Raw genomic sequence first — 110331 nt, forward strand, 5'->3', positions numbered from 1 at the left:
ACGAGTTCATGGCCCTGTGCGAACTCCTCGGCGCCGAGCCCTACATCAGCGGCAACGTCGGCTCCGGGACCGTTCGCGAGATGAGCGAGTGGGTGGAGTACCTCACCCGGGACGGCGACAGCCCGATGGTGCGGCTGCGCAAGGAGAACGGGCGCGAGGAGCCGTGGCGGGTGAAGTACTGGGGCATCGGCAACGAGACCTGGGGCTGCGGCGGCAACATGCGCGCCGAGTACTCCGCCGACCTGGCCCGCCAGTACGCCACCTACTGCCGGGACCACGGCGACAACAAGCTCTACCGGATCGCCTCCGGCGCCTCGGACGCCGACTACAAGTGGACCGAGACCCTGATGCAGCAGATCAGCTGCTTCGGCTGCGAGGCCACCCCGAAGAACTTCTTCCAGGGCCTCTCGGTGCACTACTACACCCTCGCGGGCCCCTGGGAGGCCAAGGGCAGCGCCACCGACTTCGACACCGACGACTACTACCGCACCCTGCTGTCGGCCCGCCGTATCGACCGCATCCTCACCGGCCACTCCACGGTCATGGACGTCTACGACCCGGGCCGCACGGTCGGCCTCGTCCTGGACGAGTGGGGCACGTGGTGGGACGTGGAGCCCGGCACCAACCCCGGCTTCCTCTTCCAGCAGAACACCCTGCGCGACGCGCTGGTGGCCAGCACCCACTTCGACATCTTCCACAAGCACGCCGCCCGGCTGCACATGGCCAACATCGCCCAGACGGTCAACGTGCTCCAGGCGATGCTCCTCACCGACGGCGACGCCCTGGTCCTGACCCCGACCTACCACGTCTTCGAGATGAACAAGGGCCACCAGGACGCCACCTCGCTCACCGTGCACCTCAACGGCGACGACGCCCGGCGCCGGGCCGGGGACGGGGAGCTGGAGACGCTGTCCGCCTCCGCCAGCGTCAAGGACGGCCGGGTGCTGATCTCGGTGAGCAACCTGGACGCCGAGGAACCCGCCGAGGTCACCCTCGACCTGCGCGGCGGCACCCTCGGCGCGCCGACCGCGCGCATCCTCACGGCCGACAAACCGCAGGCCCACAACACTCCCGAGACGTCGACGGCGGTCGCTCCGCGGCACTTCGACGGCCTGTCGGTGACCCCCGGCGGACTGCGGCTCACCCTCCCGCCGCACTCGTTCGTCACCGTCCAGGCCCCGCTGAACCGGCGCTGACCCGAAGGAGTGCGCACATGACCCGATCCGCGCGTCCGCTGCCCGCACGCCATCTGCGTCCGCCGATGGGCTGGAACAGCTGGGACTGCTACGGCACCACCGTCACCGAGGACGAGGTCCTCGCCAACGCGGAGTTCATGCGCGAGCACCTGCTCCCGCACGGCTGGGACACCGTCGTGGTGGACATCCAGTGGTACGAACCCACCGCCCGCTCCCACGGCTACAACCCGGACGCGCCGCTCGTCCTGGACGGCCACGGCCGCCAGCTCCCGGCACCGGGCAGGTTCCCCTCCGCCACGGCCGGGGCCGGGTTCGGGCCACTGGCCGCGCGGGTGCACGCCATGGGCCTGCGGTTCGGGCTGCACATCATGCGCGGCATCCCCCGGCGGGCCGTGGCGGCCGGACTGCCCGTGCTGGGCACGGAGTTCACCGCCGACCAGGTCGCCGACACCGGCTCCGTCTGCCCCTGGAACTCCGACAACTACGGCCTGAACCACGACCATCCCGGCGCCCAGGCGTACTACGACGCGCAGGTCGCCCAGTTCGCCGCCTGGGGCGTGGACTTCGTCAAGGCCGACGACATGCTCTTCCCGTACCACGAGCGGGAGATCGCCGCCTACGCACGGGCGATCGAGCGCAGCGGGCGCCCGATCGAGCTGAGCCTCTCCCCCGGCACCGACATGTCGGTCGCCCGCCTGGACCATCTGCGGGAGCACGCCACCATGTGGCGGGTCTGCGACGACCTGTGGGACCGCTGGGAGGACGTCGAGGCGCAGTTCGCGCGCATGGCGCGCTGGGCCCCCTGGCAGGACGGACCCGGCTGGGCGGACGCCGACATGCTGCCGCTGGGCCACATCGGCATCCGTGCCGAGCGGGGCGCGGACCGCCAGTCCGCCCTCACCCGTGCCGAGCAGACCAGCCTCCTCACCCTCTGGCTGATCTCCCGCTCGCCGCTGATGATGGGCGGCGACCTGCCCACCTCCCCGCCCGAGACCATCGCCCTGCTCAGCAACGACGAGGCGCTCGACGTCCTGTGGCACAGCACCGGCAACCGGGAGGTGCTGCGCGAGCGGGACCTGGTGCTGTGGACCGCCCGGGACACCGACGGGCACACCCGCTACGCGGCGGTGTTCTCGCTCGCGGACGAGGCGCGCCGCTTCGAGGTGCCGCTGGGGTCGGTCGGGGCCCTGCCCGGCGACCGGGTCCGCGAGCTGTGGACCCACGCCGACACCGGTCACGACGGCCGGCGGCTGGTCGTCGAACTGCCCCCGCACGGTGCCGCCCTCTATCGTCTTGCGGAGGACAGCGGAGGGGAGTGAGGGTGGCGACGATCCAGGACGTGGCGAAGGCGGCCGGGGTGTCGGCGATGACCGTCTCCAACGTGATCAACGGCCATCCCAACGTCCGCCCGGCCACCCGGGACCGTGTCCTGGCGGCCATGACCCGGCTCGACTACCGGGTCAACGTCGCCGCCCGCAACCTGCGCAAGGGCCGTACCGGCACCATCGGTCTGGCGGTCCCCGAGATCAACCGCCCGTACTACGGCCGGCTGGCCGCCTCCATCATCGCGGCGGCCGCCCGGCACGGCCTCCGGGTGAGCATCGAGCAGACCGGTGCCCGCCGCGAGAGCGAGCTGGCGGCTCTGTCGCTCTCCCGCAACCGGCTCTACGACGGCCTCATCCTCGCCACCGTGGGGATGGGGCCGGCCGATGCCGAGGCGCTGGACGTCGACCATCCGGTGGTGATCCTGGGCGAGCGGATCTTCGGCGGTCCCGTCGACCATGTCGCCATGCCGAACGAGGCCGCCTCGGAGGCTGCGACCCGTCATCTCGTCGAGCGGGGCTGCCGGCGGGTCGCGATCGTGTGCGGGCGGCTCGGCGGCGAGGCTGACGTGTCGAACCTGCGGCACACCGGGTATCTGCGGGCGCTGGCGGCCGCTGGCCTGCCGGCGGATCCGGAGCTGGTGGTGACCGCGGACTCGCTCACCCTGCAGGGGGCCGCCCGTGCCCTCCGGGACAGGCTGGCGGACGGCCTCGATGCCGACGGGGTGTTCTGTGTGACGGACACGGTGGCCATGGGGGTGCTGCGCGCGCTCGCCGACGCCGGGATCCGGGTGCCGCGGCAGGTCAGGGTGATCGGCTTCGACAACGTCGACGAGAGCGCGTACCTCGTCCCCTCCCTCTCCACCGTCGACCCGGACCACGACCTGATGGCCGAACGCGCGGTCGCCCTGCTGGCGGCGCGCATCGACGGGGCCGGGCCCGGGCCGGAGCGGGAGGAGTTCACCGGTCCCTTCCGCCTGGTGGTGCGGGAGTCGACGGGCGGCTGAACCGCTCAGCCGCCCGGATACCGCACCCCCGCCGCCGTCACTCCGCCGCGGCGCGTGACCGTACCCGCATCACGAGGGTGCGCGGCCGGACCGTCGCCCGGGCCACCGGCCGGACGGTCCGGCCGGGGTCGAGCTCCAGGCGGACCCGCCGCAGCAGGGTCGCCAGGGCGGTGATCAGCTCGGTGACCGCGAACCGGTCGCCGATGCACTTGTGCCGGCCCGCTCCCCAGGGCAGGAACGCGCCCGGCGGCAGGCTCCGTTCGCCGTCCAGCCAGCGGTCCGGGTCGAAGGCCAGGGGGTCGGGGAAGAACGCGGGGTCTCGGTGCAGGGCGTGCTGGCAGTAGGCGAGTTCGGTGCCGGGCGGCAGGGTCCAGTCGCCCAGCCGGGTCTCGGTCATCGTCCGGCGGGTGACCAGCCAGCCGGTGTGGTGCAGTCGCAGCGCCTCCTTGATGACGCGGTCCAGGTAGGGCAGCCGGGTGACATCCTCGAAGGCCACGGGGCGCTCGCCGAGCACCTCGTCGAGTTCGGCCAGGACCCGGGACTCGATCCCGGGGTCGCGGGCGAGCTCGTAGAGGATCCAGGACAGCACGGACGCCGTGGTCTCGGTGCCCGCCACGGCCAGGGTGAGGATCTCCGAGCAGATCTGGTCCTCGGTCAGCGGCTCCCCGGTCGACTCGTCGGTGGCGGCCATCAGCATCGAGAGCATGTCGCCGGAGCCGGTGCCGGAGGCCTGGAGTGCGGCGATGGCTTCGTTGATGGTGGCGCGCGCGTCGTCACGTGCGCGGTCGAAGCGGCGGTTGAAGGGAAGGGGCAGGCGCTCGAACCAGTCGGGCAGCATGATGCGGACGCCGACCCCGTTCATGACCACGGAGAGGTCGCGCCGCAGTTGACTAAACGTTTCTGCACTGATGCTGCCCGAGAACACGGTCTTCACGAGCATGTCGAGGGAGAGCTTGACCATGGCTTCACGGACATCCAGGTCCTCGCCCTCGGTCCACCGGTCCACGGCTGAGTCGACCTCGCCGCGCATCAGGTCGACATAGCGGGCGATCTCCGCGCGGCCGAAAGCGGGCTGCAGCTGCCGCCGTTTCCGGACATGCTCCGGCCCGGCGACGGTGACCACCGACTCGCCCATCAACTGGCCCATCTTCTCGAAGAACCGGCCCTTGTCCAGGCTCGGCCCCAGGTCGGTGAGCATCGTCCGGATGAGTTCGGGGTCCTGTACGACGACGGTGCGGGTGCCCGGCTGGAGGGTGATCTCGACGAGGGGGCCGTACTTCTCCCGGAGTCCGGCGATGAAGGCGAGGTTGTCCCGGCCGAGTTGTACGGCGTGACCCAGCAGCGGGAGCGAACCCGCCGCCCTGGGGATGGGGGGAGGCGCCACAAGCGTCACGAGTCTCATGTCCCTTCACGGCGATCATGACCTCGCTCATGGCTGCCCATCCGCGACCATGGCCCAATCTGTGCTGTCCGACACGCGATCACGCGTTCGAAATCAGACGAGGTGGCCGAAGACCACCAGGTTCTCCGTGTAGTCCTTGACGTCGTGGTCGTAGTCGCCGGCGCAGGTGATCAGCCGGACCTCGGGACGGCGGGTGTCCGCGTAGACGCGTTCGCTCGGGAAGTCGTCCTTCGCGAAGGTGTCGGCGCTGTCGACCACGAAGTGGGCGTCGGTGCCGTCGGCCCGGCTCACCGTGAAGCGGTCGCCGGGTTCGAGTTCGTCCAGCCGGACGAAGACGGCGGCCGAGATCTTGGTGTCGACATGGCCCGCGATGATGGCAGTGCCCGCCTCACCGGGAGCCGGGCCACCGGAATACCAGCCGACGAGGTTGATGTCGTCGGACGGCGGGGGCTGGAGCTGGCCCGCGGGGCCGAGGGTGAGGTCGGTGAAGGGGGCGTCCACGGAGATCTTCGGGATCACCAGACGCGTCGGAGCGGACCGGGGCAGCGCCGCGGCGGTCCCGCGCGTACCGGCCGAGGGGGCCGCGTCCGCGCTCTCGGTGGGCGCGGTGCCCGAGCCGTCGGAGGCCTTGCCGTGTCCGCCGAACAGCGCCACGGCCAGGAGCAGCACGGCCACGGCCCATACGGGCAGCCGTCCGCCGCGTCGCGGGCCGTCCGGTTCCCCGGCGTTCGGGTCCTCGGGAGGCGGGCCGCCGCTGTGCGGGGTGTCGGTGTGCGGGTCGCCGGGGCGCGGGGAGGAGGCGCCAGCTGCCATCGGGGTCACCTTTCTGGGGCACGGCAGCGGGATGGTCGGCAACGGGGGTCGCGGTGCCGTCGGCGTGTCGGCCGTCGGCGGCACCGCGGCCCCCGGCTGCGTATGCCCATCAGGACACGGAGCCCGGGACTCTCCTGCGCCGCAGCGCGTAGGCGCCGGTGGCCGCTACGCCGAGGACGGCCAGCCCGCCGGCCGTGACCCCGGGCGTGGCGAGGCCGCCGCCTCCGGTGTGCATGCCGCCGTGCGGCTTGCCGCTCTCCTCGTCGTCACCCCACGAGCTGCCCTCGTCGTCCCCCTTGTCCCCCTTACCGCTCTGCTCTCCCTTGCCGCTCTGGTCTCCCTTACCTCCTTGGTCTCCCTTACCTCCTTGGTCCTCCTTGCCTCCTTGGTCCTCCTTGCCTCCCTGGTTTCCCTTGCCTCCCTGGCCCTCGTCGTCCTGATCCTTGTAGGTGTCGGGGTCGAACTTGCTGTCGCTGCTGCTGTAGGAAGAGCCGTCATCCCAGTCCCCCGCGACCGCGGCCTGGGCCGCGGGTGCGGCGAACGCGAGGGCGGCGGTGGCGGCCGTCGTCGCGAGGATCATGCGGGCAGAACGCATCTCGATGTCCTTCCGCCGTGGCCGGGCGCCGATACTCCATCAGCTGTAACGACCCGGCTCCGACATGAACCACCGTCAGCCAGGCCTCCGCCCCGCACCATCCCGGCCGCCCATCCGTGGTGGCGACACACCCAACACCGCCCGGCTGGGTCAATCCTCCGGGCGGGGACACCGCCATTCGGGCACGACCGGGCCCGCCGTCGGCGTGTCTGCGCACGACGGGCCCGCCGCCGCGTCAGTAGCCGACGTAGAAGGTGGCGTCGGCCTGTTCCGTGCTCGTGGAGATGGGGTCGATCCGCAGCACGTAGTTGGAGTGGCGGATGTAGCGGGTCGGGTAGTTGTACGACCGGAACGACGACCACGAGGAGTCGGCGAGGCCGGCCGTCCTGTAGAACGTGGCGTCCTGCGCGAAGGACGTGGTGCTGTCGTTGACGTCGAGCTGCAGCTGGTAGTTGTAGTGGCGCAGATAGCGGGTCGGGTAGTTGACCGACTGGAAGGACACGCCGCTGCTGTCGGCGAGGCCCGGGACCAGCTTCCACAGGCCGTCGGTGTACGGGTCGAAGGCGTACTCGTCGATCCGGCCGACGAAGTTGCTGTGCCGGACGTACCGGGCCGGGTAGTTGTACGACTTCAGCCGGTTCCAGGTGGGGGTGCCCCACTGGGCGACGAGGTTGGTGTACTCGGTCGAGGTGATCGGCTGGATGCCGCAGTGCTTGGAGTTGAGCGGCTGGGTGTAGGTCTTCTGGTCGAGGGCCGTCCAGGTGCCGGCCGACAGCGCCGAGGTCTGCCAGGCGTAGAAGACGCCGTTGGGGTCCCAGGTGTCGCCCCACAGGTACCAGGTGGAGCTGGACGTGAGGGACTTGACCAGCGTCGGGGCCTCGGTGCCGTTGTGCGAGACGGCCGTGCTGAACTCGGTGAAGCTGCCCGGGTCCAGTGAGGTGGAGCGGGCGCCGACGAGCGTGGAGTTCTTCTTGAAGTACAGGTAGTTGACACCGTTGACGCCGACCGCCAGGTCGCCGTCGATGACGTCGTAGCCGGGGTCGAAGAAGACCTGGGGATCGCCGGCGGTGACGAAGTCACTGGTGTAGTTGATCATGATGACGTTGTGGCCGCTGCTGTTGACCGCGGAGTAGATGACGCCGTACTGACCGCGGCCCGCGTCCCAGAACGCCTCCGGCGCCCAGCTGTGGGTGTCCATGTCGTGCAGCTTCATCCGCCGGTAGCCGGTGAAGCTGCGCAGGTCGGTGGAGTCCCAGACGTGGATGTACTGGCTGACGTAGGTCCAGTCGGTGCCGTTCAGGTCGGTGGCGAGGACCACGAAGGTGCCGTCCTGCTTGCGCAGGATGAACGGGTCGCGCAGGCCGAGGGAGCCGGCCGTGGGGGTGGCGACGGGCTTGTTCTGGTTGAGCGGGGTCCACTGAAGGCCGTCGGTGCTGACGGCCAGGTGCAGGCCGTAGTTGGCGGCCAGCATGTCCGGGGACTCGGTGAAGTAGCACATCACGTAGGCCGAGTTGGTGGCGGCCTGTGCGCTTCCGGCGCCGAGGGCCAGGGCACCGGTGGCGGCGAGGGGGACGGTCGCGGTCATGCCGAGGAAGTGACGGCGCGACAGGGGGGTGCCGTTCATGTGCGCTCCAGACAGGGGGGATTGTCCGAGATATCGGACGTGGTTCGGAAAACCGATCAGAAACTAGAGGGACGCGTGGGGCGCGTCAATCCTTGCGTAACAAGGGAGTTACTCGGATTTCCCACTCTCCACCGCGAGCGTCAGGGTCGCCGGACACAGTCCGGGGGCCGTCGCTGTGAGCCTCATGTGACCTGGCTGTTTGCCGGGGCGCGCCGGTGAACTGGCCGGGGTCGCCAACGGCAACCCGCACCACGTGGACAGCGTCCGGCGGGCCCCCGACCTCGAACCCGGCCTGGACCGTCGCGTCGGGGACGAGCCGGCCGTGCGCGTCGACGACCTCGACGAGGACGTGGGCCAGGTCGTCGCGCCTCGTGGTCAGCGACCATGCGTCGGGGACCAGACGCAGGGCCGCCGGGGCACCGACCGTGCGCAGGGCCGTACGGGCGTTCTCCCTGCCGTCGCGGAACACCACGGCCGTCAACTCGCCCGGCCGGTAGGGCACGGTGAGGGTGGCCATGGCGCGCTCGGGAGCCGGCCGGCCGATCTCCTCGCCGTCGAGCAGGAGCCGGACGCCGTCACCGGGCGTGTAGACGCGCACGGTCATCGGGTGGCCGGGGTCCACGTCCCAGGTCCAGCTGGTGAGACAAGCTGGCGGGGTCCTTACCGTCGCCTCATGACGCGGAGTCCCGCCATGCCCCGACTCATGCCGGTCACCGGCCCGCAGCGCGTCCTCGCCCTCTCCAACCTCGTCTTCACGGTCGGCAGCGGCCGGTATCTGACGGCGGGGGTGCTGTACTTCACCGAGGCCGTGGGGCTGCCCGCCGGACAGCTGGGGCTCGGGCTCGCGGTCGCGGGGCTGGTCTCGCTGGCGCTGGCCGTCGCCGTCGGGCATCTGGCGGCCCGGCGCGGGGCGCGCGGGGTGTACGCGGCCACACTCGTGGCGCAGTCGCCGGCGACGGCCGCGTTCCTGTGGACGGCCGACTTCTGGCCGTTCGTCCTCTTGGTGTCCGTGGCGAGCGCGGCGAAGGCGGACGGGGCGGCGGCCGGCTGGGCGGTCCAGGTCGGCACGGTCACCTCGTACCGGCTCCTGGTCGTCGGACTGTCGGTGTCCTGCGCCGCCGCCCCGCTGGTCCTTCTCGCCCTGCCGCCGGTCGCACCCGCCGCCGTCGCCGACGGCCCCCGCCGGGCAGCGCTGCGGGACCGGCCGTATCTCCTGCTGACCGCTCTGGACGGGGTCATGGCGGTGCGGTTCAAGGTGCTGACCGTGGCCGTGCCGCTGTGGCTGATCGGCGCGACGGCCGCGCGCGCTGGCTCGTCTCGGGCACCATGCTCACCTGCACGGTGATCGTCGTCGCCTTCCAGGTGCGGGCGAGCAGGGGCGTCGACTCGCCGACGGCCGGCGGGCGCGCCTACCGCCGCGCCGGGCTGGCGTTCCCCCTCTCCTGCTCGCTGATCCCGCCGGCCGCCGGGGTGCCCGGCCGGGTGGCGGCGGGTGTGCTGCTGGGAGCGGTGGTCGTGCACACGGTCGGTGAGCTGTGGCATGCGGCGGCGGGTTTCGAGGTGTCCTTCGGGCTCGCCCCGGAGCAGGCGACCGGGCGGTACCCCGGCGTCTTCGGGTGGGCGCCGGGCTGGCCGAGGCCCTCGGACCGGGTCTGCTGATCTGGCTCCGCGTCGACTGGGGCCGGCCCGGCTGGTACGTCATGGGCGCGCTGTTCGCCGTCACGGGGCCAGCGGCACCGCCCGCCGTGCGCTGGGCGGGGCGCCACCGGACCGGAGCGGATACCGGTGACGGCCGGGTCCTGAACCCGTCACGCCCCGGCCGGGGTGGGGCAGGCTCGTCCACCGAGGATGAGGGGCACGGGTCCTCCGCATGTCGAGGGCGTGGGGCGAGGGAGTCCCGTCCCCCCGCCCCACGGGCTGTCGTTCGATAGGTCGAAAGCGGTGCGACATGCTGTGCCGAGTTCCACGGCAGGGGACGGACCGGTGATGTCAATGACACCTCCCGGGCCCCGCCACCCCCTCCCGGAACGGCATCGCCTCCCCCGTCCGGACGGCCCGGGTCGTACGGCCGCGCCACCGCACCTAGCCTCGATCTGACACCCCGTCCGAGACCCGACCTCACGCTCCGTCCGGGACTCGACCTGACACCGCGTCCGAGAAGGGCCCCACATGCCCGGCCGCCTCCCCCGCCGTCTGCTCGCTCTCCTCCTCGGCGCCCTCACCGGCGCGTCCGCCGTCGCGGCCCCCGCCCGGGCCGACGCCAGGGATGTGACGGAGTATCCGATCACCACCACCGCCGACAGCCTCCCCGCCGGAATCGCCACCGGGCCGGACGGCGCGCTGTGGTTCGCCCAGTCCGCGGCGGGCCGGATCGGGCGCATCGCGACGGACGGCACGGTCGCCGACTACCGCACCCCGACCCGGGACAGCGGGCCCTTCGGCATCACCGCGGGACCGGGCCGTGCCCTCTGGTTCACCGAGCAGTCGGCCGGACGGATCGGACGGATCACCACCTCCGGCACCGTCACCGAGTTCGCCCTGCCCAAGGCCGCGAGTGCCCCGGCCGGCATCGCGCAGGGCCGTGACGGCGCACTGTGGTTCACCGAGCTGGGCACCAACCGGATCGGCCGGATCACGGCCGGGGGCAGGGTCACCGAGTACCGGGTACCCACACCGAACAGCCTCCCGTACGGCATCGCGGCCGGCGCCGACGGGGCCCTCTGGTTCACCGAGCTGGCCGGCGGCAGGATCGGGCGGATCCAACCCGGCGGCCGGATCACCGAGTTCCCGTTGCCGAGCCGCGTGGACTTCCCCGAGGACATCGTCGCCGGGCCGGGCGGGATGTGGTTCACCGCGTCCGGGTCGAACTCCGTCGACCGGATCGACCGCACCGGCCACGTCACCCGGTACCGGCTGCCCGATGCGGACGGCGACCCCGGCGGGATCGCCGCGGGGCCCGACGGCCGGGTGTGGTTCACCGACGAGTCCGGCCGCGTCGGGCGGGTGACGTCGGCCGGCAGGATCACCGTCGTACGGGTGCCGCACGGTCCCGACAAGGCACCCTTCCGGCTCACCACCGGCCCGGACCGCACGGTGTGGTTCACCGAACTGCTGGGCAACGCGATCGGACGGATCCGGTCCCTTTGACGAACGCCGCCGGGTCGGTGACCGCGCGCCCGCCGCACGCGGCGCGGAGGTCACCTCCTCGTGACGCCTGACGGCATACCGACGAGGGAGAGGAAAACCCGATTGCGGCCGGCCGGCCCCCTCCCGGACGCTGCCCCCATGTCCTCTTTCGTGCGCCCCGCCACCCTCGCCGACGCACCGGCCGTCACCGATCTCCTCAACGAGATCGACCGCATCGAGATCGGGCGGCCGGAGACCGATCTGCACACGGTGGAGGCCGACCTCAAACACCCCGACATCGACCTGGCACGCGACTCCTGGCTGGCCTTCCACGGCGAACGGCTGGTGGCGTACGCGCTGGTGTGGGACGAGTCGCACGGCGAGCGGATCGACGCCGACCACTACGTGCTCCCCGACCACCAGGACGCGGGGCAACTGCTCCTGGCGGCCCTGGAGGCCAGGGCCCTGGAGATGGCCCGGGCCAACGGCGCCGAACGGGCCGTGCTGCATCTGCACCTCAACGTGGCGCCCACCGTCGACCAGGCGCTCGTCCGCGCACGGGGCTGGACCGTCGTACGCCGGTACCACGTACTGGAGAAGGCGCTGCGGCCCGCCGACGGCCCGCTGCCCGAGCCACCTTCCGGCGTCCGGGTGCGGTCATGCGCCGATGGGGCGGACCGGGAGGCCGTGCACGCGCTGTACCAGGCAGCCTTCGCCGAGCACTTCGACTTCCAGCCGCGGACCTACCGGCAGTGGCTGAACGACATCGACGCCGACGGGCTCGACTGGTCGCTGGTGTGGATCGCCGCCACGGACGAACGGGGAGACGCGGGTTTCCTGATCGCTCGGGACGACCGGGAGGCCATGGGGTGGATCCGCAGCATCGGCGTCCTGCGCGAGGCCCGCGGGCGGGGCCTCGGCGGACTGCTGCTCCGGCACGCGTTCGTGGCCTTCGCCGCGCGGGGACGGGAGAGCGTGGGGCTCGGCGTGGACACCGCGAACGAGACCGGGGCGCCCGAGCTGTACGCCCGCCACGGCATGAGCGTCCACTTCGCCGTGGACACCTGGGAGATGGTCGCGAGCTGAGGGATGAAGGGCGGGCCGGTGAACGCACAGGTGGCGGCCGGGTCCGCGCGGTCTCACGGCGGTCTCACATCCGGGATCTCAGCACGTCGACCTCGCAGCCCGGCGCGAAGGGGTCGAAGCCGTGCTCGGTCAGCCAGCGAATGATCAGCAGGCTCCGCAACGACCACCATGCGTGGATCACGTCGAGATCGATGTCGGTGCCGTAGCCGGCGAGGACGTCGTCGAGGCGCTCCTCGTGTCCGAGTGTGAACGTGGCGAGGTCGTGCAGGGCATCGCCCTGGCCCGCCTCGGACCAGTCGATGATGCCGGTGACCTCGTCGCCGTCGACGAAGACGTGCGCGATCTGCAGGTCGCCGTGGGTGAACGCAGGAGTCCACGGCCGCAGTGCGGCCTCGGCGACCTGGCGGTTGCGGGTGACCAGATCGGCGGGCAGGACGCCGTTCGTCACGAGCGACGCGCACTCGGTGTCGAGTTCCGCCGTCAACGCGTCGATGCTGCGGCCGGCCTGTCCCTGCCGGGCCGGCAGGGGCGCGTCGTGCAGCTTCCGGATGGCGGCGCCCGCCGCGGCCCACGCCGCCGGTGACCCGGTCGACGACCCGCCGAGGCGCCCGAGCGTCGTCCCAGGGAGTGCGGCGAGCGCGAGCACGGGCGGCCTGTGCCACAGGACCTCCGGGGTCGGGACCGGCGCCAGGGCCATCGCCTCGACCTCGACGTCGATGCGCGCCTGGTCGGCGTCCACCTTCAGGAACACGTCGCCGACGCGCAGAGTCGCACGCTCGGAATGGGCGACGACGACTTCGACCTCATCCATGGGCGACCAGTATCCCGGGGATGATCGCCGACGTCGCCGGGTTTGTCATGTGCGACGACACGGCCGGCCTCGACCAGTTTCGTGGCCGCTTCGGGCTGTCGGGCGTGGCCGCCCTCCACTTGGCCTGGCTCGGACTGGGGTTCGACAGGGCCCACTATGGAAGTCCTGTGGAAAATCAGCTGCTTTCGGGTGGGCGAGATGGGAATCTTCTTCAGAGTCCGATGAGTACCGCAGGGGGAGGTATCACCACAGTGAACCGTATGCACACGTCTTTCGGGGTGCTGGTCGCCACCGGCATCGTCACCGCCGCCCAGCTCGGCCTGGCCACCGGGGCGTCCGCGCGGGCCGAGGTGCCGCAGAGCACGGGCTGCCCGGTCGACATCGTCTATCCGAGCCGTTTCTATGTGAACTCGAGCGGCTGGGTGACCAACGGCGGCCTGTACTTCGCGGTCAAGAACAAGAGCGCGAGCACCAGCTTCAAGAAGGTCACGTTCACCGTCACGGACGTCAAGAACATCCGCTTCGGCAGCGCCACCGCCAAGGGCGGCAAGGTCACCCACAAGACGTCGAAGACGGTGTCGGTGTACACGACGACGCTGAAGAAGAAGACCAGCCTCGGGGTGAAGGTGCAGACGCACCTGTTGAACACCAGCACCTACAAGGTGAAGTTCGCGCTGCACGGCACGGGGTGGAACTGCGCCGTGGACCAGGGCACCTGGGGCTCCTGATCCCTGCCTGACCGTACTCTGGGAGCCGTGGTCGACTGCGGCGAGGGTGCGGGCGCGGCGGCCGCCCGGCTCACCGGGCGGCCGGTCTCTGCTGAGCGGACCCGGTCGGGCGGCCCGGCGGAGGTGCTGCTCGCGGACGGGCGCGCCGTCATGGTCAAGCGCGGCGACGGCCCCGGCGCGGCACGGGCGGAGGCGGCCGGGCTGCGCTGGCTGGCCGCCGCCGGGGCGGTCCCGGTCCCGGAGGTCCTGGGGCACGACGAGCGGTGGCTGGTGACCGAGCTGGTCCCCACCGGACAGCCGAGCACGGAGGCCGCGACCCGCTTCGGCGCACAGCTGGCCGCCCTGCATGCCTCAGGCGCCCCGACCTTCGGGGCAGCCCCGCCGGACGGCCCGCGCGACGCCTGGATCGGCCGCGCCCCGATGCGCAACGAGCCGGGCACCGACTGGCCGCACTGGTACGCGGAGCATCGCGTGCTGCCGTATCTGCGCGCGGCGGTGGACCAGGGGACCCTGCGGCCCGGCGAGGCCGTGGTGGTCGAGCGGGTCTGCGAGCGACTGCCGGAGCTGGCGGGGCCCGCCGAGCCGCCGGCACGGCTGCACGGCGACCTGTGGAGCGGCAATGTCCTGTGGGGCGCCGACGGCAGGGTCCGGCTGATCGACCCGGCCGCGCACGGCGGGCACCGCGAGACCGACCTCGCGATGCTCCGCCTCTTCGGCTGCCCGTTCCTGGACCGGATCCTGACGGGTTACCAGGAGGCGGCTCCCCTCGCCGACGGCTGGTCGGAGCGCGTCGGCATGCACCAGCTGTTCCCGCTTCTGGTGCATGCGGCGCTCTTCGGACGGAGCTACGCCCAACAGGCCTTGGCGACATCCAGGACCATCTCTGACATGTGACACCGTCATGTGCCGGACGGGCATGTGAAATCGGCCACTTGCGGTGACGATTCGCCGCTGGTTCCCCGCTGGTTCCTTAACAAGCTCTTAATTAGGACTGAGATTACGCAGAGTAAGGAAACCAACCACGCGTTCGAATCGTATAAGTGCATGGAAGAACGAAACAGGGAGAGACCATGCAACCGTTCGCGCTCAACTACGCACGCGCCGCAGTGCAGTTGGACGTCACCACTCCGTACGCGTATGACTCCGGACTGCAGTTGAACGTTCTCCGTGATGGCCGAATCGCAGCAACCGATCACGCAACGCTCAGAGCCCTGGGGACCACGACCTCCACCGCGGGCTCCAAGACGCACTTCGACGACTGAGCGCGGACCCCGACGATGACCGTGCTCATCCTGACCAGTGACGAGGACGTGACGGCGGACATGGTGGTCCTCCGGCTGCACGAGGCCGGAGTGCCCGTCGTCCGCCTCGATCCTGCCGATCTGACCAGCGGTGTGGCCCTGTCGGGCGAGTATGTGCAGGGCGCCAGTCGCGGACACCTGTCCGTGAACGGGCGGCTGGTGAGCATGAACGGCCTGCGCTCCATCTGGGTACGCAGGCCGGGAGCGGCGGCCTCCCGGGCCGCCCAGCCGTCCCCGTGGCTGACGGAGGAGTCCGCGCAGGCGCTGTACGGCATGCTGCGCGGCACCGACGCGCGCTGGATGAACCATCCGGACGCGTCTCTGCGGGCCCGCCACAAGCCGTGGCAGCTGCGGCTGGCGCAGCGCAGCGGGCTCGCCGTACCCGCGACGCTGATCACCACGTTCCCGCAGGCGGCCCGGGAGTTCGCGGAGCGGTTCCCGGACCTGGTCGTCAAGCCGGTGTCGGGGGCGCATCCGCAGGAGCCCCCGCGGGCGGTGCCCACCAGCCGGGTGGCACCGGACACCGACTTCGCGGCGGTGGCGTTCGGGCCGACGCTGCTCCAGCGGCGGGTCGCCAAGCGGGCCGACATCCGGCTGACGGTGGTCGGCGAGCAGCTGCTGGCCGCCCGTAAGCCGGTGCACCCGGACGCCCATCCCGACGACGTGGACGTCCGGTTCGCCCCGTCCGTCTCGCCCTGGGTGGCGGCGGAGGTGCCGCCCCGGGTCGCCGAGGCCGTCCACACGTACATGAAGGACGCCGAGCTGGCCTTCGGCGCCTTCGACTTCGCGGAGGACGCCGACGGCATCTGGTGGTTCCTGGAGTGCAACCAGTCGGGCCAGTTCGGGTTCGTCGAGATGGACACCGGTCAGCCGATCGCCGGGACCATCGCCGGGTGGCTGGCGCACGGCACGCAAGAATGCGGGTCGTACGCCGGCGGCGGGCGGAGCACGATGCCTTGACCGCCCGGTCGACGGTGTGGAACCGGGTACGGAGAGAGGAACGGGAGATGCGCATCGGACTGCTGGGGACCGGGCCCTGGGCGCGGGCGGCCTACGCCCCCGCGCTGGCGGGACACGGTTCGCTGGACTTCGTCGGGGTGTGGGGCCGCCGCCCGGAGGCCGCGGCGGAGCTGGCCGAGGAGTACGGCGTCCGGGCGTTCGACTCGGCGGACGCCCTGTTCGCCGAGGTCGACGCGGTGGCGGTGGCACTGCCGCCGGCCGTCCAGGCGGAGCTGGCCGTGCGGGCCGCGCGGGCGGGCCGGCATCTGCTGCTGGACAAGCCCCTGGCGATCGGCGTCGCCGAGGGACGGGCGGTGGTGGAGGCGGCCGAGCGGGCCCAGGTCGCCTCGGTGGTGTTCTTCACCACCCGGTTCCAGAAGGAGCCGGAGGCGTGGATCGGCGAACAGGCCGCCGCGGCGGGCTGGTTCACGGCGCGGGCGCAGTGGCTGGGCTCGGTGTTCACCGGCGACAGTCCGTTCGCCGACTCGCCGTGGCGCCGGGAGAAGGGGGCGCTGTGGGACGTGGGTCCGCACGCCCTGTCCGTGCTGCTGCCGGTGCTGGGCGACGTACGGCGGGTGGCGGCCGCCGTGCACGGGCCCGCGGACACCGTCCATCTCGTGCTCGACCACACCGGCGGGGCGTCGAGCACGGTGACGCTGAGCCTCACCGCGCCCGAGGCGGCGGCCGGGGCCGACGTGGAGCTGCGGGGCGAGGCGGGGGTGACGCTCCTTCCGAGGAGTGCGGAAGGAGCGGTCCCCGCGCTGACCCGGGCCGCCGACGCCCTGCTCACGGCCGTACGCACGGGCCGGGCGCATCCCTGTGACGCCGCGTTCGGCCTGCGGGTCACCCAGATCCTCACGGAGGCGGAGTCCGTCCTGGGCAAGGACGTCGGCGAGCCGCCCGCTACGCCTCGTCGGGCGGCTGGTCGAACGGCTCGTCGCTCCATCTGAACCAGGCCCGGTCCCCCTCGATGTGCAGCAGGCACTCGGGGACCGGGCCGTCGGGCGAGATCAGCGACAGCTGCCGGCGGATCTCGGCGTGGACCTCCTCCCAGGCCGTCCATTCCTCGGCCTCGGCCAGCACCAGCTCCCGGGCGAACAGGTCCCGGACCGCGGCGAAGCCGGGCCCGGGCGTGAAGCCGCCGGACAGCCAGGGGAAGTCGGCCTCGTCGATGACGATCTCGCCGACCGGCTCCCGCCCGCGGCGCACCTGCCAGACACCGCCTTCGAACCCCATGCCGACTCCCCCCCTGAGCTGTCGATCAACGCCCTCTCAGCATGTCACCCGGCACTGACAGCGGCCGTCGCCCAGAAGTTCACCCGTTCCCGGGTGACGGGGTAGCCCGCCCTGGCGAAGTGCGCGGCCATCGGGAAGTTGTCCTGGTCGGTGGCGGCGCCGATGGCCTCGGCGCCGTGTTCGACGAGGAAGTGGGTGCACTCCACGAGCAGGTCGTAGGCGTAGCCGTGGCCGCGCTGCCCGGGCAGGACGCCGATGAACCCGATGCACGGGCCCGACGGGTTGCGTACGGGGATGTGGATGCCGACCGGCTCCCCGTCGGGGGTGCGGGCGACCTGCCACCACTCGCGGGGCGAGGGGAACCAGTGGAAGATCTCCAGGTCCTCCTGGGCCGCCAGCTCCACTCCGCCCTTCTCGATGGCCCGGCGGGCATGGGCGTCCAGGGTGGCGGAGTTGATGGCGCGCAGGACGTCCAGGAAGACCCCGTCGTCGGGTTCGGCGGTGAAGACGAGGCGGCCGGGTCGCCCGGGCAGACCGCACTCGGGTGTCCAGCGGTAGTTGTAGCGCTCCACGAGCAGTTCGAAGCCCGCCTTGCGGGCGGCGCCGAAGCGGGTCTCGGCGGCCGTGCGCAGTGCGGGGTCGTCGCGCCAGCCGGCGGGCAGGTCGAGTTCCAGTTCGTCGACCTGCCAGGGAGCGGTGCGCAGCAGCTCGGCGCCGGCCTCCTCCTCGCCTTCGGCGACGTCGAACCAGTTGACCAGGAGCGGTGCGGTGTCCTCGGGCCTCGCCCACCAGGCGGCCCGGGCCACGACCCGGCCGTCGCGCAGGGCCACCCGCTTCCAGTCGGAGCGGTACAGCGTGTTCTGGTGCTTCTCGCGCAGGCGCAGCGGGTCGGGCAGGTCGTCGAAGAGGTGGGCGGTGCTGTCGTCGAGCGTACGGATGACCGGATCGGTCACGGATTCCTCCGGGATGCGTGCAGCGGGACGCGCTCCCGGGTCAGCTCTGACCAGTCACGCCCGGGGAAACGGGGAGGGAGCGCGGGATGGGTGTGATGTACATCGCACTCGCCTCCTTCCGTGTGGTCTCGGGCGTGCGCTCATACGTTAGGGGCCGGACCCGGGCGCGTCCACGGGTTTTCCCACTCCCGCATTTCAAGATCGGGACGAGTCGGGTGTCCGGGCACGGGCGTAGCTTAGGGATGTGACTTCGGTGCGCGGCTGGTCGTCGCGTGGCTACCGGGACGGTCGTGGCTGGTTGCAGGGTGCGCCGCCGCCACGCTGGGTCCGGGTGCTGCCCGTCGTGCTGCTCGGGGTGGTGACCGCGGCGACGCTGCTCAGCCCCAACGGCCACGACTTCGGCTTCCTCCTCGGGGCCATCCCGCCGCTCGCCGTCCTGTCGTACGGCCCGCTGGCGACGGCCGTGCTCAGCTGCCTGGTCGTGCTCCTGCTGAACGTGCCCGCGACCCATCTGAACCACCCCGGCGACACCGACCTGCTCACGGTCACCTTCGTCGCGGTACTGAGCGTGTTCGTGTCCTATGTGCGCAGTCACCGGGACGCGCAGCTGCTCACCGAGCGGGCGGTGGGCGAGGCGGTGCAGCGGGCCGTGCTGCCGCCGCTGCCGGAGCGGGTCGGGGCGGTGGGGTGCGTGGGGCTGTACCGGGCCGCGCAGCACGGGACGCTGGTCGGCGGGGACTTCTTCGACGTGCGGGACGGGCCGTACGGGGTGCGGGCGGTGATGGGGGACGTACGGGGGCACGGGCTGGCCGCCGTCTCCACGGTGGTGTCGCTGCTCGGGGCCTTCCGGGAGGCGGTCCTCGACGAGCAGGACCTGGAGTCGGTGGCGGCGCGGATGGACCGCAGGGTGACGGTGGACTCGGCCGACGTACCGCACGCGGAGCTGTTCGCCACCGTGCTGCTGCTGGAGTTCTCCGCCGATCTGCGGTCGGTGCGGGTCGTGGTCTGCGGTCATCCCGCGCCCGTGCTGCTGCGGGACGGCCGGACCCAGGAGCTGGCCGTCCCGCCGGGCGCACCGCTGGGAATCGGGCTGGTGGGGGTGGAGCCGGCCAAGGAGGTCACGGTCGAGCTGGACCGGGGCGACCGGCTGTTCCTCGCCTCGGACGGCGTCTGGGAGGCACGCGACAAGGCAGGGAGCTTCTACCCGCTCTCGGAGCGGCTCGCCGGGTTCGCCGGAGCGGAGGCGGCCGTGCTCACCGAACTGGTGTGGGCCGACCTGGCCGGGAACTTCGAGGTGCTGGACGACGCGACCATGCTCGTCCTGACGCCCGTCATCGCCTGAGGCCGAGGGGTCAGCCCACGTCCCACAGGAAGCGGTGGGTGTGGATGCCGAAGTACGGGAACGGCTGGACCTCGCGGACGCCCTCGATCGGCCGGACCACGTCGTTGACGAAGTCGAGCAGCTCCTTGGGGCCGGGGGTGACCACCTCGGCGAACAGGTCGAAGCCGCCCGAGGTGAACACGGAGTAGACCACTTCGGGGTGGGCGCCAAGGGCGTCGGCGACGGCGCGCGGGTCGCCGTCCGCGGCGATGCCGAGCAGCGCCATCGCCTGGCCGCCCATGGCCATCGGGTCGGTGACCCCCACGACCTGCACGACCCGGGAGTCCAGCAGGCGCTGCAGCCGCTGGCGGGCCGCGGAGGCGGAGAGGCCGACCCTGGGTCCGAGGTCGGCGTACGCGATACGGCCGTCGGTCTGCAGCTCGCGCAGGATGGCCCGGTCGATGTCGTCCACGGGTGTCTCGGCTCTCTTCCTCAGCCGGCCAGTTCGAGCAGGGCGGCCCCGAACACGGCGGTGTGGGTGTCGACGTCGTGCTCGGTGGTGTCGGGGCACATCAGCGCCATGTTGTGGAACGGGGTGAGGAGGATGCCCCGGTTGGCGAGGTAGAGGTGCAGGAAGTCCTCCAGCTCGGCGTCGGCGGCGGCCTCGGACTCGGTGCCGGTGCGCGGGGCCGGGGAGGCGAAGCGGTACTCGGTGCGGGCGCCGAGGCGGCTGACCGACCAGGGCAGGGCGTGGGCCTCGACGGCCGCGCGGACGCCGGTCTCGAAGCGCTCGGAGAGCGCCGTCATACGGGCGAACGCCTCGTCGGTGAGCACGTGCTCCAGGGTGGCGCGGGTCGCGGCGACCGAGAGTGCGTTGCCGGCGAGGGTACCGCCGACTCCGCCCATGTCGACCAGGTCCAGGTCGGCGCGGGCGAGCAGGCGTTCGGCGAGCTCGGCGGAGAGCCCGTAGGCGCCGGCCGGGATGCCGCCGCCGATGGCCTTGCCGATGGTGAGCAGGTCGGGTTCCAGCTCCCAGGCCGCGGTGCAGCCGCCGGGTCCGGCGGAGAAGGTGTGCGTCTCGTCGTTGACGAGCAGCGTGCCGTACTGCCGGGTCAGGGCGCGTACGCCCTCCAGGTAGCCGGGTTCGGGCAGGACGATGCCGATGTTGGTGAGCGCGGGTTCCATGAGTACGGCGGCCACGTCGCCGTGGGCGAGTTCGCGCTCCAGCTGCTCCAGGTCGTTGAACTCGGCGACCCGGCTGGTCAGGGTGACGTCGCAGGGCGCGCCCACATTGCCGGGGCGGGGCGCTCCCTTGCCGTCGGGTCCGACGACGATGAGGGACTCGTCGACGCTGCCGTGGTAGCTGTAGCTGTTGACCAGGATCTTCGGCCGGCCGGTGACGGCGCGGGCGAGCCGGATCGCCCAGCGGTTGGCGTCGGTCGCGGTGAGCGAGAAGCTCCAGCGGGCGAGCCCGAAGCGGCGGGTCAGCTCCGCGCCGACCCACTCCGCGTCCTCCGTCGGCAGCATCGCGGTGGCCCCGCCCAGCTCGGCGAACCTGCGGTGCACCGCCTCGGTGACCACGGCCGGCGAGTGGCCGGCCATCGCGCCGGTGTCGCCCAGGCAGAAGTCGATGTAGGTGTGCCCGTCGACGTCGGTGACCCGGGCGCCGCGCGCGCTCGCCAGGTATCGGGGGAAGGCGCCGGCGGTCTTGTTCATCCAGGTCATCGGGACCCGGCCGAAGAGATGCTCGGCGCCGGCGTATGCCGCTCGGGAGCGGGGATTGCGCCGCTCGGCCTCGGCGCTCTCCCGGGCCAGGAGGGTGTGCAGTCGGGTGCGGTCCATGGAGTACCCCTGATCGGGAGCGGCGACGACGGAACGACGGGAGCGTACGACCGATACCGACCACATTTCAAGGCCTGACGCTCGAATCGATCGCCGGAACGACGGATTCGAGTGTCACCCCCTCTCGAGTGTGACCACACCCGAAACCCAACAACCGCACGGGCGTGACGCGTTCGAACATTCGCCCTAAAACGCCACGGTTCGCCACCCCTTCCGCCAGTTAGAAATATCTACCAGCATGCATATGCCGGGTTGGCGTGCGGACGCGAAGATTTTTCGGAGCAGTGCATGACGAACGGGATGTGGATGCAGGGTGTGGAGTGGCTCGCGGCGGCCTCGGCGGACCCGCGGGCATGCAAGTGGGAGTGGGACCACGGAGAGGGCGTCTCGCTGCTGGAGGCGGGCCGCTTCTGGGATGTGCTGAGCGTGCCCGACCGCCTCGGTCTGCTCACGCTGGACCTGCTGTGGCGGCCGTCGCTGCCGGTGCCCGGACCGACCCTGGTGGACACCGCGGCGGGCCGGGTCGGCTTCTTCCTGCCGCCCGATCCGTCCGGCGGCTGGATCGGTTCCGGGCTGCGGTACGCGTGCAAGGGGACATGGGTCGCCGTACCGCCGCCGTACCGGCCGGCGCGTTACCTCGAATGGCTGGTGCCACCCGACGGCAGCGGCGGGCTGCACGCGCCGGGCACACTGGAGCGGGCGTTGCAGGAGGCCAACGGCACACTGGCGGTGCTGCGGCCGATCAGCGCCGAGTAGCGGGGCGGCGGGGTGCCAGGACCAGGACGGTGGCCCAGCGGCCGTCCGGGTCGGCCGGCACGGCACGGCCCTGGTCCCGCCACTCCCGGACGAGCTGGGCGTAGATCGGTTCACGGCAGCACAGCGCCCGTGGCTGCGGGGCGGGGCGCCAGGGCGTCGGAGAGGTTCCGTCCATGACGGGGCAACGCCCGGAACGCGCCGGTGGTACGCGGCGTCCGACGCGCTCACCGGGTCGGGTGAGCGGGTCGCCCGATCGGGCCCACCGGCCCGTCGTACAAGCATCCCGGCGACCGGCGGCCGACAGGCGCCGCCGGGGGCACGCTCGTATCCTGGGGAGCCAGGGTTCTGACGTCCGACCCATCGCACGTTCCCTTCCACGTGCTTGGAGTCAGCCCATGTCGCACTCGTCCGCCATGCCGCGTCGCGGGGCCGCGACGGTCCTCGCCCTGGGGATCCTGTCGGCGCCGCTCGCCGGAGGGACGGCCGGCGCGCCGCCCGCCACCGTACCGGCCGCGTTCGCCGCGCCCTCCCCCACTCCGGCGCCGTCCGGCAGCGCGGACGTGCGCGGCATGACACCGGCCGTCGCCCGCCAACTCGACGCGGCCGTGCAGCACGTCATGCGTGAGGCGGACGTGCCGGGCGTGACCGTCGGCGTCTGGACCCCCGGCCAGGCCGACTACGTTCGCTCGTTCGGGACCGCGAACAAGGCCACCGGTCAGCCGATGTCGTCCGACCTGTACATGCGGATCGGCAGCGAGACCAAGATGTTCACCGTGACGGCGGTGCTGCAACTGGTCGACCAGGGCAGGGTGAGTCTGGACGACCCGATCGGCAAGTACGTCGACGGGGTGCCGAACGGCGACCGGATCACCCTGCGGGACCTGGCCGGGATGCGCAGCGGACTGTTCAACTACTCCGAGGACGACGGCTTCTTCAAGGCCCTGACCACGGACCCCCGACGCCACTTCACCCCGCAGGAGTTGCTCGGCTACTCCTTCAGGCACCCGGTGATGTTCCAGCCCGGCCAGAGGTTCTACTACTCCAACACCAACCTGATCCTGCTCGGCCTGCTCGTCGAGAAGGAGAGCGGGCAGCGGCTCGGCGACTACATCGGGCAGCACATCCTCGGTCCGGCGGGCATGCGCCACACACTGTTCCCGACCGGGAACGAGTTCCCCACCCCGCACGCGCAGGGCTACACCGACCAGACGGCGACCGGAAAGGTCGAGGAGACCGCCGGCTGGGACCCGTCCTGGGCCTGGGCGGCCGGCGCGATGATCTCCGACCTGGACGACCTGCACAGTTGGGCCCGCACGGCGGCCACGGGGGTCTTCCCCGACGGCAGGACCATGGTCAGCCCCGCGGTCCAGCGGCAGCGGCTGACGACCCCGCCCACCGGGATAGCCGGTGCCGGGTACGGCCTCGGCATCTTCGACGTCCAGGGCTGGATCGGGCACAACGGCTCACTGCCGGGCTACGAGGCCCTGACCGTCTATCTGCCGTCGACGCGGACGACCGTGGTCGTCCTGCTCAACACCGACATCAGCTACCGCGGCACCATCGAGCCCAGCACCCTCTTCGGCCAGGCGATCACCCGGATCATCTCCCCGGCCCATGCCTTCGACCTGCCCGCGCCGGCCTCCGCCACCCGGTGACCGCGCACGACACGCCGGACCTCAACTCACCCTCTGTGTACGGCATTTCAGACAGTTGACACAGAAGCGAACAGTCACCGGGCGGATTCGAAGCGATGTAACGATTCACCGTGCGGGGCCGGTCAATGACGGTGTGTACTGTGCTGCGAGCGCCACATGGGAGGGCCCTGGGCTCCCCCTGCCCACTGCTGCCCTACCCCCCTGGAAACCGATTCCATGATCGAATTACCGGAACTGGTGGCCGGTGGTCTCGCCGCCGGAACGCTCTCCGCGCTCGCCCTCGGCGGCGGCCTGCTGCGGTCGCGACGCCAGAAGGCGCGACTGCGGGCCGAGGTGGCGGAGTTACGGACCCAACTGGACGGTTCCGAGGGCGCGTTCATCTCCGAGATCGAGCATCTCGCCGCCCGCCGCATGCCCGCGGCCGCGGCCCAGCTCGCCCATCCACACCTCAAGGTGCCGGGTCCGGTGCGGCCGAACACTCCCGGGACACCGACCGGGATCGCGCTGGAATACGTGCTGACCGCGCTGCGCGAGGAGCTGACCGCGCAGCGCGTGCGGATCGACGCGGCCGCGCAGGCCGGTCTCCGGGGCGCCACCCGGGAGATCCAGGCCGCCCTGTACCGGCTGCAGGACGCGCTGCGGGGACTCCAGCAGCAGTACGACGAACCGGAGTTGGCGCAGACGCTGTTCGCGCTCGACCACGAGAACGAGCAGTCGCTGCGGCGGGCGCAGGTCGCCGCGGTGGTGTGCGGGGCCTGGGTGGGGCTGGCCCGCGAGGAGTCCCATGTGGTGGACGCGGTGACCGGTGGCCAGGCCCGGCTCGCGGGCTACGACCGGGTCAAGGTCCACAACCATCTGGAGTCGGGCACCGCCCTGGTGTCCCACGCGGTGGAGCCGGTCGCCATCATCGTCGCCGAGCTCCTCGACAACGCGCTCAGGCACTCGGCGCCGGACACCGACGTCGTGGTCAACCTGGAGCACGTCCACCACGGGGTGTGCGTCACCGTCGACGACGCGGGCCTCGGCATGACCCAGGACGAACGGGCCCGCGCCCAGCGGCTGGTGGCGGGCAGCGACCCGATCCTGCTGACCGACCTCGGCGACCCGCCGCGCATGGGGCTGGCCGCGATCGGCCAGCTCACCCGCCAGTTCGACCTGGGCGTCGACGTCTCCTCGCCCTCGCCCTACGGCGGGGTGCGCGCGGTGCTGCGGGTGGACACCCATCTGCTCGCCCGGATCGACCCGGAGGAACGGCCGCCGTCGGTCAGCGCAGCCCGCTCGACCCGGGAGCGTACGGCCCGCAGGGAACCGGTGCGCGAGCCGGCGGTGCCCACGCCACCGCCGGCCGAACCCGCGACGCCGACCCCATCCGCGCCCGCACCTGTCGTACCCGAACCCGTGCCCGCCGCGTCCGGCCAAGAGGCCGAGCACGAGCGCGCTCTCGGCCACCAGGAGCCGGGTGACCTGGGCGGTCTGCCGAGGCGGCGGCGCCGTAGCCGTACCCCGGCCGCCGGCGCACCCGAGCAGCAGCGCGCCGTGCGACGGCCCGAGGAGGCGGCCGCCGCGCTCGCGGCGCTCCAGTACGGCACCGCGGCGGCGCGGACCCCCAAGCGGGCGAGCGCGCCCGAATCCCAGCGGACCGAAGACGAAGGAGGAGCGGCCAGATGACCAGCCGCGACGCGGGCGAGACGGCATGGGTGCTGGAGCCCGTCCTGCAGGTACCGCATGTACTGGCCGCCGTCCTGCTCACCCGGGACGGCCTCGCGACCGGTTACACGGACGCCCTCTCCCAGGCGACCGCCGAGCGGGTGGCCGCGATCACCAGCACCGTGCAGGGTGCCTGCCGGGCCGCGGCCGCCGCGTTCGCGGACCGGGACCGGGCCGAGGTGCGGCAGGTGGTCATCGAGTCGGACCACGGGTACGTGCTGATCGTGCCGACCGACCACGGCACCTGTGTGGCGGCCTACGGCGACCCGGAGGTACGCCTGGACCTGCTGGCGCACCGGGTGCACTCGCAGGTGGCCCGGCTGGGCGAGAAGGCGATGGCGGCATCGCCCAGAGGTTCCGACGGCGGCGCGCCGGCATGACCGGCCGCCGTGGCGGCCGTCCCCTGGTCCCCGCGTATCTGTCGACCGGCGGGCTGGCCCGGCCCAGCCGTCCGCATCTGGAACGGCTGACGGTGCTCAGCCGCGACGGCACCCCGCTGCCCGCCGGTCTGCCCGCCGCCGAACTGGCCCTGCTGGAGCTGCTGTCCGGCGGCGCGCTGACGGTGGTGGAGGCGGCGGCGCTGCTGCGGCTGCCGGTCTCCGCCGTCCGGGTGCTGGCCGCCGACCTCGTGGACCGCGACCTGGTCCGGGCCCGCGCGCCGATCCCGCCCGCCGAACGGTTCGACCCCGACCTGCTGAAGAGAGTGGCCGATGGCCTCCGCGCCCTCAAGCACCGGTGAGCTGCCCCGCGCGGGCGGCTCCCATCTCCCCGAATCCGCCCGCGACCTGGTGAAGATCCTGGTCACGGGACCGTTCGGGGTGGGCAAGACGACCCTGATCGACTCGGTGTCGGAAATCCGCCCGCTGCACACCGAGGAGCGCCTCACCGAGGCCTCCGCCCATGTCGACGACCTCGACGGGGTGCGGGAGAAGGAGACCACGACCGTCGCGATCGACTTCGGGCGGATCAGCCTGACCGGCGGGATCGTGCTGTACCTGTTCGGGACGCCGGGACAGGACCGGTTCCGGACGCTGTGGGACGACATCTCCTACGGCGCGCTCGGCGCCCTGGTCCTGGTCGACAGCCGCCGGATCGACGCCTCGTTCGACGTGCTGGGCCTGGTGGAGGAGACGGGGCTGCCGTACGCGGTCGCCTTCAACACGTTCCCCGACGCGCCGGACCACTACACCGGCGAGCAGCTGCGGGCCGCCCTGGACCTGGAGCCGGGCACCCCGCTGGTGACCTGCGACGCACGGGACGCGCACTCCTCGGTCGACGCGCTGCTCGCCCTCGTACAGCATCTGATCGACGACCGGCCGACGGAGGCCACATGACCGCGCAGCAGTCCTTCACCGTGTCCGGTCCGGTACGGCTGTGGGAGGACGGCTTCGCCCGGAACCCGCACGGCTACTACGCGGCCCTGCGCGCCCAGGGCCCGGTCGGCTGGGCGGAGCTGGCGCCGGGCACACCCGCGTACGTGGTGACCGAGCGGCGCGCCGCCCTCGACGTGCTGCGGGACGTGGAGACCTTCTCGCACGACCCGCGGGACTGGGAGGCGACCGTCCCGGAGGACTCCCCGCTGCTCGGCATGATGCGCTGGCGGCCCAATGCCCTGTTCTCCGACTCCGACGCGCACCTGCGCTACCGGGCCACGCTCATCGACGTGTTCGACCTGATCGAGCCGCACGACCTGCGCTCGCTGGTGCACCGCGCGGTGCGGCTGCTGGTGGACCGGTTCGCGCCCCGGGGCGAGGCGGATCTCGTCGTCGATTTCGCCCGCCCGCTGATGGCGCTGGTGTTCAACAACCTGTTCGGACTGCCGGACAGCCAGGGCGACCGGCTCAACGCAGGCGTCCACAAGATGATGGAGGGCGGCGCGCAGGCCGCGGAGGGCGAGGCGGAGTTCGCCGACTACGTGCTGCAGCTGATCGCCGCCAAGGTCGAGGAGCGCGGCGAGGACCTGCCGAGCATGCTCCTGGACCATCCCGCCCGGCTCACCCCGGAGGAGGTCACCTGGCAGGTGTTCCTCACCCTCGGCGCCGGCTACGAGCCGACCACGAACCTGGTGTCCAACGCGCTCTCCCGGATCCTCGGCAACCCGCTCTACTACTCCACGCTCACCAGCGGCGCCCGCCCGGTCATGGACGCGGTGGTGGAGGTCCTGCACCACGAGACCCCGCTGTCCAACTACGGCATCTACTACGCCCGCAGGCCGCTCTCCTTCCACGGGGCGTGGGTGCGGCCGGCGATCCCGGTGGTCGTCTCCTTCGGTGCCGTGGGGCTGTTCGCCGAGCGGGAGATCACCAGCGGGCGGCGGACCGGGGACGCCTCGCACCTGTCGTGGGGGGCGGGACCGCACGCCTGCCCGGTCCGGCACCACGCGCTGCTCATCGCGACCGAGGCGATCGAACGGCTCACCCTGTGGCTGCCCGACCTCGACCCCGTCCTGCCCCGGGAACGGCTCAGCTGGCGGCCCGGCCCGTTCCACCGCTCGCTGACGTCGCTTCCCGTCCGGTTCAGCCCCCGCTCCCCCGACCAGCCTGGAGAGACGTCGTGACCGTCACCGACCGCATCGCTCTCGACCCGTTCGGCTCCGACATCCCGGCCGAGAGCGCACGGTTGCGCGCCCTCGGCCCCGTCGTGCCCGTCGAACTGCCGGGCGGCATCCCCGCCTGGGCGCCGACCGGCTACGACGTCCTCAAGGAGCTGATCCTCGATCCCGAGGTCAGCAAGGACCCGCGCAAGCACTGGCGGCTCTGGCCGGAGATCGGCGAGCACCCCTCCTGGGGCTGGATCCTGGGCTGGGTCGGCGTGATCAACATGCTGTCCTCCTACGGCCCGGACCACACCCGGCTGCGCAAGCTGGTGGCGCCGAGCTTCACCCACCGCCGTACCGAGGCGATGCTGCCGCGGGTCGCGGCGATCACCGCGGAGCTGCTGGACGGCGTTGCGGCGGCCGGCGCCGACGGCGCGGTGGTGGACCTGCGGGCCGAGCTGGCGCACCCGCTGCCGATGCGGATGATCTGCGAACTCTTCGGTGTCCCGGACGAGTTGCGGGACGCCACCGGTGAGCTGATCGCGGCCATCATGGACACCTCCGACCCGAGCCCGGAGCACGCCGCGTTCGTGCAGGAGCGGATCGGCACGGTCCTCGGCGCGCTCATCGCGCACAAGACCGAGCACCCGGGCGACGACATGACCACCGAGCTCATCCGGGTCCGCGACGAGGACGGCGACCGGCTCGGCGACGAGGAGCTGCTCTACACCCTGCTGCTGGTCATCGGCGCCGGCTTCGAGACCACCGTCAACCTGATCGGCAACGCGGTGGTGGCGCTGCTGACGCATCCGGTGCAGCTGGCGGCGGTGCGCTCGGGGACGGTCGGCTGGGACGCGGTGATCGACGAGACGCTGCGGGTGCACCCGTCGATCGCCTCGCTGCCGCTGCGGTTCGCGGTGAGCGACCTGAAGGTCGGGAACGTCACCATCCCGGCCGGGGACGCGATCATCACGACGTACGCGGCGGCGGGCGTGGATCCGGAGCGCTATGGCCCCGACGCGGCCGTGTTCGACGCGGGGCGCGGCGCCGACGACCATCTCTCGTTCGGGATCGGGGTGCACCGCTGCATCGGCGCGCCGCTGGCCCGGGCGGAGGCGCTGGCCGCGCTGCCCGCGCTGTTCGACCGCTTCCCGGGGCTGCGGCTGGCGGTCGGGGAGCAGGAACTGCGCCAGGTGCCGTCGTTCATCGCGTTCGGCTGGCAGGAGATCCCGGTACGGCTCGGCGGGTGAGGCGCGGACCGCGGGGGCGTCGACCGGTCCCCCGTTCCGGTCGTGCCCCCGCGTACCGTGAACTTACGTGCGGATCCGGCCGTTGGGTATCGCGCCGATGCCCGTTCGGGCACGCCGAGGGCTCACCGGTGCACAGGTGAGTCCGGTTGACCCGGATTCGCCCGGTGCAGGACGGGTGCGGTGAGGTCGCCGAGGACGAGATGGGCGAGGACGACCTCGTACAGGTCGGTGCCGGCGGCCAGCAGCTGGCGTTCCAGGACGGGTTCGGCGCCCCGGACGTGTTCGCGGACGGTCTGGGCGTGCATGCCCAGGTCCTGGGCGGCCCGTTCGGCGTTGCCGCCCGCCGCGATCCAGGCGCGCAGGGTACCGCGCAGGTCCCTGCCGTCCTGGGTCAGGCGGTCCAGGAGGTCCTGCGCCCAGGCGCGCAACGCGGGCGAGGCCAGCAGGTCGGCCAGCCGGACACCGGACGCCCGGGGCGCCGCCCGGACGAGGTCCTCCGTGCGGGCCGCCTGGGTGTTGAGGGCCAGATGGGCGGTGGCGCGCACGGTGAGGTCGGAGAAGTCGGCGCCCAGCAGCGCCTCGACGCGGTCCATGCGGGCACGGACGGTGTTGCGGCTGACGCCGAGGACCTTGGCCGCGTTGACGGCGGTGCACTCCAGACCCAGGCGGGTGGTGGCGAGGAGTTCGGCGCGGGTGTGGTGGGGCAGGACGTCGAGCGGCCGCAGCACGGCGGTGGACCAGGTGTGCAGCGCGGCGGGGTCCATCAGCCGTTCCGGGTGGGTGCGTTCGGCGTAGACGGCGGACTGGTCGGGGCGGAAGTGCGCGACGGCGAGGGCGCTGACGGCCTGGCCGTAGGCGGTGGCGGTACGCCCGAGGCTCTGCCGGACGCTGCCGCCGAGGAAGATGCCGGGGCGGCCGTCGACGAGCGTGCGCAGCCACTCCCCCGCCGTGGGCGCCGGGCTGACCACGATCACATGGCTGTCGATCGCGGGGCAGCGGACCACCAGGGCCTGGCCGCGGGTGATGTCGAGGCAGTCCTCGGCGAGCCCGTCGCGTTCCGCCGGGTGCGTCTCGACGACGTACACACTGGCGCTGTCGGTGTCGAGGAGGCCGGGCCACAGGCCGGCGGCGACCCGGCGGGCGGCGACCGTGTCCTCCACCATCAGCAGCTGCAGGATGGCGAGGCGCAGATCGGCGGTGGCCCGCCGGAGCCGGTCGCCGGCCGTCGTCAGTTCGCGTTCCCTGAGGAGGAGTTCGACCATTCCGGCGGCGTGGGTGACGATCTCGGCGGCGCGCCGGTCGAAGGGGGTGGCGCGGGCCACGGCGAGCAGTCCGGCGGCCGCCGGGCGCGGTTCGGGGCCGTTGACGGCCACCAGGCGCAGGTGCCGGTCGCCGTCCTGGACGGCGGCGGAGGAGATCCGCCCGGCGACCACGTCGGCCACGAGTCCCTCGTCGAGGGGGATCCGCTCCCCGGCCAGCAGCGTCCCGTCGGCGGCCTGCAGGCAGACGGTCGCCGGCACGGCTCCGGCGAGCCAGCCCACGACCCGGCGCGGGTCGCGGGCGCCCGGGCGCAGATGGTCGAGCAGCTGCGCGGCCCAGCCGTCGCCGTCGGGGTGTCGGGGGTGCGGGCCCTCGCCGGCTCGGCCTGCCATCTTGCCCTGCTCCTCGTCCATCGCGTTGACCTCGGCCTATGGACGTTACCCGATGAACCCGGCCGGGTCCCGGCCCGCGATACCGGACACGACTCCGCCGGCGGCCCTCGGGGGAGGGGCCGCCGGCGGACAGCGCCGCACCCGGAGCGGGGGGAGGCCCCGGGCGGCTCGTACGTCGGGTGCCCGGGAAGCGGGCGGGTATGCACATGGATTCCGGCGAGATTTTTTCGACGGACGGCGGGGGAAGGAGCGAGTGCCGCCAGCGGGTGGGCGGGCGTGCGGGAGTCGGCGTGCCGATGTGCCGATGTGCTGTGGCGGAGCCGCGGGCGTCCGGTCGGGCTACGCGGCCTCCGACGTGGGCACCTCGGCCGGGCACCGCCGGGCGTCGGGCGTGAGGCGGCGGCGGGCGAACCGCTCGTCGGTGCTGTCCGAGCCGGTCGCTCCGGCAGACCCTGCTCGGTGAGCCGGACGGTCGGGACCCTGCCGTCGCCGGACTTCATCGGCAGCGCGGCAGGTGAATCCTCGCCCGGCACGAATGCACGGCACGGGGCCCGCAGGCCCGCCCTCGCGGTCGTACGGCATAAGCTCGGCGGATGGCGAAGTACTTCGACGTGCACCCCGACAACCCGCAGCCGCGCAGCATCTCCCAGATCGCCGACTCGGTGCGGTCCGGGTCGCTCATCGCGTATCCCACCGACTCCTGCTACGCGCTGGGCTGCCAGCTCGGCAGCCGGGACGGCATCGACCGGATCCGCTCCATCCGGCACCTGGACGACCGGCACCACTTCACCCTGATGTGCCGTGACTTCGCCCAGCTCGGCCAGTTCGTGCGCGTGGACAACGACGTGTTCCGGGCCGTGAAGGCGTCGACCCCCGGCAGCTACACCTTCATCCTCCCGGCGACCCGGGAGGTGCCGCGCAAGCTGCTGCACCCGAAGAAGAAGACCGTCGGTGTGCGCATCCCCGACCATGTGGTCACCCAGGCGCTGCTGGCGGAGCTGGGCGAGCCGCTGCTGTCCAGCACCCTCCTGCTGCCCGACGAGGAGGAGCCGCTGACCCAGGGCTGGGAGATCAAGGACCGGCTCGACCACCAGGTGGACGCGGTGGTCGACTCCGGGGAGTGCGGCACCGAGCCGACCACGGTCATCGACTTCTCCGGCGGCGAGGCGGAGATCGTCCGCCGGGGCGCGGGGGACACCTCGCGCTTCGAGTGACCACTTCCGGCTCCCCCGGAACGGCTCTCCCACCGTCGCGTGCCACGATGATCAGGACATGCCGCGCCGGGTGTCCCGCACCCCGACGCCGACTCCACAGAGAGGCACTTGCGCCATGACCGCCGTACAGGGAACCGACGTGGACATCACCACCGCGGACGGTGTCGCCGACGCCTACCTGGCCCACCCAGCCGACGGGCTCCCGCACCCGGGAGTGCTCTTCTACCAGGACGCCTTCGGGATCCGCCCGCACCTGAAGTCGATGGCGGACCGGCTGGCCGGCGAGGGCTACACGGTGCTGGTCCCGAACGTCTTCTACCGCCACGGCCGCACGCCGGTCGGGGAGCTGCCGGAGTTCATCGACCCCTCCGTGGACCCGACGATCTGGCAGCGGATCATGCCGGTGATGATGTCGCTGACCCCGGACCTGAGCGACCGGGACTCGGCCGCCTACCTGGACTGGCTGGCCGCGAGCCCGCTGGTGGCCGACGGGCCGGTCGCGATCACCGGCTACTGCATGGGCGCCCGGCTCGCGATGCGGACCGCGGCAGCGTTCCCTGACCGGGTCGCGGCCACGGGCGGCTTCCACGGCGGCCGGATGGTCACCGACGGCGCGGACAGCCCGCACCTGCTGGCCGACCGGGTCACCGCCGAGCTGTACTTCGGTTTCGCGGACCAGGACCAGTCGATGACCGAGGAGCAGATCCGCACCTTCCAGGAGGCGCTCGACGCCGCCGGGGTCCGCAACACGGTGGAGATCTACCGGGGCGCGGAGCACGGCTACACCCAGGCCGACACCCCGTCGTACTCCGCCGAGGCCGCCGAGCGGCACTGGGACGCACTGCTCGGCCTGCTGAAGCGCACGTTCTGAGCCGATCACGTCCGCGTCACGGGGCTCCCGCCGATCGGCGGGGGCCCCGATTTCGTTCCGCACATTGACATGCACCCGCCCCACCGGCACGCTGAGAGCGCTCTCAGAATTGGTCCGGACCAATGTCCGTGCCAACCCCGACCCCACACGGAGGTGGAGAGTGCGCACAGGACTCGCACGCCGGACGCTGCCCCTGGCGGCCACGGCGGCGCTGCTCGGCGGGGCGCTCACCCTGGGCACCCCGCACCCGGCCGACGCGGCGGTACCGGACACGATCCCGCTGAAGATCACCAACAACTCCGGCCGCGGTGACCAGGTGTACGTCTACGACCTCGGCACCCAGCTCTCCTCCGGGAAGCAGGGCTACGCCGACGCGAACGGCACCTTCCACGCCTGGCCGGCCGGCGGCAACCCGCCGACCCCGGCGCCGGACGCCTCGATCACCGGTCCGGCGGCGGGCCAGTCGAAGACGATCCGGATCCCGAAGTTCTCCGGGCGGATCTACTTCTCCTACGGCCAGAAGCTCGACTTCCGGCTGACCACCGGCGGTCTGGTGCAGCCCGCGGTGCAGAACCCGACCGACCCCAACCGCAACATCCTCTTCAACTGGTCCGAGTACACGCTCAACGACTCGGGCCTGTGGATCAACAGCACCCAGGTGGACATGTTCTCGGTGCCCTACGCGGTCGGGGTGCAGCGCGCCGACGGCAGCACGGCCGGCACCGGGCACCTCAAGTCGGGCGGCTACAACGGGTTCTTCAGCGCCCTGCGCGGACAGCCCGGCGGCTGGGCGAACCTCATCCAGACCAGGTCCGACGGCACGGTGCTCCGCGCGCTCTCCCCGCTGTACGGCGTGGAGACCGGCGCGCTCCCGTCCACCGTCATGGACGACTACGTCAACCGGGTCTGGTCGAAGTACGCGTCGTCGACCCTGACCGTCACCCCGTTCGCGGACCAGCCGAACACCAAGTACTACGGCCGGGTCTCGGGCAACGTCATGAACTTCACCAACTCCTCCGGTGCGGTGGTGACGAGCTTCCAGAAGCCGGACGCGAACAGCATCTTCGGCTGCCACAACCTGCTCGACGCGCCCAACGACCAGGTCCGCGGCCCGATCTCCCGCACGCTGTGCGCGGGGTTCAACCGCTCGACCCTGCTGACGAGCGCGAACCAGCCGGACACCAACCCGGCGGACTTCTACCTCGACCCGGTCACCAACCACTACGCGCGCAAGATCCACGCGCAGATGGCGGACGGCAAGGCGTACGCCTTCGCCTTCGACGACGTCGGCAACCAGGAGTCCCTGGTCAACGACGGAAGTCCGCAGCAGGCGTACCTGACGCTGGACCCGCTGAGCTGACACGGCCGAGCGGCCCGTGACCGGAATCCGGTCACGGGCCGCTCAACTGCCCTGCGTCAGCCGGTCGTGACGGCGGTGTCGTCGACGACGAAGCTGGTCTGGAGCGAGGAGTCCTCGACACCGCTGAACTTCAGGGTGACGGTCGAGCCCGCGAAGGAACCGAGGCTGAAGGACTTCTGGGTGTAGCCGGAGGCCGCGTTGAGGTTGGAGTACGTGGCCAGGGTGGTCGAACCGGCGGTGACCGTCAGCTTGTCGTACTGGGTGCTGGTGGTGGTCTCGCTGGTGTCGATGTGCAGGTAGAACGTGAACGTGGTGTTGGTGCAGCCGCTCGGGATCGTCACCGACTGGGACAGCGTGTCGGTGTGGGTCGATCCGTAGCCGTCGAGCCAGGCGTAGTAGGAACCGCCGTGTGCGGACTCACTGCTGGAGTTGGTGACGACTCCGCTGGTCGCCGTCCACGTGGTGTTGCCCGACTCGAAGCCGTTGTTGCCCAGCAGCTGCGAGGAGGTGCAGGTGCCGCCACCCCCGCTGGAACTGACGGTCCAGGTGAAGGAGGCCGTGCCGGTGGCACCGGTGGAGTCGGTCACCGTGACGGTCGTGCTGTAGGTGCCCGCCGTCGTGGGTGTGCCGGTGATGGCGCCGGTCGAGCTGCTGATCGACAGGCCGGTCGGCAGGCCGGTCGCCGCGTAGGTCAGCGAGCCGCTGTTGGTGCTGCTCGCCGAGATCTGCAGGCTCACCGAGGTGCCCACGGTCGAGGACTGGCTGCCCGGGTTGGTCACCGTGACACCCGAGGTGGGCACGGTGATGTGGCTGCCGACGTTGATGCCGGCGAACGCGTTGCCGACCCCGGCGTACTGGGTGGAGCTGGAGCCGTACAGCGCGGAGGCCGCGTTGAGGGCCGCGGTGCGGGCCGCCGCGTAGTTGGTGCTGGAGGTCATGTACGTCGTCAGCGCCTTGTACCAGATCTGCAGGGCCGCGGCCCGGCCGATGCCCGCCACGGCGACGCCGTCGGAGGTGGGGCTGTTGTAGGTGACGCCGTTGATGGTCTTGCTGCCGCTGCCCTCGGACAGCAGGTAGAACATGTGGTTCGCGGGTCCCGAGGAGTAGTGCACGTCGAGGTTGCCGACGCCCGAGTACCAGCTGTCGGCCGACGAACCGTCCTTGTCCGGCTCGTCCATGTACCGCAGCGGCGTGCCGTCGCCGTTGATGTCGATCTTCTCGCCGATGAGGTAGTCACCGACGTCGGTGGAGTTGGCCGCGTAGAACTCCACGCCGGTGCCGAAGATGTCGGAGGTCGCCTCGTTCAACCCGCCCGACTCACCCGTGTAGTTGAGACCGGCCGTGTTCGAGGTGACGCCGTGGCTCATCTCGTGGCCGGCCACGTCCAGCGAGGTCAGCGCGTGGGTGCCGCCGGAGCCGTCGCCGTAGGTCATGCAGAAGCAGTCGTCGTCCCAGAAGGCGTTGACGTAGCTGCTGCTGTAGTGGACGCGGGAGTAGGCCGCGACACCGTCGTTCTTGATGCCGCTGCGCCCGAAGGTGTTCTTGTAGAAGTCCCAGGTCATCTGGGCGCCGTAGGCGGCGTCGGCGCCGGCGGTCTGGGTGTTGGAGCCGGATCCGGTGCCCCAGACGTCGTCGGAGTCGGTCATCAGGGTGCCGGTGCCCGACGTGGCGTTGTTGAGGTTGTACGTCTTGTGGCCGCCGCGCGTGGTGTCGTACAGCTGGTACGTCGACCCCGACAGCGTCGTGTTGAGGGTCACCGTGCCGCTGTACTGGGTGTTGCCGGTGCCGGTCTGGACCGCCTGGTAGCGGTACAGCTCCTTGCCGGTGGTGGCGTCCGTGACGACGTGCAGCTTGCTGGGCGTGCCGTCGTCCTGGAAGCCGCCGATCACGGTCTCCCAGGCCAGCTTCGGAGTGCCGTTGCCGGCCCAGATCACCTTGCGGGCGCTGTCGGCGGCGGGCTTCTGCGCGTCGAGGGCCTTGGCGGTCTTCAGCGCCCTGGTCTCGGCGGCGGACTTGGCGACGGTCGCGGTGGTGGAGGCGACCTTGATGGTGTGCTTGTTGTTGAAGGTGGTGCTGACCGTGCCGGCCGCGAGGGAGGCGGGCGGGGTGTGCACGATCAGGTCGCCGCCGAGGACGGGCAGTCCGGCGTACGTCCGCTCGTAACGGGTGTGCAGGGTACCGTCGTTGTCCTTGACGACGTCCTTGACGACCAGCTTCTCCTTGGCACCCAGGCCGATCGTGCGGGCCGTCGTGCCGGTCTTCTGCTGGGCGCTCTTGATCAGCGCGGTGTGCTGCGCGGGGCTGAGCTTGGCCTCCAGGCCGCCCGTACGCACGGGGCTGGGGTGGGGGGCGGCAGGCTGGGCGTTCGCCGGGACCGACTGGATGCCGACGGCGAGGAAGGCCGCGGTGGAGACCAGGGCGGCCCCTACCGTCGCGCGTCTGTGGGGAAGACGTCTCACTCGTACTCCTCCTGCTGCGGCCGCCGGGTCGCGGCCGGTGACAGACCGGGCAGACGGGTGTGCTGTCCGGGACGAGCTGAGCTGTGCGGGAACCGGGATCCGGGATCCTGCACCGGGAAACGCGGTGGGCGATCCGGGATCCGTGCACACGCCGTGGAGAGATGGAGAAAGCGTGTGCTGAGCGAGGATTCCAGTTTTGACCCGCACATGTCAGCCACGTCGAGGTCAATCGAGGGTTTTCCCTATCCACCGTGGGGTCGCCGGGGCGGGCGTCGACTCAGGCGGCGACTCAGCAGGTCGGCGTACGCACCATGAACACGTCCACCGCGTCCTCGGCCTCGACCGTGAATCCGTGCCGCTCGTACAGCCGTCGGGCCGCGCTGCCCCGCAGGACGTTCAGCCGGACCACGACACCGTCACGGTCGCACCGCTCCAGCAGCTCGCGCAGCACGGCCGAACCGACGCCGGCACCCTGAACGGCCGGGTCCAGATAGAAATGTTCCAGCCAGTGGGCGTCCCCGGCCGGGCGCAGCGCCACACAGCCGGCGAAGCCTCCGCCCACCTCGATCACCCAGGTGTGCGCCGCGTCGAACCCGTCCCGCAGCCGCTGCCGGACCCGCCGGGGGTCGTACCGGCCCAGCCGCTCCAGATCGGCCCGCAACACGACGGCACGCAGCTCGGCCACCGCCTCGACATCCGCCACCGACGCCGGCCGCATCTCCCAGTCCCCCATGGTCATCAGACTATCCCGGGGCCGGTGGGGGCCGTGGGGCCTGGAGGTCGCGGGGCCGGCGGGGGCCCGCAAGGGCCGGCGGGGGCCCGCGAGGGCCGGTGCGGACCCGTGGGGCCGGTGCGGACCCGTGGGGCCGGTGCGGACCCGTGGGGCCGGTGCGGACCCGGGGGGCCGGTGCGGACCCGGGGGGCCATGGGGGCAGGCGGGGGCCGGTGCGGACCCGGGGGGCCGGTGCGGACCCGGGGGGCCATGGGGGCAGGCGGGGGCCGGTGCGGACCCGGGGGGCCATGGGGGCAGGCGGGGGCCGGTGCGGACCCGGGGGGCCGGCGGGGGCCCGCGAGGGCCGGTGCGGACCCGGGGGGCCGGCGGGGGCCCGCGAGGGCCGGTGCGGACCCGGGGGGCCGGCGGGGGCCGGTGGGGGGCGTGGGAGCCGGTGCAGTGAGGCGGAGTGGACCCCGCTCGCAATAAGCCCACGGTGGCGGCAAGTTCGGGGCCGACGAGGCGCCGGCGCGGTGGGTTCCGGCCGCCGCCTGGAGGCCGGGTATGGCCCCGCAAGTCCAGCCGCCCAGCACCACCTCGCGGCCTCACCGCGGCCCGCACGGAGGATCCGGCAGGGTGGTGTGGTGGGCGGTGCGACCGCGCCGGGTCGGGACGGTGAGCGGCAGCGGCGCGGCGCAAGGAACCAGTGGCGGCACGGACGACAGACGCGCTCCGCCGGTGACTCGCGCCCCCGGCGGAGCGCCGCCGGCACGGAGCACGCCACCAATCCGCCTCAGCGGCGGCCCGCCAGGCCGGTCACACCCCGGCACACCACGCACCGAGCACCACGCATCGCGCCCCGCACACCACCCGCCGGACGCCCCGCAGCCCTCATCCCCCTCCCCCGGAGAACATCACGCGATCTCCCGGCCAGCCCTGCCGAGCCGCCCCACCCTGCCCGATTTATCCTGATTCACGTCCGAGGTGTGCCATCGCGCCCGATCCGGACATCGGCAGCTCCCACCCCCACGGAAAGGGCTCACCCATGCGGGTCTTCATCGTCGGCACAGGCAACATGGCGGGCGGTATCGCCACTCGGGCCCTGGCGGGCGGGCACACGGTCCGGCTGGTCGGCACCGATCCGGCGAAGGCCACCGCGCTCGCCGACGCCCTGGTCGAGCGGGTGGCCGGAGCCGATGTGGCCCCCGCCGTGCCGGACGCGGTCGGGGCGGCGGACGTGGTGGTGCTGGCCGTGCCGTTCGACGCGGCGAAGCAGGTCGTGGCCGAATACGGGGACCAGCTCGCCGGGAAGACGGTCGTCGACATCACCAACCCCGTGGACTTCGCCACCTTGGACTCGCTGACAGTGCCCGCGGACAGTTCCGCCGCCCAGCAGATCGTGGAGGCCGCCGCGCCGGGCACCCGGGTGGTGAAGGCCTTCAACACCACGTTCGCGGGCCCGCTGGTCGCGGGTGAGGTCGGCGGGCTGCCGCTGGACGTGTTCATCGCCGGGGACGACGCGGCGGCCCGCGACCAGGTGGCCGAGCTGGCCGCGTCCGGCGGCCTCAACCCGGTGATCGTGGGCGGACTGCGCCACGCCCGCGAGCTGGAGGGCATCCAGCTGCTGCACATGGCCCTGCAGACACGGCCCGAGGGGCACGGCTGGAGGAGCGCACTCAAGATTGTCGCCCCCTGAACCGCCCCTGGTGCCCGAGAGACGGCTGAAGTCCTGGTGAACCGTGCGGCGCACGCCCCCGGCGCGTAGTACGTTCCTCACAACAGCCGTGACTCTGGGGGGAGTTGCACATGCACGGCACGATCAGCGGGTTCCACTACGGCGCCGTGACGCCGGTGGCCGCGTATCTGATGGCCTGTCTGGGCGGCGCACTGGGGCTGCGCTGCATCGTCCGGTCGCTGTACCACAACGGGCGGTCGTGGAAGCCCGGTTGGCTCGCGCTGGGGGCGGCGGCCATCGGCTGCGGCATCTGGACCATGCACTTCATCGCCATGATCGGCTTCCACGTCCAGGAGACCACGATCCGCTATGACGTGGCCCTCACCCTGCTCAGTCTGGCGGTGGCGATCCTGGTGGTCGGCATCGGTGTCTTCGCGGTCGGCTACCGGGGCGCGACCTCCGGAACGCTCTGGACGGCGGGCGTCATCACGGGTCTGGGCGTGGCGGCCATGCACTACCTGGGCATGGCGGCGCTCCGCCTTGACGGAACGCTTCACTACGCACCGGTGACGGTCGCCCTCTCGGTGGTGATCGCGATCGCCGCGGCCACGGCAGCGCTCTGGGCGGCCGTCTCGATCAGGGGTTTCACGGCGAGTCTGGGCGCCAGTCTGGTGATGGGCCTGGCCGTGTCCGGCATGCACTACACGGCCATGGCGGCCGTGAGCGTCGAGGTGCACCCGGCCTCCGCCACCTCCTGGTCGAGCGCGTCACCGACCTCGCTGCTGCTGCCCATGCTGCTGGGCCCGATCGTGTTCCTGCTGCTCGCCGGGGTGGTGGTGATGTTCGATCCGCTGCTGGTGCTGGGGGAAGGCGACTGGAACGTACGGCAGCCGGCCGGCAGGGAGGGGCCGTCGGCACCGGTCCACGCGACCCGCTCACGGCCGCCGGGCCCGCGCGGCGGGCGCACCCCTCGCAACCGTGGAGGCCGCCCGGCACCGGGGGCCACGGTCCGAAACGGTACATCGGCGCGCCCCGCCACGGCCGGCCCGGACCGATACGGCACGCCGGACCGGTACGGCACGCAGGGCCGCCCGGCGCCGGGCGGAGTCGGCCCGTACGGCACGCCACACGGCACACCGGGCGGGACCGGTCGGCCCGGTACGCAGGCCAGGCCCGCGCCCGGCGGTCCGCAGGACCCGTACGGCGCCCCCTCGAACCCCTACGAATGGTGACGCGGGACGCAGGCAACCCCCTCGCCCCACCAGCCCGTTGAGCATTGCTACGGTTCCCGCGTGTCTGACTCCTCACGCAAGACCGCGGCGGGCGCCGGCTGGGGCGAGGCCGAGCGCGGTGCCTATCGCCGGCTGATGCCGGACCATGTCGAGAAGATCTTCTGGTTCAACCCCAGGACCATGTGGGCCGCCCGCAACGGCGTGCTGGCCTCCTGGTTCGGGGACCCGACCGGCCGGACCCGCAGCCGCTGGGTGGCGCAGCGGGCGGCCGCCGGGGCGCCCGCCGACAAGGTGATCCGGCGTCATGAGGCGGACCGGTTCTCGTTCATGGTGATCGGCGACACCGGCGAGGGCGACGACTCCCAGTACGCGGTCGTGCCGGGGTTCCTGAAGGCGGGTCAGGACACCGACTTCGCGGTGATCGCGAGCGACGTGATCTATCCGGTCGGGACCACCGACGACTACGGCACCAAGTTCTTCCGTCCGTACCAGGACTATCCGGCGCCGATATACGCGATACCCGGCAACCACGACTGGTACGAGGACCTCGGCGCGTTCATGCGCGTCTTCTGCGACGACGCCCCGCCGCTTCCGCCCGAGCCGAAGCCCCGCCCGCTCACCCGTGCCTGGTGGCGCGCCCTGCTCTGGCACCGCCCTCGCCCGGCGGACGAGCAACTCCTCGCGGAGGCACGGAAGTTGCGGCCAGGTCACGAGCAGACGGCCGTCCAGCCCGGACCCTACTGGGCCATCGACGCCGGGCCGGTCCGGATCGTCGGCATCGACACCGGCCTGCTCGGCACGATCGACGCGGAACAGGGCGCCTGGCTGCGCGAGGTGTCCCAGGGGCCGCGTCCCAAGATCCTGGTCACCGGCTCCCCGCTGTACGTGGACGGCGAGCACCACCCCTGCCCCATCGAGGGCGGCGGCACGGTCGACGACATCGTCCGCGACCCGGCCCACCACTACGTGGCGGCGATCGGCGGCGACATCCACAACTACCAGCGCTACCCCGTCGACGTGGACGGCCGCACCATCCAGTACGTGGTCGCGGGCGGCGGCGGTGCCTTCATGCACGCCACCCACACCATCCCCTCGGTCTCGATCGCGAACGTCACCGAGGACGACTTCCGCTGCTACCCGCTGCGCGGCGACTCCCTCGCGTTCTACAGCCGCCTGTACGCCCGCAAACTGCGCCTCCGCCGCTTCCTCACCCTCACCGAGGCCGAGGCGACCGCCGTGATCGCCGAGCGCCTGGGCATCACGCCCGGCCGCACTCCCGCCCCGGACACCCGGGTCACCCGCCGCACCCGGCTGGTCGCGACCCTGCTCGGCGCCGGCAGCCGGCCGGACCGCGGCCCCCGGTTCCGGCTGCCCGTGAAGAAGATCTACACCCAGCTGTTCTCCCCCGGCTCGGCCACCTACAGCCCGCCCTTCTTCAAGTGCTTCCTGCGCCTCGACGTCAGCCCCGAGGCGGTACGGCTGCGCTGTTTCGCCGCCACCGGGAACCGCCCGCAGGAGCTGGATCCGCCGGTCGAGGACGAGATCGTCATCACGCTGACCTGACCCGGAGCTGATCACACTCCCGCAATGTTCGGGTGCCACAATCGGGGCAGAACTGACGTACGACCGCTGGAGGACCCGTGCCGTCCATCCCCCGCCCGCTGCGCAGACTGGGCTTCCTCACCATCGGCCTGTTCGACGGGGCGGATCCGGGCAAGGGCCACGAGTCCACGCTGGAGATCATCGAGCTGGGCGAGCGGCTGGGCTTCGACAGCGCGTGGGTGCGCCACCGGCACCTCCAGTACGGCATCTCGTCCCCGGTCGCCGTGCTGGCGGCGGCCTCGCAGCGCACCAGCCGGATCGAACTGGGCACCGCGGTGATCCCGTTGGGCTGGGAGAACCCGCTGCGGCTCGCCGAGGACCTGGCGACCGTCGACCTGCTGTCCGGCGGGCGCCTCAACCCCGGCGTGAGCGTGGGCCCGCCCATGCACTACGCGCAGGTCAAGGAGGCCCTCTACCCGGACACGGCCGACGCGGAGGACTTCAGCTACGAGCGGGTGCGGCGGCTGCTGGACTTCGTGCGCGGCAAGCCGGCCACCGACTTCAGCGGGGTCGAGGGGTTCGAGGTGTTCTCCGACGTGGTCCAGCCGCACTCCCCCGGCCTGGGGCGGCGGCTCTGGTACGGCGGCGGCAGCCTCGGCTCGGCGCGCTGGGCGGGCGAGCACGGGATGAACTTCCTGACCAGCAGTGTCGTCAAGGCCGAGGACCCGGAGGGGCCGTACGACTTCGCGGAGATCCAGCGTGCGCACATCCGCGAGTTCCGTGCCCACCACCCCGACGGCGAGGCGGCCCGGGTCTCCCAGGGGCTGGTCGTCATCCCCACCGACTCCGCCACGCCCGAGCAGCGTGCCCGGTACGAGGCGTACGCGGCCAAGCGGCTGCCCCGCACCACGACCCCGCAGGGCCCGGCGCGGCTGCTGTTCGCGCCGGACATCGTGGGCACCTCGGCGGAGATCGCCGAGCGGCTGCACGCGCACGCCGGGTTCCGCGAGGTCGACGAGGTGGCCTTCGCGCTGCCCTTCACCTTCGAACACGAGGACTACGTACAGATCCTCACGGACATGGCGACCCACCTGGGCCCGGCGCTGGGCCGGCACCCCGGGTCCGCGGCCTGAGTCACCAGCGGCGCACCTCCGTGCCGGTGACCGGCTCCGACGGCTTGCCGTCGACCCCCACCGGCACCTCGCCGTGCAGCATCACCCGGTGCATGACCCGGGGGAAGGCGAGGTGCGCGTTGTCACTCGGGGCCAGATGGATGGTGGCCCGGTTGTCCCAGAAGGCGACGCTGCCGGGCTCCCAGCGGAAGCGGACCGTGTACTCGGGCCGTACGGCCTGTTCGAGCAGCATCTCCAGGAGTGCGGCGCTCTCCGGGCGGGAGACGTCGGCGATCTGCTCGACGTAGTAGCCGTTGACGTAGAGCACCCGCTCGCCGGTCTCCGGATGGACGCGCACCAGGGGGTGCGCCGAGGCCACCTGGTGGTCGAGGAGGTGGCGCAGGTAGGAGTCGTCGCCGGGGCGGGGCTGGTAGCCGACGCCGAGGCGGTGCTCGGCGCGCAGTCCGTCGACGAAGGCGCGCACGGGCGCGGAGAGCCCGGCGTACGCGGCGGCGAGGTTGGCCCAGGTGGTGTCGCCGCCGTAGGGCGGGACGGTCTCGGCGCGCAGGATCGTCGCGGCCGGCGGGTCGATCCGGGCGCCGTGGTCGCAGTGCCAGCCGCGCAGCAGGGTGTGCCGGCGGCGCTGCAGCCACTCCTCGTGCTCCATCCCGAACCGGCCGCCCAGCTCCAGCCGGTCGGCGGTGGTCTCCACCTCGGGGAAGCCGGCCGGCGAGGCACTGCCACGCCGGCCCAGGACCACCGGTTCGCCGAAGCGGCGGGCGAAGGCGACATGCCCCGCGTGGTCCAGCCGCTGCCCCCGGAAGAACACGACCTTCCAGCGCAGCACGGCCTCCCGGATCAGGGCGACCACGGCGTCGTCGAGGTCCGCGGCGAGGTCGACCCCGGTGATCTCGGCGCCTATGTGCCCGGCGACGGGGTTCACCTCGACCGCCGGGTTCCCTGTGCTGCTCTCCGTCGTCATATGCGCTCCGCTGGTCGTCGGTACCGGCCACTGGAGAAGTACCCCGGCGCGGGATGGGGTGATGCACCAGGCACTCCTGCATCCGGAGGCACGCGGATGGCGAGCGGGCGGATCGTCACGGACGATGATCACGAACTTCCTGGTGGCAGGCGCCCCGGTCTGCTGTGGTCCGCGAAGGAGGCACCCGTGAAAGCCGTTGCCACATGTCGGCAGGTGGCCGCGTGAACCTTCGCAAGAACGCGCGGGACTGCTCGCGTGAGCGTGCGCAACGGGCTCTGGCGCACAACGGACGCTCACGCGTGTGTCTGGTGTCGGTCCTGCTGGTCCTCCTGCTGACGGCCGCTGCGCTGGGCTATTTCGGTGTCCGGGACCTGACCAGCGCCTTCACCTTTCCCGGTCGCCTCACCGGTGCGGTGCTCATCGCGGTCGCCTTCACCGCGTTCCTGGGGACCGCCGCGCTGGTGGACCACTGGCTGTTCCGGACTTTCCCCAACTCCGGCGTGGTGGCACTGTTCGGCGCGTCCCTGGCCCTATTGGCCAACCTGACGCTCTTCCTCGAACTGATGGCCCACGCCGACTCGAACCGTTGGAAAGTGTTGTTCACCACCCTCACATTGGGTTCAGCGTGGGCCATCATCGTCGTTTGGCGGACGCTGGCCACGATTCCCGCTCCGAAGCGGGTAGCCACGGCGCTGCTGGCCACCATCTTCATTGCAGCAGGAAATTTCGGCTATCAGAATCTCTACCTGCCATCGCAGCGTGAGGTCAGGCCCGTCATCAAGCTGACCCCCGGGGACCCGGTACTGAGTCCGGATCGAAAGGCGTTCTCCGTGCCGGTCCAGATCACCCTTGAGAACCATAGCGACCTGAGTTTCGACGTACTGGGCACCGAATTCCACGCCATGGGGCAAGAGGTGCCGCTGATCCGGCAGGACCGGCTCCGCCAGGAGTGGCGAGCCGTTGCCGAACAGTGGACATCATTCGAGGGGACGAATCCGCTGTCACGTAGAGAGAAGTACCAGCCAGGTGACTTGGTCGAGGCACAACCATGGATGCGCTACGGCGATCCGATCGACGCCAACGACACCGTCACCGCCCGAGTCGTCGTGCAACTACCCACGGACACGAAGTACGACCAGGTGGCGTTCTACGCCAGCGCACACCTCACGCGCAAGGACCGCGTGTCCCTCGACCAACTGAAGCCCGCCGAAACGGGTTTCAAGAGCTGGGCCGGCGGACAGGTGCCCGATTGGCTGAAAAAGCGGAATGATTTTGGTTCCCTCATCTACAAAAGCACGCTTCACGAGAACAACGCCATCGACGAGGAGACCAGGGACACCCGACACGTCACCGTCTATTGGGAGTTCGGCGCTCACGGCGTAGACATCACGGAAACCATCAACATGGCAGACGGCAAGGAGGTGCCTCCAAAAGAGGCAGAACGGTACGGTATCCGCATCGTTGAAACAGGACCGGTGGAGCGCACCCTGTGGGACATCAAGAGCAAACGGTGACCGGCACGGTCGCCCCAGGTACCGCCGGACTTCGGTCCTCCAGTCGCTCCAGCCACATCACCAGCGCGAGCGAGCCGTTCATGCGGTCCCACGAGTACGAGTCGCCCAGCCCCAGTTGAGCCTCCTTCACCGCTCGGCACAGCGTGTCGACGTCGAACATCTCCGCGACGAGCGGATGCCGTGCCGAGCGACAGAGGTCGATGAGTTCGTCGCCGTGGGTTCGCAGACCGCGGGCGTAGAGGTCGTTGAAGGGAATCTTGTTCACCCGGTCGTGTATCGCCGACGGGAGCAGATCCGCCATGGCCTCGCGCAGCACCGTCTTCGGGCGGCCCGCCCCGAACGCGGCTTCCGCGGACACGCGCCGCATCGTCGCGATCACCTCCGGGTCGAGGAAGGGGTGTGAGAGGAAGAACCCGTGCCGCTGTGCGTACCGCCAGGACAGCGGATCGGGAGCGGCGAGGTAGTTCGCAGCGTCGTACAGGGACTGTTCCGGCCTGCGCCCGAACACGAACCGGCTCTCGGCGACGCTGGCCTCTCGATAGCCATGGGCCCGCGCGAACCCGGGACGCAGCCACGGCGGGCGGGTGAAGTTGCCGAGGCCTCCGAGCACCGTTCCGTGATGAGTGAGCCGGGAGATCCGTTCGGCTGCCAGGGGAAGCGCCGGCTGCGTGACGTACCTGCGGACGACCTCCCGCACCCCCCGTTCGCCGGCCGCGGCATGGGCACGTGCCTGCCGCCGCAACTCCCGAAGCCGTCCGGAGCGGGCCAGCCGGTGCAGGTGAAACGGGTTGGCGTCCACGACGGGATCGGCTCCGCAACCGGTCAGGAGGGTGTCACATCCCAACTCCGCTGCCGCGGCATGCAGTCTGCTCCAGAACGGGGCACGGAAGGCATGGGCGTGCGGCTCGTCCGGATCTCCCGCGTGGGACCGGAAATCGTCGAAGTCGGCCACGTCGTCGGCGTCGACGATCACCGGACACACCGCTGGAGCGTGTCGGCGGACGGCCTCGATCGCCTCGTCGAGGTACGGTCGCTCCCCGGCCAGTTCGCCCCCGCCGAAACGCCCGGCGAGCAGGACCAGGTCCGCAGCGAAACCCTCCTCCTCGGCAAGCAGGCGGGCCGCGAGCAACGCGACGCTGGTGGAATCGGTGCCGCCGGAGACGTGGCACGCGGTCGTCCCGCCGAGGCGCCGGGCGACGGCGTGCTCCAGGGCGCCACGCAGATCCTCCCCGGCCCCGTGGAAGCCGGTTCCGGCTGCCGTCGTGCCGTCGTGCCGGGCGGTGCGGAGGAGCTGCCGGCGCCGCAGCGACCCGGTGGCCGAAATTTCCACCACCTCGCCGCCCAGGATCCGGTGCACCCCGGCGAACGGGCTCAGTTCCGTGTGCGGTTGCGCCATGTTCCCGGTCAGGTACCGGCAGAAGTACCGGTGTTCCAGCTCGGCGGTATCACCCAGACCACGCGCCGAGGTGCTCACGGCAGCCACGCGGCTGCCGGACTCCCTGAAGAACAAGGGGATGCGCGCCTGTTCGTCCCGCATCAGCAGAACGCGGTCGCGGTACACCAGCACCGCCGCGAAGTCCCCGGCCGGCACCGGCGGCAGGGCTCCCGGGCGGTCGAAGGCGTCGAGGAGCGCGCGAGCACCTGCCAGGCGGTCCCGGACCGAGCCCACCCAGCCGACGACCGCCGCGGTGCCGGCCGGTGCGGTGACCGTCGTCACCAGCCCCTGTCGCACCATGGCCTCGGCGGTCCAGAGGCTCGCCGCGCCCCCGTTCCAGTCGAGTCGGAGCGCTTCCATCTCACTGGCTTCCGCAGCCGATCGAGAGGACCGGCGTGAAGGCATGCCCCCGCGGCTCGGCATCCGGAATGCACAGTCCGGCCGCAGCTGTCCAGGCGTGCAGGGCGAAGGGCTGTTCACGCACACCGACATGCAGCGTGGCCTGGAAGCCGCGCCGTCGCAGCAGGACGAACGCCGTCACGGCCGCCGCCTTGCAGTCGTCGTCGACGAGCCAGCTGCCATGGCTGTGCGACTGGACCGCTCGTTTCAGCCTTGCCACGTCCTGTGCGGTAGGGACATCCGCGCGGGCGTAGCCGGGGGCGGCCAACGGCAGCAGCCGAAGGACCCGTCCGAAGCCCAGCGTGCGGATCAGCACGTACACGGCGCGCAGCCAGATCCCGATCTCATCGTCGGTATACGCCTTTCGGCGCGCCGGCGCGCATCCGGCCCGGACGAGGCCGGTGACGAGTTCGGCGCGTTCGTCGGCGTTGCCGTCGGCGAACGTCTGCACATCTGCCGAAGTCATGCCGAGAAAGCGCGTCCGTCTCCAGTCGGCGATGAGGGCACCGCCGGACAGCCTGGTGACGCTGCAGTGCGGTGAAAGGATGCGCGTCATGGCCACGAGGGCATCGGTGTCCTGTTCCACCGCGCCTCCTCCCATGTCACAGGTACGGGGTGCGGGTGCGTCAGGACTGGTATCCGTGGCCGTCGTAGTCCCCGCCGCTGAACCCCCGGATCAGACGGCCGTTCCCAAGAAGGACAAGGCCGTGCGGCATACGGCGCCGCAGGAATCGGATCAACATCGCCTGCCTCCAGAGCCAGGTGGCAACGATCATGTCCAGGCTACTCCGCCCCCGACGCCTCGCAACCGTGGAGCCTGCCGACGCCCGAGTCGTGCTCGTGACGGTGCCGCGCACGACAAAAGACGTTGCGGAACGAGTCGGCAACGCCATGATCGAAGTACACCCCCGTGCCGAAGGAGCCGCTCATGCACGACAGCGCCGAATTTATCGCCGAGGTCTATGAACTCGGTCCCGGGCCCTGGGCGTTGACGCCCGTGGCCCGTGGCGCGCTGGGGCAGATCTGGCGGCTCACCGGCCCGGACGGCTCCGCCCGGGCGGCGAAGCAGCTCCTCTTCGACTGCGACGAGGACGACGTGGCGCGGGAGGCTGCCTTACGGCTCGCCGGTGAGCGCCTGGGCATCGCGGCGCCGCGGCTGTTCGCCAACCGGCACGGCGCCCACCTCACGCGGGTCCCGACCGCCGACGGGGGGACCCATGTGAAGCTGTACGACTGGATCGAGGGCACCCGGGCGGACGTCGCCGACCCCGCGGTGCTGGACTGGTTCGGCCGGACCATGGGCCTGCTCCACCGCGCGGGTGCGGGCGCGACGGAGGCTCCGAACGAGTGGTACGAGCGGTGTCCCCGGGACGGCGACTGGAAGGACCTGCACGAGAAGGTGACCGAGGCGGGGCTGCCCTGGGCGGACGCGCTGGGCCGGTTCATCGGTACGTCGGCGGTGGAGCTGGCCCGCTGGGTGAGCCCGTCCGACACGGCCGACCGCGTGATCTCCCACCTGGATCTGCAACCCCAGAACGTCCTGGTCGGCCCGGCCGGCCCGGTCCTGCTCGACTGGGACAACGCGGGACCCACGTCCGCGGAGCGGGAGCTGGCCCAGGCCCTGTTCGTCTGGTCGGGCGGCAACGACGGGGACCCGGCGGCCGCCCGGCGCCTGGTCCACGCCTACCGGCAGGCAGGCGGCCCCGCCACCGTCCGGGGCCCGGAGTCCTTCTCCATGCTCTTCGCGACCGCGCTGAACTACATCCACGTCCAGGCCGAGGCCGCCGTCGATCACGAACTGACGCCCGCGCAGCGCGAGTTCGGGAGCGGCGAGGTCGTCGCCCGGCTGGCCGACGTGCCGGACCCGGCGGCGGTCTCCCGGCTGCTCGCGGCCGTCACACCGTGAACTCCCGTACGGCGGTGTTCCGGAACACCGCGGTACCGCCGATGGTGAACAGTGCCAGCCGGTTGTCGACGAGATACGGGAACACCTCGGCGGAGTGCGTGTAGCGGCCGTCGCCGACGAACATCTCCACGGAGGTGCGGTCGACGAGGATGCGCAGCTTCACCGAGCCCGTGGACAGGTCGAACGGGGTGTGGCTCTCCTGCCGGTCGCCGCTGGTGTCGGGGTTCACGGTGTTGCGCCGGTTGAGGAAGGCGTAGTCGCCGTAGACCCCGGCGTCGATGTGCCGGCCGCCGTCCGGCGAGCGCCGCAACTGCACTCCGGCTCCGGTGAGTTGGGACCAGGTGATCTCGGTGGTCAGTTCGTAGGACGTGCCCGTGTAGTCGAGGAGGAGGGTGCCGTCGACGGTCAGGTCGCCAAGGTCGACCGTGCGGGAGACGTACGAGTCGAGGGCGGCGACCGGCTGGGAGGCGAGGTGGTAGCCGCCGTCGGAGGCGTGCTTCAGGGTGACTTCGCGGACGATCGAGTCGGTGCCGTTGAACCCGTCGCAGTCGATGGTGGGGGTGGTGTTCGGGTAGGCCCAGTCGTTGAGCCAGCCCAGCGCGTAGCGCGCGGAGTCGTCGAGGGTACCGGCGGCGTCCCGCTTCTCGAAGGTGACGGCCGCGTACCAGTCCCAGCCGTGGTCGAGCCACTGCGGGTCGGCGGAGTCGGCGGTGAACGCGCTGCCGTCGAAGGAACCGGTCCAGTAGGCGTACGTGTTGGGCAGCCCGGAGCCGGTGCCGTCCGCGCTCACCCCCAGTACCCACTTGGCGGTGCCGTCGTCGGCGGTGATCCGGAACAGGTCGGGGCACTCCAGTGTGCCGATGCCGTCCTTGATGAAACCACCCGCATAGGTCCAGGACTTGAGGTCCGCCGAGCGGTAGAAGCCGACCTTGTTCCGCTCGGCGAGGGCCATCACCCAGCGGTCGTTGGCCTCGTCCCGGATCACCTTGGGATCGCGGAAGTCGGCGACGCCCGGGTTGGGCAGCACCGGATCGGTGCCGTGGTTGGTGAAGGTACGGCCGCCGTCCGTGGAGTAGTACAGGAACTGCTCCTGGTGGTCGGTGCCGCCACCGGGTGACATGGTGACGATCACGATGACCGCGCCCGCCCCGAAGCCCGCGGTGTCGCCGGTGTCGACGACGGCACAGCCCGACCAGACGTCGCCGTTGACAGTGGTGTCCTTCGGTACGGCGATCCCGCGATCGGTGAAGGAGACCAGGTCGGTGCTGGTGGCAAGGCGCCAGGCGGTGCCCACGACGCCGTCGAGGTAGTCGGCGTTGTAGAGGTAGTAGTAGCGGTACTCGCCGTCGATCCAGACCGGGCGCTGGGGGTCGTTCTTCCACTGGTCGGGGACCGTGAAGTGGTAGGTGGCCCGGTAACTCGCGCAGGCGCGCACGGCTTTGGGCTTGGGCCTGGCGGCGGCCGGTGTGGTGGACAGCAGTGCGGCGGTCGCCCCCGCCGCCGATCCGGCGAACAGCGCCCTTCTGGACAGCCCTGGCATCACGCATCGTTCCTCTCGTGTCAACCGGCCGTCTCCGCGGCTCAGAACGGCGGTCGGCTGAATCCAGGACTGTAGACCTAACTCGTTAAAGGTCAAGCGTTCACGGCCCTTGACAGGCATGTAACGCGCTTCACATCATCTGGGGCGTCGAACCTTTCCTAAAACGAGTTAGGCACCTTGGATGACCGACTCGCACTTCTCCCGCCGCGCCCTGCTGCGGTACGGCGCCTACGGCGCGGGGGCCGCCGCGCTGGCCGGCACCGCCGCGAGCTGGGACCGGCTCACCGGGGCCGACATACCCGGCCGGGACGACGGTTCACTCGTCGTCGCCACCCTCGGTTCCGCCTTCGACCCGGCCGCCGTGCACGCGCTGAGCACCGGATTCCGCAAGCTCCATCCGGACGTCCCGCTGCGGGTGAACGCCGTGCAGGCCGTGGACTGGTCGGACTTCTTCGCGAAGATCCTCACCCAGATCGCGGCGGGCACCGCGCCCGACCTGGTCTATGTCGCCACCGAGGGCGTGCAGCTGTTCGCCGAGCGGCTCGGGGTACCGCTGGACCGCTGGGTGCGGCGGGACGCAGCCGAGCTGCGCGAGTACTTCGCCGACGTCCACCCCTCGCTGGTGGAGTCGATGATGTACGAGGGGAGCCTGTACCAGCTGCCGGTCGAGTTCAACGCGGCCGACATGTACCTCAACAAGCAGGTGCTGAAGCGGGCGGGCGCGGGCTTCCCGCCGGCCGACTGGACCCGCGACGACTTCACCGCGCTGCTGCGCGAGACGAAGCGGTCGAGCGACTCCCACTTCACCCCGTACTTCTGGACCAACCGGCTGTGGGGCGGGGTGGTGCCGTGGCTGTTCAACAACGGCACCAATCTGCTCGCCGAGTCCAGGGCGCCGGGCGGGAGCTGGCTGTGGGACGCCTTCTACCCGGCGGCCGACCGCCTGGGCCGGGGCGGCGGTTTCCGCTGGACCACCCCGCAGGCCACCTCCGCCCGGGTCGAGGAGGTCTACGACTACCTCGCCTCGCTCATCCAGGAGGACCTGTGCACCCGGCCGGAAGGCGGCAACGGCAGCAACCTGGTCGGGGTCTTCTCCACCGGCCGGGTCGGGGTGACACCGGCGGGCGGCTTCTGGGCGGGCGGTCTGCATCTGGCCGGGATGAAGGCGGACGCCTACGACGTCCAGTACTTCCCCCGCTGGCGTACCCAGCGCATGCAGTTCGGCGCGGCGGGCTACGCGCTGCTGCGGACCTCCAAGAAGCAGGACGCGGCCTGGGAGTTCATCAAGTACGCGGCCCGAAAGGACGTGATGACCGAGCTGTTCGCGGCCAACCAGACGACCCCGGCCCGGCGTTCGATGCTCACCACCGGCCGCTACCGGGAGACCGGACCGGCGCACTGGAAGGTCTTCTACGACACCCTCGACAGGTTCCCCGACACCGGCCCGATCCCGGCTCCGCCGCAGGTCGCCGAGGTGACCGACGTGCTGCTCAAGTACACCGGGACGGCGCTGGCGAGTCCGCGCTCGGTGGCGCCGGCGCTACGCCGGATGCAGGGCGATCTGGAGCAGGCCATGGAGCGTGACCTATGACGAACACCCAGATCACCGCCGGACGGGCCCGTTCCGTGTCCGCTCCGCCCGCGGTGTCCGTGCGGCCGCCGGCCCGGGAGCGGGGCACCCGGTTGCTGGCCGCGCTGTTCCTGACGCCCACGATCGTCGGGATCGTCGTCTTCACGGTCGTACCGATCATCGGGTCGATCGTGCTGAGCTTCTTCGACTGGAACGTGATCGATCCGCCGCGTTTCGCCGGTGGCGCCAACTACCGGGAGATGGTGAGCGATTCGACCGTCCTGGTCTCGTTCCGGAACACGCTCGTCTTCATGGTGCTCGCGGTCGCCCTGCAACTGGTGATCGCGCTGTCGCTGGCACTCACGCTGAACGCCCGGATGCCCGGCTGGCTGCGCTCGGTCTTCCGGTCGGCGTTCTTCTTCCCGCTGGTGCTGTCCGCCGCGTCGATCTCGGTGGTGATGAAGTACCTCTTCAACCAGGACTTCGGCGTGGTCAACTGGCTGATCGGGCTGGTCGGCATCGCTCCGGTGCCCTGGCTGACGTCGGAGCACGGGGCGATGGCCACGGTGATCATCGTCTATGTGTGGCAGCAGTTCGGCTTCTCGTTCCTGCTGTTCGTCGGGGGTCTGAACAACATCCCGAAGGAGATCCACGAGGCCGCCGCCCTGGACGGGGCGACCGGTCTGCGCAAGCACCTCGCGATCACGCTCCCGCTGCTGTCGCCGACCCTGCTGGTCGCCTCGGTGGTCGGCATCATCAACGCGCTCCAGGTCTTCGAGCAGCCGTACGTCCTGACCGACGGCGGCCCCGGCGACTCCACCCGCACCGTCGTGATGGTGATCTACGAGCGGGCCTTCGAGCAGCTCCGCTTCGGGGAGGCGTCCGCGGTGGGCGTGCTGCTGTTCGTGCTGATCATGGCGGTGACCGCCGTCCAGTTCCGGCTCAGCCGGCGTTTCGTCCACTACCAGTGAGCCGGTGATCCCCATGAGTCAAGCGACCATCAGCCAAGCGAGCCCGACCCTCGGCAGTGCCCGGTACCGGCTGGCGCCCTGGGCGCGGATCGCCGGACTGACCGTGTGCGCGCTGCTGACGCTCGGTCCGGTCATCTGGACCGTCTCGACCTCCCTGCGCACCCCGGCCGAGTCCTTCGACCTGCCGCCGCAGATCGTCCCGGCCCATCCGAGCACGGCCGCCTACCGGGGCGTCTTCGACCAGATCGACGTCTGGCTGCTCGCTCTCAACTCCACGCTGGTGACCGCTCTGACCGCGGCCGGCCAGATGATCACGGCAGGGCTCGCCGGGTACGCCTTCGCGCGTCTCGAATTCCGGTTCAAGCGACCGCTGTTCGGGCTGGTCCTGGCGACCATGATGGTTCCGCTGCAGGTCACGATCGTGCCGGTGTTCCTGGTGCTCAAGTCGATGGGGCTGACCGACACGCTCCTCGGCCTGATCATCCCGGCGTTCCCGACCGCGTTCGGCACCTTCCTGATGCGGCAGTACTTCCTCGGCATGCCGAAGGACCTCGGCGAGGCGGCCATGCTGGACGGCGCGGGCCCCTGGCGGATCTTCCGGTCGGTGTACGCCCCGCTGGCCACGCCGGGGCTGGCGATCGTCGGCGTGCTGGCCTTCAACTACCACTGGAACGAGTTCTTCCGCCCGCTCATCCTGGAGACCTCGGGCCAGAACTACACGCTGCCCCTCGGCCTGGTCTCCCTCCAGGGCAACCTGGGCACCGGCTCCGTCTCGGTCGTCCTCGCCGGTGTCGTGCTGTCGATGCTCCCCGCCGTCGCCGTGTTCCTCGTCGGCCAGCGCCCTCTCCGCGAGGGCATCACCTCCGCAGGAGTCAACCGTTGAGCCTCGCCGCTCCGCAGGATCCGAACGCCCCGCGGTTCCGGGTCCGTCCGCCCGCCAACTGGATCAACGACCCCAACGGCCCGTTCCGCTGGCGGGACCGCTACCACCTCTTCTACCAGTACAACCCGGCCGCGCCCGTGCACGCGAACATCCACTGGGGCCACGCCTCCAGCCCTGACCTCGCCCACTGGGAGCACCACCCGATCGCCCTCACTCCGACCCCGGGCGGCCCGGACGAGGGCGGGTGCTGGTCGGGATGCGTGGTCGACGACGACGGCACCCCCACCGCCGTCTACACCGGGATCGGACACGACCACACCGGCCTGGGCACGATCTGCCTGGCCCGGGCAGCCGACCCCCTGCTCGTCCGGTGGCGCCCCGAACCGACCCCGGTCGTCGCCGCACCGCCCGAGGGCCTCGACGTGGTGATGTTCCGCGACCCCTTCGTCTTCCGGCACGCCGGCCGCCGCCACGCCCTGGTCGGTGCCGGTCACGCCGACGGCACCCCGTCCGTCCTGGTGTACGACTGCGACGACCTCACCGACTGGCGGTTCGCCGGGGTCCTGCTCGACGGCAGCGACCCGGTCGCGTCGGACGCCTTCGGGGACAAGGCGGTGGGCTGGGAGTGCCCGCAGCTGTACCGGACGACCGACGGCGGCCATGTCCTGGTGGTGTCCCTGTGGGACGGCGATCCGTGCTCCACCGGATACCTGACGGGCCGTCTTGTGAGCGATGCCGGAGGCGGGTTGCGCCTCGAGGCCGCTGTCGGCGGGCGGCTCGACCACGGCCGGGACTTCTACGCGCCCGCCGTGCTCCAGGAGGAGGACCGTGCCCTGCTGTGGGGCTGGTCGTGGGAGGCGCGGGACACCCCCGAGGGCTGGGCGGGTGTGCTCACCGCGCCCAGGGTCGTCGGCACGCGTCCCGACGGCAGCCTCCGGGTCTCCCCCGCCCCGGAGCTGGACCTCCTGCGGGCGCCGGTCCCGTTCGGCGCCGGACCGCTTCCGGTGTCGTACGACCTGGAGATCACCGCGTACGGCCGTGCGACGGTGACCCTGCTCCGGTCCGGCGACAGCCGGCTGACGATCGGGCTGGATCCCCGGCAGGGGGCCGTCACCCTGGACCGCACCGGCTGGCCTCGGGCCGGCCGGGAAGGCTCCGCGCCCCTTGCCCTGGGTACTCCCCCGGGCGCTCGGCTCACCGTCCGTGTCCTCGTCGACGGCTCGCTGCTCGAACTGTTCGTGGCGGACCGGGCGACGGTCACCGAGCGGGTGTATCAACGTCCCGGAGAGGTGCGGGAGTTGACGGTCGAGGGGGACGCCGAGGTCATCGGGTGGGAGCTGGTCCCACCGACGAACGGCTGACCACCGGGCAGACGAGGCGCCGGACGGTGGCGGGCGGGGTGCGGCCGGTGTCGATGGTGTCGAGCAGCAGCCGGGCCGCGGCCTCGCCCATCGCCCGGTGCGGCAGGCCGACCGAGGTGAGCGGCGGGGTGAGGAAGGCGGCCATGTGTTCCTGGTCGTCGTAGCCGATCACCGACAGTTCCTCGGGCACGGCGATCCCGAGCCGGGTCGCCGCGTGCAGGACGCCCGCCGCGACCCGGTCGTTGTAGCAGAAGACGCCTGTCGGGCGTTGCCGCGGGGCGACGCCGTCCAGGAGGAGTGCGGCGCCCTCGTAGCCGGCGACGATCTCGCCACCGGTGCGCGCGACCCACTCCTTCGGGAGCGTGACCCCCGCGGCACGCAGGGCGTCCCGGAAGCCGCGCAGCCGTTCGACGGAGGCGATGTCGTCCTGACCGCCGACCATCGCGATCCTGCGGTGTCCGGCCTCGAGAAGCAGCCGGGCCGCCGTACGGCCGCCGGCCCGTTCGGCCGGGACGACGGCCGGCAGCGAGTCGTCCTCGGGCAGGCAGTTGGCGAGCACGGAGTGGGTGCGGTGCAGGCCCTCGGGGACACGCACCCGGCGCAGCGACATCGCCGCGTAGATGATGCCGTCGACGCGCCGGTCCAGGAGCTCGGCGACGGCCGCGTCCTCCTTGGCCGGATCGCCGCCGGAGTCGATGGTGAGGACGAGGTGGTCGTGGTCCCAGGCGGTCTCCATGGCTCCGCGCAGCAGCCGTCCGGCGAAGGGCGAGGAGGCGATCTCGTCGGTGACCAGGCCGATCACGGCGGTGCGGCGGCGGCGCAGGCCACGGGCGACGGGGTCGGGCCGGTAGCCGAGTTCTGCGGCGGCCGCCCGGATGCGTTCCTGGGTGGCGGGTGAGAGGTTGCCCTCGGCACGGCCGTTGAAGACGAAGGAGACGGCCGTGTGCGAGACGCCGGCGCGCCGGGCCACGTCCTTCGACGTGGGCCGTCCGCCGCCGCTGCCGTTCCTGTCCTCGCCGCCCATACCGCCCGCTGTCGCTCGTCGCGCCCGCCCCGCTTGATCACCACTCACCCTATCCGTGAGGGTGGGGCAGGACACAGTCGAGGGAAGGTCCCATCGTGACAAGCATTCCGGCGTACACGCTCAGCGACGGTACGGCGATCCCCGCCGTCGGCCTCGGTACCTGGCCGATGGACGACACGCAGGCCGAGCAGGCCGTTCGCCATGCGCTCGGGGCGGGTTACCGGCTGGTGGACACGGCCGTGAACTACCGCAACGAGACCGGGGTCGGCCGGGGGGTCGCGAGCAGCGGCGTCCCCCGCGAGGAGGTGGTGGTGACGACGAAGCTGCCGGGCCGCCACCACGGTTACGAGGAGACCCTCGCCTCCTTCGAGGAGTCCCGGCGGCGGCTGGGCCTGGAGTACGTGGACCTGTATCTGCTCCACTGGCCCAACCCCCGGGTCGGCAAGTACGTCGACTCGTGGAAGGCGATGATCAAGCTGCGGGAGGAGGGGCTGGTGCGGTCGATCGGCGTCTCCAACTTCACCGAGGAGCACCTGGCGCGGCTGGAGAAGGAGACCGGGGTGCTCCCGTCGGTGAACCAGGTGGAGCTGCATCCGCTGTTCCCGCAGGAGGACCTGCGGGCCTTCCACGCCGAGAAGGGCATCGTCACCGAGAGCTGGAGTCCGCTCGGCCAGGACGGGCGGCTGCTGCGCGACCCGGCCGTCGTCGGCGTGGCGGAGGCGCTCGGGGTGACGCCCGCTCAGGTCGTCCTGCGCTGGCACGTCCAGCTCGGCGCGGTTGCCATCCCTAAGTCGGCGGACCCCGAGCGGCAGCGGGCCAACCTGGACGTGTTCGGCTTCCGGCTGAGCGCGGCCCAGACGGCGGCCGTCTCGGAGCGGGCCCATCAGCGCCTCGGCGGCGACCCGGACAGCCACGAGGAGTTCTGAGCCCCGGATTGCGCCGTTCCGGCCCCGCCCGGCCTCCCGGCGGCCTATGTTCACGACGGTACTCGATCTTCGGCTCAGGAGGCCTCTCGTATGCGCACCACCGCGCTCCGTACCGCCGTGGCCGGGGTGGTGACCGCCGGCACTCTGCTGACCTGCGGCACCGCCCATGCCACCCCCGCCGGACCCGGGGTCACCGGCAGGGTGATCAGCCAGACCACCATCGGGGACACCGACTACGTCCTGCGGGAGATCACCGTCCCGCCCGGCCAGACCACCGGCTGGCACTACCACGACGGCCCGGTCTACGGGTACGTCCAGAAGGGCACGCTCAGCCACTTCCACTCCGACTGCCAGGAGGACGGCGTGTACAGGCGGGGCGGCACGGTGTACGAGCCGGGCGGCCCCGGCGACGTGCATCTGGGCGCCAACCTCGGCGACACCGACCTGGTCCTGGACGTGCTGTACGTCCTGCCGCACGGCTCCCCGTACGCCGAGTCGGTGCCGAACCCGGGCTGCGACTTCGAGTAGTCCGGGGGGGCCGGTTCACCGCTCCATGACCGGCAACGGGCCTTCGGGCAGCGGCTGTTCGGCCCAGATGGTCTTGCCGCTGCCCGTCTGCCGGCTGCCCCAGCGCTGGGTGAGCTGGGCGACGAGGAGCAGCCCGCGGCCGCCCTCGTCGTAGGCGTGCGCCCGGCGCAGGTGCGGCGAGGTCGAACTGCCGTCGGAGACCTCGCAGATGAGGGCGCGGTCGCGGATCAGCCGGAGCCGGATGGGCGGTTCGCCGTAGCGGATGGCGTTGGTGACGAGTTCGCTGACGACGAGTTCGGTGACGAAGGCGGCCTCGTCCAGGCCCCAGGTGGTGAGCCGGTCGGTGGCCGCCTGCCGGAAGTGGGCCACCTGGGCGGGGTCGGGCGGCACCTCCCAGGTGGCGACCCGGTCGGCGCCGAGGGTGCGGGTGCGGGCCAGCAGCAGCGCGACGTCGTCGGAGGGCTGCTCGGGCATGACGGCCTTGAGCACGTTGTCGCTGAGGGACTCCAGTGAGTCGGCCGGCGCGCACAGGGCGCGGCACATCTCCTCGGTGGCGCGGTCCACGTCCCGGTCGCGGTCCTCGATCAGTCCGTCCGTGTAGAGGGCGACGACGGCGCCCTCGGGCAGTTCGAGCTCGGTCGCCTCGAAGGGAAGGCCGCCGACGCCGAGCGGCGGGCCCGCGGTCATCGGGATCAGCTCGGCGGCGCAGCCCGGCAGCACGAGGGCGGGTGCCGGATGGCCGGCGGCGGCGAGGGAGAGACGGCGCGAGACGGGATCGTAGACGGCGTACAGACAGGTGGCGCCGAGCTCGGCGACCTCCTCGCCGGGGCCGTCGCCGGCCAGGTGGGTGACCAGGTCGTCGAGGTGGGTGAGGAGCTCGTCGGGGGGCAGGTCCACGTCCGCGAGGGTGCGGACGGCCGTACGCAGCCGGCCCATGGTGGCGGAGGAGCGGATGCCGTGGCCGACGACGTCGCCGACGACCAGAGCGACCCGGCTGCCGGAGAGCGGGATCACGTCGAACCAGTCGCCGCCGATGCCGGCCACCGATCCGCAGGGCAGATAGCGGTGGGCCACCTCGACGGCGGCCTGGCCGCGCGGCAGCCCGCTGGGCAGCAGGCTGTGCTGGAGGGCGAGGGCGGTGGAGCGCTCGCGGGCGAAGCGGCGGGCGTTGTCGATGCAGACGGCGGCGCGGCTGGCGAGTTCCTCGGCGAAGACGGTGTCGTCGCTGACGTAGTCGTCGGGGTGGTGCATCCGCACGCACACGACGACGCCGAGCAGCGTGCCCCGCGCCTGCAGGGGTACGGCGATCATGGAGTGGACGCCCAGGCGGTGGGCGCGGCCCTCGGGCGCGCGGGCGTTGCGTTCGTCGACCCAGCGGCGGAACTCGGGCTCGCCGGCCTGGCTGACCACCGCCCGCCGCTCCCGCAGCGCCCGCGCCGGCGGTGAGGCCGCCAGGTGCACCTCGGTCTCGCCCAGCCGTACGGCGGCCTCGGGGGTGCCCTCGGTGGCGGAGCCGTGTGCGACCCTGCGCAGCACGATGTCACCCTCCGGCACGGTGGGCAGTTCCTCGGAGCCGAGGACCCAGTCGAGGAGGTCGACGCTGGCGAAGTCGGCGTAGCGGGGGACGAGGAGTTCGACGAGTTCCTCGGCGGTGCGCACCACGTCCAGGGTGGTGCCGATGGAGGTGGCGGCCTCGTTGAGGAGGGCGAGCCGCAGCCGGGCCAGGTACTGCTCGGTGCTGTCGAAGGCGGCGAGGGCGACCGCGGTCAGCTCGCCGCCGGGGTCGCGCAGCGGCCACATCTCGATGCTCCAGGCGTGGTCCCGGTTCAGGGCCGGGGCGCCGGTGAAGCTCTCGTAGCGCAGGGCCCGGCCGGTCTCGACCACCTGGCGCAGATGGCGCAGGAAGCCCTCGCTGTGCGAGGCCTCCTCGACGGTGTCCGGGAAGAAGCGGCCGAGCAGGGCCTCCTCCGGGACGCCCATGACGTGACAGGCGGCCGCGTTGGAGCGGAGATAGCGCTGGCCGACGTCGAAGACCGACATGGACATGGAAGCCTGCTGGAACGCCTGTCCGGCCAGGGTGGGGTCGGCCTGCCAGGGCGGGTCGGCGGTGACCACGTACCCGGTGGTGCCGCCGTCGGGGCCAAGGACCGGGCAGGCGGTCAGGGCGATCTCCAGCCGCCGCCCGTCGGCGTGGCGCAGGGTGACGGTCCCGGAACGGGCGGCCAGCGTCGGCGCCGGGACCTCCTCGGCGAGGAGGTCGGCGGCGGGCCGGCCCACGACCTCCTGTGCCGGGCGCCCGGTGAGCACCCGCGCGCCCTCGCTCCACCCCGTCACCCTGCCCAGGGCATCGATGACCGCCGCGGCCGCGACACGCTCCATACGCCCCAGGATGAGACCTATGTCCCGGGGCATCAAGCGCGGACGCGGACCGTCTCAGCCCTGGTGGGCGCGGAGGGCGGCCAGCGCCCGGTCGGCGTGGGTGTTCATCCGCAGTTCGCTGCGGACGACCTCCACAACGGTGCGGTCCTGGGCGATGACGAAGGTGGCCCGCTTGGTGGGGGCGAGCGAGAAGCCGCGCTTGACGCCGAACAGCTCCCGGACGGCGCCGTCGGCGTCGGAGAGCAGCGGCATGCCGAGGGTGTGCTTCCCGGAGAACTCCTGCTGCCGTTCCACGCTGTCCCCGCTGATTCCGACCGGTTGTGCGCCGGCGGCCGCGAACTCGCTCGCCAGGTCCCGGAAGTGGCAGGCCTCTGCGGTGCAGCCCGCCGACAGCGCGGCCGGGTAGAAGAACAGCACCACCGGGCCGTCGGCCAGCAGCTCCGTGAGCGTCCGGGTCGTACCGGTCTCGTCCGCCAGCGCGAAGTCCTCGACCTTGCTTCCGACCTCGACGGTTCCCGCCATCTATCGGCCCTCCTCGTTGCGTGCGACACCGCGCGCCCACAGCACCAGGGGGATCTGGAGCGGAAGGCGGGCGAGGGCCGCGGTCCTGAGCGGCTCGGGCCGCTGCTGCCAGTCGACGGCCATCTGCACATTGGCCGGGAAGACGCCGACGAAGAAGGCGGCGGCCGCCTTGGCCGCCGCCTTGCGGGTGCGCGGCAGGGCGATACCCGCCGCCAGCGCCAGCTCGACGGCCCCGCTCCCGTACGTCCATGCCCTGGGCGCCCCGGGGAGCGCCTTGGGGATCGTGGCGTCGAAGGACTTCGGCGCCACGAAGTGGGCGACCCCGGCGGTGGCCAGCAGCCCCGCCAGGAGCAGGGGTGAACGTTCGGACCGGGACACGAAGCCTCCTGTGACGACCTGCCGCCGGATATTACCCGGCGGTTCCGCCCCGGTCCGCGCCGGGCCCTACTCCAGGTAGTAGGTGGCGTCCTGCTTGTCCAGCATGGTGCTGGGCGTCTGGACGTAGAGAAGGTTGTTGTAGTGCCGTATGTACCGGCCCGGGTAGTTGTACGACTCCAGGGAGACCCCGGACGGGTCGGCGAGGCCGGACCGCTGGTAGAAGGAGGCGTCGCTGTCGAAGGCGGTGGTGCCGTCGTCCTTCTCGACCCACACCTCGAAGTTCTTGTGGCGCAGGTAGTAGCCGGGGTAGTTCGTCGACTCCAGGGAGATCGTGCCGGTGCCGGCGAGTCCGGTGACGATCCGGAACTGGGAGTCGGCGAGGTTGGTGACGTTCGCCTCGATCCGCGCGCGGAAGTCGTAGTGGCGGATGTAGCGGTCCGGGTAGTTGTACGAGGAGATCGTGTTGATCAGGTAGTAGTTGCCGTTGTAGTACTCCAGCCAGGGGTCGGCTCCCTTCTGCGCCTTGACCGGGTTGGTGAACGGGCGGCCGTCGGCCGCCGCTGCGGGCTGTGTGGTCACGAAGGTCCCGAGTACGGCGAGCAGCGCCGCGACGAGCACGAGCCAGGGGCGGGTGCGGAGCACGGTGGGTCCCTTCCGACGGCCAGCTCGTTCGGACTACCGAACGATGTACGGAACTTCGACCAGAAGGTAAGGGGGTGGCAATGACACGTCAATGGGTTGGACGTGTCGAGTTGGGTTTCCAAGAGCCTTGCGGGGGCGGTGCGTTGACCGCCCTAGCCGGCGTCGCTCGCGTCGACGTACAGGCAGAAGGGATGGCCCGCCGGGTCGAGCAGCACGCGCACATTGTCCTGCGGCTGGTGGCCGGCCTCGCGCGCGCCGAGTTCGACGGCGTGCGCGACGGCGGCCCGCAGTTCCGTCACCTCGAAGTCGAGGTGCATGGTCATCCGTTGAGCCCCCGCACGCGCGGGCCAGACGGGCGGGACGTATCCCTCGGAGAGCTGGAAGGCGAGGTACGCGACCCCTTCCGGCGGGGCGACGGCCGCCCCGTCGGACTCCTCCTTGACGATCTCCCAGCCCAGCAGTTCGGCGTAGAAGCGCGCCAGCGCCTGCGGATCGGGGGCTTCGAGCACGACGCCCCACCAGTCGTGCCGGGACATTCGGGGAACAGCGGGCTGACCGTCGGACCGTCCGCGCATGCCGGAAACCTACACGGTCCCGGCCGGGCGCGCCGCCTCTTGGGACTCCTGGCCGGGCTCGTCCTCGACCGCGTACGCCAGGAAGTCGTCGACCATGCGATGGAAGAGCACGGCGAGCTGCCGAAGCTCCTCCGGCTTCCAAGCACCCAGCGCAAGTTGCATCCCGCGCGCCCCGGCGTCCCGGACGCGGTCGACGGCGTCCCGGCCTGCGTCGGTGAGCTCGATCCGCTGGGCCCGGCGGTCGTCCGGGTCGGGGACGCGGGTGACATAGCCCGACTTCTGGAGCTGCTGCACCGTCCGCGTCACATGGGACGCCTCGACGCCGAGGCGCTGCGCCAGCTCCCCCGGGCGCAGCGGCTCGGAGTCGGCGACCTGGCGCAGCAGGGCGACCGCGGCGCGGTCCAGCGGGACGCCGGCGAGGGCCATCAGCCGCTCGTGCTGCCGGGCCCGGGTGCTGAGATAGGTGATACGGGTCAGGGCGCGCTCGATCTCGACCACCTCCGGGGTGGCGGCGGGGACGGCTGGTAGCGGTTCTGTGGACATACCGGCCAGTTTACCATATCGTTGCGTAACTCAAGTAAGTTACTGCGTGCGTTTACGCACAGTACTGCGTAGCGCGCAGCGTCCACCGATCGGAGCCGTATGTCCCTCCTGGCCCGCCCTGCGATCGCCGCCCTCGGTGCGAAGACCCTGCAGCGGCTCACCCTCCTGGCGAGCAGGCGCCCGAGCGGCCCGGGCTCCGACGCCGCCTCGCACGCCCGGTTCCCCGAGTTCCCGCGCCGGGTGCGCGAACTGACCGTCCCGACGTCCGTCGCCCCGGCCCGCGCCACGGTCTACCTCCCGGCACCCGAGGTCACCGCTCCCCCGGTGCACGTCAACTTCCACGGCGGAGGTTACGTCATGTCGCTCACGGAGCTCGACGATCCGCTCTGCCGGTTCCTGGCGGCCGAGGCCGGGGTGGCGGTGGTGAACGTGGACTACGTCGTCGCCCCGCAGCACCCCTTCCCGGCCCCGCCCCGCCAGGCCTACGGGGTGGTCCGCTGGGTCGCCGAGCACGCGGCCGAGGAGGGCTGGGACGGCTCCCGGCTGACCGTGGGCGGGCAGAGCGCCGGTGGCGGGCTCGCCGCGGCGGTGGCCCGGCAGGCGCTGGCGGAGGGTGGCCCCTCGATCGCGCTGCAGGTGCTGCACTATCCGCCGCTGGACCTGGTGACGAGCGCCGCGGACAAGCGGGCCGCCATCGCCAAGCCGATGCTGCGGCCGTGGATGGCGGAGGTGTTCGACACGGCGTATGTGCCGGAGCCGAAGCGGCGGGCCGACCCGCTGGTCTCCCCCGCGCACCCGTCGGACACGGCCGATCTGACGGGGATCGCCCCGGCGGTGGTGATCACCGCGGAGTACGACCTGTTGCGGGCGGAGGGTGAGCGGTATGCCTCGCGGCTGGGGGCGGTGGGGGCGTTGGTGGAGCATCACGAGGTGAGTGGGGTGGATCACGGGTATGACGCCAAGGACGAGGTGACGGCGCGGGAGGTGTATGCGCTTGTGGCGCGGCATCTGCGGGCGGTTCGGGAGAAGGGCGCCTGAGAGCTCGGGAGTGCTGATGGTGCGCGACTGACCGTCGTCGGTGGCTGGTCGCGCCCACGCGGCGGAGCCGCACATGGATGCAGCCCCGCGCCCCTTCGGGGCGCGGGTGTACCGGCGTTCAGATGGGCAGGGAGACGCCCAACTCGTGTGCGCGCTCGGTGAGTTCGCGCCATACCTTCGGCGCCACGGGAATCCCCTTCTCGCCCCGCTCCTCAGCCTTCGCCGCGCTGCGCTCACCCGGGTAGAAGACGCCCTCCGCGCCCTCGGCGGGTGGCAGGGCCTTGAGGGTGGTCAGGGTGTCGTCGACCGCGGTGACGAAGGCAGCCGGGTCGCCGAAGGCAGCCGGGTCGACGGCGATGAGGAGGGCGTTCTGGCGGTGTTGGCGGTCGCCGGTGTGGAAGGAGGCGAAGATCGGGGCGCCGACCAGGACGCTGGTGAGGAGTTCGAAGGCGAGGGACATGCCGGAGCCCTTCGCACCGCCCAGGGGCAGGGGCATGACGGCCTGCTCGGGGTCGGTCGTCGGGGTGCCGTCCGCGGTCGCGGCGGCGCCCTCGGGCAGGGGCGTGCCGCTCGCCTTCGCCTGGCGGATCTTGCCGAGGGCGATGGTGGCGGTGGCCATGTCCAGCAGCAGCGGGGCGTGTTCACGGGCCGGTACGGCGATGGCGAGGGGGCTGGTGGCGACGGCCGCGCCCTGGACGCCGGTGTAGCCCATGTTGGGCATGCCGGCCACGAGTCCGAGCCCGACCAGGCCCTGTTCGGCGATCCGGGAGACGTAGTAGCCGATGGCGCCGGTGTGGACCGTACGGCGGACGCCCACCGAGGCGATGCCGGTGTCGCGGGCCCGTCGGACCGCCTCGTCGGCGGCTGCGGTGAGGGCGACCGGGCCGGGGGCGCGGTCGGCGTCGAGGACGGCGGCGGCCGGAGTGGTGGACTCGGTCCTCATCTCCGGTCGCGCGTTGGCGACGCCCTTGGCGAGCAGGTCCAGGTAGGCGGGGACCCGCGCGGTGCCGTGCGAGTCGACGCCGCGCTGTGCGGCCCAGACGAACACGTCGGCGGTGGTGCGGGCGTGCTCGGCGCTCAGGCCGCCCTTCTCCAGGAGGGCGGCGCAGAAGGCGCGCAGTTCGTCGGCGGACACCAGGATCCTGGTGGGGGTGTCGGGCATGGTGGTGGTGTGTCTCCTGGCTAGCGGGTGACGAGGACGTCGACGACGGCGGCGGTGCCGTCGTCGACGGCCTTGAGGGCGCGGCGGAGGGCGGGCGCGAGTTCCTCCGCGGTGTCGACGGTCTCGGAGTGCAGGCCGAACGGCTCGGCGAACGCGGCGAGCCGGGGCAGCCGGTGCAGATCGGTGCCCAGCCACTCGCCGGTCTCGGCGGCGGCGCCGTCGGGGTAGAAGCGGCGGTGGTTGAGATTCATCGACTTGTAGACACGGTTGTTGAACACCACGATCAGCAACGGCAGTTCGTACGCCTTGGAGGCGTCGTACGAGGGGATCACCGGGTTGTAGGTGAAGGCGCCGTCGCCGATGGTGAGGACCACCGGGCGTTCCCGCGCGGCGAGTTTGACGCCGAGGGCGACCGCGATGCCCTGGCCGAGTCCGCCCTGGACGTAGAAGAAGGAGTCGGGGTCGGCGGTGCGCAGATGGCGCCGGACGGCTCGGCTGTGGGTGATGGTCTCGTCGACGACGACGCCGTCCCGGCCATCCAGCAGTTTGCGCAGGGTGGCGGCGACCAGCACCGGGTCGACGCCCGGGGACCCGGGGTCCTCGCAGGCCTTGATCTCGGCCCGGGCAAGGGCGCCGGTCTCCTCGGAGTACCGCGTGTGCTGGGCCGCGCGGCGCGCGGCGACGGCCGTCTCGTCGAGGTCCTTCGCCCGCTTGGTGAGCTGGCGCAGGGTGTTGGCGACGTCGCCTTCCAAGTACGTGTCGGCGAAGAGCACTTGGTAGACGACGTGCGGGCGCTGCGGCACCTCGTCGATGACGACGATCTTCGCCTTCGAGGGGCGGCGGGAGGGCGGGTAGAAGGGCGCCCGGCAGTTCACCAGGAGGATGAGGTCGGCCGTGTCCATCCAGGGCCCGATGTCGCTGCCGGCGTGCAGCGGGTGGGTGCGCGGGAAGTTGCCGCAGACCGCCGAGTCGGGCTCGACGACCGGGATGTTCCAGGCCTCCGCGAACGCGACGAGGGCCTCGAAGCCGCCCGCCTCGCGGCCCGCCGTCTCCGTGACGATCACGGGGTTGGCGGCCTCCCGGATCAGCTGTGCGACCGGGTCGACCTCCTCCGGGGAGCTGTGCGTGGAGCCGGGCGGCACGACGGGCTTGGCCTCCCGGCCGTCCCAGTCCTCCAGGAGGATCTCCAGGGGGATGTTGAGGTAGGCCGGTCCCGCCGGGGCCCGCCAGGCCAGTTCCGCCGCCCGGGTGATCATGGTGGGCAGGGTGTGCACGCTGGCGGCCTCGGTCGACCACTTGGTGAAGGGCCGGGCGACGCCGTGCGGGCCGCCCACGATCGACAGGTTGCGGTACCACTGGCCGCCCGGGTCGTGGCCGGGGGCGTCGCCGTAGGTCGTCGACTCCGAGGAGGCGACGACCATGGGCACGCCGGCCAGCAGCGCGCCGTGCACGGCCATCGAGCCCTGGAGAAGGCCCGGGGCGGCGTGCAGGAGCACGCCCTGCGGGCGGCGCTTGACCAGCCCGTAGCCGGTGGCCATGCCGACGGCGACCGTCTCGTGGGTCAGGTCGAGGTATCGCGGTGCGGGGGCGCCGTCGCGGTGGCGGCGGGCCAGCGCCTCCCACACCGGGGCCCACTCGGACCCCGAGGAGCAGAAGACGTAGTCGGCGCCCATGGCGTTGAGGGCGGAGACGACGGCGTCGCCACCGTCGGTTGCCGGGGTGGTGGTCATCGTCCGTGTTTCCTCAGCCCTCGATCGGCCAGTTCAGGACCTCGGAGATACCGCGGCCCAGAATCCATTCAAGCTCCTCGGGCGTGAAGTCCCAGTGCTTGGTGAACTGCTCGATCGTGTCGGTGTAGGTGATGCCGTGGCCGAGCAGCCGGGTGATGTCGGTGCCGTAGAAGCAGCGCTGCGGGCCCATCTTGTCGACCATCTCGCGCACGTACTTCTGGATGTTGTTGTTCGGGAAGGGCTGCGTGGAGTAGCCCGGCAGCGCCGACACCTTCACGTAGACGTTCGGGTGGGCGGCCAGGTCCGCGGTCTCCTGGACCCAGTAGCCGATCGCGTCGTCGACACAGCGGGCCATGATGCCCATGTGGTCGATGATGATCTTCAGCTCGGGGTGCTTGGCGGCGATCTCGCCCAGCTCACGCTTCCAGATCGGCGCGTGCACCATCGTGGGGATGCGCAGTTCCTCGGCGAGCGGCCAGTACCAGTCGTTGGTGCCGTCGATCATCCAGTTGCGGTCCTGCGGCCGGTGGAAGGTGAGTCGGGTGCCCTTGACGTGCGGGTTCTGCGCGAAGTCCTTGAGCATGGCCGTGCCCTCTTCGGGCTTGTTCTGCGGGATGCGGGCCATGATCCCGAACCGGTCCGGGTGGGCCTCGCAGGCCTCCAGGGCGTAGTCGATACGGTCGCCCTCCCAGGACGGCGGCAGGATCAGCGCGCGGTTCACGCCGGCCTCGTCCATCAGCTCCAGGGCCTCCTCGTAGGAGAAGGGGTCCTCGCGGTGGCCGTTGAGACGGATCCGCTCACGGGCGCCGGGCACCCAGGGGCGGTCCGGGGTCTCTTCCTTCCAGATGTGGATCTGCGTGTCGACGACGAACATGGCGTGAACTCTCTTTCCCGGTGAGGATCTTGGGGTGGTGCGGAAGGAACGCTAGGCGTCCGGTGCGCTCTTGCGGAGATCCCGGAGCGCAAGCTGTTGTTGCGCGGAAGTGCCCTGTTCACAGCGGCCTTTCAGGCCCCGGAGCGGGTACCCCGGGAGCCGTCGAAGACTGCGGCGGCGATGTGTTCGGCGATCGCCATGGAGGCGGTGGCGGCCGGCGAGGGCGCGTTGCGCACGGCCGTGATCCGGCCGACCTGATGGATGCGGAAGTCGTCGACGAGCGTGCCGTCGCGGTCCAGCGCCTGCGCCCGTACGCCCGCTCCGCCGCGCACGACGTCACGGACGCCGACCTCCGGGACGTACAGCCCGGCGTCCTTCATGAAGGCGGCGGTGGAGAAGGAGCCGCGGTACTCCCTGATGCCGGTGCGCCAGTGCTGGGCGGCCATCCGCCAGGCGCCCGGGTAGGCGGCGAGGGCCAGCAGGTCCCGGGGCGAGACGCGGCTGCGCCGGTACCCCTCCTTGGCGAGGGCGAGGACGGCGTTGGGGCCGACCTCCACCGAACCGTCGACACGCGGGGTGAAGTGCACGCCGAGGAAGGGGTAGCGCGGGTCGGGCACCGGGTAGACGAGCCCGCGCACGAGATGCCTCTTGTCGGGCTTCAGCAGCATGTACTCGCCGCGGAACGGGATGATCCGGGGCTCCGGCCTGTCCTGCGCCAGCCGGGCGACGGAGTCGGACTGGAGGCCGGCGCAGAGGATCAGCCGGTCCACGCGCACCCGGTCCTGGCCGGAGGCGACCTCGATGCCGCCGGGGACGGTGGTGATGGACGTGACCGGGAAGCCCAGCCGTACCTCACCGCCCCCGTCGACGACGTCCTTGGCGAAGGCGCGGGCGACCGCCGGGTAGTCGGTGATCGCGGTGCGCGGGGAGTGCAGGGCGGCGACACCGCCGGCGTGCGGTTCGATCTCCCTGATCTCCTCGCGGGAGACCTTCCGCACCTCCGGCACGTGGTTGTTCTTCGCCCGGGTGTACAGGTTCTCCATCCGGCCGAGCTCGTCCTCGCGCACCGCCACGACCAGCTTGCCGATCTCGTCGTACGGCAGCCGCCGGTCCTGGCAGTACTCGCGTAGCAGGGACACGCCCCGTACGCACAGGTCGGCCTTGAGGCTGCCCGGGGTGTAGTAGATGCCCGCGTGGACCACGCCGGAGTTGTGGCCGGTCTGGTGCCGGGAGACCTCCCGCTCCTTCTCGAACACCACGACCCGGGTGCCGGGGCGGCGCAGGGCGATCTCGCGGGCCGTGGCCAGGCCCACGATCCCGGCGCCGACCACGCCGATCGTCTCGTCAGCCATCGGCCCGCTCCGGGACACCGATGTTCACGGCCACCGTCTTGACGCGCGTGGAGAACCTCAGGACCTCCTCGCCCTGCTCCTTGTAGGCCGTACCGGAGTCGTGGAAGCCGCCGAACGGGAGGTGGACGTCCCACCCGGTGGTCGTCGTGTTGACCGCGACCTGCCCGCACTCGGCCTCGTCGGCGAAGCGGTACGCGGAGCCGAGGTCGCGGGTGAACACGGCGGCGGCGAGGCCGAAGGCGGAGTCGTTGACCGCCTCGACGGCCGCGTCGAAGCCGTCGACCGCGCGGACGGCGAGGACGGGTCCGAAGACCTCCTCGCGCCAGACGGCCATGTCGGGCGTGACACCGGCGAGGACGGTGGGCCGCACGTAGCAGCCGTGCGGCCGCTCGGGGTCCGTGCCGCCGCCCGTGAGCACGGTCGCGCCCTGCTCGACCGCCGTGTTCAAGTCGGCGAGGACGCTGTCGCGCTGCTTCGGGCTCGACAGCGGGCACAGGGTCGTCGCCGGGTCGCCGCCCGGGCCGGTCCTCAGCGCCCGTACCTCCGCGACCAGCAGCGCGACGAACTCGTCGTACACCGGACGCTCGACGATCACCCGGCTGGTGGCGGTGCAGCGCTGTCCGGCCTGGCCGAAGGAGGCGGCCGCGACGGCCCGGGCGGCGGCCGGCAGGTCGGCGTCGCGCAGCACCACGGACGCGTTCTTGCCGCCGAGTTCGCCCTGGAAGCGGACGTTGCGGTCGGCGAGGCGGCGGCGGATGCGGTTGCCGACGGCGTTGGAGCCGGTGAAGGTGATGCCGGTGATCCGGGGGTCGTCGAGGAGCGCCTCCTCGATCTCGGCGGTCCGGCCCGTGACCACGTTCAGCACCCCGGCCGGCAGCCCCGCGTCGTGCAGCGCGCGGGCGAAGTGCAGTCCCGCCAGCGGGGTCTCGCCGGCCAGCTTGAAGACGGCCGCGTTGCCGGTGGCGAGCAGCGGGGCGAGCTTGCGGGCGGGGGTGATCAGCGGGTCGTTCCAGGGGCTGATCACCAGGATCACGCCGATCGGCTCGCGCTGGGTGTGCGTACGGTGGTGGGGGCGTACGTCGTGCAGGAGGGTGCCGTAGCCCTGGCGGGCCAGGCCCGCGTAGTACTCCAGGAAGTCGGCGGCCTTGAGGGTCTCGCCGGTGGCCTCGGCCAGCGTCTTGCCGTTCTCGGCGGTGACGTCGGCGGCGATCTCCTCGACCCGTTCCCGGATCAGCCGGGCCGCCTCGGTGAAGACACGGGCCCGCTCGAAGGGGCTGGTGCGCTTCCAGACGGCGAAACCGCGCTCGGCGTGGTCGTAGGCCCGGGTGACGTCCTTGGCGGACAGCGCGGGGACGCGGGCGAAGGGGGTGCGGACGTCGGCGGGGTCGTGGACGTCGATCCATTCACCGGTCGTCACCCACTCCCCGCCCAAGAGGGTTTCCAGGGTGCGCATGGAGATCACTTCCTTCGTCGTCCGCGGTGCCGCCCGTGCGGGGCCGGATGCGACAACACACCATGTGGGAGGGGGTCCACCAGCCCCGTGGGGGCAGGCATTGGTTGCGCCGTGCGCGCGTCGGCGGCCGGGTGATCCGTGGTGGAATCGGCGGGTCGGACACGTCCTGAGGAGAGATCGCATGGCATACGCAGTCGTCGCCCGGTACCGCTGCGCACCGGCCGACGCGGACGCGGTGCGCGCCGCGCTGCACCTTGCGCAGGCCGCTTCCCGTACCGAGCCCGCGAACCTGATGTACGAGGTGCACGCGGTGGAGGGGGAGCCGGGTGGGTTCCTGCTCTATGAGCGGTACGTCGATCGGGAGGGGTTCGAGGCGCACAAGGCGGCTGAGCACTTCAAGGAGGTTGTGGTGGGGGTGGTGTGGCCGTTGCTTGTCGAGCGCACGGTGACTTTTGCGGAGGTGCTCTAGCGTCGGCCGTCTCAGAGGCGCGGGTGGAGTGTGGTTCTCGCGCAGTTCCCCGCGCCCCCAAAAGAAAGGGGCGCTGCACGAGCGCCCCTTCAGGGGCGCGGGGAACTGCGCGACCGGCCACGACGGGCCCGCAGTCAGAACTCGTTGCCCCAGCAGTACCGGGCGATGGTCTCCACCAACACGAGCTTGCGGCGCTGGTTCTCCGCCGTCAGCAGAGGCCTCGACGCCACGTCCGCGAAGCCCCTCGACGGTGATACGGCGCCGTCCTCCAGGTCCTTGAACTCGCCGGCCGCGTCGATGCGGGACATCACGGTGTCGACGTCCTCCAGGTCGGGCGCCGTCGCGTCGACGACGCCGAGGCAGAAGTCGCGTTCGTCGGGCAGTGCCCTGAGCAGATCCAGCTCCGCCGGCGTGCCCTGGTCGAACGGGAGGATCCAGCGGTCGGCGCCGATGGTGTCGTAGAGGTGCTCGGCGCGGGTGCGATCCAGTTCGGCCGGGGCGGTCCAGCCGGGGGCCATGCCGATCCGGACGCCCTCGGGGCGCTCGTCCAGTCGTACGGCCAGGGCGTCGACGGCGAGGGCGTCCGCGAAGGACAGGGCGCCGGGGTCGGCCGGGTTCGACCCCAACTGGCCGAGCAGCAGGGGGTTGTTGAGCTGGATCAGGCGGACGCCCTTGGAGAGGAGCAGTTCGATCTCCGCCCGGACGATCTCCGCGAGGGCCTCGCCCAGTTCGCGGGCCGAGGAGACGCCGAGGCCCGGCTGGAAGGTGGTGGCCGCGAGGTAGGCCGGGGAGGGCAGGGCGGCCTTCGGGGCGATCACCGTCAGGTCGGCGAGCCGGGCGGCCCGGTCTGCGAGCAGCGGGCCGTTGGCCTTGGGCAGCGACTCGGCGATCCAGCGGACCAGGCCGTCGGGGTCCGTCTCGTCGGTGCGGCGGAAGCCCGACACGGTGTCGAGGACGGCAGCGCGGAAGTCCTCGCGGGGGAAGTCGCCGTCGGTGACGACGGTGGAGCGCAGCTTGCGCTGGTAGGCGACGGCCTCCCGGACCGCCGCGTCGACGGCCTCCGGGTCGGCGGTGGACAGGCCGGGCGGGCGGACCAGGCTGCCGTGGTGGTCGATGCGGTAGTTGAACGTGTCCGCCATGGTGTCAGTCCTTTCCGCCGGTGACGCCCCACGCGGCGAACTCCAGTTCGTAGCCGAGGGTCTTGAGGACCTCCTCGGCGATCCGCTGGTCCTCGTCCGCGGTGCCGCCGGCGATCCCGAGGCCGCCGATGATCTCGCCGTCCTTCTTGATGGTGACGCTGCCCTCGGCGGCCATGATCGGGAGGGCGGCGCCGGGGAGCTGGGAGAGCTGGGCGAAGAAGACGGGCTGGCTCTCCTGCCACTTCTTCAGCATGGGGCCGGGGCGCTGCATGACGGCCGCGGTGTAGGCCTTGGCGCGGGCGATGTCGGGGGTGAGCGGGCGGGCGCCGTCGGGGCGGCGGATGGCGATCGGGAAGCCGCCGGCGTCCACGACGGCGACGCTCACCGCCTTCCCGATCTCCTGGGCGCGCTCGTGGGCGGCGCCGATGATCTCCTCGGCGGCGGCCAGGGTGAGGCTGGTCATGCTGCTTCCTTCGGTGCGGTGAGGGTGCGGCGGAGCCGGGCGACGGCCGCGTTGTAGGCGTCGGGCGCCTCCCAGTACATGGAGTGCGGGGCGTCCGGGACGATCTCCAGGTGGGAGCCGGGCAGCAGTTCGTGGGCGCGGGTCACGGTCTTCACGCCGAGGACCGCGTCCTTCTCGCCCGCCAGGAAGGCGACCTTGACGCCGGAGGCCCCGATCTCCTCCAGGGAGGGGCCGTCGGTGTCGAGGTTGCGCAGGTCCTGCATCTTGGCCACGTTGAACGTGCCCATCTGCTGGAAGAGGAAGGTGAGGTCGGCCCGGTCCCGCTGGAACGTCTTGGTGAGCAGCCGGTCGATCACGGGCAGCTTGACGGCCTCCGCGCGGTCGGCGGCGGCGAGTTCCTTCAGCTCGGGGTGGCTGATGCCGCCGAGGGAGTGGCCGAGGACGACCGAGGAGACGCGTTCGGGGCGGAGCAGGCCGGCGCGCAGGGCGGCGACGGAGCCGATGGACTGGCCGACGAGCATGGCGTCGGTGATGTCCTCCTGGTCGAGGACGGCGACGACGTCGCCGGGGAAGTCCTGGCCGTCGAACTCGTCCATGGAGGAGTCGGACTTGCCGAAGCCGCGCAGGTCCACGGTGAGGACGGTGAACTCGTCGCGCAGCGCGGCCACCTGCTGCCACCAGGCGGCGTGGTGTCCGCCGCTGCCGTGCACGAAGAGGATCGCCGGGCCGCTGCCGTGGCGCTCGTAGTAGATGGCGGTGCCGTCGGAGTCGGCGAGGGGCATGGGGTGAACTCCCGTACTGATGCGCTTAGTTGGGGCGGCGGCCGTGATGGACGAGCTCGATCATGGTGTGGTCGGGGTCGTGGATGTAGCAGAACTTGGACTGGTTCTCGGGGCGTTCGATCGGCCGGGTGTGCCGGATGCCGAGCTCCGTGAGGTGGGCGAGGAAGTCGTCCCAGTCGTCGACCTCGACGGCGAAGTGGTAGGGCGCCATGCGCTCCATCTCCTCGACGGGGGTGAAGTGCAGGTCGAAGTTGCCCCGGGTCATCAGCACCACGCGGGTGTTGGACTTGGGCTGGATCCGCTTCATCCCGAAGACCTCGGTGTACCAGGCCGCGGTGCGATCGGGGTCGGTGGTGGGGAAGTTGACGTGGTGGATGTAGCGGGGTTCCGCGCTCATGAGTGGTTCCCTTCCAGGTGTACGGGGTTGGACAGCACGCCGATGCCGCTGATCTCGACGTCCACGGTGTCGCCGGGCTCCAGTTGGCAGGTGGACTCGGCGCCCATCCACAGCACGTCACCGGGGTGCAGGGTGATGTGCCGGGTGATCTCGACGATGTGGTCGTACGGGTCGAAGACCATGTCCCCGGTCGGGAACGCGGCCCGGACCTCGCCGTTGACGCGCAGGGTGGTGGTCTGGGCGAGCGCGTCGACGTCGGTCTCGATCCAGGGGCCCATGGGCTTGAACGTGTCGCTGTTCTTGCTGCGCCAGAAGGTGCGGTCCTGGTGCTGCCAGGTGCGGGCGCTGACGTCGTTGCCGATGGTCCAGCCGAACACGGCGTCGCGTGCCTGGTCGTGGTCGGCGTGCCGGAGCGTGCGGCCGATGACCGCGACGAGTTCGGGCTCGGCCTCGAAACGTCCGGTCACCTCGGCGGGCCGGACGATCGGCGCACCGTGCCCGGTGAGCGCGTTGTTGGCCCGGTAGCCGACCTCGGGGCGCTCGGGGGTCGTGGTGCCGGCGTGCTCGATGTGCCGGGGGTAGTTGTAGCCGACGGCGTAGAAGACGCCCGGTACGACGGGCGGCAGCCAGACGGCGTCCGTCACGGGGACCGTGCCGAGGACGTCGAAGCCGCCCTCCAGCGGCGAGCCGGAGAGCAGTTCGACGTCCTTCTCCCCCACCCGCCCCCAGACCGGTCGGCCGTCGATGGCCACCCGTGCGAACCTCATGGCGTCAGCAGGTGGGAGACGCGCTTGGTGACCAGGTAGGCGTCCAGCGCCTCCGGCCCGCCCTCGCGGCCGTACCCGCTGTCCTTCACCCCGCCCGACGGCGCCTCGTGCACCGAACCGCCGCAGTGGTTGAGGGAGAGGATGCCTGCCTCCAGGCCGTCGGAGAGCCGCTCGGCGGTGGCGGCCGACTCGGTGAAACCGTAGGCGGCCAGGCCGTACGGCAGTGAGTTGGCGGTGGCCAGGGCCTCGTCGAGGTCGCGGAAGGCAACGATCGGCGCGAGGGGCCCGAACGGCTCCTCGGACATCAGGTCCGCGTCCGCCGGTACGTCGGTGAGGACGGTCGGCGCGAAGAAGTAGCCGGGGCGGTCGAGCCGTTCGCCGCCGGTGCGGACCGTGGCGCCCTTGCCCACCGCGTCCGCGGTGAGCCGCTCGATCGACCGGAGCCGGCGCTCGTTGGCCAGCGGTCCCATAGTGGTCCCCTGGACCAGGCCGTCGCCGGTGACGACCGACTCGGCGGCCTTCACGAACTCGGCGGTGAAGTCGTCGACCAGGGACTCGTGGACGAGGAAGCGGCTGGGCGAGGTGCAGACCTGGCCGGCGTTGAAGAACTTGGCCTGGGCGGCGCGCCGGGCGGCCTGTCCGGGGTCGGCGTCGGCACAGACGATGACGGGGGCGTGGCCGCCGAGCTCCATCAGGGACGGCTTCATGACCTTGCCCGCCTCGGCGGCGAGGAGCTTGCCGACGGGCACCGAGCCGGTGAAGGCGATCATGCGGGTGACCGGAGAGGCGATGAGGTGGGCCGAGACCTCGGCGGGTTCGCCGAAGACCAGGTTGAGCACGCCCGCGGGCAGTCCCGCGTCCGCGTAGCACTCCACCAGGGCGGCGGCCGTCGCCGGGGTCTCCTCGGAGGCCTTGATGATCAGCGAGCAGCCCGCCGACAGGGCCGAGGAGATCTTGCGGTTGGGGCCGCCGACCGGGAAGTTCCAGGGCACGAAGGCGGCGACCGGGCCGATGGGTTCGCGGCGGACGGTGAGGACCGTGCCGGGCGCGGACGGGACGATACGGCCGTACGCGCGGCGGGCGTCCTCGGCGTGCCAGCGCAGGGTCTCGGCGGTGCGCTTGGCCTCGCCGGTGGACTCGGCGAGGGTCTTGCCCTGTTCCAGGGTCATCACCCGGCCGATCTCGGCGGCGCGTTCGGCGATGAGGTCGGCGGCGCGGTCGAGGATCGCGGAGCGCCTGGCGATCGGGGTCGCCCGCCACACCCGGAAGCCCTCGGCGGCGGCTTCGAGGGCGCGGTCGAGGTCGGCCGAGGTGGCGAGGGGGACCTCGCCGATCGTCTCCTCCGTGGCGGGGTTGACGACGGGGGCGGTCCGTCCGGAGCCGCCCGGGCACCACTCGCCCGCTATGTACATGCGGACGGCGGGATAGCCGTGGTCGGTGGTCATGAAGGGGTGCCCTCTCAGATTCAGGAGGCGGTGGGGGCTTCCTGGTCGCGGTTGGTGCGCAGGGCCCAGATGTGGTGCGGCGGGGTCGTCTCGTGGACCCGGGTGCCGTAGGTCGCGTCGGCCCGGTCCATGTCGGCGGCGTACTCGACGCGGCCGCCGCACGGGGCGTGCAGGAAGCGGAAGACGTTGGAGCCGATGGTGTGCCGGCCGAGCCTGCGGGCCTCCCGCCAGCCGTGCTCGATCATGTAGTTGCCGCCTTCGATGACGTCGTCGAAGCCGGGGACCTCGTAGGCGATGTGGTTGATCCCCGCCCTGTCGGGGCGGTGGCAGAGCAGCATGGTGTGCTGGTCGTCGTCGCCGGGCGCCTGCATGAAGACGCCCATGGGCTCGACCACGTCGGTCGGGCGGAAGCCGAGCCGGTCCACGTAGAAGCCGACGGCCGCCTCGCACCCCTTCTTGGGGATGTTCAGGGCGACATGGCACATGCGCAGGGGGCGGACCCGGGTGATGGGCTCCAGGGCGGTGTTCCAGCGGTTGACGTGGCCGAGCGCGTTGGCCGGGCGGGGCTGGACGGGCGCGGGCTTGGGGCGGGCCAGGGTCAGGCCGACGCCGAAGCCGGTCTCGTCGACGGTGTGGTGGACGCCGTCGGCGCTCTCGCGGACCTCGCGGTCCCGGCCGGCCGACGTGACCAGCCGGTCCAGCTCCTCGGGCGTGTCGACGCCCCAGACGACCTCGCGCAGCGTGGGCCCGTCCTCGACGGGGGCCGGCAGCAGCGGGCCCGGCAGGGTGTCGAGGTGGAGGGTCTGGCCCGTGCGGGTCTCGAAGACCGCGTGCTCGTCGGTCAGTTCCAGCTGGTACAGCCCGAAGTCGTCGAAGAACCGGGCGCATACGGCAAGGTCGTCGATGCCGTAGGTGACCGATTCGATTCTCTGGATTCCCATGGATTCCTCGTTTCCGGGTCGCCCCGCGAGCGTAGATTTCGGCGCGCGGGGGCCTCAATGCCCTGAGCTCTACGGAATGCGCAAGCGTTTCTTGCGGCCCCCGCTATGCGCGGATCGCGGGAATCGGGTTCTGCGCGAACCACTCGGCGAGGAAGTCCAGGAACACGCTGACCTTGCGCGGGGTGTCCTGCCCGGGACCGTAGATCGCGTAGAGCGGGCGGTCCGGTACGGCGAGGTCGGGCAGCAGCACCCGCAGGGCGCCGGAGACGAGGTCGTCGTAGACGGGGCGCTGGGGCAGCAGGGCGATGCCGCGGCCGTGCACCGCCGCCTTCTGCAGGGCGATGTAGGAGTTGGACGAGAAGGCGATGTTGCGGATCTTGTGCAGGGTGCTGGCGTGCCCGTGGCCGATCCGCCACACCGGGTCGTTGACGTGCACCAGGCAGTCGTGGGCGGCGAGGTCGTTCGGGTGGGCGAGCGCGCCGCACCGCTCGATGTACTCCTCGGCGGCGCACAGCACGAACGGCAGCGAGGCGATCTTCTTCAGCCGGACGCTGGAGTCGCGCAGATCGCGGGTGTGGAACGCGACGTCGAATCCGCTGTCCAGGAAATCGTAGGTACGGTCGGACATTCCGCCGAGTTCGAACCGGACCTGGATTCTGGGGTGCGCCGCCGAGAAGGCCGCTATCGCGTCGCCGAGATCGAGGCTGCCTATCCACTTCGGACAGATGACACTGAGGGTGCCCTCGGGCCGGTCGTGGAGCTGGGCGATGCCCGCGTCCTCGGCCTCGATCTCGTCGAGGATGCGCGCGGCGAACTCCGCGTAGCGCCGGCCGGGCTCGGTCAGGCTCACGGAGCGAGCGGTGCGGTTGACCAGGCGGACGCCGATCTGCCGCTCCAGTTCCGCCACGTGGCGCGAGACCAGGGAGCCGGACGAGCCGAGTTTCTTGGCGGCTCCGCTGAAACTGCCGACCTGGGCGACGGTGACGAAGCTGTGCATGAGGAGCAAGCGGTCCATTTTTCCTCCGAGGGCGCGCGTGCGGCTCGCGCCGGTCACCCACACAAATCGAATGTCGGCAATCTTGTCAACGTATCTTCGCTTAAAAGATCAGCCGCGTTTCTCATGGTCAGGCCGGGGATCAGGCCCCGTCCGGGGTGATACGGCCGTAGCCGCGGATGTCCGGGAACGGGGGCTCCCGGTCGGCCTGGAGGTCCACCTGGAAGGTGTTGAGGCACATGCCGAGCATGGTGAAGTTGCCGAGCGCGCCGATGGTGTCGACCAGTCCCTTGGCGCCGAAGTGCTCCAGGGCGCGGGCGAAGGTCGCGTCGGTGACGAAGTGGTCCTCCAGGATCTCCCGGCAGAACCGGTAGAAGGCCTGGTCGGCCTCGTCGTCGAAGACCGCCTCGCGCTTCTCGGCGATGGCCTGGACGGCGGCCTCGGGGATGCCCGCCTCGATCGCCTGGTGGACGTGGGCGTTCCAGGAGTACTGGGCGTCCCAGTTGCGGGCCGCCATCAGGAGGGTCAGTTCGCGCAGGTGCTTGGGGAGGCTGCAGTCGAACCGGGCGAAGGCGCCCAGGGACTCGGCCCGTTCGCACATCTCCGGGCTGTGCAGCCAGACCCGGAACGGGCCGCGGACGGCGCCGCGGCGCCCGGCGATCCGGGCGGCGAGCTCCTGCTGCCGCGGGTCCATCGCGTCTTCGCTGAGAACGGGGAGCCTCATGGGGCCGGTACCTGCCTTTTCTCTCCGGCGGCCTGGGTTGCCCGGTGACGGTACCGCCGGTTCCGGGCGCCGCACCCACCTCGTAGCGCAAGGTAAAACTGCACGCCAGGGAGCACCCACGAGCCCGTTCACGACCTAGCCTCGGTCGGCGTATCACGTCGCAGTGGAGAGGAATCCCCGATGACCACGATCATCAAGGCCGCGTCCGTGCCCCTGCTCGACCGGGGTGGCGCGGTCCTGTCGACACCGCTGATCACCACACCGTCGGCGGGCGGGGAGAACCTGATCACCAGCGGGATGAGCGTCTACCCGGTGGGCTCCGGCGCGCCGTTGCACTCGCACAACTGCGACGAGCACGTGACGGTCCTGGAGGGTGCGGCGGAGGTGTGGGTGGACGGCGAGGTGACCCGCCTGGAGCGGTTCGACACCACGTACGTCCCGTCCCCCGTCCCGCACCTGTTCCGCAACGTCGGTGACACTCCGCTGCGGATTCTGTGGGTGTACTCCTCGGGGTACGTCACCCGGACCTTCACGGAGACGGGGAAGACGGTCGAGCACCTCTCCGCCGAGGACCAGATGGGCTGAGCCCCGTCCCCGGGGACGTCCCGCGCGTCCCACGGCACGCGGGGACGACATGGTGCCGTGCGGCCACGGCAATCCTCCGAATCGTGATCACGCTTCGTGGTCACGAGCACGACAGCACGGAGGTTTCCATGTCCCGACGGATCCTGAAGAGCGGGCTGCTGGCCACGGTCGCGGTGTTCGCGTTCCTGCCCACGGCCGGGGCCGCCACCGCGAGCGCGGCCACCCCGATCCCCGCGCCGCAGGGAATCGTGCAGTACTACAACTACACCACCCTCCCGGCGCCGGCGGTCCACCGCCTGCACCACCGGCACCACACGTACCGGAGCGTGGGCCGGGTGACCACGAGGCACCACGTCCGCCTCAACGTCCGCTCCGGCCCGAGCACCCGCTACCGCGTGGTCGGCCACCGTCACAACGGCCGGCTCGTCCCGGTGACCTGCAAGACGTACGGCGGTTCGGTGCGCGGCACGCACACCTGGTACCGGCTCCCGCACCACAAGGGGTACGTCTCCGGCCGCTACGTCCGGGTCGGCCACGCCGTTCCGTGGTGCTGACGGTTCCGTCCCGTCGTACTCCCTGATCGCACCGGCCTGTTCGGGAACCCCGTGTTCCCGAACAGGCCTTCGACATGACCCCCCTGATTCACCGTCTTCACACCCGTCCGCCGATTGCGGGCCCCGTCTCCCTGGGAAGCCATCCCGACAACAGGGGCGAAACGCCCATAGCGTTATGAAGTCGAGGCACGCGACATGCGGCACCCCGAAGGAGCGACCACCCCGCCGGACGACGAACCGGCGGCGAGACTGCGCGAACTCAAGGAGCGTACGGGGCTGAGCCTGGCGGCACTGGCCGCCCGCACCCCGTACAGCAAGTCCGCCTGGCACCGCTATCTCTCCGGCGCCAAACGGCCGCCGCGCCCGGCCGTGGAGGCCCTGGCCCGGCTCGCGGGCGCCGACCCGGCCGCCGTCCTGGCCCTGTACGACGCCGCCGAGGAACCCCCGCTCGCCGAGCCGGCCGAGGAGCGGCGGCCGGCGGGGCGGCGGTGGCGGCTGCCGCTGACCGCGCTCGCGCTGTTCACCGTGGCCGGGGTGACGGCGGCGGCCGTGACCGTCTCGGACCGGCGCGGCACACCGGGCGCGCAGCCGGTGTCGGCGGCGCCGCGCTGCCATGGCCGGTCCTGCCAGGGCGAGCTGCCGGACGCGTCGGCGTGCGCCCGGGACGCGCAGACCAAGACCACCGTCACCGGCACCGCCTACGACGTGCGGCTGCGCTGGTCCCCCACCTGCGGTGCCGCCTGGTCCGAGGTGCGGCTGCGCTCCGCGCACGCCCGGGAGGTCTCGGTCCGGGCCGGGCAGGACGTGCTCTCGGCGAGCTATCCGGCCGAGGACTCCGTCGGCTACACCAGCCCGATGCTCGCGGTGCCGACCCCCCGGGGCGTGGAGGCGTGCGCGGAGGTCGGGGGGCAGCTGGCATGCACCGGGCTGGAGGGGCAGCCGGACGACGAGTAGACGGCATGAGGGCGCCGCGCCCGTGGAAGGGGCGCGGCGCCGGACCGGTCGGGGGCACCGGTCAGTGGGCGGCGACCAGTTCCTCCCGGTCGGCGCAGGCCTGCGGCTGGCGGGCCGAGCGCAGGGCGGCGATGCCGATGAAGACCATCGAGGAGACACCGGCGAGCGCGAAGGCGGTGAAGCCCCAGTCGCCGTTGCCCGCCGCGAGCAGCTGGCCGCCGAGCCAGGGGCCGAAGACGGCGCCGAAGCGGCCCATGCCCGAGGTCCAGCCGACGGCGGTGGCGCGGTTGTCGGGGGTGGAGCGGATGGAGACGGTCGCATAGATCATCGTCTGGGCGCTGTTGAGGAAGACGCCGGTGAGGAAGACGACCAGCGTGGTCACGCCCATCGGCATGTGGACGCTGAGCAGGTAGACGCCGACGGCGGTGAGGGCGAACCAGACGGCCGAGATGCGCGGGGCACCGAACCGGTCGGCGGCGCGGCCGGCGACCAGCATGCCCACGATGCCGCCGAGGTTGAAGACGACGACGAAAGTCAGGGCGTTGGCCAGCGCGAAGCCCTCGGTGCGCATCAGGGTGGGCAGCCAGGTGGCGACACCGTAGACGAGCAGCAGACCGCCGAAGGAGGCCAGCCAGTAGAGCAGGGTCTGGAGCCACTCGCCGCCGCGGAACAGGTTCTGCAGGGCGTCCCAGCGGTCGGCAGCGGTCTTCTTCGCGGCGACGGCGGGCAGTTCGACCTCGTAGCGCTCGGCCAGGGCGCCGGCCTCCTCGGTACGGCCCTTGGCGACCAGGAAGCTCAGCGACTCCGGCAGGAACTTCAGCAGGACGGGGACGAAGAGCAGCGGGAGCACGCACACCCAGAACGCGGAGCGCCAGCCGAACGGGTCGATCAGCCACTTGGCCACGTAGGCGGAGAGGATGCCGCCCGCGTGGTGCGCGGTCATCAGCAGACCGATGGTGATCGCCACCCGGCCGCCCTTGGCGTAGTCGGAGACCATGCTGATCGCGGTCGGCAGCAACCCGCCGAGGCCGACGCCGGCCAGGGTGCGGCCGAGGCCGAAGACCGCGACGCTGCCCGAGATCGCGCAGATCCCGGAGGCGAGCGAGAACAGCGTGACGCAGCCGACCATCAGCTGCTTGCGGCCGATCCGGTCCGCGACCGTGCCCGCGGTCAGGGCGCCCACCAGCATGCCGAAGGTGGCGTAGGAGCCGAGGTCGCCGGCCTGGTCCGCGGTGAGGCCGAAGGTCTTGGTCTCCAGCAGGTGGGGCAGCACCGAGCCGTAGATGAACATGTCGAGGCCGTCGAAGAGGACGGCCAGCCAGCACAGGCCGACGACCAGCAGAGCCAGTTTGCCGCCGCGAGCGGACAGGGCGGGGGAGGAGGACATCTTTGTTTTCCTCTCGTCCAGGAGGCGTTCCCTGGAGGGGATCTGTGAGCGGGCCGCGCGGCTCGTGCGGCTGACCCGTGGTGCGCTAGACGTTAAGGACCCGGATCTGATGTGTCAACGTTTTTGTTAACAATCTCAGTGGAGCGAAAGGCGGCGTGAAAGACGGAGCGAAAAGGGGGGTGCCCGACGACGCACAGCAGCACGTCGCGCACCCCCCTGCCGACCGGAGACGGGTCAACCGACCGGTGGTGTCCCGTGGGTGTGGAAGGACTCGATCGTCTTCAGACCCCAGGCCTGCCCCTTGGCGCGCTCGGCCTCGGTCCAGGTGATCAGCGGCCAGTCGGGGGCCAGCACCAGCCGGGTGAGCGGGTTGCACAGCTCGATGCGGTTGCCGCCGGGCTCGTAGACGTACAGGAAGAACGTCTGCTGGATGGCGTGCTTGTGCGGGCCGGTCTCGATGAACACCCCGCTGTCGATGGCCAGATCGGCCGCGCGCAGCACGTCCTCACGGGTGTCGGTGGCGAACGCGATGTGGTGCAGGCGTCCGGCCGAGCCGGTCCAGTCGGACGTGTAGACGACGTCGTACGACTTGTTCGTGAAGGTCAGCCAGCGGGCGGCGATCCTTCCCGTGTCGAGCCGGATCTGCTCGGTCGGCCGGGCGCCCAGCACCTGTTCCTGGAACTCGGCATTGGCGAGCACGTCGGCGGCCAGGAAGTTGACGTGGTCCAGACGCCGCACCCCCACACCTCGGTTGGGCTTGGCCTGCGGCTGGTTCTTCAGCGCCGGTTTGAGCTCCTCGGGAGCCTGGTAGTACTCGCTCTCCCAGTAGAGGGCGTGCTCGTGGCCGTCCGGGTCGGTGGTGACGTAGAGCTTGCCGAGTCCGGGCTCGTCCTCGACCCAGTGGCCGGCGCCGCCCGCCTCCTCGATCGCCTTGATACGGCGGTGGAGGGCCTCCTCGCCGGAGGTGCGCAGCGCGAGCCGGCCGAGGCCGGGCTGGTCGCGGGCGGTGAGGACCAGGCTGTGGTGCTCGTAGTCGTCGAACGTGCGCAGGTAGACGGTGTCGCCGTCCTGGCCGTTGGCGGTCAGTCCGAGGTAGTCGGTGAAGAAGGCGACGCTGGCGTCCAGGTCCGGGGTGAAGAGCTGGGCGTGGCCGATATGGGCGATGTCACCGAGGGGCGGAGCCATCGTTGCCTCCTTGGGGTCGTGCGGGTGTGGGGGTGGTGCCGGCGGACCGCGGGAAGACGGTGCCGTCGAAGATCTTGCGGGCGGTGCGGACGACCGCGGTGCGGCGGACGGCCGGCGGGGTGCCGTCGGAGCCCGGGTCGACACCGGCGTCGATCTCCAGGAATCCGGTGGGGTGTTCGATGCGGATCCGGTCGCCGTGCTCCGGGAGGCGGGCTATCCCCTCCCCCACGCCACCGGGCAGCCGCAGGCCGGCGGCCACGCTCGCGGCGCCGAGGACGCCGATCGAGGTGTGACAGCGGACGGGGATGAAGGTCCGGGTGGTGACCGCGCCGCCGTCCCGGGGCGCGGCGAGCAGGGTGAGCTTGGGCACGGTGGCGGTCTCGACGTCACCGAGGCCCATCAGCTTCCCCGCCACGAGCCGGATCTCGCGCAGCCGGTCGGCGAGCGCCAGATCCTCCTCCAGGTCCTTGGGCTCCTCGTACCCGGTGACGCCGAGATCGCCCGCGGCGATGAGCACGGTCGGCATGCCGTTGTCGACGCAGGTCACGGCCGTACCGGCGACGGTGTCGCGGACGTTCCCGGTGGGCAGCAGCGGGCTCTCCCCCGCCGGGAACTCGATCACCACCGGGGCGGCGGTGCCGGGCACGCCGGAGATCTCGGCGTCCCCGGTGTAGTCGACCCGCCCGCCCGGGGTCGGGAAGGTGGCGACGGCCGCCTCCCCCGTGTTGAGCATCCGGATCCGTACGGAGGTCTCGCCGTCCCCGGGGGCCACGAGCCCCCGTTCCACGGCGAACGGGCCGACCCCGGCGAGGATGTTCCCGCAGTTCTGACGGTCGGTCACTTCCGGCCGGTCGACGGCCACTTGGAGGAAGAGGTAGTCGACGTCCGACTCCGGGTCGTCCGACACCGAGACGACCGCCACCTTGCTGGTGAGGGGGTGCGCCCCGCCCAGGCCGTCGATCTGGCGCGGGTCGGGGCTGCCCATCACCCGCAGCAGCAGGTCGTCCCGGACGGCGGGGTCGGCGGGCAGGTCCTCGGCCAGGAAGTACGCGCCCTTGGAGGTGCCGCCGCGCATCAGCATGCAGCGCACCTCCGCGGGCCCGGTCATGTGCTGTACTCCTCGTACGTCCGGTACTCGACACCGAGCCGCTGAAGGGTCTCCCGCAGGCCGTAGCGGTCGAGGCCGAGCTGGCCCTCGATGAAGGCGGCGCGGGTCGCGGCCTCCTTGGCCTCGCGGGCCTCGGACTTCTCGACCGTCTCCCGGACCCGCTCGCGCGGTACGACCACGACACCGTCGTCGTCCGCGAGGATCACGTCACCGGGGTGGATCACCTGGCCGTCGATGGCGATCGGCACGTTGACCGAGCCGCCGGTGGCCTTGACCGTGCCCTGCGAGGAGACCGCCCGGGACCAGGCCGCGAAGCCCATCTGCCGCAGTTCCTCGGTGTCGCGGATGCCGGTGTTCAGGACGACCCCGCGCACCCCGCGCTGCTTCAGCGCGGTCGCGAACAGCTCGCCGAACAGCCCGTCCGTGCAGGGCGAGGTGGTGGTGACGACCAGGATGTCGCCCTCGCCGCACTGCTCGACGGCGGCGTGGATCATGAGGTTGTCGCCGGGCCAGCTGAGCACGGTGACGGCCGTGCCGGCGACCCGCACGCCCTGCTGGACAGGCCGGATCTCCGGGCCGAGCAGCCCGCTGCGCCCCATCGCCTCGCTGACGGTGGCGACCCCGAAGCCGGCCAACGCGTCGACGTCCTTCAGCTCCGCCTTCGGCGGGTTGGTGACGATCACGCCGCTCATGCCAGCTCCTGCGCGATCTGCGGGAACGGGCGCATGAACGCCTCGGCCATGGTGTTGTGCGCCAGGCCCAGGTTGGGGCCGGCGTTCCGCTTGAGCTGGACGCCCCGGCGGACGGCGAGGTCCGTGTAGTAGGCCCACAGGTGCTGCTGGGCGCCGAGGCACTCCATCGCCTTGCGCTTGGTGTCCCAGACCTCGGTGATGTCGAGGAGGACCTCGGGCCGGAAGCCGCTCATCTCGGGCTGGTGCGGCTCGAAGTAGAAGACCGGCGGGGCGCCGATGATGTCGCCCTCGCCCGGGTAGCCGATGGCCTGGGCGAGGATGCGCGCCTCCAGGGCCATGCGGTTGGCGGCCGGGTGGTCGCCGTTGTAGGGGTCGTCGACGGGGTGGGTGAGCACGACGTCGGGCTGGGTCTCGCGGTAGACGGCGACCAGCCGGTCGGTCAGCTCGGCGGAGGCGACCAGCGGGTAGTCGCCCGCGTCGAAGAAGCGGACCTCGGCGCCGAGGGCGGCGGCGGCCTTCTCCGCCTCCTCCCGGCGTATCGCCTTGATCTCCTCGAGGTTCCTGCCCTCGCGCCACGCCTTGGCGGACTCGCCGCGCTCGCCGAAGGTCAGGCACGCGATGGTGACCTTCTCGCCCCGGGACGCGGCCAGGGCGATGGCTCCGCCCGCCCGCCACACGAAGTCCCCGGCGTGCGCGGTGACGACCAGAGTGGATCGTGGTGGGGATGGGGGTCCCCCCGGTCGAGCGAAGCCGAGACTGGGGGAGGGCGCGTGGGTCATTGCAGAAATCTCCTTGGTGGACAGGTGTGCGCCCACCCACCCCGGGCGTGCTCAGTCGCGCAGTGCGTCGATCACGCTGGTGAGGTGGGCGCGGACGGCCGCTTCGGCCGCCTGCGGGTCCCTGGCCCTGATCGTCTCGATCATCGCCAGGTGCTCGTTCAGGGAGTGCTGCGGACGTCCCGGACGCAGCGCCAGCTGGAAGCGGTGACGCACCAGTTGGGCGTTGAGCCGCTCCAGCAGTTCCACGGCGGTCTGCTGGCCGGAGATCACCCGGATCCTGGCGTGGAGTTCCTGGTTGAGCTCGGAGTAGGTGACCGGTTCGCCGTCGGCGACGGCCTTGGTCATGGCCGTTCCGAGGTCCGCGAGTTCGGTGAGCTGCTCGTCGCTGGCCGCGACGGCCGCCTTGGCCGCGCACAGTCCTTCCAGGACCATGCGGCACTCCGTGATCGCGACCGCTTCCTCCACGGTCACCACCCGCACCCGCGAGCCGCGGTTGCGGATCCGCTCGACCAGTCCCTGGGCCTCCAGATCGATCAGCGCCGCACGGATGCTGGCCCGTGTCACACCGAACTCCTCGGCGAGCTCGTTCTCCACCAGCCGCTGGGCCGGGGCCATCTCGCCGTGCAGGATCGCCTGCCGCAACAGCGTGAACGCATGCTGCTTGGCCTGCTCTCCGGTGCTCGGACGGGCTTCCTTCGGCATTGCGCCCTCCCTGAGTGAGTGCCTGTCGAACGTAAATCTAGCCAAACAAGATTGTCAACAATTTTGTCTGCCGTATTGCCGCCGCAATCCGCGTACGCGTTCCGGCGTACGCGCGCTCAGCCGGTGCGGTACAGCTCGCTGAGCAGTTCGAGAACCGCCTGCTGGGCGGGGTGCGGATCGTCCCGCCACCAGGCCAGCCGGACGGCGACCGGTTCGGCGTCCCGCACCGGCCGGTAGACGATGCCGGGCCGCGGATACTGGTGGGCCGTCGACTCCGCGGTCACGCCGATGCCCCGTCCGGCGGCGATCTCGGTGAGCCAGTCGTCGACGTCGCGGATCTCCTCGACGACGGGACGCGCGTCGGGCGGCCACAGCTCGGGGGTGGTGGTGCCGGTACGCCGGTCGACGAGCAGGATCCGCCCGCCGATGTCGGCGAGCCGTACGGAACGGCGCCGGGCCAGCGGATCATCGGCGGCCAGGGCGCACAGCCGCCGCTCCAGCCCCACGATGGCCGAGTCGAACCGCCGGTCCTCCAGCGGCCGCCGCACGACGGCGAGATCGCACGCTCCCTCACCGAGCCCGGCGAACGCCGAGTTCACCCGGATCAGATGCAGGTCCATCCCGGGGTACGCCGCGTGCCACCTCCGCTGGAAGGCCACGGTGTGCCGCCCCACCGCCGACCAGGCGTAGCCGATCCGCAGCCGGGTGTGCCCGGAACCGGCCTCCTGGACCAGATCGGCGACGTCCGCGAGCACCCGCCGGGCCCGCTCCACCACCCGCAGCCCGGTCGCCGTCGGCGTCACCTCGCGCGAGGTGCGCCGCAACAGCCGCACACCAAGGGCCCGTTCCAGCCCCGCCAGGGTCCTGGAGACGGCCGCCTGGGACACCCCCAGGGCGATCGCCGCGTCGGTGAAGGTGCCCTCGTCGACGATGGCGACGAGACAGCGCAGCTGCCGCAGCTCGACCTCGTCCATGCGTACAGCGTATAGATCCGAGAGCACATGCATTTTGCGCATGAGCCGACCGGGCGGACTCTGCCGTCATGCGACGAACTCTCGAACGCCCGGCCGCCTCCCCGGCGCTGTCGGCCGGCGTGGCCACCATGTTCGGCAGCGGCCTGTCCAACCAGACCGGCGCGGCCATCGGCTCCCTTGCCTTCCCGGTCCTCGGCCCGCTGGGCGTGGTGGCGGTACGGCAGTACGTCGCCGCCCTCGTCCTGGTCGCCGTCGGCCGCCCCCGTCTGCGCGCGTTCACCTGGCGCCAGTGGTGGCCGGTACTGCTGCTCGCAGCGGTCTTCGGCACCATGAACCTGACCCTGTACACCGCGATCGACCGCATCGGCCTGGGCCTGGCGGTCACCCTGGAGTTCCTGGGCCCGCTGAGCATCGCACTGGCGGCGTCCCGCCGCCGACTCGACGCCGGATGCGCGCTCCTGGCCGCCGCCGGAGTGGTCGTCCTGATGCGCCCCCAGCCCTCGACCGACTACCTGGGCATGGCCCTGGGCCTGACAGCCGCCTGCTGCTGGGCCTCGTACATCCTCCTCAACCGCCTCGTCGGCCGCCGCATCCCGGGCGCCCAGGGCTCGGCGGCGGCCGCGTCCGTCTCGGCGCTGACGTTCCTGCCGATCGGAGTCCTCGTAGCGCTAGGGCACCCGCCGACGGCCGAGGCGCTCCTGTGCGCGGTGGCCGCCGGCGTCCTCTCCTCGGCCGTCCCTTACCTGGCCGACCTCCTCACCCTCCGCAAGGTCCCGGCCCAGACCTTCGGCCTGTTCATGAGCGTCAACCCGGTCCTGGCGGCGGTGGTCGGCCGGGTCGTACTGGGTCAGAGCCTCGGACTGCCGGAGTGGGCGGCGATCGGCGCGGTGGTAGCTGCAAACGCCGTAAGCCTGGCGCCCCGCTAGGGGGGCGGGGCTGTGGTGATGTGCGGCTCCGCCGCGTGGGCGCGACCAGCCACAACCGGCCCGCAGTTCCCCCACAACCGAAGCCCCCTCACCCCACCGCTTCCTTCCAAGCCACTCCCGCCGCGATCGCCTGCCGCCACCCCCGAAGCACCTTCGGCGGCACCCCCACCGCAAGCACCCCGCTCAACCGCTCCCCCGTCCGGTAGGCAGCCACGAACCCCCCTTCCTCCAACTCCCCCTCCACGACCCGCACTTCCTCGTGCCCCCGCAGATACCCGTACGCCTGGACCTTCGTCTCGTACTGGTCCGACCAGAAGTACGGCACCGGCGCGAACGCCTTGCGCGCCCCGGGATCGAGGAGATTGCGGGCCGCGGCCATGCCCTGCTCCGCCGCGTTCGTCCGATGCTCGATCCGCATGGAGACCCCGAACAACGGGTTGTACCACCGGGCCACGTCCCCGGCCGCGTACACATCCCGCGCGGCCTCGCAGTACTCGTCGCAGACCACCCCGTCGCCCACCGTGAGCCCGCTCCCGGCCAGCCACTCCGTGTTCGGCAGGGAGCCGATCGCGACCAGCACCTCGTCGGCCTCGATCTCCTCCCCGTCGGCGAGCCGCACCCCGTCCTCGGTCACCTCGCTCACGCCGACCCCGGTCCGCAGGTCCACGCCCCGTTCCCGATGGGCCCGGGACAGCACCCGCCCCACCGCCTCGCCGACCGCGTGCGCGAGCGGCACCGGCGCCGGTTCAAGGAGCGTCACCCGGGAACCGAGCTTCCAGGCGACGGCGGCGGCCTCCGCGCCGAGGAACCCGGCGCCGACCACCACCAGCCGCTGCCCCGGACCGAGCCGCTCCCGCAGGGTCAGCGCGTCGTCGAGGGTGCGCAGCACATGCGCCCCCTCCCCCGGCAGCCGGCGCGGCCGTACCCCCGTGGCCACGATCAGCCCGTCGTACGACAGCTCCGTGCCGTCGGCCAGACGCACCGTACGGTCCGCCACGTCCAGCCCGGCCGCCGCCACCCCGAGCCGCAACTCCAGCCCCAGGGCGTCGAGTTCCACGGGCGCCCGCAGCACCACCCGCTCGGGCGCCCACTCGGCCGACAGCACCTGCTTGGACAGCGGCGGCCGGTCGTACGGCGCGTGGAGTTCGTCGCCGACGAGGGTGAGCGTGCCGTCGTAGCCCTCGCGCCGGAGCGTCTCGACCGCCGCGAGTCCGGCGGCGGAGGCGCCGACGACCAGGATGCGGTTCACCTGTCCGCCAGCCGGATCGCGGCGGCCGGGCAGATCGCGACGGCCTCGCGGACGTCGTCGAGGGTCTCCTCGGCCGGGTTCTCGTCGATCACGAAGGCGATGCCGTCCTCGTCCCGCTGGTCGAAGACCTCGGGGGCGACGAGCACGCACTGCCCGGATGCGACGCACTTGGGTTCGTCCAGTTCGACATGCATGGTGCTCTCCTCAGCTTTCCTTTGGGGGGGGTTGGTCACCAGGTGACGGGAAGTTCGTAGACGCCGTACACGCCGCCGTTGTGCTTGAAGGGCAGGTCGGCGACATCGGCGGCGAGCCGGAGGGTGGGGATGCGGCGGTAGAGGGTGCCGTAGACCACCTGGAGTTCCATCCGGGCCAGCGGCTGGCCCAGGCACTGGTGGACTCCGAAGCCGAAGGCGACATGGCGGCGGGCGTCGCGCGTCAGGTCGAGGCGGTCCGGGTCGGCGAAGACCTCGGGGTCGCGGTTGGCGATCTCACCGGGCATGATCACGCCCTCGCCGGCCCGGATGACCTGCCCGGCGACCTCGATGTCCGCCAGGACCGCACGGCGCCGGCCGCTGTGCACGATGCTCAGGTACCTCAGCAGTTCCTCGACCGCGGCGGCGATGGCGGCGGGGTCGTCGGTGTCCCGCAACAGGGCGAGCTGCTCGGGGTGTTCGAGCAGGGCGAGGGTGCCGAGCGCGATCATGTTGGCGGTGGTCTCGTGCCCGGCGAGCAGCAGCAGGACGCCCATCTGCGCGGCGCCCAGCCGGGTCAGCTCACCCGCCCGCACCCGGGCCACGAGCCCGGAGAACAGGTCGTCGGCGGGGTGGTCCATCTTCTCGCCCATCAGCCGGTCGAGGTAGGCGACCAGCCTGCCGTGCGCGGCCGTCCGGTCCTCGACCGTCGTGTCCCGGCTGATGAGGAGCCTGCTGTTCTCCTGGAAGAAGTCGTGGTCGTCGTAGGGCACGCCGAGCAGCGCGCAGATGACCAGCGAGGGCACCGGGAGCGCGAACGCCTCGACCAGGTCGACGGGGTGGGGGCCGGCGAGCAGGTCGTCGATCAGGTCGTCGACGATCTTCTGCACGGCGGGCCGCATGGCGTCGACGCGCTTGACCGCGAACGGCGCGGTGACCATGCGGCGCAGCCGGGCGTGCTCGGGGTCGTCCATCATGATGAAGCTGATGTTGTTCTTGCCGTTGCTGGGCGCCTGGAGCGGATATCCGGGGCGGTCGGCTTCCGCGCTGACCCTGGGGTCGAGCAGCACGGCCCGCTGGTCGGCGTACCGGGTGAGCAGCCAGTAGTCCTTGCCGTCCCAGAGGCGGACCTTGGTGAGGGGGCCCTCCTCCTGGGCGGCGGTCAGGGCCGGGGGCGGGTCGAAGGGGCAGCCGCCGGCCCGGGACATCGGGTAGTCCGTCAGGGTGTCGGCCATCTCTGTCTCCTCGGGGTGGGGGGACTCCGCTCGCCGCGGAGCGCCGGGATGATGGATACGAGGCCTCGATGAACACATGCAAACAGGTAGGACTGACTGGTTCCGGTCAGATTCCTGACAACGGGCTGACGTGGGCCGGCTCACACCGCAGCACTGTTGCCCTACCCGGCACATCAGTGGCAGATGGCGTGAACTTGCCGACGGAAAAGAGATGTTGACACGGCGTCATGACACTGTGCGCGCACCCGAAGACCGCCATCCCCGCCACCCGGACACCCACCGGCGACCGATCGGCACCGCAGCCCGCACATTTGCTCCCGGACGCCATCGCGAACCCTTCACCCACCGTCCGTCGACTCCCCCAGCCAGTAGCCGAAGCCCCGCCGGGTGTGGATCAGCGCGGACCCGTCCCGGTCCACCTTGCGCCTGAGCCGGGAGACCAGTTGCTCGATGGCGTTGTCGCCCCGGAACTCGCCCCAGACGTACCGGCTGATCTGCTCCTTGGACAGCACCTTGTCGGCGTTGACCAGCAGGTGGCGCAGCAGCCGGTACTCGGCGGGCGTGAGGTCCAGGCCGCGGCTGCCCCGGCGGGCCCGGCAGGTGCCGTCGTCCAGGACCAGGTCGGCATGGTCCAGCACGCTTCCCCGGCGGCCGCCGTCGCCCCGGTCCCGGAGCAGCACCTTCACCCGGGCGAGGACTTCGGCGATCCGGAAGGGCTTGGTGACGCAGTCCCGCTCGCCGGCGCCCAGTTCGGGCACCAGCCGGGCCAGGGAGTCGCAGTCGGCCAGGAGGAGGACGGGCGGCCGGTAGGCGGGTTTGAACCGGCCGCCCCGGGCGAGGTCGTCGAGACCGGGCAGTTCGGCGTCGATGACGACGAGGTCGAACCGGCGCTCCGCGAACCGCCGGACCACGTCGGCGCCGCTGCCCGCCAGGCCGATCCGATAATCCGCCAACTCCAGTGTGGTGGCGAGGAGTTCGACGATGTCCGGGTCGCCGGCGGCGACCAGGAGATGTTGTCCGCTGCCACGGGCGAGCGCCTGCGGTGCCGGGGAGCTGCCGTACATGGGGAGCCGTTCCTTCGTGAGCGCCGGGCAATTCGCTTGCTTGACTCAAGTAAGCCACATATGCTTGCCTAACTCAAGTAATCGGGGTCGCTCTGAGCGGAGGCCGCCCCGAGGGCCTGCCCGGCGGCAGGCCCGGGCGCCGGACCCGTGGGGACGGATACCGGCGCAGCCCTCGGGCCGGGCCGCCGGCCCACTCCCCCCGGCCCGGCACCCGGCCCGAGGGCACCCACCGCGACCGCACCACCTCCGGGCGAGCCCCAGCGGCACGCCCGGGCCGGTACCTCCAGAAAGCGAGAGTCACCCCATGGCCACGATGAAGTCCGTACAGACCGGTGGCGTCGGCAGGATCGAGGTCGTGGACGTCGAGCGTCCCGTGCCCGGCCCGAAGGACGTACTGCTGAAGATCCGCGCGGGCGGTATCTGCGGCACCGACGTCACCTTCCTGCACATGGGCGGCATGCCCGCCCGCGCCCACCTGGGCGGCGACCTGGTCCCGGTCCCGCTGGGCCACGAGCCGGCCGGCGAGGTCGTCGAGGCCGGCGCCGAGGTCACCGGGCTGAAGGTGGGCGACCGGGTAGTGGTGAACCCGCAGGACGCGCCCACCGGGATCATCGGCTGCGGCGGCCGGTACGGCGCGCTGAGCGAGTACCTGCTGATCGAGAACGCCGAGGTCGGCCGGAGCGTCGCGGTGTTCCCGGACACCGTGCCGTTCGAGGTCGCCGCCCTCAACGAGCCGATGGCCGTCTCCCGGCACGCGGTCAACCGCTCCGAGGCCGGGCCGGACGACAAGGTGGTCGTCTTCGGCGCGGGCCCGATCGGACTGGGCGCGGCGATCTGGCTGAAGCTGCGCGGCGTCCGGCACGTGGTCGTCGTGGACGTCATCCCGGCCCGGCTGGAGAAGGCGCTGGCCGTGGGCGCGGACGCGGTCATCAACTCGGCCGAGGAGGACGTGACCGCGCGGCTGACCGAGCTGCACGGGCAGGGCGCCAACGCGCTGGGCCAGCCCCGCCCGGACACCGACATCTTCATCGACGCGGCGGGCGCCCCGGTCGTCTTCGACACCGTGGTGGCCAACGCGAAGTGGCACGCCAGCCTGGTCATGGTCGCCGTGCAGAAGAAGGGGGAGGTCGACCTGGGCGGCATGCTGCGCAGCGAGCTGACGCTCATCGCCTCGCAGGGCTACCCGACCGAGATCTTCGAGGTCACCCCCGAACTGGTCGAGCACCACGAACGGTTCGCGAAGCTGATCAGCCACCGCGTCCCGTTCACCGACGTGGAGGGCGCCTTCCAGCTGACGCTCACCCCGGGCGCCGCCGAGAAGGTCGTCGTCACCTTCGACGCGTAGCGGTGACCGGCGCCAGCCACAGCCCGAACAGGGCGTCGGCGAGCCCGGTGGCCGCGTCGCCCCAGGTGGCGCGGGGCGTGTCGGTGCCCTCGGCGAGGGCGCGCTCACGTTCGGCGCAGGTGTGCAGGATCAGCGTCCGGGCCATCTGGCCGCGTTCGGCGCGGACCTCGGCGGGCAGTTCCGGCAGCCGCCGGTTCAGCCCGGCCACGGCCTCGCGGAGCGACGGGGAGGACAGGGACTCCTCGACCATGATCTCGTAGAGGGCCGGGTCGGTCGCCACCTGGGCGCAGAAGCGGGCGTACCAGGTGGGGCTGCCCAGGCCGGCGAGGTGCTCGGTGATCGGGCGGACCAGGCAGTCCACCCAGTCGCGGACGTCGTCGGAGTCGCCGACGGAGGCCAGCAGGCGGACCCGGATCTCCTCGATCTGCCCGAAGTGCCGGGCGGCGATCGCGCGGACCAGGTCGGCCTTGGTGCCGAAGTGGTAGCCGACGGCCGCGTTGTTGCCCTGGCCGGCGGCCTCGCTGACCTGGCGGTTGGACACGGCGTAGACGCCCTGTTCGGCGAAGAGCCGTTCCGCCGTGCTCAGGATGACCTCCCGCGTCGCGCCGGCCTGCTCCGCCCGCGCCGTCCTGCCCGCCATGACCACCACCGCTCCGGGACCGCGCACCACCCGGACCGGCCGGTCCCGCGAGCCGTACCGGGGCCTCGCCCGGGGCGGCGAGGTCCAGCCGAAAGAGCCTACGCGGCGGCGGTGCGCGATGCCGCCATCCGTGCCAGTAACGTAAGTCAAGCGACTGACTTAAATAATGGTCAGGTCGCTCCCTGTTCTGCCTACGGAGGCCCTTCTCCCATGTCCGAAGCCCCTGTCCGGCCCGCCGGTTCCGCGCGCCCCGCGGAACCCAGGCCCAACGCGGTGGTGGCGGTGCTGGCCCTGGCCGGTATCACCGTCTCGCTCATGCAGACCCTGGTGATCCCGATCGTCCCGGAGCTGCCGAAGTACCTGGACGCCTCCGCGTCCAACGCGGCCTGGGCGGTGACGGCGACCCTGCTGGCCGCCGCCGTGGCCACCCCGGTGGCCGGCCGTCTCGGTGACATGTTCGGCAAGCGGCTGATGCTGCTGGTCAGCCTGGTGCTGCTGGTCTCCGGCTCGGTGGTGGCCGCACTGAGCGACACCCTGGTCCCGATGATCGTCGGCCGTACCCTCCAGGGCCTCGCGGCCGCCGTGGTCCCGCTGGGCATCAGCATCATGCGCGACGAGCTGCCGCCGGAGCGCCTCGCGGGCTCGACCGCGCTGATGAGCGCCTCGCTGGGCGTCGGCGGCGCGCTCGGCCTGCCGTCCGCGGCCTTCATCGCCGACCACTTCGACTGGCATGTGCTGTTCTGGACCTCGGCCGCCCTCGGTGTCGTCGCCTTCGCGCTGGTCATGCTGCTGGTCCCGGAGTCCAAGGTGCGCTCGGGCGGCCGCTTCGACGCGATCGGCGCCGTCGGCCTCGCGGTCGGTCTGGTCTCGCTGCTGCTCGCCGTCTCCAAGGGCGCCGACTGGGGCTGGACGAGCGGCACCACGCTCGGACTGTTCGCGGTCGCAGTGGTCGTGCTCGTCGCCTGGGGCTTCTTCGAACTGCGCACCCCGCAGCCGCTGGTGGACCTGCGCACCACGGTCCGTCGCCAGGTGCTGTTCACCAACCTCGCCTCGATCGCGTTCGGCTTCTCGATGTTCGCGATGTCCCTGGTGCTCCCCCAGCTGCTCCAGCTGCCGACCCAGACGGGCTACGGCCTCGGCAGGTCGATGCTGACGGTCGGTCTGGTGATGGCCCCGCAGGGTCTGGTGATGATGGCCTTCGCCCCGGTCTCGGCCGCCATCACCAAGGCCAGGGGACCGAAGATCACACTGATGATCGGCGCGGTGATCGTCGCCGCCGGTTACGGCCTCAACATCGTCCTGATGTCCGAGGTCTGGCACCTGGTCCTGGTCTCCTGCGTCATCGGCGCCGGTGTCGGCTTCGCCTACGGCGCGATGCCCGCCCTGATCATGGGTGCCGTCCCGGCCTCGGAGACGGCCGCCGCGAACAGCCTCAACACGCTGATGCGGTCCATCGGTACGTCGGTGGCGAGCGCCGTCGCCGGTGTGATCCTGGCCCAGATGACGATCAGCCTCGGCACCGCCACCCTGCCGTCCGAGAACGCCTTCAAGGTCGTCATGGCGATCGGCGCGGGCGCGGCCGTCCTGGCCTTCGTCCTCGCCTCCTTCCTGCCCGGCCGCCGTCCGGCCGAGGCGGAGCCCGCTCCGGTCCCGGCCGAGCCCACGGCCGAGTCCGTGCACTGAGCGCGGTGAGCCACGGTGGAGCGGGCCGTTCGCCGGCGGGCGGCCCGCTCCACGGGTCCGAGGCGGTACGCCGCCTCGCGCGGCGGACCGTCGGCCGCCGGGATGACAGCGACCGCACATGTACTGCGTCCTCAGTAGCCGGGATCGACGGCAACCGCACGACGACAGGACGGGATGGTCCCGGGGAGCCTGGACCGGTCCCCGAGAACAGCGGTACGGCCACCCGGAGCGCGCAGACGCGCTCAGCCGTACGCCGACCGTCCCGGCCGGGCATCGCCGACCATGGTCAGAGCAGAGACCGACCGGAGCGACCGATGAGCACTCCCTGGCAGCGCTATGCCGAAGAACACGCCCGCACCGCCGACACCATGGCGGCCGTCCTGCTGTTCGCCTCGTTCCTGTTCGGCAGCGAGATCACCATGAGCAGCGAGGACCGGCCGCACGAGGTCGGCATCACCATCGCCCTCGCCGCCGTCGGCTGCGGTGCCCTGCTCTGGCAGCGCAGCCGGCCGCGCACGGTCGTCGCCGTCAGCGCGGTGTGCACCGCGGCGGCCTCGGGACTGGGCCATCTGCCCACCCCGCTGCTGCTGGGCGGGCTGATGCTGGCGCTGTACCGGCTGGCCGTCGACACCGACCGGCCGACCGCGCGCCGCTACTACTTCGCCGGCCTCGCCCTGGTGGTGAGCGCCGCGACGGTCTTCGACCCGGGGACCGTCCCCTGGCCGCTGAAGACGATCAGCCCGGCCGCCTGGCTGCTCCTGCCGGTCGTGGCCGGCAACGCCGTCCGGCTGCAGGGCGCGTACCTGGAGGCCGTGCAGGCACGGGCGGAGTACGCGGAGCGGAGCCGGGAGGAGGAGGCCCGGCACCGGGTCGCGGAGGAGCGGATCCGGATCGCGCGGGAACTGCACGACGTGGTCGCCCACCATCTCGCGCTGGCCAACGCCCAGGCCGGGACGGCGGCCCACCTCTCGCGCACCCATCCCGACCAGGTGCACCGGATCCTCGGCGATCTCGCCGGTACGACCGCCTCCGCGCTGCGCGAGCTGAAGGCCACCGTGGGCCTGCTGCGGCAGACCGACGACCCGGACCTGCCGCTGGCCCCCAGCCCAGGTCTCGCCCAGTTGCCGGAGCTCACCGAGGCCTGCGAGACGGCCGGCCTCACCGTGCACGTCAGCGTCGAGGGCACCCCGCGCCCGCTGACGGCCGGCGTGGACCTCACGGCGTACCGGATCGTGCAGGAGGCGCTGACCAACGTCACCAAGCACGCCGCCGCCGAGGCCGCGTACGTCCGGCTCGGCTGGTCCCCGGACCGGCTGACCCTCACCGTCACCGACGACGGCACCGCCACCGCACCGGCCGCCGCCCCCGGGCGCGGCTTCGGGCTGATCGGGATGCGCGAGCGGGCCCAGTCGGTCGGCGGTGCCTTCGCCGCCGGGCACCGGGACGGGGGCGGCTTCGAAGTCACCACCCGGCTGCCGCTGTACCCCCGTGCCACGGAACCGGAAGAACGGACCTCATGACCATCCGCGTGCTGCTCGCCGACGACCAGGCCCTGCTGCGGGCCACCTTCCGGATCCTGATCGACTCCTGCGCCGACATGGCGGTGGTCGGCGAGGCCACCGACGGCGCCGAGGCCGTCACGCTCACCCGTGAGCTGCGGCCGGACATCGTATTGATGGACATCCGGATGCCCGGCACCGACGGGCTGGCCGCCACGGCGGCCGTCTGCGCGGACCCGGAGCTGTCCGCCGTCCGGGTGCTGATCCTGACCACCTTCGAGGTCGACGAGTACGTGGCGCAGGCGCTGCGGTCCGGGGCCAGCGGCTTCCTCGGCAAGGACGTGACGGCGGAGGCGCTGCTGGCCGGGATCCGCACGGTGGCCTCCGGCGAGTCGCTGCTCTCGCCCACCGCGACCCGCACCCTCATCAGCCGGTTCCTGGCCACGCCCGCGCCCGGCGCCCGGCTCGCCGCCCCCGAGCAGCTGCGAGTGCTCACCGCGCGCGAACGCGAGGTCATGGCGCTGGCGGCACAGGGCCGCTCCAACGAGGAGATCGCCGAGAAGCTGTTCGTCTCACCGCTGACCGTGCGCACCCACGTCCACCGGGCGATGACCAAGCTGGACGCCCGGGACCGGGCCCAACTCGTGGTGATGGCCTACCAGTCGGGGCTGGTGCAGCCTCCGCCGCCGCCCCAGGACGCCTGAGGCCTGTTCGGGGGAACCGGTGCCGCGGGGCGCGTGCGGAGGCCGCGGCCGGGCCACCTCTTCTGCGTGACCGCGCTGCCGCTGATCCCGCCCATGCTCGCCACTCCCGGCAGGCTGCCGCCCGCCGCGCAGGACGCCCGGTGGGCCTACGAGACCAAGCAGGACGGCCAGCGCGCGGTCGTCTACCTGCCCGGGGACGGCAGTCTGCTGCTGCGCGCCCGCTCCGGTGCGGAGATCACCGCCGCCTATCCCGAACTGCGCCCGCTGGCAGGGGTTCTGGGCCGGGTCCCGGCGATCCTGGACGGCGAGGTACTCGCCCTCGACGAACACGGGCGCGCCGACTTCCAGCTGCTGCAGAGCCGGATGGGGCTGGCCCACTCCCCCGCGCGGGCGGCCCGGATGGCGACCCGGGTGCCGGTCCGCCTGGTGCTGTTCGACGTACTGCTTCTGGAGGGCGACCCGCTGCTCAGGGTGGCCTACGCGGAGCGCCGGGCGCGGCTGGAGTCCCTGGCCCTCGACGGGCCGTACTGGTCGACGCCCGCGGCCGTCGTCGGGCACGGCACGGAGGCGCTGCGGGCCACCCGGGAGCACGGTCTCGAAGGCGTGGTGTGCAAGCGGCTGGACTCGGTGTACGAGCCGGGCGTGCGGTCGCGCGCCTGGATCAAGATCCGGAACATGCGCACCGAGGACGTGGTCGTCGGCGGCTGGCTGCCCGGTCGGGGACGGCTCGGCGGGCTGCCGGGCGCGGTGCTGGTCGGCCAGCGCGCCGCCGACGGGCGGCTGCGGTACGTCGGCGGGGTGGGCACCGGCTGGAGCGAGACGGAACGGACCGAACTGGCCGCGCTGCTGCGGGCCGCCGGGACCGACCGCTGCCCCTTCGACCCGGTCCCGCCGGTCGCGGGCGCCCGCTGGGTGCTGCCGCGGCTGGTCGGCGAGGTCGGCTACAGCACCCGCACCCGCGCCGGGTTGCTGCGCCAGCCGTCCTGGCACCGGCTGCGCCCCGACCTCGCGCCCGAGGAATCAGCGGCGGACCTGCCCGGGGACCTCGCCTGAACCGGCTGTTGGACGGGGCTTCACCGACGGGACGCCCGCCCCCTCTTGGCAGATCCTTGACCGAACGCGAAGCTGAACCGCCTTCCTCCCCACAGCAGTTGGAGGTTCCTGTGTCGTCACGGACGTTCCGCATCGGCCGCAGCAGATGGCTGACCGGTCTCGCCGGTGCCGCCGCCCTGGTCGTCGCCTTCCCCGCCGCCGCCTTCGCCGCCCCGCCGCAGGCGCTGCCCGCCAACGCCGAGACGGTCGAGAAGACGTACCAGCCGGCCTTCGACTACGACACGGACGGCTGCTACTCGACGCCCGCGATCGGTCCCGACGGCACGGTCAACGGCGGCCTCAATCCGACCGGCGCGCTCAACGGCCAGTGCCGGGACGCCTCCGACCTCGACAACACCAACAGCTACTCGCGCTACAAGTGCAACAACGGCTGGTGCGCCTACATGTACGGCCTGTACTTCGAGAAGGACCAGGCGATAGCCGGCAGCAGCATCGGCGGGCACCGGCACGACTGGGAGCACGTCGTGGTGTGGGTGCAGAACGGCCGGATCCAGTACGTGTCCACGTCCAACCACGGCTCGTTCACCGTGCACGCCGCGTCCACGGTCCGCTTCGACGGCACCCACGCCAAGATCGTCTACCACAAGGACGGCGTCAGCACCCACTGCTTCCGGCCGGCCGACTCGGGCGACGAACCACCGGAGAACCACAAGGGCACCTGGCAGTACCCGCCGCCGGTCGGCTGGAACGGCTACCCGGCGGGCCTGCGCGACAAGCTCAGCGGCTACGACTTCGGCAGCGCCAACTTCGGCCTCAAGGACGCGAGCTTCGCCTCCCACCTCAGCTCCGCCAAGCCGTCGGGAATCTCCTTCGACCCCAACGCCTGACCAGGTCATGATGGCGCCATGGATCTCGGGACGGACGGACCGCCGGACGGCCGCGGGCTGTTCGAGGCGGTGTACGCGCACGAGGGCCCGGGCGTGAACGGTGCCGTCATCGAGCCCTGGCTGGGGCGGTTCGGGGACGAGTACCGTGCCCGGATCGCCTCGGCCGTCCGGTCCGCCGTGCTCGCCGAGCCCGACCGGGAGGCCCTCTGGGAGCTGTACGCGCTCAGCCGGGTCAGCGACATCCTGCTGCTCGCCTTCCAGCCGCCCGGCCGCCGTCCCTGGGACGGGCCGGAGCAGGCACCGGACGAGTACCTGGGGCTCTTCACCCGGCTGGGGATGGTGCCGTTCGCCGAGAGCGCCGTCTTCGATCCCTTTCTGCACGAGATCGTGGAGGTCGAGCAGGCCGCGGATCCGGACGAACCCATCGCGGTCACGGCGGTGGTGTGGCCGGGCCTGTGGCTGGGCCCCGTGCTGTTCTCCCGCGCCGGGGTCCGGGTGCGGGCCGGGACACGGCACGCCGAGCGCGGGGTGGCCGACCGCGCCCCGCTGTACTGGGCCCACCGGCGCCGCCACCGGCCCGCCGTCGACCTGTCGCACGGCTGGGGGTCCAACTCCCAGTGGCGCACCGCTTTCCGCGTCGACCTCCGCCTCGCGGGCACGGATCGGCTCAACATCGCCGACGGCGACCGGCACATCGACGCGGTGGCCGAGGACGAGACCGCGTCGCTGCTCACCCCGGCCGAGCGCCGCGACCTGTTGCGCAACCGCTGCCTGCTTCGCACTCCGGACAACCCGGCCGTGTCGCCCCTGGACGCCGACCTGTTCCCCTTCGACTGGCGGCTGACGGACGACGGCGCGCCCCCGTCCCCCTGACCTGCGACCGACACGATGTCGGAATCCACGGGCGTCACGAAGGTCTATCGTGTCCCCATGTCCGTGCCCGAGTTGATCCGTATCGTCTCCCGTGACTCACCGATGGCGCTCGCTCAAGTGGCCCGTGTCCGTGCCGAGTTGGCCGCCGTCCATCCGCATGTGCGCACCGAGGTGGTACCGGTGAAGACGACCGGTGACAAGTGGCTGGGTGATCTCTCCAAGGTGGAGGGGAAGGGCGCGTTCACCAAGGAGGTGGACGCCGCGCTGCTGGCCGGCGAGGCGGATCTCGCCGTGCACTGTGTGAAGGACGTGCCGGCGGACCGGCCGCTGCCCGCCGGGACCGTGTTCGCGGCGTTCCTGAAGCGGGACGACATCCGTGACGCCCTCGTCCACCCGGACGGGCTGACGCTGGACCAGCTGCCGGCCGGCACCCGGATCGGCACCTCCTCGGTCCGCCGGGTCGCCCAGCTGTCGGCCACCCACCCGCATCTGGAGTGCGTGCCGTTCCGGGGCAACGCCAACCGCCGGCTGGAGAAGCTCGCCGCCGGGGACGCGGACGCGCTGCTGCTCGCGATGGCGGGCCTGGAGCGGATCGGCCGTACGGACGTGATCAGCGAGGTGCTGGACACGGAGACGATGATGCCGCCGATCGGCGCGGGCATCCTCGCCCTGCAGTGCCGGGAGGGCGACAGCGACCTGATCGACGCGGTCAGCGACCTCGGCGACCCGGACACCCACCGGGAGGCCACCGCCGAGCGGATGTTCCTGCATGTGCTGCAAGGGCACTGCAACAGCCCGATCGCCGGCTTCGCCCGCGCCGACCGCGGGGGTGAGCTGTCCTTGCGCGCCTGTGTGTTCACCCCGGACGGCAAGACCCGGCTGAACGCGCACGAGTGGGCGGGCCGCCTCGATCCGGCGACGCTGGGCACCTCGGTCGCCGTGGCGCTGCTGCGGCAGGGCGCGCGCGAGATCATCGACGGTATCCCCCACTAGCGCTCCGCGGGGGGCTGCGGGGAGTGCCGGGCCGTCGTTTTCGTCTGCGGCGGCGTGGCTGGTCGCGCCCACGCGGCGGTAGCCGCACATCTAATGCAGCCCCGCGCCCCTTCGGGGTGCGTTGACGCTCAGGGTGTGGTGGGGCCCGGCTCCGTCTGGTCCTTGAGGAAGGCGCTGACCTGGTGGGCGAGGCTGCCTGGTGCGGCGCTCTGGCAGGTGGTGGCGGTGGTCGATTCCAGGACGCCGATGCCGCCGGCCCACAGGCGGCGGTCGGTCCACTCCTCGTCGACGCGCAGCTGGATCTGGATGTCGACCTGGGTGAGGGCGGCCTCCGGGCCGGCGGCGTAGAGGACGGCGGTGGCCCGGCGCAGCGGGTAGACGTCGAAACCCTCGATGAACTGGGAGTTGCGCCAGTCGATGAAGGCGCCCTCGCCGTCGGGGCCGAGGCGGACGTCGATCTGGCCGTCCTCCAGCTGGACGCTGTAGTGGCCGGAGCCGCGGTTCTCGATGGTCACGCGAGCACTGAAGTAGGTCAGCCCGGCCGCGGCGTCGTCCCGGCCGCGCGGCGGCTCGGACTCCTCCAGGCGGTGGACGCGGACCCGCAGACCGGCATGCTCGTCGTACTCGTGCCAGTCCCCGACCACGTTCGGCTCGTACACAGTGCCCCTCTCGACCCCCGCTGTTTATCTGTGCGCCGAGCGCACTGTCAAATGAGTGGAATGCGCTGTGGCCAGGGGATTCGCCCGCTTTGATCGCTGATCAAGCGTTGCGCAGCGGTTATCCCTCCCGGGGCCTCCGGGGCGGGAGGGGGCCGCGTGCCGCACATCACGTCGGCGCCGTCCCGCCCTCGGCGGGATCAGCGGGCCAGGCGGCCCAGCAACGAGGAGGCCGCGGTGATGCCGAGGGCGGCGGCGACCGCCAGCACCCCGAAGTCGAGGCCGAGATGCGCGGGCGTGCCGAGCAACAGGCCTCGCAGGGCGTCGACCTGGTAGCTCAGGGGGTTGATCTTGCTGACCACCTGCAGCCAGCCGGGCATGATCGCCACGGGGTAGAGAGCGTTGGAGGCGAAGAACAGCGGCATGGTGATCGCCTGCCCGATGCCCATCAGCCGGTCGCGGCTGAGGACGATGCCGGCGATGCTCATCGACAGGCAGGAGAAGAAGGCGGAGGCGAGGACGACCGCCAGCCCCACGCCGAGCAGCTTCAGCGGGTTCCAGGTGAGGGAGACCCCGAGGACCGCGGCGATGACGATCACCACGACGGCCTGGATCAGGGACTTCACCCCGGCCGCGAAGGCCTTGCCGGTGATGAGGGCGGAGCGCGGGGTCGGGGTGACGAGGAGTTTGTTGAGGACGCCGGCGTCGCGCTCCCAGATGATCTGGATGCCGTAGAAGATGGCGATGAACATCGCGGACTGGGCGATGATGCCGGGCGCCAGGTAGTCGATGTAGGGGATGCCGCCGGTGGGTATCGCCTTGATCCGGGTGAAGGTCTGGCCGAAGATCAGCAGCCAGAGGGCGGGCTGGATCGCCCGGGTGTAGAGCTCGGTGCGGTCGTGGCGGAGCTTCTGGAGTTCCACGGCGCACATGGCGACGACCCGGGCGGGCAGCAGCCGCCAGCCGGAGCGCGGCTGGGGCGGGGTCAGCAGCAGGGACACCGTTCCGGTGCGCTCAGCCGACGCGGTGCGCGGTGCGGCGGGTGCTTCGGACATCGCGGAAACCTCCTGACTGCTCGTCGAGGCCGCTGCCGGCCACGTCGCGGAAGACGTCTTCGAGGGTGGGCAGGGTCTCGGTGCCCTGGCGTTCGGCGAGGCCCTGCCGGAGTTCGGTGGGGGTGCCGAGGGCGCGGATGCGGCCGCGGTGCATCAGGCCGACCCGGTGGCAGTGCTGGTCGGCCTCGTCCATGTAGTGGGTGGTGACCAGGACGGTCATACCGGTGGCTTCGCGTACGGCGTTGATCTGGTCCCACACGCTGGTGCGGGCGATCGGGTCGAGGCCGATGGTGGGCTCGTCGAGGATCAGCAGCCGGGGTGCGCTGACCAGTGCCTGGGCCAGTTCGAGGCGGCGGATCATGCCGCCGGAGTAGGTGCCGGCGAGCCGGTCGGCGGCGTCGGTGAGGTCGACGGCCGCCAGCGCCTGCGCGACCCGTTCGGCGCGTTCGCGCCGGGCGACGTCGAAGACGCGGGCGAACAGGGCGACGTTCTCGCGTCCGGTGAGCCCGCTGTCGGCGGACAGCTGCTGGGGGACGTAGCCGAGCAGCCGGCGGACGGCCATCCGTTCCCGGCCGGAGTCGTGGCCGAAGACGCGGACCATGCCGGCGGGGAGGGGGAGCAGGGTGGTGATGCAGCGGATGGCGGTGGTCTTGCCGGCGCCGTTGGGGCCGAGCAGTCCGAAGACCTCGCCCTCGCCGACGGTCAGGTCGAGACCGTCCACGGCCCGGGTCTCCCCGAAGGAGTAGGCAAGTCCGGTGCAGTCGACGGCGGGGGTGTCCGGCGTCATGATTCCTCAGCCTCCTCGTGCAGGGTGACGGCCAGTCTGCGCAGTGCGGGAAGCGCCGCTCTCAGCGCTTCCTGATCGGCCTCGTCGAGCCGGGACACCTGGCCGGCGACGAGTTCGGAGCGGCGCCGGCGCCAGTCGGCGAGGCGCTGGGCGGCGGAGTCGGTCAGCAGCAGCCGGGCGGCCCGCCGGTCGGCCGGGTCGGTCTCCCGGACCAGGTAGCCGTCCTTGACCAGCTGGTTGACCAGTGTCGACACCGAGTTGCCCGCCAGGTGCAGCTCCTTGGCGGCGTCCGAGATGCCGATCCCGGGCCGCGATTCGACCAGGCGCAGCAGCTCCACCTCGGCGCCGCGCAGCCGGGGCAACGGGCGCCCGCGTCTCAGTCGGCGGCGGATCAGCCGCTGGATACCGACCAACGCGTCGGCCAGTTCTTCCGGAAAGGTCTCCGATTCCACACTCGGAATATTACCTCTGCTACAGAGATATCGCCCCCAAGGGAGGGTCAAAGGAGCGATGCACTGGACCAAGTGAGCGGACCAAATGAGATGCATCTCACCTTTTCGAGTGAATTGTTTCGCTATGTCCTTCCCGGGGCATTGGGAGGGCAGTGCTTCGGACCGGAGGCACCTGCGTGGGAGCCGGCTTCTGCCGGTCGCCCCGTGTCCTCCCCAGGGTCCGAGCGCGTTCCTCCCACCGTGTCCGTCCACCAGCATCCGCTGAGGGAGGTGCGCGCCCATGGGTGCCACCTGCACACCCACGTCCCATCCGCACGACGACGCTCCGGACACGGCCGAGGACTTCGCCCGGCTGGCCGGACTGCCCGAGGGCCCGCAGCGCCGGGCCCTGCGGGACGAGCTGGTCGAGCTCTGGCTGCCCATGGCCGAGCGGATCGCCATCCGCTTCCGCGGCCGCGGCGAGACCCTGGAGGATCTCTACCAGGTCGCCGCGCTGGGACTGGTCAAGGCCGTCGACCGCTACGACCCGGCCCGCGGCCGCGCCTTCGAGGCGTACGCCGTGCCGACCATCACCGGCGAGATCAAGCGCCACTTCCGTGACCACATGTGGACCCTGCACGTCCCCCGCCGGGTCCAGGAGCTGCGCAACCGGGTCCGGGCCGCCCTGAAGGAACTGGGCCAGACGTCCCCGGGCCACACGGCCACCGTCGCCGAGATCGCCGAGCAGGCCCAGCTCACCGAGAGCGAGGTGCGGACCGGCATGGAGGCCCTGGACTGCTTCTCGGCGCTGTCCCTGGACGCCGAGGTGCCCGGCGGCGAGGGCTACGCGCTCTGCGACACCCTGGGCGACACCGACTCCGGCTACGACCTGGTGGTCGACCGCATCGCCGCCCGGCCCTGTCTCGCGGGCCTGCCCGAGCGCGACCGGCTCATCCTCTATCTGCGGTTCTTCCGCGGTATGACGCAGAGCCGCATCGCCGAGCAGCTGGGCATCTCGCAGATGCATGTGTCCCGGCTGCTCACCACCTGTTTCGACCGGCTGCGCGAGGAGCTGCTGGCCGAGGCCGGCTGAGGTCTCACCCGGCGGGCGGCGCGCCGGGGATCTGGGTGGGTCCGTAGCGCTCCAGCGCCTCCCCCAGCTCCGTGCGGATCTCGTCCGGCATGTCCCCGGTGCGGCCCCGGACCAGGATCAGCTCCGCGACTGTTGCGCGGCCTGATGTTGGTGTGCTGGGAGATCTCCTTGAGCACCTCCCAGCCCGCGTCGGGCGTGACCCGGCATGGGAGGCGACGGCCTCCTTGAGCTGGTCGACCTCGTCCTGGAGGTGGAGGATCCGGTCGGGCTCGCTCTCGCCCATCCCCCCATCGTGTCACCCGACTGGCCTCCTGCCACCGGGGTACTCGCCAGGCGTTCCGGCCGCTTCCGGTTGGAGACTGGTGTCAGGCCGGTCCCCCACGCCGGCCCCGACACCAGGACGCGAGTGCCATGAACAACGACACGCCTCCCCCCGGTCCCGTGCCCAAGAAGCGAGAGGTCGTCTCCACGCACTCGGTCTTCGGGGCCCCGTGCTGGGTGAGTCTGACCAGCCGCGACCTCCAGACGACCGAGGAGTTCTACAGCGCCGTGCTCGGCTGGCGATGGCGCAGCGTCCGGCTCGGGGACCACTTCCGGATCGCGCTGGCGGACGGGGTGCCGGTGGCGGGCATCGCCGCGGTCGCCTCGATGTGGCAGATGGCGGTGGCCTGGACGCCGTACTTCGCCGTCCAGGACGCGGACGAGGCCGTCGCCCGGGCCCGCGAGCGCGGCGGTACCCCGGCGGTGGGGCCGCTCTCCTTCCCGCCCGGCCGGGCGGCGCTGATCGCCGACCGGGACGGCGCCGTCTTCGGCATCTGGGAGGGCGAGCTGGTCTCCAACTGGGAGACCTGGCGCCGGGCCGCCCCGACCTTCATCCGGCTGCACACCCGCAACGCCTTCGACTCAGCGATCTTCTACGGCGAGGTGCTCGGCTGGGCCTCCGACCGGCGGGGCTGCTGCGAGGTCGAGTACGAGGGCGGCGAGGTCGTGCTGCGCAGCCGCGGCGATGCCGTGGCGCGGATCGACTCCGGTGCGGTGGAGGCGGCCCCCGATCCGTCGGTACGGCCGCACTGGCAGATCCACTTCGCGGTCAGCGACATCGAGGAGTGCGCACGCACGGCCGAGAAGCACGGCGGCAGCGTCCTGAGCGAGAAGGACACCGAGGCGATCCTGCGCGACCCGGACGGGGCGCAGTTCACGGTGATGACGCGCCCGGTCGGCTAGGTGAGCGGGGGCCGGGGCGTCCGACCGCGAGGCGGAGGAGACCGTTCTGCCGGACCCCGCGTCCGCGGCACGATCCGCCGGACAGCCCCCGGTTCTCCCCTAGTTCCCGCCCCCCTCGCGGGACGGCCGGGTCAGCACCACCAGGCTGCGGGCCTCGACGCGCAGCCTGATGCCCGCCTTGTGTTCGCGCTCGTCGGGGATGCCGTCCGGGTCGGCGGTGTCGATGAGGGTCGTCCAGCGGTCGGCGTAGGAGTCGTCGGGCAGCCGGAAGTCGACCGGTTCCCAGTGGCTGTTGAGGAGCAGCAGGAACGAGTCGTCGATCAGACGCCGGCCGTAGGGGTCGCGTTCGGCGATGGCGTCGCCGTTGAGGAAGACGCCGACCGAGTGGGCGTCGGGGCGCTGCCAGTCCCGGTCGGTCATCTCGCGGGCGTCGGGCAGCAGCCAGACCAGGTCGGGCAGCGGCTGCCCGGGGTGCACCGCGGTCTCGCCGCGGAAGAACCGGCGCCGGCGCAGCACGGGATGGGCGGCGCGCAGTGCGATGACGTACCGGGTGAAGTCCGTGAGGGTCCGCTGTTCCTCGGTCAGCTCCCAGTCGGTCCAGGAGACCTCGTTGTCCTGGCAGTAGGCGTTGTTGTTGCCGCGCTGGGTGCGGCCGAGTTCGTCGCCGTGACTGAGCATCGGGATGCCCTGCGAGAGCAGCAGCGTGGCGAGGAAGTTGCGCTGCTGGCGGGCCCGGAGTTCGAGGACGCCGGGGTCGGTGGTCTCGCCCTCGGCACCGCAGTTCCAGGACCGGTTGTGGCTCTCGCCGTCCCGGTCGCCCTCGCCGTTGGCCTGGTTGTGCTTGTCGTTGTACGACACCAGGTCGCGCAGGGTGAAACCGTCGTGCGCGGTGACGAAGTTGACGCTCGCCCGCGGCAGCCGCCTGCTGTGCTGGTACAGGTCGGAGGAGCCGGTGAGCCGGGAGGCGAACTCGCCGAGCGAACCCGGCTCGGCCCGCCAGAAGTCCCGTACGGCGTCCCGGTACTTGCCGTTCCACTCCGACCACAGCGGCGGGAAGTTGCCGACCTGGTAGCCGCCCTCCCCCACGTCCCAGGGTTCGGCGATGAGCTTGACCCGGCTGATCACCGGGTCCTGCTGGATCAGGTCGAAGAACGCCGAGAGCCGGTCCACCTCGTGGAACTGCCGCGCCAGCGTGGCCGCGAGATCGAAGCGGAAGCCGTCGACATGCATCTCGGTCACCCAGTACCGCAGCGAGTCCATGATCAGCTGGAGTACGTGGGGGTGCCGCATCAGCAGGCTGTTCCCGGTACCGGTGGTGTCGTAGTAGTGCGCCCAGTCGCCGTCGACGAGGCGGTAGTACGACGCGTTGTCGATGCCCCGGAAGGACAGCGTGGGCCCCATTTCGTTGCCCTCGGCGGTGTGGTTGTAGACCACGTCGAGGATGACTTCGAGGCCGGCCGCGTGCAGCGCCTTCACCATCGCCTTGAACTCGTTGACCTGCTGGCCCCGGCTGCCGAAGGCGCCGTAGGCGTTGTGCGGGGCGAAGAAGCCGATGGTGTTGTAGCCCCAGTAGTTGGACAGGCCCCGGTCCTGCAGCACCCCGTCCTGCACGAACTGGTGGACCGGCATCAGCTCGACCGCCGTGACGCCCAGCGAGGTCAGGTGCTCCAGGACCGCCGGGTGCGCGAGACCGGCGTAGCTGCCCCTCAGCCGTTCGGGTACCTCGGGATGGGTGGCGGTGAGGCCGCGGACATGCGCCTCGTAGATCACCGAGTCGGCGTACGGCCGGCGGGGCGGGCAGTCGTCGCCCCAGTCGAAGTACGGGTCGGTGACCACGCCCAGCATGGAGTGCCCCGTGCTGTCGGCCGGCGACGGTCCGCCGGGGGTGCGCTCGTAGAGGGAGGCGTGGTTGTCGATCTGGCCGTCGACCGCCCGGGCATACGGGTCCAGGAGCAGTTTCGCGGGATTGCAGCGGTGGCCGAGGGACGGGTCCCAGGGGCCGGTCACCCGGTAGCCGTAGCGCTGCCCGGGACCGATACCGGGCAGATAGGCGTGCCAGACGAAGCCGTCGGCCTCGTTCAGCGGCACCGGCCGTTGGGTCCCGGCGTCGTTCACCAGGACCAGTTCGACGTGTTCGGCGACCTCGCTGAACAGGGCGAAGTTGGTGCCCTGCCCGTCGAAGGAGGCGCCCAACGGGTAGGGGTGCCCGCTCCACACGGGCACCCCTTTCCGGGACTTCCTCGCCGTCACCGGGCGCCCTCCAGGACGCCGTCGGCGGACGCGGCCAATCGGGCGACGGGCTCGGTGCGGGGGACCCGGAGCGTGCGGCGCAGGCGCGGCTCCGGTCCGGTCGGGACCAGCGGGACGCGCTCGCCGGACCGGGCCCGCTGCGAGAACCAGATGATCTTGCTGCCGGTGTCCGAGGCACAGCAGCCCCAGCCGTCGCTCATGGCGGCGATGTGCGCCAGACACGAGCGCAGATCCTGGTCCGGGCGCAGATCGCGGTCGTCGTCGCCGATCGCGGTGATGAGGTGCTGGCCGTTCCACCACATCTCGATGGACGTGTGCTTGTCCGTGGCGTGCTGATCGATGGCGCGCAGCAGCAGTTCCGCGCCGCCGCAGACCGGGTCCACGAGGTTGTCGAGGTCCCAGTAACGCAGATGCGCGGCCAGTATGCGGCTGACCTGTCCCACCCGTTCCGGGCTGACCTCCACGTCGAGGTGGTAGTAGCAGGGCACTGCGGTCTTCATTGTCGCTAGCTCCTCACCCGCGAAGCTCCCGCTCCCCCAACCCCTCCGGAAATCGGTTCCGGACGCGCAGCGTGAGCGCTGATCGCTCCTGAGTCACCTTCACTGTGGGGGCGCTACGCCATTCGTGCAACACGAGAGCCGCACGGGGTGGTTGAAGATCCAACAAGACG

Annotated in this window: 107 protein-coding genes and 3 pseudogenes (1 of these 110 only partly in view); 52 read left to right on the forward strand and 58 right to left on the reverse strand. The window is 71.7% G+C overall.

Going from position 1 to position 110331, the window contains the following annotated elements:
• The 3 genes in view from ACFZDK_RS35830 to ACFZDK_RS35840 are tightly spaced (at most 17 nt apart) and all read left to right on the forward strand, a layout consistent with a single transcriptional unit that may run on beyond the window.
• Positions 1-1196 carry the 3' portion of an alpha-L-arabinofuranosidase C-terminal domain-containing protein gene (locus tag ACFZDK_RS35830; protein WP_390978503.1) on the forward strand. Its footprint begins 328 nt before the window's first position, so only the last 1196 of its 1524 coding nucleotides appear in the window; its start codon lies off the left edge, out of view; its stop codon occupies positions 1194-1196.
• Positions 1197-1213: 17 nt separating this feature from the next.
• A complete protein-coding gene (locus ACFZDK_RS35835; protein WP_390978505.1) occupies positions 1214-2515 on the forward strand; it encodes a glycoside hydrolase family 27 protein in 1302 nt (433 codons plus the stop codon).
• 2 nt (positions 2516-2517) lie between these two features.
• Complete coding sequence (locus ACFZDK_RS35840; protein WP_390978507.1) at positions 2518-3525, forward strand: substrate-binding domain-containing protein; 1008 nt, start codon at positions 2518-2520, stop codon at positions 3523-3525.
• Positions 3526-3562: 37 nt separating this feature from the next.
• On the opposite strand, the gene ACFZDK_RS35845 is transcribed toward ACFZDK_RS35840, so the two are convergent.
• The 5 genes from ACFZDK_RS35845 to ACFZDK_RS35865 form a co-directional block, all read right to left on the reverse strand.
• Positions 3563-4927: a cytochrome P450 gene (locus ACFZDK_RS35845; protein ID WP_390978509.1), complete on the reverse strand. Its 1365-nt coding sequence runs from the start codon at positions 4925-4927 to the stop codon at positions 3563-3565.
• 93 nt (positions 4928-5020) lie between these two features.
• On the reverse strand, positions 5021-5740 hold the full coding sequence (locus ACFZDK_RS35850; RefSeq protein WP_390978511.1) for a class F sortase: 720 nt from the start codon (positions 5738-5740) through the stop codon (positions 5021-5023).
• Positions 5741-5849: 109 nt separating this feature from the next.
• Positions 5850-6335, reverse strand: a complete 486-nt coding sequence (locus ACFZDK_RS35855; protein ID WP_390978513.1) for a hypothetical protein — start codon at positions 6333-6335, stop codon at positions 5850-5852.
• A gap of 235 nt (positions 6336-6570) precedes the next feature.
• Positions 6571-7959 carry an AbfB domain-containing protein gene (locus tag ACFZDK_RS35860; RefSeq protein ID WP_390978515.1) on the reverse strand — a complete coding sequence of 463 codons (1389 nt, stop codon included), beginning with the start codon at positions 7957-7959 and terminating at the stop codon, positions 6571-6573.
• Positions 7960-8044: 85 nt separating this feature from the next.
• Positions 8045-8581, reverse strand: coding sequence for a DUF4982 domain-containing protein (locus ACFZDK_RS35865; protein ID WP_390978517.1), 537 nt, complete (start codon positions 8579-8581; stop codon positions 8045-8047).
• A 51-nt stretch (positions 8582-8632) separates the two neighbouring features.
• On the opposite strand from ACFZDK_RS35865, the gene ACFZDK_RS35870 reads away from it, so the two are divergent.
• From ACFZDK_RS35870 to ACFZDK_RS35885, 4 genes are all read left to right on the forward strand, one after another.
• Entirely contained in the window at positions 8633-9304 is a 672-nt protein-coding gene (locus tag ACFZDK_RS35870; RefSeq protein WP_390978519.1) for a hypothetical protein, read from the forward strand.
• Complete coding sequence (locus ACFZDK_RS35875; protein WP_390978521.1) at positions 9286-9618, forward strand: hypothetical protein; 333 nt, start codon at positions 9286-9288, stop codon at positions 9616-9618. Before ACFZDK_RS35870 ends, ACFZDK_RS35875 begins: the two co-directional genes overlap by 19 nt.
• Positions 9619-10128: 510 nt before the next feature.
• Positions 10129-11106 (forward strand): hypothetical protein, encoded by a 978-nt coding sequence (locus ACFZDK_RS35880; protein ID WP_390978523.1) that lies wholly within the window; start codon positions 10129-10131, stop codon positions 11104-11106.
• Positions 11107-11244: 138 nt separating this feature from the next.
• On the forward strand, positions 11245-12171 hold the full coding sequence (locus ACFZDK_RS35885) for a GNAT family N-acetyltransferase (RefSeq protein WP_390978525.1): 927 nt from the start codon (positions 11245-11247) through the stop codon (positions 12169-12171).
• Positions 12172-12235: 64 nt separating this feature from the next.
• On the opposite strand, the gene ACFZDK_RS35890 is transcribed toward ACFZDK_RS35885, so the two are convergent.
• Entirely contained in the window at positions 12236-12982 is a 747-nt protein-coding gene (locus ACFZDK_RS35890; protein WP_390978527.1) for a phosphotransferase, read from the reverse strand.
• 260 nt (positions 12983-13242) lie between these two features.
• On the opposite strand from ACFZDK_RS35890, the gene ACFZDK_RS35895 reads away from it, so the two are divergent.
• From ACFZDK_RS35895 to ACFZDK_RS35915, 5 genes are all read left to right on the forward strand, one after another.
• Positions 13243-13710, forward strand: a complete 468-nt coding sequence (locus ACFZDK_RS35895) for a hypothetical protein (RefSeq protein WP_390978529.1) — start codon at positions 13243-13245, stop codon at positions 13708-13710.
• Positions 13711-13737: 27 nt separating this feature from the next.
• On the forward strand, positions 13738-14604 hold the full coding sequence (locus ACFZDK_RS35900; RefSeq protein ID WP_390978531.1) for a fructosamine kinase family protein: 867 nt from the start codon (positions 13738-13740) through the stop codon (positions 14602-14604).
• A 176-nt stretch (positions 14605-14780) separates the two neighbouring features.
• Complete coding sequence (gene tgmA / locus ACFZDK_RS35905) at positions 14781-14972, forward strand: putative ATP-grasp-modified RiPP (protein WP_390978533.1); 192 nt, start codon at positions 14781-14783, stop codon at positions 14970-14972.
• A gap of 15 nt (positions 14973-14987) precedes the next feature.
• Positions 14988-15971, forward strand: coding sequence for an ATP-grasp ribosomal peptide maturase (tgmB, locus tag ACFZDK_RS35910; protein ID WP_390978535.1), 984 nt, complete (start codon positions 14988-14990; stop codon positions 15969-15971).
• A gap of 47 nt (positions 15972-16018) precedes the next feature.
• Positions 16019-16960: a Gfo/Idh/MocA family oxidoreductase gene (locus ACFZDK_RS35915; RefSeq protein WP_390978537.1), complete on the forward strand. Its 942-nt coding sequence runs from the start codon at positions 16019-16021 to the stop codon at positions 16958-16960.
• Here ACFZDK_RS35915 and ACFZDK_RS35920 read toward each other — a convergent pair.
• Together ACFZDK_RS35920 and ACFZDK_RS35925 are read right to left on the reverse strand one after the other, a co-directional pair.
• Positions 16914-17246: a hypothetical protein gene (locus ACFZDK_RS35920; protein ID WP_390978539.1), complete on the reverse strand. Its 333-nt coding sequence runs from the start codon at positions 17244-17246 to the stop codon at positions 16914-16916. The two genes, ACFZDK_RS35915 and ACFZDK_RS35920, sit on opposite strands and share 47 nt — an antisense overlap.
• Before the next feature lie 44 nt (positions 17247-17290).
• Positions 17291-18199 carry a GNAT family N-acetyltransferase gene (locus ACFZDK_RS35925; RefSeq protein WP_390978541.1) on the reverse strand — a complete coding sequence of 303 codons (909 nt, stop codon included), beginning with the start codon at positions 18197-18199 and terminating at the stop codon, positions 17291-17293.
• Between the two features lie 244 nt (positions 18200-18443).
• Between ACFZDK_RS35925 and ACFZDK_RS35930 the strand changes: the two genes are divergently transcribed.
• Complete coding sequence (locus tag ACFZDK_RS35930) at positions 18444-19541, forward strand: SpoIIE family protein phosphatase (protein ID WP_390978543.1); 1098 nt, start codon at positions 18444-18446, stop codon at positions 19539-19541.
• A gap of 10 nt (positions 19542-19551) precedes the next feature.
• On the opposite strand, the gene ACFZDK_RS35935 is transcribed toward ACFZDK_RS35930, so the two are convergent.
• Positions 19552-19992 carry an AsnC family transcriptional regulator gene (locus tag ACFZDK_RS35935; protein WP_390978545.1) on the reverse strand — a complete coding sequence of 147 codons (441 nt, stop codon included), beginning with the start codon at positions 19990-19992 and terminating at the stop codon, positions 19552-19554.
• A 20-nt stretch (positions 19993-20012) separates the two neighbouring features.
• A complete protein-coding gene (locus tag ACFZDK_RS35940; RefSeq protein WP_390978548.1) occupies positions 20013-21362 on the reverse strand; it encodes a transaminase in 1350 nt (449 codons plus the stop codon).
• A 288-nt stretch (positions 21363-21650) separates the two neighbouring features.
• On the opposite strand from ACFZDK_RS35940, the gene ACFZDK_RS35945 reads away from it, so the two are divergent.
• Positions 21651-22118 carry a hypothetical protein gene (locus tag ACFZDK_RS35945; protein WP_390978550.1) on the forward strand — a complete coding sequence of 156 codons (468 nt, stop codon included), beginning with the start codon at positions 21651-21653 and terminating at the stop codon, positions 22116-22118.
• Here the strand turns inward: ACFZDK_RS35945 and ACFZDK_RS35950 are convergent.
• On the reverse strand, positions 22105-22293 hold the full coding sequence (locus ACFZDK_RS35950; protein ID WP_390978552.1) for a hypothetical protein: 189 nt from the start codon (positions 22291-22293) through the stop codon (positions 22105-22107). The genes ACFZDK_RS35945 and ACFZDK_RS35950 overlap by 14 nt on opposite strands.
• A 220-nt stretch (positions 22294-22513) precedes the next feature.
• On the opposite strand from ACFZDK_RS35950, the gene ACFZDK_RS35955 reads away from it, so the two are divergent.
• The 7 genes from ACFZDK_RS35955 to ACFZDK_RS35985 all read left to right on the forward strand — a co-directional run bounded on the left by ACFZDK_RS35955 (position 22514) and on the right by ACFZDK_RS35985 (position 29266).
• Entirely contained in the window at positions 22514-23773 is a 1260-nt protein-coding gene (locus ACFZDK_RS35955) for a serine hydrolase (RefSeq protein ID WP_390978554.1), read from the forward strand.
• A 216-nt stretch (positions 23774-23989) separates the two neighbouring features.
• Positions 23990-25441, forward strand: coding sequence for an ATP-binding protein (locus ACFZDK_RS35960; RefSeq protein WP_390978556.1), 1452 nt, complete (start codon positions 23990-23992; stop codon positions 25439-25441).
• Entirely contained in the window at positions 25438-25860 is a 423-nt protein-coding gene (locus ACFZDK_RS35965; protein WP_365681916.1) for a roadblock/LC7 domain-containing protein, read from the forward strand. The genes ACFZDK_RS35960 and ACFZDK_RS35965 overlap by 4 nt, the downstream gene beginning before the upstream one ends.
• Positions 25857-26219 (forward strand): DUF742 domain-containing protein, encoded by a 363-nt coding sequence (locus tag ACFZDK_RS35970; protein WP_355722130.1) that lies wholly within the window; start codon positions 25857-25859, stop codon positions 26217-26219. Before ACFZDK_RS35965 ends, ACFZDK_RS35970 begins: the two co-directional genes overlap by 4 nt.
• A complete protein-coding gene (locus ACFZDK_RS35975) occupies positions 26191-26814 on the forward strand; it encodes an ATP/GTP-binding protein (protein ID WP_390978559.1) in 624 nt (207 codons plus the stop codon). Before ACFZDK_RS35970 ends, ACFZDK_RS35975 begins: the two co-directional genes overlap by 29 nt.
• A complete protein-coding gene (locus tag ACFZDK_RS35980) occupies positions 26811-28037 on the forward strand; it encodes a cytochrome P450 (protein ID WP_390978561.1) in 1227 nt (408 codons plus the stop codon). The genes ACFZDK_RS35975 and ACFZDK_RS35980 overlap by 4 nt, the downstream gene beginning before the upstream one ends.
• Positions 28034-29266, forward strand: coding sequence for a cytochrome P450 (locus ACFZDK_RS35985; protein WP_390978563.1), 1233 nt, complete (start codon positions 28034-28036; stop codon positions 29264-29266). Before ACFZDK_RS35980 ends, ACFZDK_RS35985 begins: the two co-directional genes overlap by 4 nt.
• Before the next feature lie 122 nt (positions 29267-29388).
• On the opposite strand, the gene ACFZDK_RS35990 is transcribed toward ACFZDK_RS35985, so the two are convergent.
• Complete coding sequence (locus ACFZDK_RS35990; protein WP_390978727.1) at positions 29389-30918, reverse strand: helix-turn-helix domain-containing protein; 1530 nt, start codon at positions 30916-30918, stop codon at positions 29389-29391.
• Positions 30919-31511: 593 nt separating this feature from the next.
• Here ACFZDK_RS35990 and ACFZDK_RS35995 point away from each other — a divergent pair.
• The 3 genes from ACFZDK_RS35995 to ACFZDK_RS36005 all read left to right on the forward strand — a co-directional run bounded on the left by ACFZDK_RS35995 (position 31512) and on the right by ACFZDK_RS36005 (position 34363).
• A complete protein-coding gene (locus ACFZDK_RS35995) occupies positions 31512-32132 on the forward strand; it encodes an L-threonylcarbamoyladenylate synthase (RefSeq protein ID WP_390978565.1) in 621 nt (206 codons plus the stop codon).
• A 115-nt stretch (positions 32133-32247) separates the two neighbouring features.
• Entirely contained in the window at positions 32248-33003 is a 756-nt protein-coding gene (locus tag ACFZDK_RS36000) for a dienelactone hydrolase family protein (protein ID WP_390978567.1), read from the forward strand.
• 187 nt (positions 33004-33190) lie between these two features.
• Positions 33191-34363 (forward strand): beta-1,3-glucanase family protein, encoded by a 1173-nt coding sequence (locus tag ACFZDK_RS36005; protein ID WP_390978729.1) that lies wholly within the window; start codon positions 33191-33193, stop codon positions 34361-34363.
• A 56-nt stretch (positions 34364-34419) separates the two neighbouring features.
• Here the strand turns inward: ACFZDK_RS36005 and ACFZDK_RS36010 are convergent, their stop codons facing one another.
• Positions 34420-36822 (reverse strand): M4 family metallopeptidase, encoded by a 2403-nt coding sequence (locus ACFZDK_RS36010; protein WP_390978569.1) that lies wholly within the window; start codon positions 36820-36822, stop codon positions 34420-34422.
• Positions 36823-37111: 289 nt separating this feature from the next.
• Positions 37112-37555, reverse strand: a complete 444-nt coding sequence (locus ACFZDK_RS36015) for a GNAT family N-acetyltransferase (RefSeq protein WP_390978571.1) — start codon at positions 37553-37555, stop codon at positions 37112-37114.
• A 1024-nt stretch (positions 37556-38579) separates the two neighbouring features.
• On the opposite strand from ACFZDK_RS36015, the gene ACFZDK_RS36020 reads away from it, so the two are divergent.
• The 4 genes and pseudogenes from ACFZDK_RS36020 to ACFZDK_RS36035 all read left to right on the forward strand — a co-directional run bounded on the left by ACFZDK_RS36020 (position 38580) and on the right by ACFZDK_RS36035 (position 43116).
• Positions 38580-39230: an NAD(P)-binding domain-containing protein gene (locus ACFZDK_RS36020; RefSeq protein ID WP_390978573.1), complete on the forward strand. Its 651-nt coding sequence runs from the start codon at positions 38580-38582 to the stop codon at positions 39228-39230.
• 110 nt (positions 39231-39340) lie between these two features.
• A pseudogene (locus tag ACFZDK_RS36025) lies at positions 39341-40270 on the forward strand (MHYT domain-containing protein); the annotation flags it as partial.
• Positions 40271-40501: 231 nt separating this feature from the next.
• Positions 40502-42004, forward strand: coding sequence for a metallophosphoesterase (locus ACFZDK_RS36030; RefSeq protein WP_390978575.1), 1503 nt, complete (start codon positions 40502-40504; stop codon positions 42002-42004).
• A gap of 77 nt (positions 42005-42081) precedes the next feature.
• Positions 42082-43116 carry an LLM class flavin-dependent oxidoreductase gene (locus ACFZDK_RS36035; protein ID WP_390978577.1) on the forward strand — a complete coding sequence of 345 codons (1035 nt, stop codon included), beginning with the start codon at positions 42082-42084 and terminating at the stop codon, positions 43114-43116.
• 1 nt (position 43117) lies between these two features.
• Here ACFZDK_RS36035 and ACFZDK_RS36040 read toward each other — a convergent pair whose 3' ends face one another.
• Positions 43118-44077, reverse strand: a complete 960-nt coding sequence (locus ACFZDK_RS36040) for a TauD/TfdA family dioxygenase (RefSeq protein WP_390978579.1) — start codon at positions 44075-44077, stop codon at positions 43118-43120.
• Between the two features lie 221 nt (positions 44078-44298).
• Between ACFZDK_RS36040 and ACFZDK_RS36045 the strand changes: the two genes are divergently transcribed.
• Positions 44299-45591 (forward strand): hypothetical protein, encoded by a 1293-nt coding sequence (locus ACFZDK_RS36045; RefSeq protein WP_390978581.1) that lies wholly within the window; start codon positions 44299-44301, stop codon positions 45589-45591.
• On the opposite strand, the gene ACFZDK_RS36050 is transcribed toward ACFZDK_RS36045, so the two are convergent.
• Positions 45575-47386 carry an asparagine synthase-related protein gene (locus ACFZDK_RS36050; RefSeq protein ID WP_390978583.1) on the reverse strand — a complete coding sequence of 604 codons (1812 nt, stop codon included), beginning with the start codon at positions 47384-47386 and terminating at the stop codon, positions 45575-45577. The genes ACFZDK_RS36045 and ACFZDK_RS36050 overlap by 17 nt on opposite strands.
• Position 47387: 1 nt before the next feature.
• Positions 47388-48011 (reverse strand): lasso peptide biosynthesis B2 protein, encoded by a 624-nt coding sequence (locus ACFZDK_RS36055; protein ID WP_390978585.1) that lies wholly within the window; start codon positions 48009-48011, stop codon positions 47388-47390.
• Between the two features lie 342 nt (positions 48012-48353).
• Between ACFZDK_RS36055 and ACFZDK_RS36060 the strand changes: the two genes are divergently transcribed.
• On the forward strand, positions 48354-49331 hold the full coding sequence (locus ACFZDK_RS36060; protein WP_390978587.1) for a phosphotransferase enzyme family protein: 978 nt from the start codon (positions 48354-48356) through the stop codon (positions 49329-49331).
• Here ACFZDK_RS36060 and ACFZDK_RS36065 read toward each other — a convergent pair.
• Entirely contained in the window at positions 49321-50871 is a 1551-nt protein-coding gene (locus ACFZDK_RS36065; RefSeq protein ID WP_390978589.1) for a GH32 C-terminal domain-containing protein, read from the reverse strand. The genes ACFZDK_RS36060 and ACFZDK_RS36065 overlap by 11 nt on opposite strands.
• A 181-nt stretch (positions 50872-51052) precedes the next feature.
• On the opposite strand from ACFZDK_RS36065, the gene ACFZDK_RS36070 reads away from it, so the two are divergent.
• The 4 genes from ACFZDK_RS36070 to ACFZDK_RS36085 are packed head-to-tail and all read left to right on the forward strand — an operon-like array spanning position 51053 to position 55656.
• Positions 51053-52462: an extracellular solute-binding protein gene (locus ACFZDK_RS36070; protein ID WP_390978591.1), complete on the forward strand. Its 1410-nt coding sequence runs from the start codon at positions 51053-51055 to the stop codon at positions 52460-52462.
• A complete protein-coding gene (locus ACFZDK_RS36075; RefSeq protein WP_390978593.1) occupies positions 52459-53412 on the forward strand; it encodes an ABC transporter permease subunit in 954 nt (317 codons plus the stop codon). The genes ACFZDK_RS36070 and ACFZDK_RS36075 overlap by 4 nt, the downstream gene beginning before the upstream one ends.
• A 13-nt stretch (positions 53413-53425) precedes the next feature.
• Entirely contained in the window at positions 53426-54295 is an 870-nt protein-coding gene (locus tag ACFZDK_RS36080) for an ABC transporter permease subunit (RefSeq protein ID WP_390978595.1), read from the forward strand.
• Positions 54292-55656, forward strand: coding sequence for a GH32 C-terminal domain-containing protein (locus ACFZDK_RS36085; RefSeq protein ID WP_390978597.1), 1365 nt, complete (start codon positions 54292-54294; stop codon positions 55654-55656). Before ACFZDK_RS36080 ends, ACFZDK_RS36085 begins: the two co-directional genes overlap by 4 nt.
• Here ACFZDK_RS36085 and ACFZDK_RS36090 read toward each other — a convergent pair.
• A complete protein-coding gene (locus ACFZDK_RS36090; RefSeq protein WP_390978599.1) occupies positions 55619-56680 on the reverse strand; it encodes a substrate-binding domain-containing protein in 1062 nt (353 codons plus the stop codon). The genes ACFZDK_RS36085 and ACFZDK_RS36090 overlap by 38 nt on opposite strands.
• Positions 56681-56775: 95 nt before the next feature.
• Here ACFZDK_RS36090 and ACFZDK_RS36095 point away from each other — a divergent pair, with 95 nt between their 5' ends.
• Both ACFZDK_RS36095 and ACFZDK_RS36100 read left to right on the forward strand, forming a co-directional pair.
• Positions 56776-57606 carry an aldo/keto reductase gene (locus ACFZDK_RS36095; protein ID WP_390978601.1) on the forward strand — a complete coding sequence of 277 codons (831 nt, stop codon included), beginning with the start codon at positions 56776-56778 and terminating at the stop codon, positions 57604-57606.
• Positions 57607-57696: 90 nt separating this feature from the next.
• Positions 57697-58134, forward strand: coding sequence for a cupin domain-containing protein (locus ACFZDK_RS36100; protein ID WP_390978603.1), 438 nt, complete (start codon positions 57697-57699; stop codon positions 58132-58134).
• Between the two features lie 15 nt (positions 58135-58149).
• Here the strand turns inward: ACFZDK_RS36100 and ACFZDK_RS36105 are convergent, their stop codons facing one another.
• The 6 genes and pseudogenes from ACFZDK_RS36105 to ACFZDK_RS36130 form a co-directional block, all read right to left on the reverse strand.
• Positions 58150-60513 (reverse strand): SpoIIE family protein phosphatase, encoded by a 2364-nt coding sequence (locus ACFZDK_RS36105; RefSeq protein ID WP_390978605.1) that lies wholly within the window; start codon positions 60511-60513, stop codon positions 58150-58152.
• 54 nt (positions 60514-60567) lie between these two features.
• A complete protein-coding gene (locus ACFZDK_RS36110) occupies positions 60568-61035 on the reverse strand; it encodes a redoxin domain-containing protein (protein WP_390978607.1) in 468 nt (155 codons plus the stop codon).
• Positions 61036-61413: a DoxX family protein gene (locus tag ACFZDK_RS36115; RefSeq protein ID WP_390978609.1), complete on the reverse strand. Its 378-nt coding sequence runs from the start codon at positions 61411-61413 to the stop codon at positions 61036-61038.
• 66 nt (positions 61414-61479) lie between these two features.
• A pseudogene (locus tag ACFZDK_RS36120) lies at positions 61480-61872 on the reverse strand (AbfB domain-containing protein); the annotation flags it as partial.
• A 335-nt stretch (positions 61873-62207) separates the two neighbouring features.
• Positions 62208-62630, reverse strand: coding sequence for a VOC family protein (locus ACFZDK_RS36125; protein ID WP_390978611.1), 423 nt, complete (start codon positions 62628-62630; stop codon positions 62208-62210).
• Positions 62631-62639: 9 nt separating this feature from the next.
• Positions 62640-63173: a MarR family transcriptional regulator gene (locus ACFZDK_RS36130; protein ID WP_390978613.1), complete on the reverse strand. Its 534-nt coding sequence runs from the start codon at positions 63171-63173 to the stop codon at positions 62640-62642.
• Between the two features lie 99 nt (positions 63174-63272).
• On the opposite strand from ACFZDK_RS36130, the gene ACFZDK_RS36135 reads away from it, so the two are divergent.
• Positions 63273-64211 carry an alpha/beta hydrolase fold domain-containing protein gene (locus ACFZDK_RS36135; protein ID WP_390978616.1) on the forward strand — a complete coding sequence of 313 codons (939 nt, stop codon included), beginning with the start codon at positions 63273-63275 and terminating at the stop codon, positions 64209-64211.
• Between the two features lie 118 nt (positions 64212-64329).
• On the opposite strand, the gene ACFZDK_RS36140 is transcribed toward ACFZDK_RS36135, so the two are convergent.
• The 5 genes from ACFZDK_RS36140 to ACFZDK_RS36160 form a co-directional block, all read right to left on the reverse strand.
• A complete protein-coding gene (locus ACFZDK_RS36140; RefSeq protein ID WP_390978618.1) occupies positions 64330-65373 on the reverse strand; it encodes an Ldh family oxidoreductase in 1044 nt (347 codons plus the stop codon).
• Positions 65374-65393: 20 nt separating this feature from the next.
• Complete coding sequence (locus tag ACFZDK_RS36145; protein WP_390978621.1) at positions 65394-67103, reverse strand: thiamine pyrophosphate-dependent enzyme; 1710 nt, start codon at positions 67101-67103, stop codon at positions 65394-65396.
• Between the two features lie 13 nt (positions 67104-67116).
• On the reverse strand, positions 67117-67977 hold the full coding sequence (locus ACFZDK_RS36150; RefSeq protein ID WP_390978623.1) for an amidohydrolase family protein: 861 nt from the start codon (positions 67975-67977) through the stop codon (positions 67117-67119).
• A 131-nt stretch (positions 67978-68108) separates the two neighbouring features.
• Positions 68109-69329: an L-2-hydroxyglutarate oxidase gene (gene lhgO / locus ACFZDK_RS36155; RefSeq protein ID WP_390978625.1), complete on the reverse strand. Its 1221-nt coding sequence runs from the start codon at positions 69327-69329 to the stop codon at positions 68109-68111.
• On the reverse strand, positions 69322-70782 hold the full coding sequence (locus ACFZDK_RS36160) for an aldehyde dehydrogenase family protein (protein ID WP_390978627.1): 1461 nt from the start codon (positions 70780-70782) through the stop codon (positions 69322-69324). Before ACFZDK_RS36160 ends, lhgO begins: the two co-directional genes overlap by 8 nt.
• 181 nt (positions 70783-70963) lie before the next feature.
• Here ACFZDK_RS36160 and ACFZDK_RS36165 point away from each other — a divergent pair, with 181 nt between their 5' ends.
• Complete coding sequence (locus ACFZDK_RS36165) at positions 70964-71251, forward strand: antibiotic biosynthesis monooxygenase (protein ID WP_390978629.1); 288 nt, start codon at positions 70964-70966, stop codon at positions 71249-71251.
• Between the two features lie 134 nt (positions 71252-71385).
• Here the strand turns inward: ACFZDK_RS36165 and ACFZDK_RS36170 are convergent, their stop codons facing one another.
• The 9 genes from ACFZDK_RS36170 to ACFZDK_RS36210 all read right to left on the reverse strand — a co-directional run bounded on the left by ACFZDK_RS36170 (position 71386) and on the right by ACFZDK_RS36210 (position 78873).
• The gene (locus ACFZDK_RS36170) at positions 71386-72390 is read right to left on the reverse strand and encodes a methionine synthase II (cobalamin-independent)-like protein (protein ID WP_390978631.1); all 1005 of its coding nucleotides are present in this window, start codon (positions 72388-72390) and stop codon (positions 71386-71388) included.
• Positions 72391-72394: 4 nt separating this feature from the next.
• The gene (locus tag ACFZDK_RS36175) at positions 72395-72853 is read right to left on the reverse strand and encodes a heme-binding protein (protein ID WP_390978633.1); all 459 of its coding nucleotides are present in this window, start codon (positions 72851-72853) and stop codon (positions 72395-72397) included.
• Positions 72850-73635, reverse strand: coding sequence for an alpha/beta fold hydrolase (locus ACFZDK_RS36180; RefSeq protein ID WP_390978635.1), 786 nt, complete (start codon positions 73633-73635; stop codon positions 72850-72852). Before ACFZDK_RS36180 ends, ACFZDK_RS36175 begins: the two co-directional genes overlap by 4 nt.
• A gap of 25 nt (positions 73636-73660) precedes the next feature.
• Positions 73661-74032, reverse strand: a complete 372-nt coding sequence (locus tag ACFZDK_RS36185) for a VOC family protein (protein ID WP_390978637.1) — start codon at positions 74030-74032, stop codon at positions 73661-73663.
• Positions 74029-74799, reverse strand: coding sequence for a fumarylacetoacetate hydrolase family protein (locus ACFZDK_RS36190; RefSeq protein ID WP_390978639.1), 771 nt, complete (start codon positions 74797-74799; stop codon positions 74029-74031). The genes ACFZDK_RS36185 and ACFZDK_RS36190 overlap by 4 nt, the downstream gene beginning before the upstream one ends.
• On the reverse strand, positions 74796-76244 hold the full coding sequence (locus tag ACFZDK_RS36195) for an aldehyde dehydrogenase family protein (protein WP_390978641.1): 1449 nt from the start codon (positions 76242-76244) through the stop codon (positions 74796-74798). Before ACFZDK_RS36195 ends, ACFZDK_RS36190 begins: the two co-directional genes overlap by 4 nt.
• A gap of 20 nt (positions 76245-76264) precedes the next feature.
• Positions 76265-77185, reverse strand: coding sequence for a VOC family protein (locus ACFZDK_RS36200; RefSeq protein WP_390978643.1), 921 nt, complete (start codon positions 77183-77185; stop codon positions 76265-76267).
• Positions 77186-77288: 103 nt separating this feature from the next.
• Positions 77289-78200, reverse strand: coding sequence for a LysR substrate-binding domain-containing protein (locus ACFZDK_RS36205; protein WP_390978645.1), 912 nt, complete (start codon positions 78198-78200; stop codon positions 77289-77291).
• A gap of 121 nt (positions 78201-78321) precedes the next feature.
• Positions 78322-78873: a carboxymuconolactone decarboxylase family protein gene (locus ACFZDK_RS36210; RefSeq protein ID WP_390978731.1), complete on the reverse strand. Its 552-nt coding sequence runs from the start codon at positions 78871-78873 to the stop codon at positions 78322-78324.
• A gap of 210 nt (positions 78874-79083) precedes the next feature.
• Here ACFZDK_RS36210 and ACFZDK_RS36215 point away from each other — a divergent pair, with 210 nt between their 5' ends.
• The 3 genes from ACFZDK_RS36215 to ACFZDK_RS36225 all read left to right on the forward strand — a co-directional run bounded on the left by ACFZDK_RS36215 (position 79084) and on the right by ACFZDK_RS36225 (position 80996).
• The gene (locus ACFZDK_RS36215; RefSeq protein ID WP_390978647.1) at positions 79084-79488 is read left to right on the forward strand and encodes a cupin domain-containing protein; all 405 of its coding nucleotides are present in this window, start codon (positions 79084-79086) and stop codon (positions 79486-79488) included.
• Positions 79489-79616: 128 nt separating this feature from the next.
• Entirely contained in the window at positions 79617-80042 is a 426-nt protein-coding gene (locus ACFZDK_RS36220) for an SH3 domain-containing protein (protein ID WP_390978649.1), read from the forward strand.
• A 195-nt stretch (positions 80043-80237) separates the two neighbouring features.
• Entirely contained in the window at positions 80238-80996 is a 759-nt protein-coding gene (locus ACFZDK_RS36225; RefSeq protein WP_390978651.1) for a DUF2690 domain-containing protein, read from the forward strand.
• A 61-nt stretch (positions 80997-81057) separates the two neighbouring features.
• Here the strand turns inward: ACFZDK_RS36225 and ACFZDK_RS36230 are convergent, their stop codons facing one another.
• From ACFZDK_RS36230 to ACFZDK_RS36260, 7 genes are all read right to left on the reverse strand, one after another.
• The gene (locus ACFZDK_RS36230; protein WP_390978653.1) at positions 81058-82383 is read right to left on the reverse strand and encodes an MFS transporter; all 1326 of its coding nucleotides are present in this window, start codon (positions 82381-82383) and stop codon (positions 81058-81060) included.
• 234 nt (positions 82384-82617) lie between these two features.
• On the reverse strand, positions 82618-83568 hold the full coding sequence (locus ACFZDK_RS36235; RefSeq protein WP_390978655.1) for a catechol 2,3-dioxygenase: 951 nt from the start codon (positions 83566-83568) through the stop codon (positions 82618-82620).
• On the reverse strand, positions 83549-84676 hold the full coding sequence (locus tag ACFZDK_RS36240; protein ID WP_390978657.1) for a 4-oxalomesaconate tautomerase: 1128 nt from the start codon (positions 84674-84676) through the stop codon (positions 83549-83551). Before ACFZDK_RS36240 ends, ACFZDK_RS36235 begins: the two co-directional genes overlap by 20 nt.
• Positions 84673-85368, reverse strand: coding sequence for a 4-carboxy-4-hydroxy-2-oxoadipate aldolase/oxaloacetate decarboxylase (locus tag ACFZDK_RS36245; RefSeq protein ID WP_390978659.1), 696 nt, complete (start codon positions 85366-85368; stop codon positions 84673-84675). Before ACFZDK_RS36245 ends, ACFZDK_RS36240 begins: the two co-directional genes overlap by 4 nt.
• A complete protein-coding gene (locus ACFZDK_RS36250; protein WP_390978661.1) occupies positions 85365-86147 on the reverse strand; it encodes a PIG-L family deacetylase in 783 nt (260 codons plus the stop codon). The genes ACFZDK_RS36245 and ACFZDK_RS36250 overlap by 4 nt, the downstream gene beginning before the upstream one ends.
• A 51-nt stretch (positions 86148-86198) precedes the next feature.
• Positions 86199-86849 carry an FCD domain-containing protein gene (locus tag ACFZDK_RS36255; RefSeq protein WP_390978664.1) on the reverse strand — a complete coding sequence of 217 codons (651 nt, stop codon included), beginning with the start codon at positions 86847-86849 and terminating at the stop codon, positions 86199-86201.
• A 116-nt stretch (positions 86850-86965) separates the two neighbouring features.
• Positions 86966-87823, reverse strand: coding sequence for a LysR substrate-binding domain-containing protein (locus tag ACFZDK_RS36260; RefSeq protein ID WP_390978666.1), 858 nt, complete (start codon positions 87821-87823; stop codon positions 86966-86968).
• Between the two features lie 68 nt (positions 87824-87891).
• Between ACFZDK_RS36260 and ACFZDK_RS36265 the strand changes: the two genes are divergently transcribed.
• Entirely contained in the window at positions 87892-88749 is an 858-nt protein-coding gene (locus tag ACFZDK_RS36265; protein WP_390978668.1) for an EamA family transporter, read from the forward strand.
• Positions 88750-88837: 88 nt separating this feature from the next.
• Here ACFZDK_RS36265 and ACFZDK_RS36270 read toward each other — a convergent pair whose 3' ends face one another.
• The 4 genes from ACFZDK_RS36270 to ACFZDK_RS36285 all read right to left on the reverse strand — a co-directional run bounded on the left by ACFZDK_RS36270 (position 88838) and on the right by ACFZDK_RS36285 (position 92488).
• A complete protein-coding gene (locus ACFZDK_RS36270) occupies positions 88838-89998 on the reverse strand; it encodes an FAD-dependent oxidoreductase (protein WP_390978670.1) in 1161 nt (386 codons plus the stop codon).
• The gene (locus tag ACFZDK_RS36275) at positions 89995-90192 is read right to left on the reverse strand and encodes a 4Fe-4S domain-containing protein (RefSeq protein ID WP_390978672.1); all 198 of its coding nucleotides are present in this window, start codon (positions 90190-90192) and stop codon (positions 89995-89997) included. Before ACFZDK_RS36275 ends, ACFZDK_RS36270 begins: the two co-directional genes overlap by 4 nt.
• A 35-nt stretch (positions 90193-90227) precedes the next feature.
• Positions 90228-91424, reverse strand: a complete 1197-nt coding sequence (locus ACFZDK_RS36280; RefSeq protein WP_390978674.1) for a cytochrome P450 — start codon at positions 91422-91424, stop codon at positions 90228-90230.
• A gap of 338 nt (positions 91425-91762) precedes the next feature.
• Positions 91763-92488: a winged helix-turn-helix domain-containing protein gene (locus ACFZDK_RS36285; RefSeq protein WP_390978676.1), complete on the reverse strand. Its 726-nt coding sequence runs from the start codon at positions 92486-92488 to the stop codon at positions 91763-91765.
• A gap of 304 nt (positions 92489-92792) precedes the next feature.
• Here ACFZDK_RS36285 and ACFZDK_RS36290 point away from each other — a divergent pair, with 304 nt between their 5' ends.
• Positions 92793-93833 (forward strand): alcohol dehydrogenase catalytic domain-containing protein, encoded by a 1041-nt coding sequence (locus tag ACFZDK_RS36290; protein WP_390978678.1) that lies wholly within the window; start codon positions 92793-92795, stop codon positions 93831-93833.
• Here ACFZDK_RS36290 and ACFZDK_RS36295 read toward each other — a convergent pair.
• Positions 93817-94473, reverse strand: coding sequence for a TetR family transcriptional regulator (locus ACFZDK_RS36295; RefSeq protein WP_390978680.1), 657 nt, complete (start codon positions 94471-94473; stop codon positions 93817-93819). The genes ACFZDK_RS36290 and ACFZDK_RS36295 overlap by 17 nt on opposite strands.
• A gap of 210 nt (positions 94474-94683) precedes the next feature.
• Here ACFZDK_RS36295 and ACFZDK_RS36300 point away from each other — a divergent pair, with 210 nt between their 5' ends.
• From ACFZDK_RS36300 to hemC, 7 genes are all read left to right on the forward strand, one after another.
• The gene (locus ACFZDK_RS36300; RefSeq protein WP_390978682.1) at positions 94684-96156 is read left to right on the forward strand and encodes an MFS transporter; all 1473 of its coding nucleotides are present in this window, start codon (positions 94684-94686) and stop codon (positions 96154-96156) included.
• A 314-nt stretch (positions 96157-96470) separates the two neighbouring features.
• On the forward strand, positions 96471-97676 hold the full coding sequence (locus ACFZDK_RS36305; RefSeq protein WP_390978684.1) for a histidine kinase: 1206 nt from the start codon (positions 96471-96473) through the stop codon (positions 97674-97676).
• Positions 97673-98359, forward strand: coding sequence for a response regulator (locus ACFZDK_RS36310; protein WP_390978686.1), 687 nt, complete (start codon positions 97673-97675; stop codon positions 98357-98359). Before ACFZDK_RS36305 ends, ACFZDK_RS36310 begins: the two co-directional genes overlap by 4 nt.
• 93 nt (positions 98360-98452) lie before the next feature.
• Positions 98453-99412, forward strand: a complete 960-nt coding sequence (locus ACFZDK_RS36315) for an ATP-dependent DNA ligase (protein WP_390978733.1) — start codon at positions 98453-98455, stop codon at positions 99410-99412.
• 110 nt (positions 99413-99522) lie between these two features.
• Positions 99523-100299, forward strand: coding sequence for an NPP1 family protein (locus ACFZDK_RS36320; RefSeq protein ID WP_390978688.1), 777 nt, complete (start codon positions 99523-99525; stop codon positions 100297-100299).
• Between the two features lie 18 nt (positions 100300-100317).
• Positions 100318-101172: a hypothetical protein gene (locus tag ACFZDK_RS36325; RefSeq protein WP_390978690.1), complete on the forward strand. Its 855-nt coding sequence runs from the start codon at positions 100318-100320 to the stop codon at positions 101170-101172.
• A 57-nt stretch (positions 101173-101229) separates the two neighbouring features.
• Positions 101230-102165, forward strand: coding sequence for a hydroxymethylbilane synthase (gene hemC, locus ACFZDK_RS36330; RefSeq protein WP_390978692.1), 936 nt, complete (start codon positions 101230-101232; stop codon positions 102163-102165).
• A gap of 128 nt (positions 102166-102293) precedes the next feature.
• Here the strand turns inward: hemC and ACFZDK_RS36335 are convergent, their stop codons facing one another.
• The 4 genes from ACFZDK_RS36335 to ACFZDK_RS36350 all read right to left on the reverse strand — a co-directional run bounded on the left by ACFZDK_RS36335 (position 102294) and on the right by ACFZDK_RS36350 (position 105115).
• A complete protein-coding gene (locus ACFZDK_RS36335) occupies positions 102294-102824 on the reverse strand; it encodes a hypothetical protein (protein WP_390978694.1) in 531 nt (176 codons plus the stop codon).
• A 197-nt stretch (positions 102825-103021) separates the two neighbouring features.
• Positions 103022-103876 carry an ABC transporter permease gene (locus tag ACFZDK_RS36340; protein ID WP_390978696.1) on the reverse strand — a complete coding sequence of 285 codons (855 nt, stop codon included), beginning with the start codon at positions 103874-103876 and terminating at the stop codon, positions 103022-103024.
• Positions 103836-104663 (reverse strand): ATP-binding cassette domain-containing protein, encoded by an 828-nt coding sequence (locus ACFZDK_RS36345; protein WP_390978698.1) that lies wholly within the window; start codon positions 104661-104663, stop codon positions 103836-103838. Before ACFZDK_RS36345 ends, ACFZDK_RS36340 begins: the two co-directional genes overlap by 41 nt.
• Positions 104660-105115: a MarR family transcriptional regulator gene (locus tag ACFZDK_RS36350; protein ID WP_390978700.1), complete on the reverse strand. Its 456-nt coding sequence runs from the start codon at positions 105113-105115 to the stop codon at positions 104660-104662. The genes ACFZDK_RS36345 and ACFZDK_RS36350 overlap by 4 nt, the downstream gene beginning before the upstream one ends.
• A gap of 280 nt (positions 105116-105395) precedes the next feature.
• Between ACFZDK_RS36350 and ACFZDK_RS36355 the strand changes: the two genes are divergently transcribed.
• A complete protein-coding gene (locus tag ACFZDK_RS36355) occupies positions 105396-106187 on the forward strand; it encodes a SigB/SigF/SigG family RNA polymerase sigma factor (protein WP_390978702.1) in 792 nt (263 codons plus the stop codon).
• 4 nt (positions 106188-106191) lie between these two features.
• On the opposite strand, the pseudogene ACFZDK_RS36360 reads toward ACFZDK_RS36355, so the two are convergent.
• Positions 106192-106470, reverse strand: a pseudogene (locus tag ACFZDK_RS36360) (ANTAR domain-containing protein).
• Between the two features lie 128 nt (positions 106471-106598).
• Here ACFZDK_RS36360 and ACFZDK_RS36365 point away from each other — a divergent pair.
• On the forward strand, positions 106599-107411 hold the full coding sequence (locus ACFZDK_RS36365; protein WP_390978704.1) for a VOC family protein: 813 nt from the start codon (positions 106599-106601) through the stop codon (positions 107409-107411).
• A 99-nt stretch (positions 107412-107510) separates the two neighbouring features.
• Here ACFZDK_RS36365 and glgX read toward each other — a convergent pair whose 3' ends face one another.
• Both glgX and ACFZDK_RS36375 read right to left on the reverse strand, forming a co-directional pair.
• Positions 107511-109661 carry a glycogen debranching protein GlgX gene (glgX, locus tag ACFZDK_RS36370; protein ID WP_390978706.1) on the reverse strand — a complete coding sequence of 717 codons (2151 nt, stop codon included), beginning with the start codon at positions 109659-109661 and terminating at the stop codon, positions 107511-107513.
• Entirely contained in the window at positions 109658-110161 is a 504-nt protein-coding gene (locus tag ACFZDK_RS36375; RefSeq protein ID WP_355727787.1) for a pep a2, read from the reverse strand. Before ACFZDK_RS36375 ends, glgX begins: the two co-directional genes overlap by 4 nt.
• Positions 110162-110331: the final 170 nt, after the last annotated feature.

The organism is Streptomyces sp. NPDC007901, from assembly GCF_042959465.1.
In the GTDB taxonomy this organism is placed as follows: Bacteria; Actinomycetota; Actinomycetes; order Streptomycetales; family Streptomycetaceae; genus Streptomyces.

Bases quoted from the DNA above. Each gene is read 5' to 3' on its own strand.
- ACFZDK_RS36230 (WP_390978653.1), bottom strand. From the start codon at position 82,383: ATGTCCTCCTCCCCCGCCCTGTCCGCTCGCGGCGGCAAACTGGCTCTG.
- ACFZDK_RS36040 (WP_390978579.1), bottom strand. From the start codon at position 44,077: ATGACGACGGAGAGCAGCACAGGGAACCCGGCGGTCGAGGTGAACCCC.
- ACFZDK_RS35975 (WP_390978559.1), top strand. From the start codon at position 26,191: ATGGCCTCCGCGCCCTCAAGCACCGGTGAGCTGCCCCGCGCGGGCGGC.
- ACFZDK_RS35920 (WP_390978539.1), bottom strand. From the start codon at position 17,246: ATGGGGTTCGAAGGCGGTGTCTGGCAGGTGCGCCGCGGGCGGGAGCCG.
- ACFZDK_RS36295 (WP_390978680.1), bottom strand. From the start codon at position 94,473: ATGGCGGGCAGGACGGCGCGGGCGGAGCAGGCCGGCGCGACGCGGGAG.
- ACFZDK_RS35845 (WP_390978509.1), bottom strand. From the start codon at position 4,927: ATGAGACTCGTGACGCTTGTGGCGCCTCCCCCCATCCCCAGGGCGGCG.
- ACFZDK_RS36255 (WP_390978664.1), bottom strand. From the start codon at position 86,849: ATGCCGAAGGAAGCCCGTCCGAGCACCGGAGAGCAGGCCAAGCAGCAT.
- ACFZDK_RS35980 (WP_390978561.1), top strand. From the start codon at position 26,811: ATGACCGCGCAGCAGTCCTTCACCGTGTCCGGTCCGGTACGGCTGTGG.
- tgmB (WP_390978535.1), top strand. From the start codon at position 14,988: ATGACCGTGCTCATCCTGACCAGTGACGAGGACGTGACGGCGGACATG.
- ACFZDK_RS36185 (WP_390978637.1), bottom strand. From the start codon at position 74,032: ATGAGCGCGGAACCCCGCTACATCCACCACGTCAACTTCCCCACCACC.
- ACFZDK_RS36125 (WP_390978611.1), bottom strand. From the start codon at position 62,630: ATGCGCGGACGGTCCGACGGTCAGCCCGCTGTTCCCCGAATGTCCCGG.
- ACFZDK_RS36065 (WP_390978589.1), bottom strand. From the start codon at position 50,871: ATGCCAGGGCTGTCCAGAAGGGCGCTGTTCGCCGGATCGGCGGCGGGG.
- ACFZDK_RS35970 (WP_355722130.1), top strand. From the start codon at position 25,857: ATGACCGGCCGCCGTGGCGGCCGTCCCCTGGTCCCCGCGTATCTGTCG.
- ACFZDK_RS36130 (WP_390978613.1), bottom strand. From the start codon at position 63,173: ATGTCCACAGAACCGCTACCAGCCGTCCCCGCCGCCACCCCGGAGGTG.
- ACFZDK_RS36145 (WP_390978621.1), bottom strand. From the start codon at position 67,103: ATGACCACCACCCCGGCAACCGACGGTGGCGACGCCGTCGTCTCCGCC.
- ACFZDK_RS36215 (WP_390978647.1), top strand. From the start codon at position 79,084: ATGACCACGATCATCAAGGCCGCGTCCGTGCCCCTGCTCGACCGGGGT.
- ACFZDK_RS35835 (WP_390978505.1), top strand. From the start codon at position 1,214: ATGACCCGATCCGCGCGTCCGCTGCCCGCACGCCATCTGCGTCCGCCG.
- ACFZDK_RS35850 (WP_390978511.1), bottom strand. From the start codon at position 5,740: ATGGCAGCTGGCGCCTCCTCCCCGCGCCCCGGCGACCCGCACACCGAC.
- ACFZDK_RS36170 (WP_390978631.1), bottom strand. From the start codon at position 72,390: ATGGCGGACACGTTCAACTACCGCATCGACCACCACGGCAGCCTGGTC.
- ACFZDK_RS35965 (WP_365681916.1), top strand. From the start codon at position 25,438: ATGACCAGCCGCGACGCGGGCGAGACGGCATGGGTGCTGGAGCCCGTC.
- ACFZDK_RS35955 (WP_390978554.1), top strand. From the start codon at position 22,514: ATGTCGCACTCGTCCGCCATGCCGCGTCGCGGGGCCGCGACGGTCCTC.
- ACFZDK_RS36020 (WP_390978573.1), top strand. From the start codon at position 38,580: ATGCGGGTCTTCATCGTCGGCACAGGCAACATGGCGGGCGGTATCGCC.
- ACFZDK_RS36250 (WP_390978661.1), bottom strand. From the start codon at position 86,147: ATGACCCACGCGCCCTCCCCCAGTCTCGGCTTCGCTCGACCGGGGGGA.
- ACFZDK_RS36150 (WP_390978623.1), bottom strand. From the start codon at position 67,977: ATGTTCGTCGTCGACACGCAGATCCACATCTGGAAGGAAGAGACCCCG.
- ACFZDK_RS36285 (WP_390978676.1), bottom strand. From the start codon at position 92,488: ATGTACGGCAGCTCCCCGGCACCGCAGGCGCTCGCCCGTGGCAGCGGA.
- ACFZDK_RS36340 (WP_390978696.1), bottom strand. From the start codon at position 103,876: ATGTCCGAAGCACCCGCCGCACCGCGCACCGCGTCGGCTGAGCGCACC.
- ACFZDK_RS35870 (WP_390978519.1), top strand. From the start codon at position 8,633: ATGACGCGGAGTCCCGCCATGCCCCGACTCATGCCGGTCACCGGCCCG.
- ACFZDK_RS36220 (WP_390978649.1), top strand. From the start codon at position 79,617: ATGTCCCGACGGATCCTGAAGAGCGGGCTGCTGGCCACGGTCGCGGTG.
- ACFZDK_RS36265 (WP_390978668.1), top strand. From the start codon at position 87,892: ATGCGACGAACTCTCGAACGCCCGGCCGCCTCCCCGGCGCTGTCGGCC.
- ACFZDK_RS35995 (WP_390978565.1), top strand. From the start codon at position 31,512: ATGGCGAAGTACTTCGACGTGCACCCCGACAACCCGCAGCCGCGCAGC.
- ACFZDK_RS36110 (WP_390978607.1), bottom strand. From the start codon at position 61,035: ATGGCGGGAACCGTCGAGGTCGGAAGCAAGGTCGAGGACTTCGCGCTG.
- ACFZDK_RS35950 (WP_390978552.1), bottom strand. From the start codon at position 22,293: ATGGACGGAACCTCTCCGACGCCCTGGCGCCCCGCCCCGCAGCCACGG.
- ACFZDK_RS36365 (WP_390978704.1), top strand. From the start codon at position 106,599: ATGAACAACGACACGCCTCCCCCCGGTCCCGTGCCCAAGAAGCGAGAG.
- ACFZDK_RS35885 (WP_390978525.1), top strand. From the start codon at position 11,245: ATGTCCTCTTTCGTGCGCCCCGCCACCCTCGCCGACGCACCGGCCGTC.
- ACFZDK_RS35890 (WP_390978527.1), bottom strand. From the start codon at position 12,982: ATGGATGAGGTCGAAGTCGTCGTCGCCCATTCCGAGCGTGCGACTCTG.
- ACFZDK_RS36205 (WP_390978645.1), bottom strand. From the start codon at position 78,200: ATGGACCGCTTGCTCCTCATGCACAGCTTCGTCACCGTCGCCCAGGTC.
- ACFZDK_RS35915 (WP_390978537.1), top strand. From the start codon at position 16,019: ATGCGCATCGGACTGCTGGGGACCGGGCCCTGGGCGCGGGCGGCCTAC.
- hemC (WP_390978692.1), top strand. From the start codon at position 101,230: ATGTCCGTGCCCGAGTTGATCCGTATCGTCTCCCGTGACTCACCGATG.
- ACFZDK_RS36260 (WP_390978666.1), bottom strand. From the start codon at position 87,823: ATGGACGAGGTCGAGCTGCGGCAGCTGCGCTGTCTCGTCGCCATCGTC.
- ACFZDK_RS36000 (WP_390978567.1), top strand. From the start codon at position 32,248: ATGACCGCCGTACAGGGAACCGACGTGGACATCACCACCGCGGACGGT.
- ACFZDK_RS35855 (WP_390978513.1), bottom strand. From the start codon at position 6,335: ATGCGTTCTGCCCGCATGATCCTCGCGACGACGGCCGCCACCGCCGCC.
- ACFZDK_RS36300 (WP_390978682.1), top strand. From the start codon at position 94,684: ATGTCCGAAGCCCCTGTCCGGCCCGCCGGTTCCGCGCGCCCCGCGGAA.
- ACFZDK_RS36050 (WP_390978583.1), bottom strand. From the start codon at position 47,386: ATGGAAGCGCTCCGACTCGACTGGAACGGGGGCGCGGCGAGCCTCTGG.
- tgmA (WP_390978533.1), top strand. From the start codon at position 14,781: ATGCAACCGTTCGCGCTCAACTACGCACGCGCCGCAGTGCAGTTGGAC.
- ACFZDK_RS36210 (WP_390978731.1), bottom strand. From the start codon at position 78,873: ATGGACCCGCGGCAGCAGGAGCTCGCCGCCCGGATCGCCGGGCGCCGC.
- ACFZDK_RS36100 (WP_390978603.1), top strand. From the start codon at position 57,697: ATGCGCACCACCGCGCTCCGTACCGCCGTGGCCGGGGTGGTGACCGCC.
- ACFZDK_RS36160 (WP_390978627.1), bottom strand. From the start codon at position 70,782: ATGCGCACCCTGGAAACCCTCTTGGGCGGGGAGTGGGTGACGACCGGT.
- ACFZDK_RS36175 (WP_390978633.1), bottom strand. From the start codon at position 72,853: ATGACCAGCCTCACCCTGGCCGCCGCCGAGGAGATCATCGGCGCCGCC.
- ACFZDK_RS36015 (WP_390978571.1), bottom strand. From the start codon at position 37,555: ATGGGGGACTGGGAGATGCGGCCGGCGTCGGTGGCGGATGTCGAGGCG.
- ACFZDK_RS36140 (WP_390978618.1), bottom strand. From the start codon at position 65,373: ATGCCCGACACCCCCACCAGGATCCTGGTGTCCGCCGACGAACTGCGC.
- ACFZDK_RS36305 (WP_390978684.1), top strand. From the start codon at position 96,471: ATGAGCACTCCCTGGCAGCGCTATGCCGAAGAACACGCCCGCACCGCC.
- ACFZDK_RS35940 (WP_390978548.1), bottom strand. From the start codon at position 21,362: ATGGACCGCACCCGACTGCACACCCTCCTGGCCCGGGAGAGCGCCGAG.
- ACFZDK_RS36275 (WP_390978672.1), bottom strand. From the start codon at position 90,192: ATGCATGTCGAACTGGACGAACCCAAGTGCGTCGCATCCGGGCAGTGC.
- ACFZDK_RS36290 (WP_390978678.1), top strand. From the start codon at position 92,793: ATGGCCACGATGAAGTCCGTACAGACCGGTGGCGTCGGCAGGATCGAG.
- ACFZDK_RS36325 (WP_390978690.1), top strand. From the start codon at position 100,318: ATGGATCTCGGGACGGACGGACCGCCGGACGGCCGCGGGCTGTTCGAG.
- ACFZDK_RS35860 (WP_390978515.1), bottom strand. From the start codon at position 7,959: ATGAACGGCACCCCCCTGTCGCGCCGTCACTTCCTCGGCATGACCGCG.
- ACFZDK_RS36345 (WP_390978698.1), bottom strand. From the start codon at position 104,663: ATGACGCCGGACACCCCCGCCGTCGACTGCACCGGACTTGCCTACTCC.
- lhgO (WP_390978625.1), bottom strand. From the start codon at position 69,329: ATGGCTGACGAGACGATCGGCGTGGTCGGCGCCGGGATCGTGGGCCTG.
- ACFZDK_RS36235 (WP_390978655.1), bottom strand. From the start codon at position 83,568: ATGGCTCCGCCCCTCGGTGACATCGCCCATATCGGCCACGCCCAGCTC.
- ACFZDK_RS36165 (WP_390978629.1), top strand. From the start codon at position 70,964: ATGGCATACGCAGTCGTCGCCCGGTACCGCTGCGCACCGGCCGACGCG.
- ACFZDK_RS35945 (WP_390978550.1), top strand. From the start codon at position 21,651: ATGACGAACGGGATGTGGATGCAGGGTGTGGAGTGGCTCGCGGCGGCC.
- ACFZDK_RS36240 (WP_390978657.1), bottom strand. From the start codon at position 84,676: ATGACCGGGCCCGCGGAGGTGCGCTGCATGCTGATGCGCGGCGGCACC.
- ACFZDK_RS36375 (WP_355727787.1), bottom strand. From the start codon at position 110,161: ATGAAGACCGCAGTGCCCTGCTACTACCACCTCGACGTGGAGGTCAGC.
- ACFZDK_RS36190 (WP_390978639.1), bottom strand. From the start codon at position 74,799: ATGAGGTTCGCACGGGTGGCCATCGACGGCCGACCGGTCTGGGGGCGG.
- ACFZDK_RS36080 (WP_390978595.1), top strand. From the start codon at position 53,426: ATGAGTCAAGCGACCATCAGCCAAGCGAGCCCGACCCTCGGCAGTGCC.
- ACFZDK_RS36090 (WP_390978599.1), bottom strand. From the start codon at position 56,680: ATGGGCGGCGAGGACAGGAACGGCAGCGGCGGCGGACGGCCCACGTCG.
- ACFZDK_RS36105 (WP_390978605.1), bottom strand. From the start codon at position 60,513: ATGGAGCGTGTCGCGGCCGCGGCGGTCATCGATGCCCTGGGCAGGGTG.
- ACFZDK_RS36060 (WP_390978587.1), top strand. From the start codon at position 48,354: ATGCACGACAGCGCCGAATTTATCGCCGAGGTCTATGAACTCGGTCCC.
- ACFZDK_RS36280 (WP_390978674.1), bottom strand. From the start codon at position 91,424: ATGGCCGACACCCTGACGGACTACCCGATGTCCCGGGCCGGCGGCTGC.
- ACFZDK_RS36070 (WP_390978591.1), top strand. From the start codon at position 51,053: ATGACCGACTCGCACTTCTCCCGCCGCGCCCTGCTGCGGTACGGCGCC.
- ACFZDK_RS36180 (WP_390978635.1), bottom strand. From the start codon at position 73,635: ATGCCCCTCGCCGACTCCGACGGCACCGCCATCTACTACGAGCGCCAC.
- ACFZDK_RS36355 (WP_390978702.1), top strand. From the start codon at position 105,396: ATGGGTGCCACCTGCACACCCACGTCCCATCCGCACGACGACGCTCCG.
- ACFZDK_RS35960 (WP_390978556.1), top strand. From the start codon at position 23,990: ATGATCGAATTACCGGAACTGGTGGCCGGTGGTCTCGCCGCCGGAACG.
- ACFZDK_RS35990 (WP_390978727.1), bottom strand. From the start codon at position 30,918: ATGGCAGGCCGAGCCGGCGAGGGCCCGCACCCCCGACACCCCGACGGC.
- ACFZDK_RS35875 (WP_390978521.1), top strand. From the start codon at position 9,286: ATGCTCACCTGCACGGTGATCGTCGTCGCCTTCCAGGTGCGGGCGAGC.
- ACFZDK_RS36200 (WP_390978643.1), bottom strand. From the start codon at position 77,185: ATGGGAATCCAGAGAATCGAATCGGTCACCTACGGCATCGACGACCTT.
- ACFZDK_RS36075 (WP_390978593.1), top strand. From the start codon at position 52,459: ATGACGAACACCCAGATCACCGCCGGACGGGCCCGTTCCGTGTCCGCT.
- ACFZDK_RS35880 (WP_390978523.1), top strand. From the start codon at position 10,129: ATGCCCGGCCGCCTCCCCCGCCGTCTGCTCGCTCTCCTCCTCGGCGCC.
- ACFZDK_RS35895 (WP_390978529.1), top strand. From the start codon at position 13,243: ATGCACACGTCTTTCGGGGTGCTGGTCGCCACCGGCATCGTCACCGCC.
- ACFZDK_RS36245 (WP_390978659.1), bottom strand. From the start codon at position 85,368: ATGAGCGGCGTGATCGTCACCAACCCGCCGAAGGCGGAGCTGAAGGAC.
- ACFZDK_RS36135 (WP_390978616.1), top strand. From the start codon at position 63,273: ATGTCCCTCCTGGCCCGCCCTGCGATCGCCGCCCTCGGTGCGAAGACC.
- ACFZDK_RS36195 (WP_390978641.1), bottom strand. From the start codon at position 76,244: ATGACCACCGACCACGGCTATCCCGCCGTCCGCATGTACATAGCGGGC.
- ACFZDK_RS36310 (WP_390978686.1), top strand. From the start codon at position 97,673: ATGACCATCCGCGTGCTGCTCGCCGACGACCAGGCCCTGCTGCGGGCC.
- ACFZDK_RS36315 (WP_390978733.1), top strand. From the start codon at position 98,453: ATGCTCGCCACTCCCGGCAGGCTGCCGCCCGCCGCGCAGGACGCCCGG.
- ACFZDK_RS36225 (WP_390978651.1), top strand. From the start codon at position 80,238: ATGCGGCACCCCGAAGGAGCGACCACCCCGCCGGACGACGAACCGGCG.